A 115,343-nucleotide genomic window follows, 5' to 3' on the forward strand; every position below is an offset into this window, starting at 1 on the left:
GACTGCCGTGGCCGCGTGGACCCCTGCGAGCACGTGGTGGCGGCGGCGCTGGTCCTCCACCAGCAGTCCACCGCGCGACGTGCCCCCGCGGCGCGCCCGGCCACGCCCGCGTCACGGCCCGGCGCGAGCACTCCGGCCCGGCCCGCGACACACGTCGGAAGCGCGCCCAAGCCGGAGCGCATGGTGTACCGGTTCAAGCGCGTGGACGGCGGGCTCCAGTTGGAGCGGCTCGTGGTGCGGCCAGACAACACCGCGCGACTGCTCGCGCGCAGTCTGGCCTCGCTGGTGGCCAACCCCGTGGAAGCGGCCCGCATCCAGGTGGAGCCCTGCGACGTGGTCGCGGACAAGTTGTTGGCGAAGCCCACCCGCGGCCCGCTCCCTCCTGAACGGCTCACCGCGCTGTTGCGCGCCCTGGAGCCCGCGCGCACCGTGCTCTTCGACGGAGCCCTCGTGTCCGTGACGAGCGAGCCGCTCATGCCCCACGTCACCGTGGAGGACCGCGGTGAGAACACGGTGCTCAAGGTGGCGAAGGACTCGCGCCTCACCGAAGTGGTGAGCGCCGGCATCGCGCTGTGCGGCGGCACCCTGTGTCCCCTGGGCGAGCAGGGCCTCACGGGGGCGTGGATGGAGAAGCTGCCGCAGGAGCGCGCCTTCGCGCCGCACCAGATGGGCGACCTGACGGGCAAGGTGCTCCCGGACATCGCGAAGCGCATGCCCGTGGACGTGCGCAGTCAGCGTCTGCCGCCCATCGACCGAACACTGAAGCCGCGCATCTCGCTGGAGCTGAACCAGCTCGACACCGGCCTCTCCGTGTTGCCGACGCTGGTGTACGGGTCGCCGCCCACCGTGCGCATCGACAGCGGGCGCATGGTGTACCTGAAGGGCGCCGCGCCCGTGCGCGACGAGGCCGCCGAGCAACTGCTCATCCACGAGCTTCGCGACGAACTGAACCTGGCCCCGGGCCGGCGCGTGACGGTGCAGGGCAAGGAGGCCGTGCAGCTCGCCGACAAACTGCGGCGCTGGCGCGGGGGACTCACGGGCGACGGCGCGGCCGTGGTGACGAACCCGAACGTGCAGCTCCGTCCCGTGCTCAAGGTGGACGCGGGCGCCGTGAAGGAGGGCGTGCCCCATGTCGGGTTCGCGTTCGACTTCCAGGTGGAGGGCGAGGACCGGGAGTCCCCCCGCACGGTGGACGCGGCGGCCGTCCTCCGCGCCTGGGAAGAGGGCCTCGGACTGGTGCCCCTGGAAGGCGGCGGCTGGGCGCCGTTGCCCGCCGAGTGGCTGAAGTCCCATGGCCAGCGCGTGGCGGACCTGCTCGCCGCGCGTGGCCGCGATGGCCGGCTCGCCAACCACGCCATTCCGCAGCTCACGGGCCTGTGCGAGGCGCTGGAGCACCCCTCCCCGCCGGGCCTGGAGCGACTGGCGCCCCTGGTGAAGGGGTTCGAAAAGCTACCCGAGCCGCGGCTTCCCCCGGACCTCACGGCGACGCTGCGCGCGTATCAGCTCCAGGGCGTGAGCTGGCTCACGTTCCTGCGGCAGGCGGGCCTGGGCGGCGTGCTCGCGGACGACATGGGCCTGGGCAAGACGCTGCAGACCATCTGCACGCTGGGCCCCGGAACGTTGGTGGTGGCGCCCACCAGCGTGTTGCCCAACTGGGAGGCGGAGGTCCGGCGTTTCCGGCCCTCGCTCAAGGTGTCCGTGTACCACGGCCCTGGCCGCTCGCTGGATGAGACGGCCGACGTGACGCTGACGACGTACGCGCTGATGCGGCTGGACGCGGAGGTGCTGGGCGCGAAGCAGTGGAGCACCGTCGTGCTCGACGAGGCCCAGGCCATCAAGAACCCCGACAGCCAGGTCGCGCGCGCCGCGTATGGCTTGCAGGCGGACTTCAAGCTGGCCCTCAGCGGCACGCCCATCGAGAACCGGCTCGATGAACTCTGGAGCCTGATGCACTTCACCAACCAGGGCTTGCTCGGCGGCCGGAAGGAGTTCGAGGAGCGCTGGTCACGGCCGGTGTCGGACAACCACAAGGGCGCCGCCGAGCGGCTGCGCGCGCGCATCCGCCCCTTCATCCTGCGCCGACTCAAGCGGGACGTGGCGCCCGAGCTGCCCCCTCGCACGGACGCCGTGCGCCACGTCACCCTCACCGAACGGGAACGCGCCGTCTACGACGCCGTCTACTCGGCGACGCGCGAGGAGGTGGTGTCGCAGCTCGAAGCGGGCGGCAGCGTCCTGAAGGCGCTGGAGGCCCTGCTGCGGCTCCGTCAGGCGGCATGTCACCCCGCCCTGGTTCCGGGACAGCAGGCGAAGACGTCCTCCAAGGTCCAGGCCCTGGTGGAGGCGCTGGGGACGGCGGTGGAGGACGGACACAAGGCGCTCGTCTTCTCGCAGTGGACGTCCATGCTGGACCTCATCGAACCCGCGCTTCAGGAGGCGGGCATCGGCTTCATCCGGCTGGACGGCAGCACGGCCAATCGCGGCGGCGTGGCGGCGTCGTTCCAGGACCCGAAGGGGCCTCCGGTGATGCTGATTTCGCTCAAGGCCGGCGCCACCGGACTCAACCTCACGGCGGCGGACCACGTCTTCCTCGTGGACCCGTGGTGGAACCCGTCCGTGGAAGCCCAGGCCGCGGACCGGGCGCACCGCATTGGTCAGCAGCGCCCGGTGATGGTGTACCGGCTGGTGTCCCAGGGAACCGTGGAGGAGAAAATCCTCACGCTGCAGGCCAAGAAGCGCGAGCTCTTCGAAGCCGCGCTCGGCGGCGCCTCGGGGGCCACGGCGATTACCCGCGCGGACCTGATGCAGCTCCTGGAGTAACCGCCACGGCTCGCGCCTCCCTCACCCAGGAGGGAAGGGAGGCGCGGCCCCGGACGTCTCTCAGTGCGCGGCCCCGGTGGCCTTGCCGTTGAGGTACGTCTGAAGCACCTGGATGCGGCTGATCTGCGTCGGGTCGCCGCCCTTCGCCGGGTCGTAGTCGAGCGGGTTGGCGCTCAGCACGACGAAGTCCGCCACCTTGCCCGGCTCGATGCTTCCGAGCAGTCCATCGAGCTCATGGTGCCGGGCGGGCACCGACGTCACCGCGCGCAGGGCCTCCTCCACCGTGGCCGCGTGCTCCTGGCCCAGCACGTAGCTCTTCTGGAAGTCAGGGTAGGCCCAGGTGCGGCGCGTGACAGCCTGCTCCACGAACCAGAGCGGGCGCGGCGGCGACACCATGGAGTCGCTGTGGAGCGAGAACGGGACGCCGTACTTCCTGTCGAACCCAATCGGGTCGATGTTCTTCGCGGCGTCCGCACCCAGCATGGACACGAAGGCATCACCCCAGTACGCGACATGGCCAATGAGGTGCGTCACCTCGATGTCCAGCGCCGGCACTGCCTTGCCCTGGTGGGTGCCCTTGCCCTGACGAAGGTCACCGATGCGCTGGGTGAGCGCTTCCTCGCCCACCGTGTTGTGGATGAGCAGCACGCGGTGCGGCAGCACCTTCTCCTGCTGGAGTTGAGAGAACGCATCCAGCGCCCACTCATTCGCCTCGTTGCCGTTGGCATGCATCTGAACCCGCCAGTCTCCCGTCGACCAGAGCGCGCGCAAATCCTCCTCGATGGCCGCCGCCCCGGAGAAGTCGGCACGCCCCTCACCCGCACCGTCACAGTGGCCGCCGGCGAGGTACTGATAAGGCGCACCGAGCTTCGCGGTGCAGCCCTGCGTCGAGCCATCGACCCAGATCTTGATGCCCCCCGCGCCCAGCCAGTTCGGCAGCCGGCAATCATTCTCCGCGCTCGGCACGCAGGCGGGACCGGTCGGACGAAGCGCCTTGTTGACGGCGACATCCCGGACGACGAGCCCCGTCACCCGCAGGGGAAAACCAGGGAGCGAGGCGAGCGTCTTCACGGCGTCAATCTGCGAGACGCTTTGAAGGCCGCCGTCCGCGACCGTCGTGATGCCCGCCTTCCGCATCCCTTCAATGGCCTGCAGGATGTCCTTCTCATAGCCCTTGAGGAGCTGCGTCGGATTTGACTGCATCAACTCCATGGGCAGCCCCTTCCCGACCGCGGCCATGAACGGCCCGTAGCCAGCCGCCTCCTGAAGCAACCCGGTGTACTTGCCCGTCTTCGGGTCCTTGACCCACGCGCCGCCGCCATCTCCGACCGAGGCCGGGGGCTGGCAGGAATCCATGGGGCCACCACAGACGGCCTGGAAGGCCTTCTCGTTCGCGTACGCCAGATGTCCGGACTGGTCCAGGATGAGGACCGGGCGGTCCTTGGTCACACAGGCATCCAGGTAGAACATCGGATTGTCCATGAAGCTGGCGGGCCCACCCTTGGCACAGGCCTCGGTGGTGATGAACGCCTGCCTCGACGGGTCCAGGTTCATGCCCAGGACGAACGCCTTGTCACTCGCCGCGAACTGAGGGGACAGCTTCATCCCGCCGAGCGCGCTCAGCACGTCCGCGCGGGATGAGCAGTCCACGTTCGGATCCACCCGGTAGGGCGGAGGCAGGCACGGCGCCAGGTCGTGCGTGCCCATGATGCTCTGAATCAGCGTTGGCAGCACATGCAGGTGGGGGTCGATGAACCCCGGCATCAACACCTGCCCAGGGCTCAACTGGACGACCTCCACGGCGGAGCTGAGCCCCTGCCGCACCTGGTCCTCGGTGCCCACCTTCAAGATCCGACCCAGGGGGTCCACCAGGACGGCATCGGCGATGGTGCCCTGGTCATCCAGGGTGAGGACCTTTCCGAGGAAGAGGGTCGTGCCCGGCTCGACAGGGCCAACGCCTCCCGTCGTGGCACACGAAGTCGAGAGGGCCAGCGCGGCGCCGAACGTCAAACAGCGAGAAAGCACGTGCAGGCCGCGCGGCGAACAGCGACGCAGAAGTCGGTTCATGGGTTTCCTTTCAGGGGGGCGGCGCAGCATACACAAACGCCCCTCAAAAGCCACACAAACCAAGACACGCCAAACAGACACGTCAGCCGAACACTGACACGTCAGCAGTCACGAATGACACGTCAACGAACAGCAGCCCCAGGGTAAAGCCCGGCACGGACGGAGCCCTCGCGGGGCGACTGACACGACCGTCATGCGAACTGACGCGTCAGCACCCCGCCTGACGCGTCCGCGCCGAGGCGTTGGCCCTGGATGGCCGCGCTCCGGCGGTCGCGTTCAGTGCCGGCCGCTCCGGGGTCCAGCCCCAGGCCCCGCGCCGCGTCCGCGGATGGAGGTGCGCTCAATGGACGACGCAGCGCCTCCGCATCTCGGAGGACATTCGTGCTCAAACGCGCCCAGAAAAAGAGGCACACGACCAATGGCATCGGAAAAAACAGGCTGGCGCGCGGTCCCATTCGAGCCAAGCCGAAAACGAAAACACCGAGGACTCCTCAGCCACCCAGCACGGCCTGAATCCCAGTGAGCATCCTGACGCGGGTAATGCCCCGGAGCTGTCTCGGTCCTGCGTATTGAATGACAGACTCCACGTCCCGCCAACCCGTCGCCAGCCACTGCCAGAAACCGAGCTTTCAGTAGACGACGTACCCATCCTCCCAACCATTGCAGACGTAGGGTCGGCTGCCCGCCTTGGCGTCGTTCTTCGACGGGTCAGCCCATTCCACCACCTGCGCGACGCGCTCGCCGACATCCACGGGAATGTCGACGAGTTCGTCCTTGCTCGGCAGCCAGTTGCTCAACGCCATCGCGCCCCTCTTCGTTACCGCGCGGTGAGTTCAACAGCGTGGCGTGCCCGAGCCATCACTCATCCGCGGAACGCATCGTGAAGGACACAGCCTCCGTGCCGAGCATGTACTCGTCACCGTCGGAGACCTGCTGCTTCGTGATGCGCTCGTTGTTGAACCAGGTTCCGTTCGAGGAGTTGAGGTCTTCGATGAAGACCTCGTCCCCCACGCGGGTGACGACGGCGTGCTCCCGGGAGACCCGCTCCGAGCGCACGACGAGGCTGCAACGAGGCCCTCGGCCAATCGTGAAGCGCTCGGAGGAGATGGCCACCGGCGTGCCTTGCGCCCAGCGGATGAAGACTTCCAGCGGCGCCGGGGCTCGCACGACGTTGGTGGTCTCCGCCGCGTGGTCCGCGGAGATGGTCACGGCCTCGTCGGCGGGCCGAACCTTCTGCACAGGACGGGGAACGAGCGGACGCGCGGCGACGGGAGTCGCGGCTGGAGCCTCGGCCTGGGCCTGCGCCTGAGCTGCGTCCGTGGGTGGGTCCACGACGCCCAGTGCGGCAAGCTCCGCCTCCAGGTCGACATCGGACACATCCTGCTTCGCGGCGGGTTCATCCGCGTCCGAGTCCTCGTCGTCCGAGTCCTCGCCATCCGAGTCCTCATCGGCGTCCGAGTCCTCGTCGTCGGAGTCCTCATCGGCGTCCGAGTCCTCGTCATCCGAGTCCTCGTCGTCATCCGAGTCCTCGTCGTCATCCGAGTCGTCGTCTGAGTCCTCGTCGTCCGAGTCCTCATCGGCGTCCGAGTCCTCGTCATCCGAGTCCTCGTCATCCGAGTCCTCGTCGTCATCCGAGTCGTCATCCGAGTCGTCGTCCGAGTCCTCGTCGTCCGAGTCATCGTCATCCGAGTCCTCATCGTCGTCCGAGTCCTCCGACGAATCCGCGCCGAGCCCCTCCGAAGGCTCCACGGAGGCCTCGACCTCCGCCAGAATCTCCTGCATTCGGGCGCGCACCTGCTCGGGAGAGATCTCCGGCACCGCCGCGGGCGAAGCCGTGGCGCTCCCAGGGGGCTCCGTCACGGGCTCCTCGACGGCGTCCTCGTCCAAAGCCGTGTCCGCCTCGGCAGCATCCGCCGACGAAGCCAGCGATGCGCCCTCCGCATCACTGTCATCAGCCCCCGACTCCGCCTCAGGCGAAGGCCGAGGAGCGACCTCCACGGGAACCACCTTCGACGCAGGGGCAACGGTCACTGGAGCCGCAACGGGCGCGGGAGCAACGGCCACCGCGGCAGCGACAGGCACGGAAGCAACGGCCGCCGGAGGCGCCGCGGGTTCCGAGCGCTCCACCACGCGCGTGGCCGCGACCTGGAGACTCGCGGCCACGGTGGCCACGGGTGCGCCAGTACCACTGACGGCGCCCGCTTCGGGAAGCGCATCCCCGTGCAACGGAACCACCGTGGGGGCCACATAGCCATTCTGACGCGCGAGCTGGAACAGGGCCTGCGCCACCAGCGCATCCCGGTCCACGCCCATGTCGCGGCTCATCAACTCCAGCGCCCGCCACAGGGGCTCGGAGACCTCGATTGTCTGACGAATCCGCTTCATGACTACCCCCTCAGATTGGCCTGCCACGGCGACACGTGGTCCGCTTCGGTCAGCCAGAAGAACATCGCCTGCATCTCCGCGTACTGCTCCTCGGCGATCCCTGCCAGGTTGGGATGCAACTCCTGGAGGGCGACCCCTTCGAAATCGAACGTTGGCAGATCCGGGTCGAGCCGACCACGGGTCCGCCGGTTGCGGCACTGCCACAGCCGCTGGGTCGCCTGGCCCGCCGCCTGGCCGAAGTCCGCCGGAGGCGACACCGCGTCCGGCATCCGCACCGCCTGCTCCCCGCACGCCCACAGCAGCCAGACCAGCGCGCTCCACTCGCCACGGACCGCGCGGGACAGGGCCGGCAGCCCCATTCCCTTCGTGGACAGCGTCTCGTCGATGGGCACCGCGTCACCATCCGAGTCCTCGGTCTCCGTTTCCTCCAACTCGACGGGCCCGTCGGGCAGCAGGGACGACACGTCGGGCGGCAGCCAGGGCACGTCCGCGCCGGGCTTGAAGCGGGAGAGAATCTCCGCGCGCAGCAACTGGAGCCGCGTGGCGTACTTGCGGACCACGACCTGCACCGCGTCGAGCTCCTTCGAGGGTGCGTCGGGGACCTCGGTGAACGTGCAGCTCGCGGGCTCGCGCCCCGCCCAGAAGTCGAACCGAGGGAACAGCACCCGCGCGTAGGCGGAGAGGAACTTCTCCGAATCCGGCTCGTAAGGCGCGATCGCCTCCGCGTCCTTCCGCATCTGCTCGCCCAGCCCCAGGTTCGCCAGGATGAGGCTCCGGGTGAACAGATACGCGGGCCGCTCCGGCGCCAGCAGCATCGCGGCCAGGATGAAATCCAGACCCGCCCGGGGCCAGTCCGCCTGGTCGTGAAGCACCGCCAGCCCGCGAAGCAGCGTCGCGGGCTCCGCGCCTCGCACCAGCGCGTCCGCCAATGCCGCGCGCTCATCGCTCGCGCCGTTCATCACGCCATCGGCGTGCTCCCGCGCGCTCGACTCCGAACGCGGCAAGGTGAGCGCCTCCAGCCACGCCTTCAACGGCGCCACGTCCAGGGACACCGCGCTGGCGCGTGCCATGGCCAGCAGCGCCTCCCGATAGCGGCGGTCGGCCCGCGCCTGCTCGGCGAACTCGCGCCAGGCCTCCGCGCTCCGCGGCAGGTTGGAGAACACCTCGGAGGCATCGAGCGTCTCGTGGTCCTGGGCCACGCCCAGGTCCCTCGTGGCCACGACCTTCCGGTCCGCATCCAGCAGCTTCCACGTGCCACAGGCGAAGCCATCCGCCATCTCCCCCTCGTCGAACTCCACGCGAGGGTCGGCGTACTCCCCTTCCGCGGACGAGTGATAGCGCCCGTGGCGGCTGCCCTCCTGGAACTCCCCCTCCCAGACGAGGTCCCCATCCCGGTCCCAGAACTGGGCCAGCCCGTGGCGCTCCCCCGCCGCGTTGAGCGACACCAGGGACCACTGGTCCAGGTCCTCGCGGTACTCCGCCTTCTCCGGGAGGCTCGCGGGCCGCGACGGGTACGGCACGCCCGTGGAGGGCACCACGCGCTCGCCTTCGCCGTTGTAGTGCAGCACCTGCGTCACGCGGCCGTGCGAGTAGACCATCACCGTGCGGCGGACCTTCTCGCAGACGCCGTTCTCATGCATCCGCTCGGTGGTGAACTGGTCGGACGCGTACCAGGTGCGAGGGCCGTGCAGGTTGCCCTTCTCGAACGCGCCGTCCTGGGACACCTCGCCGCTCTCATGGAAGCGCTTGAAGGGACCCTGCGGCTTGCCGTGGACGAAGATGCACTCGTTGCAGAGCGTTCCGTCGGCGCGCCAGTACTTCCAGGGGCCGTGCTTCTCGCCGTCCTCGTCCTTGTCGCCGAAGCACCACTCCTGGTCCCCCTCATCCCACTCCGCGTGGGGTGAGACGCCCAACGGCGGCGTCCCCTCCTCCGTCAGCTTGCGGTTCTTCGCCCGCTGCGCCTCGACGGCCAGGTCCACCGTGCCCAGCTTGCTCACCCAGGTCGTGAACGCCGAGGCCGACATCGCGCCCGAGGCACGCCGAACCTCGACGCCGTCCTTGAAGGCCACCAGCGTGGGGATGGAGCGAATCTCCATGCGGCCGGAAATCGCCTCCTGCGCCTCCGTGTCGAGCTTCCCGAAGGTGATGGCCGGGAACTCCTTCGCGGTCGCCTCGAAGGTCGGCGCGAAGTTGCGACAGGGGCCACACCATTCCGCCCAGAAGTCCACCACGCACACCCCAGCCCCCTGGGTGATGCGGTCAAAGTTCTCCTGGGTCAATTCCACCGTCTGGCCAGCCACGACGACTCCCTTGCGAGATGAGGAGGCCATAGAAATGAGCGAACGCTCATGCGTCAACGGTGCAGTGCGAGGCCCGCGCACGTTCCACCCGGGCCCCTTCAAGTCCAGGAAACCTTTCGCGAAACCCGTCTCAGAAAGCGAAAAAGCCCAGGCCTCGAGAAGAACGCGCGCACGCGGCGCGTCAAGCCCTGCGGCCCACCTCCCAGTGGAAGGGTCACCCAGACCCCGGGTGAAACACCCCTGTGAAACTCCTGAAACAATTACAATCCCGGCAGGCCCCTGAGCGAACGGCCTTCCGCGAATTCACCGGTGCGGCATCCTTCACCGGATGGATGCACTCCGGCGTTATTCTTCCAGCTCAGGTATACACATCGCGTCATGAGCCGCTCATCCACCATCGAGACAGTGCTGGGCCAGCGCTACCAACTGCGCCGGCGCATTGGCGTGGGAGGGATGGGCACGGTCTACGAAGCGGAGCAGCTCGACACGGGGCGCACCGTCGCCGTCAAGGTGCTCCAGCAACACCTCGTCGGCGAGCCCGCGGTGCACGCGCGTTTCCGCCGCGAGGCCCAGGCCACCGCGGGGGTGCGGCATCCGAACATCGTCGAGGTGACGGACTTCCAGGATGAGCCGGAGGAGCCTCCCTTCCTGGTGATGGAGTTGCTCCAGGGACAGACGCTGAAGTCGCTGATGAAGAAGGAGGGCCCGCTGCCAGTGGCGCGCGCGGCCCTCATCGCCCACCAGGTGGCGCGCGCGCTGACGGTGGCGCATCAGGCCGGCGTCATCCACCGCGACATCAAGCCCGACAACGTCTTCGTCGTCGACACGGGGACCGAGGCCCTCCAGGTGAAGCTGCTGGACTTCGGCGTCGCCAGGCTCATGCATGAAGACGACGCCAAGGCGCTGGGCACGGAGTCCGGCGCCTGGGTCGGCACGCCGTCGTACATGGCCCCGGAGCAGGTCCGCTGCCGCCCCGTGGACGGACGCGCGGACATCTACTCGTTGGGTGCCTGCCTGTATCACATGGTGACGGGACAGCGGCCCATCGACGTCGCGGACAACGTGGCGCTGCTCTCCGCCGTGCTGCACAACGTGCCCGCCCCGCTCAGCGGCGTGCGCGCGGATGTGCCGGATGGCTTCTCCCAGGTGGTGGAGCGCACGCTGCAGAAGGACCCGGCCGCGCGCTTCCCGGACGCCCAGGAGCTGACCCAGGCGCTCGAGCCGTGGACGACGCCCGCCGCCCCAGCCGAAGCGCCCACGCAGCCCGCCGTCGAGACCTCGCCCGCCGCCCCCGAGGTGGCCACGAACGAAGCCCCCGACGCCACGGCGCACGGCGCCGCCACGCCTCCACGGGCCCGGCTGCAGAGCGTCCTCATGTTGGGCGGCGCGCTGGGCGTGGGACTCGCCGCGACGGGAGGGCTCGTCGTGACGGCGTCCGGAATGGCGCCCGCGGAGGAGCCTTCCATCGTCCGGGTCCTCGAGGCGCCGCGCCAGGACAGTCCAGGTGCCGCCGCGCCCGCGCCGCATGCGTACAGCGACGGCTGGGTCGCGGAGTCCGTCGAGCTGCGCGCGCCCGCGCTCGACACGTGCTACGCGCGCATCGGAGAAGACGCCGCCTGCCGGCAGGACACCTACGCGTTGGACTACTCCCCCGAAGGCGTCGTGCTGCGAGCGCGGCTGAACCCGAACCAGCCTTCAGCGCTCGCGCGGTGCATCGACAGGGCGCTCCGAGGCCTCTCCCTCGGCAAGCCCCGTGAAGCCGTCGCGGGCACCGCCACCTTCCTGCTCCAGCGCGAGTAACCGCCCCCCGGCCCGCTCACCGCGTCAGCTCGACGCGCTCTCCGGGCGAGAAGTCCGGCGCCAGGAAGTACACGCGCCCCTGCGAGTTGAGCGCCCTGTGGAGGAACTCCGCCAACGACTCCGCGACGCGGACCGCGTGCGAGTCCCGAGGCGACTTCACCCAATAGATGGGCAGCGCGTCGCCGCGTTCGCCCTTGAAATGGAAGACCAGGAAGCCGTTCGCGCCCACGTCACAGAAACGCGTCCACCCCCTCGGATGCTCCGGGCCCCCGGGGCCTGGACGTCGGGCATTCCACCAGCGCGTTCCAGCACGGCACTCCAGCTCCTCCGCCGGGCGGATGAGGTACGCCGCTTCCGGGCCCTCGCCGAAGAGTGACGCCCCATCACACGCGGCATAGAGCTGCTGGATGTTCGCGTGCAATCCACACGTCTCGCCCCACGCCCACCGCCAGGCGTCATAGCGGTCCGCGGGCAGCGGCGGCGCCATGGAATGCTCGTCCTGGATGCGCCGGAGCATGGCATCCAGCCCCAGGTCCTCGTGGATGACCCAACCGGGCACCGGCCTCAACGCCAGGGTGTCCGCATTCTGCCCCGTCCCCATGAAGCCCGCCGTCAGCGCCATCCGCGCCTTGACCGGGCCCCTGTCGGTGAGCACCTCCAGGGTGATGGGCACCCGGGACAGGCCCGTGGGAAGACGGTTGCAGGAAAGAGAGACAACGTCATCCGCGGCGTCCCCCTCCTCCGAGTCCTCGGGCTCCAGCATCGGATTGGGCACGTCATACGCCCCCGTCAAATCGTTGCGTATGAAGGGGAACAGCTTTCCAATCCAACCATTGAAAGTCTGTTCACCATACGCGTCGTGCAGCTTGTAGATGGCACGCCAGAACGCCCGGTCCGCGTTTCCCTCGGAGGCCCGGATGAACTGGTCGCACAACGGCAGCAACTGCTTCGCCCAGACCTCCAAGCCGTACCGGGGGAGCTGGCCCACCTTGTCGCGCAGCTTGCGCCAGTCCTCTGGCGTGCCTTCGAGCGTGACGGTGGGAATGCCGCAGATGCACTCCACCACGTAGTCGAAGTACTCGCGCATCGCGTCCATCAGCACGACCTGGCTGACCACCCGCTCCACGGGCCCCGTCGTGGAGAAGTCACACACCATCAAGTCATGCATGGCGGGCGAGTGCCCCTGAATCATGGCGGAGAACTCGTCCACGACGCCGGGCCAGAAGTCGTCCGAGGTGAGGGCCTCCTGGGCCGGGTCACGCACCACCGACAGGCGCATGCGGCCCCCGTGGCTCACCAGGTCGAAGCGCAAGGCCTCCGCGTTGCGGATGACATGCAGGGCGAATCCCTGGGCAATGGTGATCCAGAGAATGTCTGGGGACAGGACGAGCGGTCGATGCCCACTGAAGGCCAGGTGCACCGCGGCGACGAGCGGATGGGTGTCCACCGGCTGGACGAAGCGGGCCGCGACATGGGAAGCCCCCATCACCTTCGCGTCCAGGCGCCCCTTCAGGGCCTCCTCGAGCCCGAACTCCCCCAACGGCAGCACAGCGGGCTTCACGGTATCGACAGCGAAGGTCACGCTCTGGGACATGTACGGCATTACACCGCGTGGGCGCGCACACCGGCAAGGCACTCACGTCCGCCGCCGTCAGACAGCGCCCCGTTGAAAATCTTCAGCCGGATGGGCGCTCTCCGCTTCCGCCACGTGTGTCGGCGCGCCGTGCGTTAATGTCTGCCAGCGTTGGCCTTCGCACGTCCGGAGCCATTTCCAGAGGGGTCCATGTTCCATCCAGGCAGTCCGTCCCGCTCCATGCTCTTCCTTCTCCCGCTGTTGTTGCTGTTGACGCAGACGGCTTGCGGTGACGACACGCCCACGCCCACACCGGACGCGGGGCAGCAGACGCCCGATGGAGGCCAGGACGCGGGCCAGGACGACGCCGGCACGCCGCCGGAAGACGCGGGCGCTGACGACGCGGGCACCCCTCCGGACGACGCGGGCACGGGTGAAGAGGACGGCGGCTCCGGCCCTGTCGACGCGGGTGACCAGGACGCCGGCACGGGCGACGAGGACGGCGGCTCCGGCCCTGTCGACGCGGGCGAAGAGGACGCTGGCGCTGGCCCCATGGACGCGGGCGACGAGGATGGTGGCTCCGCCCCCGTGGACGCGGGTGCCGAGGACGGTGGCTCCGCGCCCGCGGACGCGGGCACCGAGGATGGCGGCACGGCGCCTGGCGACGCGGGGACTGGCGAGGAGGATGGCGGCACGGAGCCTGGGGACGCGGGTGCCGAGGACGGTGGCTCCGCGCCCACGGACGCGGGCAGCGGCGACGGCGGAACGGGTGACGGCGGCACCGAGCCCCCCGAGTGCCCCTTCGGCCCGCCGGATGCGGGCTCCCCGCCTCCGGGGGACCCGACGGTCGTCTCCGACCCGACGCAGGACATCCTGGTCCGGCTGCGCGCCATCCAAGGCCTCACCGTGGCGGAGAACCCCTCCGGCGTCGCCGTGCCCGCCGGCCACCGCTTCTTCGTCATGGAGTATGACCAGCCGGCCGACCACGCTCGCCCGGAGTGCCAGCGCTTCAAGCAGCGGATGGGCCTGCTGCACCGTTCGGACTCGGCGCCCATGGTCCTCCACACCAGTGGCTACTACGTGTCGTTGTCCGCGGGCCGCCGTGAGCTGACGACGCTGGTCGCCGGCAACCAGCTCTCGCTCGAGCACCGCTTCTTCGAGCCGAGCCGCCCGGTGCCCACCGACTGGAGCCAGCTCACCATCAAGCAGTCCGCGGATGACTTCCACCGCATCGTCGAGGCGCTCAAGCCCATCTACACCGCGCGCTGGATTTCCACCGGCGGCAGCAAGGGCGGCGAGACGATGGTCTTCTACCGCCGCTTCTACCCGAACGACGTGTACGCGACCGTGGCCTACGTGGCGCCGCTGGCCCGGGCCGATGACGAGCGCTTCCCGGCCTTCCAGGCCACCGTGGGAGGAGATGAGCTGCAGTGGTGCCGCGAGCGCATCCATGCCTTCCAGCGGGCCGTCCTGGAGCGGCGGGAGGAGATGCTGTCATTGCTGCGCAGCCACGCCACGCAATACGGCCTGACGTACAACCAGTTGGGCTTCGAGCGGGCCCTGGAGCACCTGGCCATCGAGTCGTACTTCGCCTTCTGGCAGTACGACAGCCCCGCGAACTGCCAGTACTTCCCGACGGCCCAGGCCTCGAGCCAGGAGCTGATGGAGATGCTGGACTGGACCGTGGGCCTCGCCACGTTCTCGGACGGGACCGCCAATGGCATCACGCCGTACCACCCGTACTACTTCCAGGCGAGCCTGGAGCTGGGGTGGCCCATGCCCTACGAGGCCCACCTGGGCAGCCTCATCCAGCACCCCAACACGGGCATCGCGCCGGTGTACTCGGTGCCGGGCGTCCCAGTCGTGTTCCGGCCCCAGGCCATGCAGGACATCGCGGACTGGCTCACCACCCAGGGCCAGCGGGTGATGTTCATCTACGGGGATCTGGACCCGTGGACGGCGGCGGCGTTCCCCATTGGAGATGCCCAGGACTCGCCGGTGTTCATCGTCCCGGGCGGCAACCACGGCGCCTCCATCGCCCGGCTGCCCGCCGCCGCGCGCGGCCAGGCCCAGGACACCGTGCGGCGCTGGGCGGAGGTCCCCTCGCTGAAGTACGCCCCCGTGCCGCACCCGGAGGCCGACATCATCGAGTTCGGTCCGCACCTGCCGCCTCGCCTCCAGGCGCGGTAGTCCTCGAGGCGCACCACTCACCGGCCCACCACCGGTGAGTGGTCCATGGCTGACGTGTCACCCCTGGGGCTGACACGTCAGCAACACGTGTCATGGACGCGGACGCCACGCCAAGTCTGGAGAATCACTCACATTAAAACATCCGGCCCGGTGGCACATGTCCTGCTCAACCGGCGCCGCGATGTTGCTCCACAAGCACCTGACACCCGAGCTGAAATCCCGGCTCGAAAGACTCACGACGCGCAACGGCTGGACACTGCGGCGGGCCATTCAAAGCGGCCTCGACCACGAGGACTCCCAGATGGGCGTCTACGCGGGAGACAGTGAGACCTATGCCCTGTTCTCACCGCTGCTCCACCCCATCATCCGGGACCACTCTGGCTACGACCTGGATGGACATCCGAGTGACTTCTCGCTCGAAGGGCTCCCCCAGGAGGCGTTGGACCCGTCGGGCGAGTTCATCCTCTCCACGCGGATTCGGGTCGGCCGGAACCTCGCCCGGTATGCGTTTCCTCCCGCCATTGGTGCCCGCGCCCGCGCCGAGCTGGAGGCCGAGGTCGTCCAGGTCCTCTCGGGCCTGAAGGGAGAACTCGCGGGCGAGTACCACCCCCTGGCCAGCCTCTCTGAAGTCCAGCGACGGGCCTGGGTGGAGCAGCACTTCCTGTTCAAGCCCGGGGACCGCTTCCTGGACAGCGCGGGCGTCAACCGGGACTGGCCCCGGAACCGTGGCATCTTCCACAGCACCGACATGCGGTTCATCGTCTGGGTGGGCGAGGAAGACGCCCTGCGCATCATCAGCATGCAGTCGGGCTCCGGGCTCGCGGAGGCATTCCACCGCCTCAAGTCGGCGCTGGACGTCCTCGGCGAGCAGCTCGACTTCGCGCGGGATTCACGGCTCGGCTACCACACGGCGTGCCCCACGAACCTGGGCACCGCCATGCGCGCCTCGGTGCTCATCCGGCTGCCGCGACTGTCGCGCCGCCCGGACTTCCACGCCCGCTGCGCCCGCCTGGGGCTCGCCGTGCGCGGCCTGCACGGAGAACACTCCGACGCCGAGGATGGAATCCATGACATCTCCAACGCCACCCGGCTCGGCGTGACGGAGCGAGACATCTACCGGCAACTGTGGACAGGGATTCGACAGCTCATTTCGCTGGAGACTCGCAGCGGAATCTTGAACGACACCCGACGCGGCAACTGAAAACAGCCCAAGGCGACAGCCCCGGGCGATGTCGTCTGTGACGGCACGGGCTGGGCCTGCAACGGCGACATCGGGTGATGTCTCGCACGCCCCGGGGCACGAAGCCCCGGGGTGCGCACAGGGGGGCTCAGGCCTTGGGAATCCACCCGTCCACGAGCGCTTGGTTCTGCTTCATCCACTCACGCACGGCCTTCTCCGGCGTGCCGGCGGCGTCCTCGACAGCGCCCATCAAGCTGCCGAGCTGCTGGTCATCCAGCTTGAAGTTGCGCAGCAGCGCCGCGACGTCGGGCAGGTCCTTCTCCAGGCCCACGCGCGACAGCGTGTGGATGGACTCCTTGGCGCCATAGACGCCCTTCGGGTCCTCCAGGAACTTCAGGTCCCAGCGCGCGAACTTCCAGTGCGGCTTCCACCCGGTGACGACCACGGGGCGCTTCTTGGCGACGGCGTCCTTGAGCTCCGCCGTCATCGCCGGCCCGCTGGAGGGAACCAGCTTCAGCTCCAGCCCGTACGCCTCGATGGCCTTCTCCGTCGTGGTCATGATGCCCGCGCCGGAGTCGATGCCCACGATGGACTGGTTGAGCGCCTGCTTCTTGCCGTTGAGCTGCTCGATGCTGTTGATGTCCAGGTCCGCCGGCACCACCAGGCCGATGCGGGCATCGTCATAGCTGACGCCCAGGTCCACCACCTTGCCCTTGAAGCGCTCCATGTAGCTCTGGTGGGTGACGGGCAGCCAGCTATCCAGGAAGAAGTCCGCGTCGCCATTGGCGAGCGAGGCGAACACCGGCGCCACGTCCGCCATGGTCGTCTTGACCTGGTAGCCCATCTTGTCTTCCAGGACGGCCTGCACCAGGTGCGTCATGGCCACGCCTTCGGCCCAGTTCACATAGACGATGCGGACCACGGGCTTCTTCGCGGGCGCGGCCGTCTCGGCGCCTTCCGCCGCGGGCGCCTTGTTCTCCTGCTTGCAACCGGGAGCGACGAGCAGCCCCGCCACGGCACTGAGCACCAGGGGCAGCCGGTGGAGAGAGGACAGGTTCATGGTGCGGGTCTCCTTCATGATGAGCGCGTCCGGGGCTTGCCCAGCGCATGAGTCAAACGGTCCAGCACGATGGCCAGGATGACCACCGCGATGCCGCTCTCGAAGCCCAGCCCGATGCGAAGCTGGGTGATGCCTTTCAGGACCTGCTCGCCCAGGCCACCCGCGCCAATCATCGCGGAGATGACCACCATGGACAGCGACAGCATGATGGTCTGGTTCACCCCGGCCAGCAGCGTGGGGATGGCGATGGGGAGCTGGACGTTGAGCAGCGTCTGTCGGGGCGTCGCGCCAAACGCGATGGCCGCCTCGACGACCTCGGCGGGCACCTGGCGGATGCCCAGGTTGGTGAGGCGCACGGCGGGAGGCATGGCGAAGATGACCGTGGCCACCACGCCCGGCACCTTGCCCAGCCGGAAGAACAGCACCGCGGGGATGAGGTAGACGAAGGCGGGCATCGTCTGCATCAGGTCCAGGGCGGGACGCAGCACCCGCTCCACGGTCCGGCTGTAGGCGGCCCAGATGCCCAGGGGGATTCCCAGCACCAGCGCCACCAACGCCGAGCTGAGCACCAGCGCCAGCGTCTCCATGGTGGCCTGCCAAAGCCCCATGTCCTGGATGAGCAGCATGCCCAGCGCGGTGAACACCGCCGTGCCCAGGCCCGACAAGCGCCAGGCCAGCACCATCAACACCGCGATGATGGCGTAGCTCGGCGGCAGGAGCAGCGCGGACTCCAGTCCCTGGATGCAGGCGGAGAGAACGGAACGGATGGCGTCGAACACGGGCGCGCCGCGCTCCCCCAACCAATCGATGAGCTCCTCGAAGCCTTCTCCAATCTTCAGTGTGCTCATGTCAGCTCTTCTCCCCCGCGATGCTGGCCAGCAAGGTGGCGCGGCTGACGATGCCCAGGAAGGACTGGTCCTCGGCGACGACCGCGATGGGAATCTGGGTGGTGGCCGCCACCGCCACCAGCTTCGACAGCGGCGTGTCCGGTGACGTGGTGGGCAAATCCGTGACGAGGATGCCGTCCAGGCTGTGCTTGTTCTCCGCCATCAGCCGCAGCGCGTCCTCGATGCGCACCACGCCCACCAGCTTTCGCGCCTGGTTGGTGACGAAGAGCGTGGAGGTGCCCGACTCGCGCATGCGCTTGACGGCCAGCGCGGGCCCGTCCTTGGGGTGCACCACGGATTCGGGCCGCCGCATGATGGTCCGCGCGGTGATGACCTTGGTGCGGTCCACGTGCTCCACGAAGGCACGCACGTAGTCGTCCGCCGGGCTCGTGAGAATCTCCTCCGGCGTGCCGAGCTGCGCGATGCGGCCGTCCTTCATGATGACGATGCGCCCGCCCAGCTTGAGCGCCTCGTCCAGGTCGTGGGTGATGAACACGATGGTCTTGTTCATCCGCGACTGGAGCTCCAGCAGCTCGTCCTGCATCTGCCGGCGGATGAGCGGGTCCAACGCGCTGAAGGCCTCGTCCATGAGCAGGATTTCCGCGTCGGTGGCAATGGCCCGGGCCAGCCCCACGCGCTGCTGCATGCCGCCGGAGAGCTCCCGGGGGAGCTTCTCCTCGTAGCCCTTCAAGCCCACCAGCTCGAGCGCGTGCTGCGCCTTGGGCCGGGAGTCACGCCGCTCCAGGCCCTGCATCTCCAGGCCGTACTCCACGTTGCGGATGACGCTGCGGTGCGGGAGCAGGCCGAAGTTCTGGAACACCATGGCCATCTTCCGGCGCCGCACGTCGAGCAGGCCCGCCTTGTCCGCCTTCGTGACGTCCACGCCGTCCACGTGCACGCTCCCGGCGGAGGGCTCGATGAGGCGGTTGAGGCAGCGCAGCACCGTGGACTTGCCGCTGCCGGACAGGCCCATGATGACGAAGATTTCACCGGCCTTCACGTCGAACGAAGCCTCCTGGATGGCCACGGTGCAACCCGTCTCCTCCAGGATTTGCTGCTTGCTCCGCCCCTGCTCCAGCAGGGCGATGGCTCGCTCCGGGTTCCCGCCGTAAATCTTCCGCAGGCCGCGGACTTCTATCTTCTCCATGGGGACCTCAGAAGTAGTAGCCGACGTTGATGTTGAAGCGCGTTTCCCAATCCGCGTTCGGGTCGCCCTCGGCCAGCGCGTGGCCATAGGCGGGCCCCAGCCACGGCTGGTTCTTTCCGCTCGCCATGTCGACGTACGTGTAGACGGGGCCCGCGGTGACGAGCATGCCCAGCACGTTCTGCATCGACGTCTCGAAGGCCGCGTTGGCTTTATCGAAGAGGCTGAAGTTGTCGTAGAAGGTCAGCTTGGAGATGGGCCCCCACGCCACGGGCACGTCGTACGCGAGCCCCGCCGCGTAGACGGTGCCCCGCGTGGCCATCTTGTAGGGCGCGTCATACGCACCCATCGTCACGATGGAGGAGTCGTGCTCTTCCGGGTTCTTCAGGTCATAGCCGTACGACAGGACCTGCAACCGGAGGTTGAACGGACCGTAGTAACCATCCAGGTGCGCCGCGCCGGCCCAGTTCAAGCCGTTGCGCTTGGTGATGCTGTTGTAGATCTGCCCCGTCTGCGCCGAGACGCCCACCTCGGTCCGCCCCAAATCACCATGCTGGAACGTGTAGGCCACGCGAGCGTTGAGCTTGTTGCTCTCATGGTTCGCGCTGTCCACGCCCAGGTACGCCTCGGTCGGGTTGGAGCTGTTCACCTGCACCACGTCGTACGAGTAGCGCGCGCTGTCCGTGCTCCGGCCGGTGAAGTTGCCTTCGTCGCTCTTGTAGAAGGCGAACTGGAGGTCCCAGGGCCCCTGGGTATGGACGAGCTTCAGGCCCATGTCGTAGTCGTCCTCCATGCCCATGTAATACGGCAGGGAGAAGAACCAGTTGTGTGAGGCATACGGCAGGATGCCGAATGGCACACGGTGGACGCCCAACTGGAGCTGAGTCGCCTTGGTGAACTCATACCCCACCCAACCGTGGTGAAGCATGGAGTAGCCCGCGTAGAAGCGGTACTCGGTGGACAGCAGAATCTTGGACAGTCTGGCGTCGACGTTGAGACGGAACGTATCGAAAGCCATGTCACCGCCACGGTTTCGATTGTCTTCCTCGCCAAGCCACGTTTTGTAGAAAGCGTTGACACGCAGCGCCCCGCCCACCTTGAGCATGTCCGCGTCTTCCACCGCGGCCTCCTCGGCACGTGCGGAAGGCGCAAGCAGACAAGTCAATCCAGACAACACAACGGCACCGGTGAAACGGGTAAGACGCGTTGACAACCGCAACTCCTGGCAATAGGCAGCGGACACACGCCGGCCTCGAGGGCCACGCGCGTCCAGAGCGCCTGACTTGGCACATGGGGCGGTCCTCTCCCGTTGCACACGCAGCGAGGACGCTGGCGCGCGGGACAGTCCACCCAAGGAACAATGCGGTAGTTCGTTAACAGGTCAGGCGGATCACGTCTAGACCTTTGAGTTCAAACGACCTGCCTCAAGGCGTGAGACTGCCTGCATGCCAGTGCCTGTGAACCCACACACAACGCGTGGGTCATCAGGGCGCCCGCGTCACCGTCACGGGGTAGGTGTGAGACGCCCTGCGGATGAGCAGGGTGGCGGGGCTCCCTGGAGCGCCGAGCTCTCGCTCACGCGCCTGGCCCACATCGAGCACGGGCGTGCCGTCGATGGAGCGCACCACGTCTCCCACTCGCAGTGCGCCCTGATGCAGGTCCTCCATGAGCGCACTGACGGTGACGTCCTTGCCATCCATGCCGAAGTGGATGCCCAGCCGCCCAGACTCCACGCGAGGGCGGCCAAGCTTCCAGTCCCCCACGTCCAGCACCTTTCCCGGCTCCAGGCGCACCTGCCGCTCGGCGCGCGCCGTCGTCCGGCTCCAGGCGGTGAGGCGGCGTGGGCCCGACGCGAGGTCCGTCAGGGAGAAGCGCCCGTCCGGACCTGTCTCGGGCGACATGATGCCGTCCACGTCCACGAACGCCTGCGCCACGGGCGCGCCCGTGGCATCCACCAGGCGGCCCGAGACGCCTCCACCGGCCTCCACCACCACTTCCACCTGGGTGGTGCCGCCCGAGGTGGAGACGGCCTCCACGGCGCCGGCCCGGCCATCCGCCAGCGTCGCGGTGACACCGATGGGGCCCACGGGAACGTCGTCGACGTTGAAGCGCGCGCCCGCGAACTCGGACTCCAGTCGGGTCACGAAGTCTTCGTCACTGCGCGTCCCGGACACCACCAGCCGGAAACCGTCCACCGCCCGTCCCCCCGCCGAGCGGACCGTGCCCACCAGACTCCCCGCGGCGGCGAGTTGGAGCGTCACGGACTCCTGCGACACCGCGACCGAGGGCAGCTCCCCTCTGCGTCCGCCATTCGTGGCCCAGATGCGCAGGGCCCGCCCGCTCACCGAGTCCGCCACGACGGTGACCTGGCCGGCCGCGTCCGTGACGTCCTCGATCAGCACCTCGCTGCTGCCCACGTCGCTCGCCATGACGGTGGCCGCGATGCTGGGTGCGCCATTCGGCTCGAGCACGGTGACGCGGATGGGGTGGCGCGCCTCGCGCACCTGGAGCGCCACCTGCTGCGTCTGGCCGACTTCGACCTCCACGGCCTTCTCCTGATCACCACTCTGGTTGCCTGTTTCGGAGAGCCACGCGATGAGCTTGTAACGGCCCGCGCGGACGCGCATGGACCAGGTGCCATCCCGCGACGCGGGGACCTGAAGCGACTCCGTTCGCGCGACACCTTCCCGCAAGGCATAGACGGTGACGGGCTGCTGCGGCACCTTGCCCGCCTCCGTTCGGACAGTGCCTTCGAGCAGGCCCTCTCCCGAAAGCTGGATGCGGAGCTGCTGCGTCTCCCCCGCCTTCACCGACACCTTCTCCCGGACATGCATCTGGCTGCCGTCACGGCGCGCGGCGACGTACACGTCCGTGGGCGGGACGTCTTCGAGAACGAACCGCCCCGCCTCGTCGCTGACCGCGCTCAGCACCTCTTCGATGGGCCGCCGGCCCCAACGCCATTCCGCCGCGACATGAACGCCCGCCAGGGGCGTGGAGGCCTCGTCCACCACGAGCCCCTCGATGCGCCCGTTCGCCTCCAGCTCCGCGGCGACGTCGAAGCGCTGGCCGTCCAGCAAGCGAATCCCCTCACGGCTCCACTTCCGATGCCCTCGCGCCTGGACATTCACCGTGTACGCCCCCGGCGCGAGCCCCTCCAGCGAGAAGCGCCCGTCCTCGGTGGTGACGGCGCTGGCGACAGGCACGAGCGCCGCGTTGGGGAGGTGCGCGAGCGCCTCCAGCACGACGGCCACGGACGCGCCCTCCACGGGCGCCCCCGTCCCCTTGCCGCGCACCACGCCCGCTATCGACGAGGCCGCGCCCAGCCGGATTCGGACTTCGCGCACCGTCATGCCCGCGCCCACCACGACGCGCCCCGGCGCCGCGCCCGTGTGCGAGCCCATCCGGGCAGACACCTCGTAGACGCCAGGGGCGACTTCCAACGAGAAGCCGCCGCCCTCGCTCGTCTCGGCATGCAGCGGTGCGCCCATGCCCGCGGCCGTGACGTCCGCTCCCGAGGCGGGCGCGCCATCCGCTTGCTCGACGAAGCCCTCGATGAAGGCCGAGCCGTCCAGCTCCACGGTGAGCCCTGACATGGGCACATGAATGCGTTCGACGCGCCGGGGCGCGTGCCCTGGCGCGAGGGCCTCGAGCTGGTACTCCCCTGGCGCCAGTCCCTCGAAGCGGAAGAGGCCCCGCGCATCACTCACTTGCGCGTGCTGTTCTTCTTCCGGCACGTCCTGGATGCGGCTGGACAGGAGCGTGCGCGGCGACAAGGTGAGTCGCGTGAGCGGGACGGGCTCGCGGGAGGCACGCGCCAGCGTCGAGCCCTCCAGCACCGCGCCCGCGCCGAGCGTCAGCCGCACCTGGGTCCGGGCCTCGCCCACGGGTCGGATGACGCCCTCACGCGCCGTGGCGAACCCGTCTGCCTTCGCGGTGACAAGGTAGGCCCCAGGGCGAGCGGCGAGCGTCACCCGTCCTTGCGCGTCCGTGCTGCCGCGTCCCGCGACGAACCAGGCCGCCCGCCCCCGCCTGACGTCACGGGGCGACAGGACATACAACGTGACGCGCGCGCCCTTCACGGGTCCAGCGGCTCCGGAGACCTCGGCCAGGAGCACCCCTTCGTGTTCACGCATCGGCTCCGCCACCTCGGGCGTCCCCGACGGGCGCTCAGCGGACGTCGCGGGCGCGCCGCCCTCACGGGCCACGGCCGGCGAAGGCTCGCGGCCGCCCTGGCGTGACGCGGACACCCGCGCCTCTGGCGTCGCGACGTCTCCCGAGGACGAAAGCCCCCGCCACGCGAGCGCCACGCCCAGGAGCACCACAACGCCTGCCACGATGAACATCCGCTGTCGATTCATGCGGCCTCCGAAGCGATGCATCTTGCCGTCAGACATCAGCGGACATCCAGTACGTGGCGTGAATCCAGACACCGCGCCAGTGCACTCAAACACGCCGACGACGCCGTGCGGCATGCGAAGCACCTCGCCTGGCGCGCGTTAGAATATTCCGGGACTCGAGCCGTCATGGCCTGGAGCGCACACCCCTTGGAGCCAGTCATGTACCGCCGCGTTGCCCGACTCCTCCCCTTCTGCCTCCTGGTCACCGCTTGCGGTTCTTCCTCGCGCCATCAGGAGCTGCTGACGCGCCGGGAGGCCGTCCGAAACGCGAATGAAGCCGCTGCCCAGGAAGCATTCGCGAACGACCGCAGCACCGACGGCTTCCAGGAGACGCGGTGGGGCATGACGCGTGAGGAGGTGGCGGCCCTCTATCCCGAAGCCGCGACGGACCCCGTGCACGGCGACATGACAACCATCCGGAGCGTGGCGGAGCGGCCCGCCAGGCTGGACTTCGTGTTCGTGCATGACAAGCTCGCCGCGGTGACCGTGTTGTTCGACCCGGCCGACTCCATCCGGAAGGATTTCGACGAGGTCGCGGCGGCGCTGCGGATGAAGTACGGGACACCGGGGCACCACCTGGACACCGCTGCCAACGCCGAGCGCCGGCTGCGGGAGCTTGAATCCGGAGACCCGCGGTTCGCGGACGAGGAGACCCTGCGGGAAGCACGGCGGGACACCCTCCGGGCCCAATCCCAGTACACCCTGATGCAGCAATGGAACAGTGGCCAGATGCTGGTCACCCTGTCGGGAAGGCAGACGCCCGCGCGCAGTGAGGTTGCACTGGTCTACCAAAGCGTCGCCCTCAAGCCCTACTTGGACGAAACCCTGTCCGACCATCGCGAACAGAAAGCCTTCCGGCAGGCGCAGGACCTCTAACGCCATCCCAGCCCGGCGCCAGTTCGTCCCTGGCGCCGCGCGCTTCGTCCCCGAAGGCCAGACAGGCAGGCAGACACCCCGTAGTTCTGGGGGCATGACGGAGGCGCCAATGCCTCCCGCCATGAGGAGCCTGTCATGCCATCATCGTTCCGACGTAGCCCTTGGATGTTCGCCGCGCTCGCGCTGTCCGTGGCGGCCCCCGCCGTTGCTTCCGCCCCGAGAACGCCAGAGGTGCTCGCCCCCGGCTTCATCTCCCTTCCGGACCAGGAGGAGTACCGCATCGCCTTCACGCCCGACGGCCGCACCGCCTTCTGGGGCGTGAGCACCGGCTTCTTCCCCATCGACCGACAGGCCACCATCGTCTACTCCGAGTGGCGCCACGGCCGCTGGACGGAGCCCCGCGTGGCCTCCTTCTCGGGCCAGTACGCGGACATCGACCCGTTCGTCTCTCCGGATGGGCGCCGCCTGTTCTTCTCCTCCATCCGCCCCGTCAACGGCGTGCCCCGTGACGACGTGGAAATGTGGGTGGTGGAGCGCAAGCGCGACGGAAGCTGGGGTGAGCCGCGCCACCTGGGCGCCGCCGTCCACAGCACGGCGGACGAGCTGTACCCGAGCGTGGACGCCGAGGGCACGCTGTACTTCGGCTCGGACCGCGAAGGCGGCTACGGGGGCTGGGACATCTGGCGCTCGCGGCTGCGGCGCGACGGCACCTACGGCCCGGCGGAGAACCTGGGCCCCGCCATCAACACCGAGTACTGGGAGTTCAACCCTCACATCACGCCGGATGGACGCACGCTGCTCTTCGCGTCCATCAACCGTCCGGATGGCTACGGCTCCGGAGATTTGTATGCCGCCCGGCGCGGCCGGTGGGGTTGGGAGCCCGCCCGCAACCTGGGGCCCCGGGTGAACACCGAGCTGGACGAGTACCACCCCTCGCTCTCGCCCGACCACGACACGCTCTACTTCGTGCGCCACCAGTACGAGCCCTTCGTCCCGGGCGACCTCTACCACGTCCGCGTCGGCCGACTCCTGTCCGACGTGGGCGTGTGCGACTGAGCGCGCGACGAGCGGGGCCTTCCGCTCCGGGGACAGGGACTCTCAGCGGGGAGCAATGACGTAGCGACCCAGCCGGGACACGGTGGCGCTGACCGTATTCGCCACCGTGTCCACCTCCGCGCCAGGAACGGCCTGCGCGGGAGTGCTCACGGGCAGCCAATAGAGCGTGAGCGTGGACGCATCCGCGCCCTCGGGCATGAGCGACGGCTCGTAGCGCACCGTCAGCCGCACGTCCCGCTGGAACGCGAAGCCACTCGGCAGGAAGGCGTAGTTGTGGGCCCACATGAAGGCATTCCAGGCCTCGGGAACCACCTTGCCGGTGCGCCAGCTCCCCGGCTCGACCTGGAGCGGCGCCGTCACCGCGCCCACGGGCAGCGTCCACTCAACCCGTCCGCCATACAGCGACAGCGTGCCCCCTGACGGCGTGAACCGGCCGGCGTCACCACACTGATTCGGCCGCAGCTCCCCGGCCCCAACGAGCGCCTCGAAGGTATCTGACCCGGCCAGCGAGTCGAGGATGCGTCGGAGCTGATACACGGACGTCGTCTTCGGCACGTTCGCGAAGAGTTCCTCCACGCCCTGCCCCGAGGTCCAGAGCGCATCGATGCGGCGCATGCTCTCCGCGAGCTGCGGGTAGTCCAGGCCGTTCTGCTGACACAGGTTCCAGGCGGTGGGCGCATGCAGCGCGTTCATCGAATCACAGAGGCTCTCCGTCTGGCCGCCGACGCGGTACGAGACGGCACGGACGAACCACTCGTGAGACAGCTCCTGGCGCAGGAAGAACACGACGTGCGCGTACTCATGCGCCAGCAGCACCTGATTCTCCCGGGCCAGGGCGTTGGCCACCGTGAGCGGGCGCGGGACATGCGGCGCCGTGGGCAAGGAGGCCTCCAGGTCCCACAGGCAGACGTTCGCCCCGGGCCCTGGCTCCAGCCCCGTCCAATTCATGAACGAGGCTCCCGCCAGCGGACCGGGGTTCCCACACAGACTGTCCGACGCGAGGTGGATGTCCACCGGTACCATCCGCTCCGGCACGTCCACGCCGGTGAGCGCCACCAGGTCGTCCTTCACCGCCAGGAAGCCCGCGTAGCGCGCGAAGAGGTAGGTCTCCTCGATGGGGCACGGCAGCTCACACACGATGCGGAACGTGTCTCCTGGGCGCTGGTAGGCCACATACGGCCTTCCCCCGAGCGTCACCTCCATGCGAGGCACCGAGGGGACCTCGGGGGGCGGCGTCCCGGCGTCCGTCCCCGCGTCCGTGACGGGTACTCCCGCGTCCGGAGCAGGACCGGGGGGCGGCGCGCTGTCGTCGCCACACGCAACGGCAAACAGAAGAACCGCGACGGTGGGGAGGACGCCGCGCAGCCGACGGAACGGGGGGAATCGAGACATGGGCACCTCACCAGGCTCTCAAAACCTCCCAGGTCACTCTGACGGGAGGATGTTTCAGATGTGACACCGGACCTTCGGCAAGCTCGGCGAAACATGCGGCTGATGCACGGCGTGTGTCCAGACCTGCCATCATGGTAGAGACGGTTTCCGCTGAATCCACCTCCAACCCTGAGTACCCTCCGTGACCTTCTTCTCTAGAAAAGTGCTCTCCCTCCTCGTGTTCCTCATGGCCTCTTCCGCGACCGCCGCGGAGACATGGGTCCAGGGTCGGAAGGTGCTCCACGCCTGTGTCTACGCCCACTCCTACGAGGCGGAGGTGAACCTCTCGTACCGGAACCACGACCTCCCTTGGGGCACCTCCGTGTTCCTCATCTACGGCTGGGGCGGGCAGAACAACTTCGTACCTTACGACTGGGAGAACGAGCAGACCCTCGAGGTCTTCGCCTCGGCACCGTGGACGTGGAGCACCACCGTGCACGGCATCACCTCCACCCGCACCACGCCCAAGTGGGCCGAGCACCTCGACTTCGTCTGGAAGGTCGTGCTGCCCAACGGCCACGTGTTCTACGAGAAGGGCAACCACTCCACGTGGGGCTACTACGCCGCGAACCTGAACACCGTTGGCGAAATCCCCTGCACATCGGACGGCAACTTCGTGGGCCCCACGTATCCGTTGACCGTCACCTCCGTGGAGAAGTGGTAGTCCCCGCGCCTCTTTCGTCCCGGGCGCGCGGCACGTCTCGCGCCCGGGGCCGGACGCAGGAAACGGACAGCGTCGACGCGGCGCTCCTGCCTGAAGCGAATGCGGCGCTGCCCGCCGCGGTAGGCGCATCTTCGTCTCCGCGGCGGACCTGGCGCGCGCCTGGCAACGGGCCACATCGAACACCGCCCCCCTTCGCGGAGAACGCCCGCATCCTCAAGGGCCGCGCGGATGGCGCGTTGAACTCGACGCCCAAGCCCTTCCGGATGACGAACATCTCGGCCATCGCCGACCACGGGTGCTCGGATGCCGGGATGGCATCGACATTTCGCTCGCCGACGTGACGAAGAGGCTCCGCCCAGGAGCGACACCTGGCCGTATGATCTGGCCTATGGCCACTGGCGCGAGGACCGGTTCGCGAACACCGTTCGCGCAGGTGCCCGCAACACCTGCGTCATCCAGAGCATCGGGGAGCCCACGCTGCTGCTCAGCGAGTTGCCGTAGCTCCCAAGCTGGAGCGGGGGCGGGGCCAGGCGTGGTTCTCCTCCCGCGCCAACCACCGGCGAAGGGACACAGGCCACGCCATGGGAGAACATCGATCACACACCTCCTCCGCAACAGCCGTGCGTTGTAGCGCATCGGCGCGCTGGCGCTCCCGTGGCCAGTGGCCCCGCGCCTGAAATGGACGCGGCGTCCGGACTTCCATCGCGTGGGCACCTGCTTCGCGTTCCGCGCCGTGGCCCCCACCACGAACGTGACGCTCCAGCACTTCCGGGCGGAGAACGTCGCCACCTGCGTGGACATCGAGCGCTCAGGCACCAGCACCTCGACCGACGTGTCCGAATACGCCAGCACCGCCGCGCGACGGATCGCCCATGATTGTGATTCAATGTGCGTCTTCAGCGTCCAGGGCCTCCACGGCACGCGATTGGACGCCAGCCGGCTCAATGCGACGAGCAACGGACAATGCCAACTCAATCCCTCCAGCGTCAATGGGACTTCATCTGTTGATTCCTGACGCGCCGATTCCGTCCGGGACGCCATGCCACGCAGGTGTCCCGGCTGGGCTGTCAACCATTGGCCACATCGTCAGACTTTAATTGCCTTTCTCGAATTTCATTTCTAGATAGGAAATGCCGGACGAGGTTCCTCTCATCCGGTGACGCCGCCCCCTGGCGTCCTCTCCAATGGAAGGCACCACCATGAAGAAGCTGCTCTTGGGACTGTTCCTGACGACGATGCCGCTCGTGGGCTGTGGCACCGACGAGGGCTCGACCTTGCCGGATGCGAGCGAATTCGTTGTCACCGCTGACCAGCAGGAGATGAGCATCGAGCAGCGGGACGCCGCACCGGGCGAGCAGGCTCCGGAAGTTGGCGCCGCCAACATCAGCGTGTCCGAGAATGAACTCGCGTGCTGGGTGGTGCTCGAGTACTGCCGCCACCCGAACACGGGGATTCCGCACTGTACGGCCACGGGGTGTACTCGCGCCGAGGCCATCCGGAACTGCGAGGCGCTCATCCGGCGCACCTGCGGTTAGTGATGCCGCACCACGGGCCTTCCTGGCCTTCGCCAGAAGGGCCCGTGGCCTTCAGCGCCTGACAGCGAATCCGCCCAAGAGGAAGCCCAAGGCGGGGGGCGTGGGTGACGGCGGAGTGACTCGCGCCCGACGCCTTCAAAAATGGTAGCGAACACCGAGCCGCACCTGTCGTGGAAATGACGGGCGCAGCGACGACGGGCTCTCCAGCCACGCGGGGCCCCGAGGCTCCCCCCGCGCCCAGGGCTGCGCGTTGAGGAGGTTGAACGCATCCAGGCCGATCGACAGCCCCGCGATGTTCGTCATGCGATGCCCCACGGACAGATGCGCATCCAGCACATGGCTCCAGGCTGGGAAAGCTGTCAGTGCCCGCTCCTGAGGCGTGCCCGACGCCCCTGAATAGGACATCGCCACGCGGACGAAGCGCCGGGCGTCCAACACGAAGATCCGGTAGCTCGTCACTTGGATGGAGTGCGTGCGGTCGTCGTCAAGCAAGTGAGGCCGCGCCCGTGGCAGCCCGGACTCATCGCCCAGCGGGTCCGTCTGCGTGCCATGCAATTTCGAGCGCGTGTAGTGGAACTCAGATAGCCACGACCCCCATTGCGTGTTCATCGATAGCGTCACGGCATCGTGGTTTCGAACAGCCCGGGGAAGAATCGCCAGGCTCCCGGCTCCGGGATTTCCAATCAGAACGCCCTCTCCCCCAAGGGTCGGCATGGACGTCAACGCGGCCCCCGAGCTGCGCCGGGCGTACTGTGCCTTCAACTGGAGGGAGAGTCCGCTCTCTCCAAGATTGAAGAACTCGTGAGTCGCCACGAGGAGAAACTCATGGGACGACGCAGGTGCCAGTCCAGGATCGATGGTGATGAGCCGCCCCTGCGCTGAGTCCAGGAGTCCGAGCGGAACTTGATCATGGTACTTCGCATAGTGCGCGATGAGCGTCGTCCCGTACCTCGGTATTGGATGGACGACCACACCCGCATGTGGAGAGAGTTGATATGAAACGAACGCGGTGCGTCCCTGAGAAGGAGCCCGTAGCGACTGCATGTCATAGCGGACACCGCCATTGATGGTGAGCCACGGACGCACGTCCCACCGGTCCTGCACGAAGCCCCCCAGGACCGTGCTTCCGGCACGGGAACCCGTCGGCAGGAACCTGACATGCGCAATGTGCTCCGTATCGAAGCCTGCCTGGAAGATGTGGGTCCCGATGGCATGCAGCAGATAATGGGCCTGGACCTTCATCTGGACGTTCTGCTGGGCCCGGCCGGACTCGACCGCCAGGGTGCGGTGAGTGGACTGGTGGCGCAGCCACCCAGACTGGAGCGTCAGCAGCAAGGCGTTGTCCAGGAATGCCCCGGAGTACTCGAGCATCGCCATGGCAGTGTCGCTGTCGCTTGAGGTGGAGTCGTCCAGCCCTCGCGTTTCGGACGGCATTCCGATGAGGGACAGCGAGAGACGATGCGGGGGTGAAACTTCGTAGTTGAGACGGACCAGCGCCTGAACGCCGTGCTGATCCACCCAGTGTCCTTGCTCCTCGGTGCGACTGAACACGGGGGTCACACCAGCGAAGAAGGTCAAACGATTCGGGACAACGGGACCGCCCAGCGTCGCGCCGAACTCTCCCATGTGACGAAACCGCTCCGTGCTCGAGAAGTCAGTGCCAGACACGGGAAGGGTACCGGCGGGCCCCGCCAGAACCCCCGGCGCCCAGTAGGCGAAACTGGAGCCGTAGAAGCGAGAGCATCCCGACTTCAAGCGCGATTCGATGACACCACCATTCGAACGAGCATGACTGGGCATGGCCCCTTCCGACCGCACCGTCACCAGGCTGGCGAACTCGATGCTGAGCGGGAGCAGGTTCCCCCCTGAGATGGCATCGCGGGTCGAGAGCCCCTGCAACTGAAAGCCATTCTCGGACGCCGACCCACCGCGAATGGAGAAACCGGAGGGGACCTCCAATGCACCTGGAACGCGCTCCGCCAGTCGCTCCGCGGCGCGAAGGCCGCTGGTCCAGCGCAGGGGCAAACGGCTCGGCAACCGCTCGAACAGGTCTGGAGCGAAATGCCAAGGCGCCGGATGATGCAACGCATCCGAGTCGATGCCACATCGCACGAAAAAATGGGGCTGCTCGTAGTGCAGCAGCACATCGACTCGGAACGGCGACTCCTCCGCGGGCACGACCTGCGCCTGAACGTGAGGCTTGTACACTTCCGCTTCGAACCGGAGCACGTAGGCGCCAGGTGGGACGGGCCCGAGACGGTACTGCCCGACGGCATCCGTGACGGTGGACAACTCCCCTTTCAGCGAGTGAGCACTCGCCGTGACGCGGACACCGGGAACAGGGCTGTTCAACCGTGCCTCACGAACCGTGCCTTCGAGCACGATCGGAGCTGGCGATGATGCGCCCAAAGACACCATCGCGGCGATTACCGCACCCACGAGCCGCGGCAGGTCAATGCAGCATCGACGCCTGGCCATGCAGGGCGAACCCCGCCGTTCCGCTTCCATCCGATGCAGCGAACCACCCAGCCGCCACGGGCAGCTTCATCGTTTCAGCATGAAATCCTCACGGGGCTGGCGAACCAGCCCCGAATCGAAGGGCGCCGTCCAGCAACACCGTGTCGGCTCAGTTTGCCGTCGGACACAACGAGGCACCGCTCGACCGGCGAGATGAGCGCCCCTGTGCATCTCGACCCATGCGCCCCTCGCGCGGGTTCACGCTGGCGGTATGCGTCCCCGAAACCCCAGTGGGCCAGGCGAACAATCAGTCGGCTGAAGGCCACTCCATCGGCCCTGAGCCCGCCACGAACACCTTCACTCGCCTGACACGTTCGTCGCTGCTACCGTCCCCGCCCCCATCATTACCGCGCCCCAACCGAGAGGAGATGCATGGCCACAGGCTTCGAGTCTTACAAGATGGTGGATCCCCTGCTCGTGGCGAGCGTCCGGGAAGCACTGCTCCAGTCCTACTTCTCGGAGTATGACCCCGCCTTCTTGAGGACCCCCGCTGGGCAGGCCGACATCGTGGACCACGTGGACGGGCGCTACAACCGCTGCGTCGACCATGTGCTCCCGTGGTTGGCGCGGTACATCGACCTCCGCGCAGCGAACATCGTCGAGTTGGGTTGTGGCACAGGGTCCAGCACTGCGGCATTTGCCCAGGTGGCCCGTCGCGTCTCAGGCTACGACATCCACGCGGCGTCTGTGACGGCCGCTCGCAGCAGGGTTCAGGCACTTGGTCTGAGCAACGTCGAGCTGAGCGTCGACCAGCCAGAGACGCTGCTCGAGACGCTGAAGAAGAAGCACCCGGATGGGGCCGACGTCTTCATGCTGTATGCGGTACTCGAGCATCAGACCCCAGCGGAACGGCTGGAGACGCTCCGTACGGGGTGGAAGCTCCTCCGGCCCGGGGGCCTCCTCGTCGTCGTGGATACGCCCAATCGGCTGACCTACTTCGACGCGCACACCTCGCTCATGCCCTTCTTCCACTTCCTGCCCCCCGAGCTGGGCTGGCCCTATGCCTCGCGCTCCCCGCGTGAGGATTTCCGCAATGCCATGGGGAAGGTCTCGGCGGAGAAGGCGCCCATGCTCCTGACGCGCTGGGGGATTGGCGCCAGTCACCATGAGCTCGAGCTCGCCCTGGGAGAGCTCGACCCGTTGCTGGTGGGAACCGGCTTCGAGCCGGAAATCCTCGAGATGTTCCCCGTCACGCTCGACGAGGAGCTGCTGCACATCTACGTGGAGCGAAGTGGCGCCCCGGTGCCTCTGGCCTTCACCCGGAACACCCTGAACTTCGTCCTTCGCAAAGGGGACAACACGGACTTCATCGCCCGCCGGACCGCGCCACCGCCCCTGCGGCACATCACCCTCGCGACGGAGGCAGAGGCGCGCATCCAGGCCCTGGAGCAGCAAGCCGCCGCGGACGCGCAGCGGCTCCAGGCGCAGACCGAGCGCATCCAGGCCCTGGAACACCAGGTCGCCACGCCTCCACTGCGACACCAGCTCGTCGACCGACTCAATGGTGCGTTCAAGAAGACCGCGCTTCATGGGAAGGCGCGCAAGCTCGTCGAATGGTCATTGAAGCGCGGCGCTCGCTGAACCCAGCGGTGTCTCTGGCCGCATGCAACATTTGCAGCGGCAAGGGAAATCCAGACCAAGGCGCCGCTGACCTTCACGGCGCCTCGTGAATTTCCCTGAATCCAATGCCAGACTTGGCGCACCTCCCTTGAAAGGTGCGTCATGCGCTGGAACCCCCGAAGCCTCGCGGAAGCGCTGTGCTTCCTCACCCTGCCCCTCGCCCTGCCCGCGCAGGCCCAGGCCACCAATGTCGCGCTGAACAAGCCCGCGACAGCGTCCTCGATTCACTCGGTCGGTTATCCCACGCAGTTCGGACCCGCCAAGGCCTTCAACGGCATCATCAACACGGCAGACCGCTGGTCGTCGGCCGTCTCGCCGCTGCACTCGAATCCGGAATGGCTGGAGGTGGACCTCCAGGCCGCGCATGGCGTGACAGGCATCACCCTGTATGTCAGCCGGGACAACACCTACGGGCGGATGGTCGACTTCGATGTGCTGTACCGGGCCAGCGACACTGGGAGCTACCAGGTCGTCCCGGGCGGCGCCATCACCGGGAACACGGAGAACATCCGGACCCTCACCTTCACGCAGCCCGTGAATGCTCGCTACGTGCGACTCCAGTGCAAACTGGCGACGAATGACAACCTCTGCCGGGTCCGCGAGCTTCAGGTCTTCGGGACCGCGCTCACGAATCAGCCCCCCAGCGTCTTCGCGGGCAACGACACAACCCTCACCCTGCCCGACAACTCCGCGCCCCTCCAAGGCTCCGCCACCGACAGTGATGGCACCATCGCGCACTACCTCTGGGAGCAGGTCTCGGGACCATCGACCGCGACACTACTGAGCGCCACGTCTCCCAGCGCGACCGCCACGGGACTGGTGGCGGGCGTGTACGTCTTCCGGCTCACCGCCACGGACAACCAGGGCGCCACGGGCTCAGACGTCGTGAGCATCACCGTGAACCCAGCGAGCGCGCCAGCGGATCCCCGCGCGGGCAAGCTGCACGTCTGGAACCGGGGCGGGCGGTATGACGCCGCCGTCTTCCTGCCCAAGGCGTACGGGACGCAGCCAGGAAAGAAGTACCCCGCGGTGCTCTCGCTGCACGGCCGCGTCGGCACCACGCTCAGCGATGACCACACGGAGGTGGGGACGAACCCGGAGGGCTTCATCCGGCAGCTCACGCCGGGCAAGCCGCTGGTCGACACCTTTCCCGGCATCGTCATCGCGCCCAACGGGCCTCGCGTGGGAGCGCCGCTGGACACGTGGTGGCAGGTGGACTCCACCCACCTGGTCATCCAGCAGGCGCTGGCGCTCTACGACATCGACCCGGAGCGGGTGACGGTGACGGGCCTGTCCGCGGGCGGCAGCGGTGTCAACGAGCAGATGAAGAAGTACCGCGCGACGTATGCCGGCGGCGTCCCCATCGCGTACTTACCGCCCACGATGGATGAGCCTTGCGACCTGGCGAACTTCCCCATCTGGGCTTCTGGCAACACGGATGACGGCGTCTTCTCCGTCCACCGCTGGACCCATGCCACCACGGGTTTCTACACGGTGGTGCGACAGTGCCCGGGCTACACCGGTGAGTTCCTGCTCACCGTGAATCCCAGCGGTGGTCACAGCGGCTGGGACGCGTTCTGGAGCCGCTCCGACGTGCAGAACTGGCTCGTGAGCCAGCAGCGCAAGGCGCCTTGAGCCCGGCCTCCGGGGACTACAGCCGGACCTGCAGACGCAGGCCCGGCTGGAGCCAGAAGTGAGGTGACTTGGATTCGATGTCCACGGGGACCTCCCAGGGTCCCGCTGTCAACGAGGCGCGGGAGAACTGCCCCGCCGTGGCGGTGAGGAAGGGGCCCACCCAGACATGCGCATGGACCTTGAAGTCCATCCCGAAGTCGACGTGAGCAAACTCCAGCCCCTTGTAGTTGCCGGAGCCCTGGTGGGTCCCCTCCACGGAGGCGTCGAGCCGGGTGAACTCATAGCCAATGCCCGCTCCGAGCCAGGGCCGCACCGATGAATCCGAAAAGAAGTGGTAGCTGACGTCCACGCCGAACCGCAGCACCCGGCCTCCGCAATCCACCCCCGTGGGACAGACGTCTGGTTGGAGCCGCGCGATTCCAAACTGGCCGTAGAGCCCCAGATAGACGTTCGCATTGACGAAGTAGCCCATGTCGACTTGTGGCGCGAAGACGCCGCTGATCCGCTCGTCCATGGAGAAGCCCTCGTAGAAGTCACCGATAGGAACGCCGTAGCTGCCGCGAACCCCCACGGCAATCCCGGAGCCGGTGCCCTTCTTGTCGGACGCAGCCCCCTGGGCTGCGGCAGCGGGAACAATCAGCAAGAGCATGGCGGGAGTCAGGAGCGACGCGACCGAGCTTCGGAGAGTTGAGTTCATGGCGAGGTGGTGGAGGCGTGAGTGGAATCACCGCTGGCGGAGTCGAGCCCGCGCCAGTGCAAGCAGGCGGCCATCCACGCCCCGCTGCGATTCCAAGAGGGTTCGCGAAGCACGGACCACGGCCTGTGCATCCAGGTGCACAGGTGTGCGCCGCCTTACGCCAACGACAGAAGGCGCGGTGGCCACTTCCTTCGCGGCCTCCCTATCGCAACGCAATTTCGCCAGGACAGTGAAACCCGAGCGTCCACCACTCAATGGAACGCAAGCGCACCGCGTACGGCTTTGCCTCCGTGCGCCACCGGCCGTGCCACCATTCCCAGCCCCAAACATGCCCATATTGGGCAGAGGAGACACCCTCATGAACCGGCTCACGCTCCGGCGTTCCACCCTCCTGGCTCTTGGCGCGGCGGCTGCCTTCGGGTGCGCCATGACGGCGCTGCTCACCCCCGTCCCGGCCGCCGCCGAGGACAACCCTCCCTGCCCCTTCAGCGGCGTCCTCTGTCTGTTCGACGGCCCTGACTTCACCGGCGAGATGTGGAACGTGATGGCCTGGCCGCCGGGCGGCGCGGGGACGTGCGTGAACCTCCCCGAGCATGGCTGGGAAGGCAGGGCCGTGTCCGCCATCAACACCGGGCCCTATACCGCGTCGCTGTTCTTCAACGAGGACTGTGTTGGCGGGCCCTACCCTATCGGCCCGGGAGAGTGGGTCAGCCCGCTCGGATTCGCGCCCCAGAGCGTCTGGGTGTACTGAGCAGGCCATGCACAGACACCTCCTCCTGTCCCTCGGGGTCCTTGCCCTCTCCGGCTGCACGGTCGCCCGGCCCGCCACCCTGACTGTTCCCAAGGAGCGCGCCGCGGAATGCCGGAGCATCTGCTCGGACCTGGACATGCGATTGGGCGCGGTCGTGGTCATCATGAACAGCGCGGGCTGTGTCTGCGAGCCTCGCGACGAAGAGACCACCACGCCACCGCCCCACAGCTCCACCGCGGTCATCGGCGGCGCCGCCATCCACACCGTCATCGAGCTCGACCGCAGGGCGCAGGTGGGGCAACAGTCACAGCGCACGCGGTAGCGACCGTCGCACAGGCTCGCGGGAGGCGGCGCACCCGACACCGCCCGCTCAGGAACGCGGTCCCGCCCCGTGTCCAGGCGCGTGCCCATCACCGTCGGGCGCTCCACCCGCTTGGGACGTTGGCGCCCTGCCGCCGCTCCGCTCCGGTGAAGAGGACGGCCCTCTGCGCCGGCGTCTGCGGCGCTTCGCCGGGCTGCCCCCCGCGGGCGCCGGGCCCCCCAACTCACGCAGCACCCGCGCCCGAGCACCGCCCTCCAGACGCAGCTCCTGCATCAAGGCACGCACCTGCCGCTCTCCGTGGGGATGGTGCAACGCCGTACAGAGCCGCTCGACGATGTCGACGCGCAGCGCCACGCTCCCGAGCACCTCATAACCGAAGGCGCGCGCCTCCTGCCCCGGCACGTCCGAAACGTTCAGGACCGGCTCCCGGGGAACGCCCTTGGGCGAAGGCCGCTGCTGAAACAGCGACGTCAGCATGCAGCGCCGCTCCAGGGCTTGCGGGGAGAGTGCGTCAGCGACGAAGAAGAAGCGGTGCCCCTCGCAGAGCCCCTGTGCCGCCAGGCGCGCGCGGGCCTCGGCATCCAACAGCCGCCACTGCTCGCGCGCCTCGCCCTGGGACACAACACCCAGACCTTCGGACAGCCGGTAGGCCAGGCCCCGCGTCGGCGCGGAGCTGCCCGCGCCCGCGAGCGCCTCCGCAGGGAAGCCGCCCATCGCCTCCGTGACGAGGTCGCGGACCAGCGCCAGCAACCGCCGCTCGAGCCGCTGCCGGGCCCCCGCCGTCCAGACCTCCGACTCCGCGAGCGCGAGCAGCGGTGAGCGCCGGTCCTTGCCACGCACCAGCCTGGCCAACGGCTCACCTTCGAACGCGATGTTGCCCAACGCGTCCACTTCGAAGGCGTCATGGGCCGCGTCGACCACGCGCTGGACGAACTGCTCCTCCGTCAACACGGCGCCGCCCGAGCCCGGCACCTCGCTCAACAAAAGCCCCAGCTTGGCGAAGGGGCTGTCCGAACCGGACGCGGGTTGCGGGGTGGCGCGGACGAACCGGCGGGAGGTCCTGCGCGCCGCCCGTTGCACGAAACGCTCGACGAGCCGCTCATGGAGCGCATCGCCCAACGCGTCCTCGATGCTCCGGGTGCGCTCCTGCCAATGTCCGGCGTCCTCCAGCCACCCCGGGCGATGGCTGATGTACGTCCAGATGCGGATGGCCGCCAGCCGGTCCATCAGCGTGTGGATGTCACCGGAGATGTCGTCGAGCGGGGAGACCTGCCGCGACAGCCAGACCGGGTCCAGCCGGCCATCCCCCGCGGTGAGCTGGAGGAACGTCTCGCGCAGCAGGGCCACGTGTTGTCCGAAGAGCCCCTTGCGAAAGTCCGGAACCTGGCAGACCTGCCACAGCAGCTCGACCCGGTCCTGGCCGGTGGCCACGTCCTGGATGGCCGGCACGCGCGACAAATCCTTGAGCGCATCGAAGTCATCCGCGCGCTCCACGCGGGTGAAGGCCTGGTGGCCCGGGGCGCGCGCCAACGAGTCCAGCAGCGCCTCCGCGCTGGAGAAGTCGAGCGCGGAGTTGCGCCAGATGAGGTTGCGCACCGCGGGGAAGCGGTGCGTTTCGATGGCCGAGACGACCCGGGGCGACAGCTCCGGCAGCGTGTTCAACGTGCCAAAGCTCCCGTCGTTCAGGTGGCGCCCGGCGCGGCCGGCGATCTGCGCCAGCTCGTCAGGAAAGAGGTCGCGTTGCTCCGCGCCGTCGTACTTGGACAACCCGGCGAAGGCCACGTGGTTCAGGTCCAGGTTCAGCCCCATGCCAATGGCATCCGTGGCCACCAGGTACTGGACCTCCCCGGATTGATACATGGCCACCTGGGCGTTGCGCGTCCTCGGGGAGAGCGCGCCGAGGACGACGGCGACGCCGCCCCGCAGCCGGCGCAGCGACTCCGCGAGTTCGTACACGCGGTCCGCGGAGAACGCGACCACGGCCGACCGCGGCGGCAGGCTCTTGAGCGAGCGATGCCCCGAATAGCGCAACTGGGACAGGCGCGTGGCGCGCTTCACCGACGCGTGGGGAATCAGCGTCTGGAGCATGGGGCGCATCGTGTCCGCGCCCAGGAACCAGGTCTCCTTGCGTCCGCGCGCGTGGAGCAGCCGGTCCGTGAAGACGTGCCCCCGCTCACGGTGCGCGGCGAGCTGGATTTCATCCACCGCCACGAAGTCCGCGACCCGGTCCGTGGGCATCGCCTCGACGGTGCATATCCAGTAGTCGGGGCGCGGCGGGAGGCGCTTCTCCTCGCCCGTCATCAGCGCGACGCGGCCCTCACCGACCCGGGCGGTCACCCGGTCGTAGACTTCACGGGCAAGCAGGCGCAGCGGGAACCCCATGATGCCCGAGCCGTGTTCGAGCATGCGCTCGATGGCCCGGTAGGTCTTCCCGGTGTTCGTGGGCCCCAGCTCCGCCACGACGATGGGCGGCCGGCTGGATGCGCTGGAGTTCATTCGCGGAGTCTAACCCCGGACGCCGCCCTCCGCCCGGAAGGATGGCCCACCGGGGCCAGCCCTCCGGACGCGCTGTCGCTCAGTGGATGCGCAGCGCCAGCTTCCCGAGGTGATGCTTGCCCACCGCCTCCAGCGCCTTGCCCGCGTCATCCAGGCGGTACACCTTGGACACCTCGACATGGAAGGGCCCGGCCTCGATGAGCTTGTTGAGGCGCGCGAGCACGTCCGCGTTCGACTCACCGTTGTAGGCCGTCAGTTGGACGCCATCCCGCCGCTGCGGCGCCGGCTCGACGCCGTTGGGGAAGGCGATGTGGCCACCCTTCTTCACGGCCTCCAGCGCCTTTTGCGAGCCTTCGCCGCCCGCGAGGACCAGCGCCGCGTCCAGGCCGTCCGGCGCGAACTCCCGGATGGCCTTCACCACGGCATTGGCATCACCCCGGCCATCCACGACCTTCTCGGCGCCCAGCCGCGTCACCAACTCCACGCCATCCGCGCCCGAGGCCACCGCGATGACCTTCGCGCCCAGCCGCCGCGCGAGCTGCACCGCCAGATGCCCCACGCCGCCGCTCGCGCCGTAGACGAGCAACGTCATGCCCTGACGGACCTTGAGCGCGTCCTGGAGCCCTTGAAGCGCCGTGATGCCGTCCGCGGCCAGCACGCCCGCCTGTTCCGCGCTCAGACCCTTGGGGACAGGCGCGGTGTTCACCTCCTTCACCACGGCGTACTCGGCATAGAAGCCGCCCTTGGTGTTGAGGAAGCCTGACGCATAGACCTTGTCACCGGCCTTGCACTTCGTGACGCCTTCTCCCACGGCCACCACGGTGCCCGCGCCGTCCGTTCCCAGCACATAGGGGAAGGACGACTTGCCCGGCTTCATCGCCTCCATCTCGCCTTCGCGCTCGGCGGAGTCCCAACTGCCGACCCCGGCCGTCTCCACCTTGATGAGCACCTCGCCCGCGCCCACCTCCGGCACCGTCACCGTCTTCATGCCGAGGACCTCGGGACCACCGAAGCGGTCCAGCGCGGCCGCCTTCATCTGCGAGGGAATGGACGTCTTCATGGCGTGCTCCTCGGAGGGTGGAGAGCCCCCCGGACAAGGGTTTCACGGAGGCTGGACACGCCCCTTCTCGAATGCAGAGGAGGGCTCGGGTCCCGAGCCAGGGCCCGCTCCCATGCCTGGCCAAACGCGATTCACAGAATTCCCAGCAACCGCGACGCAGTGCATCATTCCGAATTGCGTGCCCGAAAATCGCTCGTTACTGCGAGGTCCCCCTCTTCTTCGACAGTGAGCACGCGATGACGACGCAGCCCCTTCCCCTCGTGGTGGATGGTGATTGGCTCCAGCAGCGCCTGGGCGACCCTCACCTCCGCATCCTCGACGCCACGGTCCACCTGAAGCTCCCCGCGGGAGACGGCCAGTACACACTGGAGTCCGGCAAGGAGAGCTTCGCGCGCGAGCACCTCCCCGGTGCCGTGTTCGCGGACCTGCTCCACACGTTCGCGGACGCGGACGCGAAGTACCCGATGACGGTCCCCAGCTCGCAGCAGTTCGCGGAGCGGATGGGCGCGCTGGGCGTGGGAGACGAGCACCTCGTCGTCGTCTACGATCAGCTCGACGTTTCGCGCGGGCCGGAGTTCTACCAGTTCTGGGCGCCGCGCCTCTGGTGGCACCTGCGGCTCGAAGGGTTCACCCGCGTCGTCGTGCTCGACGGCGGCCTGGGCAAGTGGAAGCGCGAGGGCCGGCCCACGACTTCGGACCTCACCACCCATCCGCCCGCCATCTTCACCGCGCGGCGGCGCCCGGAGCTGCTCGCCTTGGCCGACCAGGTGCAGCAGGCCATCGATGACCCGCGGCAGTTGCTCATCAACGTGCTCGACGACGACACGTTCCATGGCCGCCGGAAGACCTACGCGCGGCCCGGGCGCATCCCCTCCAGCGAGCACGTCTTCTTCGGCTTCCTCATCGACCCGGAGACGGGGGGCTACCGGAGCCCCGAGGACGTGAAGCCGCTCTTCGAGAAGGTCGGCGCGCTCAAGGAGGGGACGAAGCCCATCACCTACTGCGGCGGTGGCATCGCCGCGACGGTGGCGGCGCTCCAGCTCGCACGGCTCGGACGCGACGACGTCGCGGTCTACGACGGCTCCATGACGGAATGGTCGCAGGACCCGAAGCGGCCGCTCGAAGTCACGCCTTGAGCGTCGCGGGCAGGACAGCGCGCCCCTCGAGAGCGGGGCGCCGTCCTGGCATGGCTGACACGTTACGGGGTTCAGCCGGTACACCCCGCCGCGGAAGCTGGTCCGCGGCGGGGCCGGTGGTGCAACGGGTTACTCGACGAACGACTTCGTGCTGTACAGCGAGGCGTTCACCTTGCGGAGGACGGGCAGGCCCGTCTCGGGGTCACGCTCGGTCAAGCGGTCGACGTACGTCTGGAAGACGTCCGCGTCGAGCACGCCAATGTCGGAGCGGCGCTCCGCCGACACGTTGGCCAACGTGTCGTAGCCGTCGCCGCCCGTGGCGTTGAAGCTGAGCACGAACAGGCGGTAGGTGGCCGTGGGGTTGACCTCGCTCCACTCGCCCGTCGCCTGGTCCAGGATCTCCAGATTGCTGGCGCGCTGCCCACGCGCCAGGGTCGCGTTGACATCGAAGCGCAGGCCGCCCGTGTAGGGATACGGGCCCGTGGAGCCCCCCTCGCGGAAGGTCGCGTGCAGGCCGTCCTCGATCATGGACTTCACCTCGGCGCCGGTGATGTCCAGCCGGAAGAGCAGGTTGCCGAAGGGAATCACCTCGATGACGTCGGCCGCGGTCACCGGCCCCTGCAGAGGACGGCGCACACCGCCCGCGCTTTGCAGCGTGATGTCGGCGCCGCCGTAGTCGACGTTCGCCACCTCCAGGTAGGCCTGGGCGACCAACTGCTGGATGTCACCTCCGCGGGCATCGGCCTCCCCCAGTTCGTTGCAGCTCACGCTGGAGCGGCTGCGGTCCCTCGCGCCCGGCACCCGGCGGTTGCAGAGCTCGTCGGCGGCCACGGAGACGACCTGCTGGCTGTACTGCTCGACGCGCTCCTGGAACGGCGCCAGCACCGCGGCGGCGGCGGCGTTGGGCTGCGTCACGCGGAGGAAGCCGCTGGAGGCGGCGCTCGCGAGCATCGCGGCGTTGTCCTCGGCGGAGACCGGCGTGCCGCCGATGGAGAACTGGTCGCCGATGAGCACGTGGGGCGTGCCGTTGCACTCGGTCACCACGCCGTCGGCGTCGAAGCGGATGTTCATCTCGCCGACCACCTGCGAGTACTGCCAGGCCTGTCCGATGCAGACAATCTGGCCGTCACCGTTGCGCAGCGGCTCGGCGTAGGCGCCCGCGGGCGTCCCCACGTTGAAGTCCTCCATGCTGGCGGGCCCCAGCAGCGTGTGCGAATCGCCGCCGATGACCGCGTCCACGCCGCGCAACTGCGGAATGATGGTGCGGTCGAGGTCGTAGCCGATGTGGCTCATCACGATGATTTTGTTCACGCCCTGGGCGTGCAGCGCGTCGATGGCGCGCTGAGCGGCGGGCACCTCACCCTCGAACGTGGTGTCGGCGTCGGGGCTGGAGGACTCCTTCGTCTTGCCGGCGATCGTCAGACCGACGAGACCAATCTTCTGGCCGCTGCGCTCCACCACGGTGAAGGGCTCGACGTACCCCATGGCCCTCGAGGGGTGCAGCGCGGAGCCGGCGCCAAAGGAGACGTTGGCGCTGATGACGGGCGTCTTGCACGTCCCGGCGTGGAGGCGGTCGATGAAGTTCTTCAGCTCGGTGTCGCCCTTGTCGAACTCGTGGTTGCCGAGCGTGAAGGCGTCGAAGCACACGGTGTTCATCATCGCCGCGTCGGCTTCGCCAATCTCGCCCGCGCGGTTGAAGTACAGCGTGCCCGTGAGGGCGTCACCCGCGTGCAGCTTCAGGACGTTCTGCTTGCCGGCGGCGAGCTCCGTCATCGCCGTGGTGACACGCGCGAAGCCCGCGGAGGCGACGTTGGCGGCCACGGTGGCGCCCGCGGCGTTGGCCACGTTCAACGACACGCTGCCGGCCGCCAGGTGCGAGTGGTGGTCATTGATGTGCAGGATGGTCAAATCCAGCGGCGCCCCCTGCTCGGGCGGGGGAGGCGGCGGGGGGGGCGTGTCATCATCGTTGTCGCCACACGCGGACAGCGCGCCAGCCACCAGCCACGCCACGGGGAGCCACCGCCGACGCCGGGACATACGGGCCGCGCGGCGCACTTCATTCTCCGACTTCCACTGCATGCAACCCTCCAAGGTGTGTTTCGGAAGGCGACATGGTGTGGGCCGTGAATGACAACCCGGTTACGCCTCCCTGCGCGGAAGGTAACACTTTCATGACGATTGCCAGACGCCAGATGACTCAACCCGCGAGCAATTCGCGGCCCACCATGTGCGCGCCGAGCAGCACCAGACTGGCCATGAAGCACTTCCGGAACACCGTCGGCGAAAGTTTCTGGCGAAGCCACTGCCCGGCCTGCATCCCGGCCAGCGCGGGCAGCAGCATCACGAAGGACATGCCCAGCGCGGCGCCCGAGTACCGGGCATTGAGATAGAGCCCCGCCGCCAGCGCCACCGTGGACACGGTGAACGAGATGCCCATGGCCTGGAGCAGCTCGTCCCGGTCGAAACCCAGCGCTTGCAGGTAGGGCACCGCGGGGATGACGAAGACGCCCGTGGCCGCGGTGACGACGCCCGTGGCCACGCCGACGCACGGGCCCAAGGACTTCTCGGCGCGGTCCCCGACCTTGAACCGGGCTCCGCTGAGGCCCCAGGCCGCGTAGAGAATCAGCGCCGCCCCCAGCGACACCGTGGCCCAGGCGCCCACCGGCGCGCCCAACACCCACGCTCCCGCCAGCGTGCCCACGCAGGTCCCCGCCTGCATCGGCGCCAGTCGCCGCAGCATGGGCCCCAGCGTGCCCCAGGGCCGGAGCTGCCAGACGTTCGTCACCAACGACGGGACAATCAACAGGGCGGCCGCCTGCGCCGGCGACATCAGCAGCGCCAGGAGCGCCATGGCGATGGTGGGCAGCCCCAGCCCCACCACGCCTTTGACGGTCCCCGCCAAAGCGAAGACGGCGGCGGTCAGGAGCGCGGTCCACCAGGGGGACGCGATGAGGCTGTCGAGAGGAGGCATGCCGCGTGAATCCTGGTGCCCGCCCTGCCGGACGAGAATTCGGAACTGCCGGGCGCCGCCTCAGGCTCCGCCAGAGGCACGGGGCGACGGGGTATCTTCGCCGCAGCACGATGGAGACACGCATGCCGTCCCAGAAGACGCCCGGCCCCAGGACGCCCACGGCGAGCGCCAAGGCACGGGCCCAGGAGGCCCTCGCGGAGCTCGAACGCCTCGCTACTCCCGCCATGAAGGCGAGCCTCTCCCGCTACGGGATTCCAGCGGACTCCGCGCTGGGCGTGGCGATGCGTGACATCCAGGCACTGGGTCGCCAGCTCGGCAGGGACCACGCGCTCACCGCCGCGCTGTGGGAAACCGGTGTTTATGAGGCACGGATGCTGTGCGCCTACGTCGGTGAGCCCGAGAAGGTCACCGTCGCCGAGATGAACCGCTGGTGCCGTGACTTCGACAACTGGGCCCTCTGCGACACGCTGTGCTTTTCGCTCTGGGACAAGAGTCCCCATGCGTGGGAGCGGGTCGGCGCCTGGGCCGGGCATCGCGATGAGTTCGTCAAGCGCGCGGCCTTCGCGCTGCTCGCATCGCTCGCCTCGCATGACAAGGCCGCGAAGGACGAGCAGTTCCTCGAAGGACTCACCCTCATCGAAAGGGAGTCCACCGATTCGCGCAACTTCGTGAAGAAGGCGGCGAACTGGGCCTTGCGCGTCATGGGCCTCAAACGCAGCCCCGGGGTGCGCACCGCCGCGAGGACGCTGGCGGAGAGGCTCAGCGCCAGTGAAGACGCCACCGCCCGGTGGAACGGCAAGGATGCGCTGCGCGCGTTCACCAAGGCGGACGCCAAGTCCGCGGCCAAGAAGGCTCCGCCCGCGGCCAAGGCCGCGCGCACGACGAAGGCCCGGACACCTTCGCGCGCCAAGCCCCAAGCGCGTCGCTGACGGCATCCCCAAGCGGTGCGCCCGGGCACGACAGCCTGGGGACGGCTTGGACGAACCCCCGGAAGCCGGGGGCCACCCCATGGAGGGCCTCGCCCTGTCGGGAATGCCTGGGGCCTTGCCTGGGTTGGAGGCGATATGTACGTTCGTACATATCGACCCCGCGCAGGGGCCCAGGAGACATGCGTGGCTCCCCGCCGTCACGACCCCGACCGCCGCGACCGCATCATCGACGCCACGCTTCAGGTCATCGCCGAGGGCGGCGTCGCGGGCACCTCGCACCGGCGAGTCGCCGAGCGCGCCGAGGTGCCGCTGGGCTCGATGACCTACCACTTCGCCAGCATGGATGAGCTCCTGCGCGAGGCATTCACCCGCTTCGCGCTGCGCATCAGCGAGCGCTTCGCCGCGCGAATCGAGGCTGCGTCCGACATTGAAGGGCTGGTGGAAGCCGTCGTCCACATCGTGCACGACGACCTCGCGGCCGGGCAGGACGAGCTCGTGCTCACCCTGGAGCTCTACACGCTGGCCGCGCGTCAGCCCGTCTTCCGGCAAATCACCCACGACTGGATGCGCCGGAGCCGCGAGGCGCTCGGACGGCTCGTCGACGCGCGCAAGACGCACGAAGTCGACGCGCTGATTGAAGGGCTGTTCATCCACGCCCACCTCGACCCGGTGCCGCGCAGCCGCGCAGCCACTCGCGCCGCCGTACGCCGGCTCCTTTCCCTCTGAAGCCGAAGCCCTCCCCATGACACTCTCGACCCCGCTGCGGGTGATTCCCGAGCCCCGGGCGGCACGTGCCGCCGTCGCGGCGCTGTTCTTCACGAACGGCGCCATCCTGGCCAACCTGCTGCCTCGCTATCCCCAGCTCAAGGCGGACCTGGGCCTGAGCAACGCGGAGTATGGACTCGCCGTCGCGGCGTTCCCGTCCGGGGCGCTCGTCGCGGGGCTCGCCGCGGGTGCGATCATCCGCCGCTTCCGTTCGGCGCGCGTGGCGGTCGCCGGCACGATGCTCACCAGCCTGGGCATCCTGGCCGCGGCGCTCGCGCCGTCGTGGGCCGGGCTCACCGCCGGACTCTTCGTCGCGGGCTGCATGGACGCCATCACCGACGTGGCGCAGAACGCCCACGGGCTGCGCGTCCAGCGCCTCTACGGGCGGTCCATCCTCAACACGCTCCATGCGACGTGGAGCGTCGGAGCAGTGGTGGGTGGACTCATGGGCGGATTCGCCGCGGGAATCGAGCTGCCACGAGGCATCCACCTGAGCCTCTCCGCGCTGCTCTTCACCGCCGTCTCCCTCACCGCGCTGCGCTTCACCCTGCCAGGGCCGGAGCCCGAGGACCTCGCCGAGCCCGCGCCCGGACCCGTCGACGCCCCAGCCCCACGACGCGTGCCGACCCGGCCCATCTGGCTGACCATCACGGCGCTCGTCCTGGTCGCCGGCGGTGGCATCCTCGTCGAGGACTCCGGCATGACGTGGGCCGCCGTCTACCTGAACGGCACGCTGGGCGCCGAGGCCGCTGTCGCCTCCTTCGGCTTCGTCGCGTTGGTGGGTGCGCAGTTCGTCGGGCGGCTGCTCGGCGATGGACTCGTGGACAGGTTCGGCCAGCGCGCGGTCGCCAGGGCCGGAGGCGCCACCACCGCCCTGGGCATGGGCATGGCCCTGCTGTTTCCCTCCATCGCGGGCACCATCGTTGGCTTCGCCTTCGCGGGGTTCGGCGTGGCGACCTTGGTCCCCGCCGCCATGCACGGCGCCGATGAACTGCCCGGCCTTCGCCCGGGAACCGGCCTCACGGTGGTCAGTTGGTTGATGCGGCTCGGGTTCCTCCTGTCGCCACCCATCGTCGGGCATGTCGCCGACGCCTTCGGATTGCGCGTGGGATTGCTCGTGGTGCCCTTCGCGGGAACACTCGTGCTGCTGGCAGCGGGCGTGCTGTCGGCTGTTCGCGCACCTGAACACCGAAAGTAGCGGCTGCCCCGCTCGCGCCCATCACCATGCTGAATGCCCGCCCAGCCCCCGCGAACGGCGGTGTCTTCACCGGTCAAATCGGTGGCCGCCGAAGTCAAGTCGCCGGAAGTCGAAGCCTCTACCTATGACGGCAGGAGGAAGCTCGACATGAAGACACTCAAGTGGATGAGCCGCTTTGCCGTGACGACGTTGTTGACCCTGGGCTGCGACAGCGAGGAGCCGGATGTCGTGGAGGACGACGCGCCCTCGTTGACCCGGTGCCATCCTTTCGCTGCCCGTGACACCTCACCCGCGCGCTCGCAACGCGCGGCGGGCGCCCCCACGGAAGTCAACGCCTGGACGACGCCGGCACCGCCCGCCTACGAAGGGCCGCTCGCGGTGAACAGCGGACTGGAGAACGCGGAGCGCTTCGGGGAGACGCTGCTCCGCGGCGCCGAAGACATCGTGTTCGACGCGCAAGGCACGCTGTACACCGGCACCCAGGATGGAACGGTCTGGCGGGCCCCCATCGACGCGGAGGGCCGCCCCGCGACCTTCACGGCGTTGGCGACCCTGCCCGACGCGCGTCCCCTGGGGCTGGCCTTTGACTCCTGCGGCAACCTGCTGGTCGCCGCGGGACGGCGAGGGCTCATCGGAATCAGCGCCGACGGCGTCGTGCGCACGCTCGCGGACCGCGTCGATGGAACGCTCATCGAGTACGCGGACGAGCTGGCCGTCGCGGCGGATGGAACCGTGTACCTCACGGATGCCAGCACCCGGTACAGCAGTGCCTGGCCGTACGACTTCCTCGAAGGGAAGCCCAACGGCCGCGTCGTCGCGTACGAGCCCACCACGGGCGAAGTCCGTGTCCTCGTGGACGACATCTACTTCGCCAACGGCGTGGCGGTGACGGCGGATGAGAGCGCGGTGCTCATCGCGGAGACCTTCCGCGGGCGGGTGCTCCGGCACTGGCTCTCCGGCGCACGGGCGGGCACGACCGAGCCCTTCGTGGAGAACCTCCCCGTCACCCCGGACAACATCACCCTCGATGCCCAGGGCCACCTCTGGACAACGGGCTACCTGCGCACCGATGAACTGGACGCGCTCTCCGGAAGCGCCGAGCAGCGGCTGGGGCTCCTCCAGAACTTCACCTACGAGCAGCTCGTCGCCGGCTTCCCCATCGCGCCGCATGTGCTGGTGACGGTGCATGATGCGCAAGGCAACCTCGTGCGCAGTTTCCACGACGCCACCGGGGGCTTGTTCCCGCTCAGCACCGCGGTGCCGCAGGGCGCGTGGCTCTACGTGGGCACCCTCTCCGGACAAGGGATTGCACGCGTGCCCGTGCCTTGACGCTCCCAGAGGCGTTTGGGAGTCTTCCTCGCTCACGCGATGGACGACTCCCTTCTGCGCGGCACCTATGGCACGGCGCTGGGCAATCAGATGCTGGGCTACGCGCTCTCCCGCGGATTCCGGGAGAGCGACGTCCTGCGCATCATGCAGACCGACCGCCGCACGCTGACGGACCCGGATGCGCGGCTGTCCTTCGGTCCCGCGTTGCGGTTCTGGGAGCACGTGGTGCGCACGCTCGGGGACCCCGCCGTCCCCATCCAGTTCGCGGAGATGATTTCGCCGGGCGACCTGGGCGTCGTCGGCTTCGCGGCCATCACCTCCACCAGCGTCCGTGAAGGAATCCACCGCGCGGTGCGCTACTACGCGCTGCTGGCGGACACCGCGCGCATCCTCCTGTCGGAGGAGCGCGAGGGTTTGCGGCTCCAATTCGTCCGCGTCAGCGCCCCGGGGTTGGGCATGCGCGTGATGAACGAGAACTCCATCGCGAGCATCCTCCACGTGCTGCGGCTGGCCAGCGGGCTGGACTTCGACCCCGTCGAAGTGGCCTTCCGGCATCCCGCGCCGAATCCCGTGGCCACGCACCGCCGCTTCTTCCGCACGGTCCGCTTCGAGGCGGATTGGGAAGGGCTCATCGTCCCTACGTCGGTGCTGGACCGGCCGCCCGCCGGGACGAAGGAGCCCATGGGCGCCTTCTTCGAGCGATACGCGACGTCCCAGCTCCGAGGCCTGCGCGCGAGCCAGTCGTTCACGGACCGCGTGCGCTCCTCCATCCTGGAGCTGCTGAGCGAAGGCGAACCCCGCATGGCGTCCGTGGCCCAGCGGCTGGGCACCACGGAGCGGACCTTGCGGCGGCGACTCGAGGAGGAGCAGGTGTCCTTCAGCGAGCTCATCGACGAGGTCCGGCGCACCGCCGCGCGGACCCACCTCATGGATCCGCGCGTCAGCGTGTCCGACCTCGCCTTCCTGCTGGGGTTCTCCGAGGTCAGCGCCTTCAGCCGCGCCTTCAAACGTTGGTACGGAACGTCACCTCGGGCGTTTCGCCAACACCCCAGCTAGCGCCCGGAGACTGTCTCAGGTCGGCCGCTCGATGCGCCCATCCGCGTGGCGGGCGAAGCGGCCCTCCTCACGCGCGTGGACCGGGTCGTTGTTGGGCCACGGCCAGCCACCGAAGCCGGTGCGCTGGTAGTCCGCGAAGGCCTGCTGGATTTCCTGGCGCGAGTTCATCACGAACGGTCCGTACTGAACGACGGGCTCCCCAATGGGCCGGCCCTGGAGCATCAGCAACTCCGCGGTGTCCGCGCCGTTCTCCAGCTCCACGGCCACGTCCGAACGCAGGTCGATGCTGTGCCCGGCCGGAATCGTCCGGCCGCCCGCGCGCAGTCCGGAGCCGAGGAAGAAATACAGCATGCGGTTGCTGCCAGGCGCCGCCGCGGGCAGCGTCCACCGCGCGCCCGGGGCCAGCTTCAACGTCCAGATGGCCACGTCCGCCTCCGCCTGCGCCGCCCAGGACTTCGGCGGTGGCGGCGGCGCCTTCAGGTCGCCCAGCGCCCCGGCCACCACCGTGACCTCGGTGGTGCGGCCTTCCGAATCCGTCGCGACCTGCCGGGGGATGACATGACGCCACAGCATGGAGAAGTGAGGCGCCACGAGCTTGTTCGCGCGCGGCAGGTTGAGCCAGATCTGGAACAACTCCACCGGGTTCGGCTGCTCACGCTGGAGCAGCGGGAACATCTCCGAGTGGTTGATGCCCGCGCCCGCCGTCAGCCACTGCACGTCCCCCCCACCGAAGCGCGCCGCCGCGCCCAGCGAGTCCGAGTGGTCGAGCAGGCCACTGCGCACCACCGTGACTGTCTCGAACCCACGGTGCGGGTGCTGGGGAAAGCCGGGCACCACGCTGCCGTGGTACATGTTCCAGCCGTCCCGCCCCTCGAAGTCCTGGCCGATGTTCCGGCCCGCGAGCGAGGCGGACGGCCCCATGCGCTCATTTCCCGTGGGGTACTTGTCGTTGTGATGCACGCAGAAGAGAAACGGGTCGGGCGTGCGCCACGGCATGCCACCGAGCGGCTCCACACGAAGGACGGCTTCAGGCTGCTGACTCATGCCCCCGACACTAACAGCCAGCCTGTCGCGCCGCCCGGCTTGATGGGGCGCATGCCCGGACGCAAGGCCACCGCCAGCGCGAGTGAGCAGCCGGGCAGCCTGACAGTCCCGAGCAGGACGCCGCATCCTCCGACGAAGGCCCCTTCCGCGACTGGAGCGTCAGGCCCACAACTCCCGGGCGAGCGAGTCCACCAACTCCACCGCGACCTCGGGCGCGGGCAGCCCTGCCTCCGATACGAGCACGGGGTGCAGCGGCACGGCGGCCTCGGCGCGCAACGCCTCCGACGCGCGTTGCTTCACCAACCGGAGCACGTCCCGCTCGGCATCGGAGAGCCGGTCCTGCACCCACCGGTCCACCTTCCAGGACAGCTCCGCGCGCCGCGTCTCGTCCTCGGCGATGCGCGCCATGAACGCGCGCACCTCGCCGTCCCGCGCGTGCAAGGCCTGATGCTGCGCCACCAACGCCCCAAACGTCTCGCGCACGCAGCCGTCCGCCGCGTTGTCCAGCGCCACCGCGAACAGCGAGCGCGGGGCCAGCGACTCCACTTGCGGCGCCGAGGGCTCTTCGCCCCCCACCCCGCGAAGCACGTCCTCCAACGCGCTCACGAGCGCCGCGCCTTGGTGGGTGACCTCCGCGCCGTGAAACGTCAGCTCCTCGCGCAGCCGCGACAGGTCGTGCCCCGAAAGCTGACTGGCATTGCGCAAATCCTTCGCGGGCGTCAGCGCCTCGAACGCGGCCCCCCCGAGCACGCACTCCAGCGGCACCGCCTGTAACGAATCCGCAACGGGCAGGGCGCGGAGCGTCCGGGTGAAGAGCAGACGCAAGTGATTCGAATCCATGGTGAAGGGCTCCCTCGGATGACGCCCCGCGCCGAAGCAATGCCGATGCCAGGTCGCGGCTTTCGAGAAACACCGTGGTTGCACCTCGAAAGACCGTCTTTTCCACCCTACCGATTTCAAATTCCTGAGGGGTGCAACAGTTCGCTCACGCGAACCCACGCGCGAGTCAGCGCCGACTCCCTCTCCCGGGTTTTGTTTTCACACAAATGTTTGTGACACACTGGCTGCGCACGCGCGACGCAGCGCGAGCGGCGCGTCACCCGGCCCGGTGACGCTGCTTCGGGGATGAGGTGCGAATGTCGTGGTTCAGCTTGGCGCTCGCGGTGCTGGCCCAGATGCCAGCGGACGGCGCGGCGCAGGTGAAGAAGGTGGACCGGCTGATTCCCGCGCTTCAGCGCATGGCCACGGACCCCGAGGTCATCCAGGCAATCCGGGCCCAGAACGCACGCCGTGAATCCCTGGAGACCATCCGCGAGCAAGACACCGCCTGGATGGCCACCCCGGCGCTGACGCCCTTCAAGGAACAGGTGCTGGCCAGTCACTGCTCACGCATCCTGAACCGGCACCGGGCGAAGCTGGGGCATGTCATCGCCGAGGCCTTCGCCATGGACCGGCTGGGCGCGCTGGTGGGTTCCACGCGGCGCACGTCTGACTACTGGCAGGGCGACGAAGAGAAGTTCCAGGTGCCCTACACGACGGGCAAGGAGCTGCGGGAGAAGCCCTTCTTCGACGAGTCCTCGCAGTCCTTCGTCCTCCAGGTCTCCTTCCCGGTTCGAGACGGCGGCCGGACCATTGGCGCGCTCTCCGTCGGCATCTCGTTGATGGACCTCTGATTCATCTGCTGGCTCGCTCTCCCATGCGCTTCCTTGACGGACTGAAGCTGCGCGCCCGGCTCACGCTGGCCGTGTTCCTGCTGGTCATCGGTGCCATCGCACCTCTCAACCTCTTCGGAAACCACTTCGCCGAAGAGGCCCTGAAGGAACAGATTCACGCCACCCTGCAAGCCGAAGCCGAAGGCCTGCGGGAGCTGGTGGAGGCAGCCGTCACGGAGCGCGAAGGCAACGCGCGAAGCTGGGCCGAGGACTCCATCGTGCGCGGCGCGCTGCTGTTCGACACGTTCGAGAAGAGCGACGCGGTGCTCGCCTCGCTCCAGAAGCGCCATGCGTCCTTCGCGGGGTTGGTGCTCTTCTCAGAGGACGGCCGCGCCCTCTCCGCCAGCGCACCCGGGCTGCTGGAGTCCTTCGCGAACCGCGAGCGCGAGGTGCGGGAGACGACGTGGTTCCGCGGCGCGTTGGAGGACCGGCTGGACGGCCACGCGCTCACCCAGGTGGACCCCTTCTTCCAGAAGCGCGTGCTCCCCTTCGCGGTGCCAGTGCTCAGCCCCATCAGTGGCGCGCGCATCGGCATCCTGCTGGCGGCCTATGACTGGGGCCGCGTCGGCGCGGAGGTCGAGGACGTGCTGGCGCGCGCGCACTCGCGAGGCCAACGGAGCTTCGCGCTGGAGGTCCTCACGGCGGAGGGGACGCCGCTGTTCGACTCCCGCCAGGAAGGCGACGTCCGCGTCGCCGACGCGCTCCGGTTCGAGGCCCTGGATGACCGGACGGTGGTGGACATCGGAGACGGCTGGCGCTTCGTGGCCACCGTGTCGCCCGACGAGGCCTACACCCCGCTCAAGCGCGGCGCCTTCATCGCGCGCATCCTGGCCCTGGTCGCGCTGTTCGCGAGCATGCTGGGCTCCTGGTGGCTGGCGCGAAGCGTGACGAGGCCCATCACCTCGCTCAGCGACGTGGTGGGCCGCATCGTGCGCGAAGGGGACCTCACCCTGCGGGTGGAGCTGTCCCACCGGAAGGACGAGGTCGGTGAGCTCGCCGCGGCCTTCTCCCGGATGATGACCCACCTGCGCGAGTCCACCGCCAGCCTCCAGCAGGCGACGCGCGTGCTGGGCCAGACGGTGGCCGAGCTGACCAGCGCCTCGGCGCAGCAGGAGCGCAACCTGTCCCGCCAGGCCGCCGCGCTCCAGGAAACGCAGGTGACGGCGCAGGAAATCAAGCAGACGTCCCTCATGGCCGCGGACCGCTCACAGGAAGTGCTCGGCGTCACCACCAGGGCCCGCGAGGTCGGCGCCGCGGGCGAGGCCAACGTCAACGCCAGCCTCCAGGGCTTCGAACACCTGCGGGAGCAGGTGGGCCTGGTGGCCAGCAGCATCTCCTCCCTGGAGGAGCGCACGCGCCAGATTGGCGGCATCACCCAGACGGTGAAGGACCTGGCGGACCAGTCCAACATGCTGGCGCTCAACGCCGCCATCGAAGCGGTTCGCTCCGGCGAACACGGCAAGGGCTTTGGCGTGGTGGCGCGGGAAATCCGAAGCCTGGCGGACCAGTCCATCAGCTCCACCGGCCGCGTCCGCGAAATCCTGGAGGACATCCAACGCGCCATCGGCGCCACCGCCGCGTTGTCCGAAGAAGGCCAGCGGCGCGCCGAGTCCGGACTGGCCCAGGTGAGGACCAGCGGAGAAAGCCTCCGCGCGCTGGCCGGCATCATCCAGGACAACGCCAATGCCGCGCAGCAGATCGCCACCGCGGTGAACCAGCAGAACGCGGGCGTCGCGCAAATCTTCACCGCCGTGACGGACCTGTCCCGGATGATGGACGAAACGCTCCAGGGCATGAAGCAGACCCAGCAGACCACACAGACGCTGCGCGACGTGGCGCAGCGCATGGAAGTGGCCGCGGGCACCTACCGCGTCTGACCTTCCGGGGGGCGTCCCTCCGTAGACGCGGCATTTCCTCGCAGGACGCCAGGCAGGCCCAGGAATCTGGCGTCAAACAGGGCCGCTACCACTGGGGGGTGAGGGACAGACTTTCAGCGCGAGCCTATTCATGGGCCTGACAACCAGACGGACCCGAGGGGACGCCTGAGCAGGCAGGAAGGAAGCTCGCGTTGATGAATTTCACCTCGCACGAATTAATCCTTCGAGACAAGGTCATCGAGGCCCTCAACAGCACGCTGTCCCTTCCCAAGGCGCTCGAGGCCGCCCGGGAACATCTGCTGGCGCTCGCGCCCGCGGACTACCTGGGCCTGTGCCTCATCACCACGGCCCCCGTCGTGGACTTCCGCTGGCTGACGCCGGGGCCCCGCCTCCCGCTGCTCGATGAGTATCCCCGGTGGGCGGACTCCGACTTCGTCCGGGCCCCCATCTTCGCGCAGCCCACCGTGGTGCTCCGGGATGAGCAGATGCTCGCCCGGAGGGACCTGGAGAGCAGCGCGCTCTACCAGCGCAGCAAGGAGCTGGACCTGAGCCTGGAGCACGTCATGGCCGTTCTGATTCCGGTGCTGCCGAACCTCCTGGGCGCCTTCACCCTCTACCGGGACCGCCTGCGCTCCTTCTCCGACCAGGAGGCCGCGCTGATGTCCAGCCTCACGCGGCACTTCTTCAATGCCATGCGCAACTCGCAGGAAATGCAGACCGTCGCGACCGGGGCGCGCCTGTTGGAGGAGTTGTACAGCCGGACGGACTCCGCGTACCTCGTCGTCACGCCCGGCGTGCGCGAGGTGGTCCGCACCCCGCGCGCCACCGTGCTGCTGGAGCGGTGGTTCACCGCCGCTGACTTCCATTCCAGTGGCCTCCCGAACGTCCTCAAGGAGCGGCTGGAGGCGCTGGTGGGCATGGACGCGGACGCGCGGCTCGCTAGCAACCCGTGGATTTCCCTCCATGGGGATTCGTACCGGGTGGTGCGGTTCGTCGAATTGCCTGAAGCCGAAGGCCCGCGGCAGTGGGCCCTCACGCTCCATGAGGTCCCCGTGTCCATTCCCCTCCCCGAAACCATGCGGTTGGAGCTCACCCCGCGGCAAATCGAAATCGCCAAGGGCATGCTCCGCAACTGGAGCAACGCGCAGATCGCCGCCGAGTTCAACGTCTCCGAGGACACGGTGAAGACGCACGTGCGTGACATCTTCAAGCGGTTGGGCACGGACAACCGAACCGACTTCCTCTACCAGGCGGCCCACCTCAACAAGCCCCTCTGAAAGACCCGAGCGGGCTCGACCTGTCCCACGCCGTCGAGCCCGCCCACGGTGATGCAGTCCGCCGTGCCGCTCAGAAACGTGGCAGCTCCAGCAGGTTGTCCGTCAGCACGCCGTTCGCCTTCGTCCGGAGGTACGGCGGCCGCGCGTCGATGACCTCGATTCGCACGTCCGTCGGCCGGGTCTCCACCCGGGCATCCCCTCCGCTCTTGACCCAATGGACCAGTTCCTCGCAACTGGCCTCACCCACCACGTTCCCCTCCTTCCAACGAAGGCGGGCGATGTGCTCGTGGAGCGCTCCGCCTTCGAGGTGGATTTGGGTGATGTAACGCATGAAGACGCCTCCCACTTCGCTGACCATGCTGCGAAGGGAGGATCACCCGCGCGCGAGGGAGTGTCTCTACCACCGCCGGGGTATGCGCCCGTTCAGGGCTCGCGGAAGATGCCCGGGTAGATGCAACGCGTGACGCGAGCGGAGAAGATTACCGCCGCCTGGTCCTCCGGGTCCGTCAGCGTCCGCAGCACCGACTCCAACTCCGCCACGTGGTCTCCGTCCAGCGCGCCGTGGCTGCGCAAGAAGGTGACGGACTTGCGAATGTTCGGGATGGTGTCCGCGGCGATGAGCCGCTCCACCACGCCCGTCGCGCACGTCTGGGACAGGTACTCCAGCACATACGCGGTGCCCAGGAAGGCGGTGGGCACGCCGGAGCGGGACGTGAAGAAGTTCCAGCCGGTGTACGCGTCCACCGCCGGCCTGCGCGTCGCGGCCTCGACGTGCGCTTCGGGGCAGCCCAGGTTCTTCAGGTCCGACAGCAACCACCGCTCGTGGCCCCGCTCCTCGCCGGCCTTCTGCACCAGCAGCTTCGCCAGGTGCGGATGCCGGCCCTGACGCTTCAGCCGGTGCCCCGACTGCGCCAGCATCGGCGTGCTCCAGCGCGCGTAGTGGTACGTCTGAATCAGGTAGTGGATGTAGCCTTCCCTGTCGAGGGTGCCCGCGAAGAGGCGCTTCGCGTCGGGCTGCACCTCCAGCGCCGACACCAGCGCCCTGCCCTCCTGCGCCAGCGCCGACACCCAGTCCAGTCCCACCGCCTGCTCGGTTTGCGTGCTCACGTACGTCTCCTGTTCCGGGCCCTGTGGGTTCCCGGCGTCTGTGAATTGAAATGGAAGGGGATGAAGGGAGCGTCGCGGCCTAGGCGGCGGAGCGCTGGGGCGTGCTCAACGCGCTGAAACGCGCCAGGGTGCCGCGGGGAATCTCACCCAGCGCCGCGACGAGCGGCAGGGTGAAGCGGCGGAAGCTCGCGTCGTAGAGCGGCTCGGCGATGAAGCGCGCGCCCATCTTCCGGGCGAAGAGCGCTGGCGCCCGGGGCACGCGCAGCCCGTCCAGCAGCCCCCGCCGCGCCCGCATGCGCTCCATGGGCGTGTAGTAGGGGTTGGTGGGGATGACGGGCGCCTCCACCGGGTCGGGGACATCCACGCGCCAGCGCGGACTCATCCACCCCCGGTAGGCCGCCAACTGGCATGACAGGAGCGCGTCCTCGCGCGAGTCCGTGTCCAGGTTCGCGGACGCAATCCAGTGCGTCACGCCGCGACGGAGGCTCTCCTCGTAGAGGCCCGCGTGCAGCCGGGTCACCACCTCGGAGCGGCGCCAGCGGTCCAGCACACAGAAGCGCGACGTCTCCGCGAACACCATGCCCGGCCTCACCACGCTCGACAGGTCCAGCTTCTGCTCCAGCTCGAACCCCAGTCGCCCGCCGATGGCGTCCGCCACCTCCGGGTTCGGCAGCAGCAGGCGCAAGGTCGCCACCGGCTCCCGGTCCGCGTAGACGACGAGGTGCACGGTGGTCTCCAGCGTGTCGAAGCAACTCACCTCGCGCCGCGACGGGGGCAGCCATCCCGTTATCAACCCCAGCTCCCCTCCGAAAACGGACCAACGGACACGGACCGCGTCGTCGAGTTCCCGCTGAGTGGTGGCAACACGACACTGGATGGACGTCATGGGTTTCTCCTGGCGGCGAAGCAGGCCCGGCGTCGCGCCGTCCCTTGTCCCTTCTTTCGCCGCCGAAACCCCGAGTGCGCGCACGGGCGTGCCTTTTCGCTCCCGGCGAATCCAGGGCCTCCGGGGTACGACAGGGAGCGTGCGTCCAACCCCCGTCCCGGGTGGGCGCCCTGAAGAAGCGGAGCCCCAACCTGGGAAATCTGGCGTAAGAAGCCGCGCATGACGCGGACCCTCGATGGAACGGAAATCAGCCGGGTGATGCGGGCGGAGATGGCCCAGGAAGTCGCGGCCCTCCAGGCGGCGGGCGTGACACCGGGCCTCTCCGTGGTGCTGGTGGGCAACAACCCCGCGAGCCAGGCCTACGTCGCCAGCAAGACACGCGCGTGCGAGGCGCTGGGGATGCGCGGCCAGACGCTGACACTGCCCGAGGACGTCTCGAAGGACGAGCTGTTCGCCGTCATCGACCGCCTGAACAACGACGCCTCCGTCCACGGCATCCTCGTGCAGCTCCCGCTCCCCGCGCACCTGCCGTACAAGGCCGTGCTGGAGCACATCCATCCCGCCAAGGACGTGGATGGCTTCCATCCGGTGAACGCGGGCCTCGCCTTCGTGGGAGACCCGCGGGCCTTCGTGCCCTGCACCCCCGCGGGCATCATGGAGATGCTCCGCCGGGAGGACATCCCCACCCGTGGCAAGCACGTGGTCATCGTGGGACGCAGCCTCATCGTCAGCAAGCCGCTGGCCTCGCTGCTGATGGCCCCCGGCCCCGATGCCACCGTCACCCTCACCCACCGCCACACGCCGGACCTGGCGTCCTTCACGCGACAGGCGGACATCCTCATCGTCGCGGTGGGGAAGCAGAACCTCATCACCGCGGACATGGTGAAGCCCGGGGTCGTCGTCATCGACGTGGGGCAGAACCGCGTTCCCGACGCGGGCGCTCCGCGCGGCTACCGGATGGTGGGAGACGTCGACTACGACGCGCTCCTGCCCATCGCCAGCGCCATCACCCCCGTCCCGGGAGGCGTGGGCCCGATGACCATCACCATGCTGCTGGCCAACACGATTCAGGCCGCGCGACAGGCTCGGGCCCAGCAGGACTGAGCCCCGCCTCGGGACGGCTCACCGTGAGCCGTCCTGGTGAGTCGTTCGCTCAGATGGGTTCGGGGACCAGGCAGCCACACCGCGTGCGGCACGTGGTTCCACCCGACACGACCATCCCTGTCGAGCTGTCGTAGCAGTAGAGCGTCTCCTCCTCGAAGCCCGACCTGCACGCGCTCGTCGTCCGGCCGGTGCAGACCCAGTGGTAGCCCATGGACGTGGTTCCGGCGGGGCACCCCGTGGGACACAAAGCCTGCTCATCGGTTTCGAAGGAGGCTTCCGCTTCCTCGATGACCGGACCACCACAGGCCGTCACTCCCAGGGCAAGACACATCATCGCAAGCAGCTTCTTCATCTGGAGACACCTCCGCGTGAGCAGTGGAGGCGCAAGCATTACGGAAGACCGCCCCCTGCACGAAATAAGGAGAACCCCTTACTCACGACGCGACAACGCCTGACACCGCGTGGCGACAACCTTCTTTCATTCGAAGAACGCGAGACATGTGTTCCCATCTCGCGAGGATTCCCCTGTCTCCGTATCGGAATTTTCACTTCCACCTGCAACCGCCCTCGCCCGCAATCCCTGCCACACCCTCTTCATTGACACACAGACAGCCAGGTCACGATGGTGCCGCCGCCAAACACTTCTCCTGGAGGCAGCATGACCAAGGCTGTGCGAGCACCCCTGCTCTCGACGTTGGTGACATCCGTGTTGTTGACCGCCTGCGGCGGTGAGCCCCAAGCGCCCATTCCCGCCGAGACAGACGCGTCCCTCACCGGCATCACGGCGCCACGCGGGGCAACGCAGCGCCGGTTCGTCCCGGGCCAGGCCATCGTGAAGCTGAAGCCCACGAACAAGGCGCGGTCGCCCGAGGCCGTGCCCTCCATCCAGGGCTACACGACGGCGCACCTCCAGGCGCTGCCCGGCGGCGCGTCCCTGGTGTCGCTGGCCTGGGAGCCATCGCTCGCGGCGTCCTCCGTGGCCCAGGAAGAGGCGCTCACACTGGCCGCCATCGACGCCCTGCGCCTCGACCCGGACGTGGAATACGCCCACGAGAACCTCTACTTCCAGCTCTTCGCCACGCCGTCCGACCCGCTGTATCCCCAGCAGTGGAACTACCCCGCCATGGGCCTGCCCCAGGCCTGGGACACCGTCACGGGCAATGTCACCATCGCGGTGCTCGACACGGGCCGGCTGGACCACCCGGACCTGATGGGCCGCTGGACGACGGGCTACGACTTCGGGGACGGGGACGCGAATCCCTATGACACGGGGACCTGGCATCACGGCCTGCACGTGGCGGGCATCCTCGCGGCCCGCACGAACAATGGCGTGGGCGGAGCCGGTGTCTGCTGGGGCTGCCAGCTCATGCCGCTCAAGATTTCGACGAGCAGCGGCACCATCGACATGGCCGCCGTGAATGCCGCCATCCGCTACGCGGCGGACAACGGGGCGCGTGTCATCAACATGAGCTTCGGCACGGGCTACAACCCCAATGCGCCCTCGCAGGTCTATCCCTGCTCCAGCTTCCCGGACACGCAGAACGCGGTGAACTACGCCTTGAGCAAGGGCGTGGTGCTCGTCGCGGCGGCGGGCAATGACGGAGCCGTGGGCCACCAGGCCGCGAACGTGACACCCGCTTCGTGCACCGGCGTCATCGCCGTGGGCGCCAGCACCCAGTCCGGCGGCATGGCCGCCTGGAGCACACGCGGCAGCCGCGTGGACGTGATTGCGCCGGGAGGTCTCGCCAGCGCGAGTCTGTATGGCCAGGGCATTGGCTGCCCCGCCGACCCCACCTTGGACCCCTACGTCAGCGGCACCGACCAGATTCTCTCCGCCTGGGCCACTGGCAAGCCCAGCACGGTGCTCGTCCCGGGTGACTACTGTCACCGGTACCTGTCGGGCACCTCGATGTCCTCGCCGCACGTCGCGGGCATCGCCGCGCTGATGCTGTCGCAGAAGCCGTCCATGACGCCGGCCCAGGTCGCGGCACGCATCACGAGCACCGCGACCGCCGTCCCGAGCTGCGCCGGCAACTGCGGTACCGGCCGGGTCAACGCCGCGGCGGCCATCTACACGAACCTGCCGGCGCGCCCCACCCAGGGGCTCTGGTGGAACCCCGCGCGCTCCGGCAACGCCATCGACATCCAGCACGTCGCTTCCGACCAGCTCTACCTCACCTGGTTCACCTATACGTCGGCGGGTGTCCCCATCTGGTACATCAGCTCCCTCCAGGCCCAGCCCGGCGAGTGGCGGGGCGACCTGACGCGGACCACTTGGAGCGGTTCGGGCGCGACGACCTCCGTGGTGGGCACCACGCGAATCGTCCTCAGCGGCGGGCAGTACCGCTACCACTGGACGCTGGGTGGGCTCTCCGGCAATGAGCCCATCCAACCGTTCGTGTTCGGCAGCGGAGCGCCCGCGATGAACCTGACCGGCGCCTGGTACAACCCGCTGGAGTCCGGGTGGGGAGTCACCTTCGCCAGCCAGGGGACGCTGCACGTCGCCAACATCACCGTCTACCAGGGGAGCACGCCGACGTGGCTCCAAGGGGTGGTGAACAGCAGTGGCACGTCACTCTCCTTCCCCGTGAACTACATCACCGGGACCAACCTGTGCCCGGGATGCGCCGGAACGCCGTCGGTCGCCTCCTCGGCCGCGGGCACGTTCACCGTCAGCGGCTCGGGGGGCGCGCCGAGCGTCATGCCGGCCTCCTCGTCCTTGAGCTTCCCTGGAGGGAGCTGGTACCGGCCGTCGCTTTCGCTCCAACGCCTCACCGGCCCTTGAGCCGAGGCCACGCACGGGCGCGGCGTTGACGTGCCCCGTGCGACGCTCCGGAGCCCTGGGGAGCCGCGGCCCGGCCGCTGTTGGCGACGCGACCGGTTCCCCAGGGCAGGAACGTCACTCTTGCGATATCCCTCCGTCATGAGGACACGCCTGCACGCCGCGCGCGGCCCGGCCGCCGTTGTGACCCGGGGAATCATGACCATCACCCTTGGAGTCGGCCTGTCGCTGAGCGCGTGCACGGGAACGCCTCGGCCCCCCGGTGGCCCCTCCGACAGCGGCGTTCCGCCTCCAGGAGGGGAGACGCTGTCGTGGGTGAGCGTCCCCGCCTCCGACGCGAAGGTGCAGTACATCGGGAGGACGTACCGCTCGGACACGGGCGTTGTCTTCTCCCACCCCGGCGTGACGATTCGAGCACGCTTCTGGGGTGACGCCGCGCGGATGCAGCTCCATGACGCGGGCACGGGCGGAGAGACAGGGACCACCTACTTCGACGTCGTCGTGGATGGCGGACCGCCCCGGCAGCTCGCCGTGCAGAACGGCCTGTTCACCTATCCGCTTGCCACGGGGCTGGCGGTGGGACTCCACACGGTGGAGCTGACCAAACGCACCGAGTCCCTGGTGGGCCACAATGAGCTCGTGGCCCTGGAAGTCCATGGCGAGCCGCGCGAGCCGCCCGCGCGTGCGGGGCTTCGACTGGAGTTCGTCGGGGACTCCATCACCTGTGCCTATGGGACGGAGGTCTCTCTCATCCCGGAGTCCCCCTCCTGGGTCGCCCCCACGTTCACCTCGAAGAACCAGAATCCGAAGCGAAGCTATGGCTGGCTCACGGCCGCGCAGTTCGGCGCGGAGCCTCCGGTGCTCATCTGTTACTCGGGCCACGGGGTGTACCGGAACCTGGACATGTCCACGTCGGGGCTGGTGCCTGCGATTTACGAGCGCGCGGTGCCGGACCATTCCATCGGATGGGACTTCTCGCGTGAGTCTCCGGACGTGATTGTCGTCAATGCGGGGACCAACGACACGTTCGCTGGCAGCGGCACCGACGCATACCTGCCCGACGAAGCGGCGTTCAAGTCCGCCTATCGGACGTTCCTCGCGCGGCTTCGGACCCTGCACCCGCAGGCACACATTGTCTGCACGCTGGGCAGCATGACGGATGGATACAAGCAGATTGAACACAACGGCACTGTGACGTCGGTCCATGTCGGCGACTGGCTCACCGAGCTCGTGACGGAGCGACAGCAACAAGGCGATGCCCGCGTCTATCGCCATGTCATGGCCGTGCAGATTCCCGAGACGGACGGCGTCGGTGAGGACTGGCACCCCTCCGCCACCACACACCAGAAGATGGCCACGGCGCTCGGCCAGTTCATCCGGGATGTGGTCCGGCCATGACGCACCTGTCCGCGTGTATGTCCTATAGGGCTGCCATACGCATACACAGAGACCCAAACGCAATACATGGCGTGAATTCGAATGCGAGCACAGCGGTGCTCGCGTATCCTTCGTGGCATGCCCTCGCCCACGTCACCCGCATCCGCTATCAGCGGCACGGAAACGTCCGTTCCCTTGCTGCCGTGTGTCTCAGCCGAGGCCACGCTGGAGTTCTATCAAGCGCTCGGCTTCGTCGTGACGTACCAGATGACCAAGCCGTATCTGTATCTGGCGCTGCGTTGGCGAAACGTGGACTTGCACTTCGGCAAGGCCTCGAAGGGCCTCGACCCCGCAGAGGAGAACTCGGGCGGGTGCCTGGTCATGGTCGACGCCGTGGAGCCCTACCACCGGGTCTTCACCGAGGCGCTGCGAGCGAAGTACGGCAAGGTCCTCGGCACCGGACGCCCGCGCATCACCCGCTTCCGCCCCGGACAGAGCCGTTTCTCGTTGGTTGACCCCAGCGGAAACAACATCCTCTTCATCCAGCGGGATGAACCCGAGGAACTCGAGTACGGCGGTTCGAAGAAGCTCACGGGGCTGGCCAAGGCCATCGACAACGCCCGCATCCTCCGAGAGTTCAAGAACGACGACAAAGCCGCTGCGCGGGCGCTCGACATCGCGCTCGCCAAGTTCGGCGCGGAGGCCCCCGTGGTGGACCGGGCCCGGGCGATTGCCGCGCGTCTGGAGCTGGCCATTGCCATGGACGACGCCGCCTCGGGGAAGTCCCTCCGGCAACAGCTCCAGGCACTGCCGCTGGCCGCCCATGAACGAGACCTCCTCGCCGGTGAACTGGGGGCCGCCGAAGGCCTGGAGAAGTGGCTTGGGGACACAGCCACCACCACCGACAAGAAGAAGTCCCGGCGCGCCTGAGCCAGCGAGGACCGCGTGCTCCATCTCACCTCTGAGCCCACGGCATGCTCTACCCACTCATCGTCGCCAGTTGCGCGCTCCTGAGCGCAGCGCCAGCGACACCCTGCCCCTCCGGGGTCCTGGAGCCCAGACAGGCCCGCGAGGACCTGGAGCTGGCCATCTCCGCTGTGGAAGCCGCCATGCCGGACCTCTACTGGCGGCAGAGCCCCCGCGACTGGGCCCGGCGCAAGGCAGAGGCCCGCGCGCTCGCGGCGAAAGCCACGACGGAAGAACGGCTGTTCCGCGCCTTGCGTCCACTGCTCTCCGGCATTGGCGAGGGCCACTTGTCCGTCTCACGCGGGCCGGGGATGAACTGCCGCTACCGCGAACACGCACGGCTCTTTCCCCTGGACCTCCTCTGGCGAGACGATGGGCTGTTCGTCACCGCGGGGTATGGGACGGCCTCGGACATTCCCCCAGGGACGCGCCTGCTCTCCATCAACGGAGAGAGGCGCGCTTCGCTCCTGGCCGAAATGATGCGGGCCAGTCCACACGACGGCGCCATTCAAACCGGCGTGATGCGGGATCGCGGTGGCGCCGGCTATGCCCGGGTCCGCTGGTGGATGCGCGGTGGAGAAGCCCGCTACGACGTCCTTCTGCGCCTGCCGGATGGAAAAACCATCCGCCGCACTCTCACCCCCGTCACCGTCACGGCACGGCCGTCATCCCCGACGGAAGGCTCTCCGCTCGCGACGCTGAGCTGGGTGGATGACACCACGGCCTATCTCCACGTCCCGACCTTCAGCAACCGGAGATACCGGGAGGCCGGCGCGGCCTTCGAGCCCACGATTCGCGCGCACTTCGAAGCACTCGCGGCACGCGGCGCACGCAACCTGATTCTGGACCTGCGGGACAACGGCGGCGGTTCGGAGCCCAATGAGAGCATCCTCTTCGCCCATCTGGTCGCCGAGCCCCTCCAGAAATACGCGTCGGTCCGCACACGCCCCAATCACCTGCGCGTGAGCAGCACGACGGGCCGGGTGTTCGAGCACACCATCTATGACGACGAGGAGCTGGCCACGGTCCAAGCCCAAGCAGACGGCCACCTGCTGCGCATCAACGCGCCTCCCGAAGGCTTGATGACGCGCTGGACGCGCGCCCAAACCGTCTTCGACGGCAGGCTGGTCGTACTGGCGGGCGGCGCGACGTTTTCGGGCGGCGCGGAGCTGGCCTCGATGCTCCGCGCCACGGAACGCGGCCTCTTCGTGGGCGAGGAGGTGGGTGGCACCCATGGCGGCAATACCAGCGGTTACAAGTGGGACCTTGTCCTGCCCCATTCGGGAATGGAGCTGGGCATTCCCCTGCTCGCCTTCCGCTTCGTCTGGCCCGAACCGCAGCCTCACCGGGGCGCGATGCCCCACTGCACCGTGCAGCCCTCGGTGGGTGAGCAACGCGTGGAGAACGACGCGGCGTACCGCATCGCCGTCCAAGCGCTGCGAACCCCCTGGACCGAGCCCTCGCGCCGCGCGTGCCCGTGACGCGATGCCGGCCCATCACGAAAGCCTCAGCGCTCCTGCGCTACTCTTCGTCGGAATGCACCGGCGCCGCCGGCGGAGGCGGCCCGGCATCAGGACTCCCCGAGCCACCGACGCCTTCCCTGAACCCCTGAGCGGCCTCCCGGGCCGCGCCATGGGCCTCCTTGGCGGCGTCGCGAGCACCTTCCTGGACATCCCGCGCCGCCTCGCCGACCTCTCGGCCGACCTGGCGTGAGTTCTCCCGCGCGGACTGCTGGTCGCAGCCCGTGAATGCCAGAACCGACGTCCCCAACCCCACCAGCGTGAGCCACTTCCAACCCGTGTTTTTCATCGCGCCTCCCCTTCCGCGCTCAAAGGTAGGCACGCATCCTCGTGAAGGCTGCCCAGGGGGCGAGGGCGCGCCAGGTGCCCCCAGGCAATGGCACGCATGCTGACGCGGTGCGCCGCCGTGTGAACGGAAGAACGTTCCCGCCATCTTCTGAGTGGAACCTGACAATCGACGGTGGCTAGGCTTTGCCCATGGACCTCATCGTCGAGAACGGACTCGTATTCGATGGTCTGGGCAACCCACCGCGCAAGCTGAACGTGGGCATCCGTGGCAACACGGTGGCCTCCCTCTCGGAAGGTCCGATTCCCCGTGCGCCCCATACGCGCGTCATCGACGCCGAGGGCCATTGGGTGACACCCGGCTTCATCGACTGCCACACGCACTACGACGCGGAGGTGGAGCTGGCCCCCTCCCTGTCCGAGTCCGTCCGCCACGGCGTCACCACGGTGCTGATGGGGAGCTGCTCACTCAGTCTCGCGCTGGGCACGCCCGAGGACCTGGCGGACATGTTCTGCCGCGTGGAGGCCATCCCGTACGACACCGTCCGCTCGCTCCTGGAGGAGCGCAAGACGTGGAACACCTTGGGCGGCTACCTGGAGCACCTGGAAGGCCTGCCCCTGGGCCCGAACGTCGCCTCCTTCCTGGGCCACTCGGCACTGCGCGCGCACACCATGGGACTGCACCGCAGCCTGGAGCCCGGCGTGCGCCCCCGCGAGGACGAACTGCGCGGCATGGAGTCCCTGGTCCGAGAAGGACTCGACCTGGGCTACCTCGGCCTGTCGGTGATGACGCTCAAGTGGGACAAGATGGGCGGCACGCGCGACATCCGCAGCCGTCCCCTCCCTTCCACGTACGCGAGCTGGAGCGAGTACCGCCGCCTCACGCGGCTCCTGCGGGAGCGGCGCCGCGTCTTCCAGGGCGTGCCCAACATCAGCACCAAGGTGAACGTGGTGCTGTTCTTCCTGGAGAGCATCGGGCTGTTCCGCCCCAGCCTCAAGACGACCGTCATCTCGATGATGGACCCGCGCGCCAGCCGGGGCATCCACCGCCTCATCGGCGCCCTGTCGCAGGTGGCCAACCGGCTGCTGGGCGCGGACTTCCGGTGGCAGGCGCTGCCCGAAATCTTCGACCTCTGGGCGGACGGCATCGACCTGGTCGTCTTCGAGGAGTTCGGCGCGGGCGCCGCGGCGCTCCACCTCCAGGACGCCGCCGCGCGCGCGGGGCTGCTCCGAGAGCCCGCCTACCGCGACCGCTTCCGGCGCGAGTGGACGAACCGCTTCCTCCCCCGCGCCTTCCACCGCGACTTCAACGAGTCCCGCATCCTCGAGTGCCCGGACCCTCGCGTGGTGGGCAAGTCCTTCGCCGAGGTGGCGCGTGAGCAGGGCCGCGACGCGGTGGACGTCTTCCTGGACCTCATCTCCACGCACGGAGACGCCCTGCGCTGGTACACGGTGATGGCCAACGACCGGCGGGAGGAATTGGAGCGCATCTGCCGGCACCCGGACATCCTGATGGGCTTCTCGGATGCCGGAGCGCACCTGCGCAACATGGCGCACTACAACTTCCCGCTGCGGCTGCTGCGGCTGGTCCGCGAGGCGGAGAAGCGCGGCGAGCCCTTCATGAGCGTGGAGCGGGCGGTCCACCGGCTCACCGCGGAGCTCGCCGAATGGTTCGGCCTGGACGCGGGCGTGCTCGCGGAGGGCCGCAGGGCGGACCTGGTGGTCATCCAGCCCGAGGGATTGGACGCGAAGCTCGACGAAGTGGCCGAAGCGCCCATGGAGAACTTCGGAGGCTTCGTCCGGCTGGTGCGCCGCAATGACGCCGCGGTGAAGTCGGTGCTCATCTCCGGACGGGAGGCCGTGACGGAGAGCGGCGTGTCACCCGCCCTGGGGCAGGAGCGAGGCTTCGGGAGCGTGCTCCGCGCCCGGGGATGAGCCCCCGGGCCGGCCGCCCCCGCTTGTTACGTCGCGTTCGTCCACAGCACCTCCGCGAGCAGGTAGGGCCGCTTGGGCTTGTCGTCGTTGTTGCCCGAGGGAACGTGGGTCAGCGTCCCCTCCTGTTCCGGCTTGTAGAAGTACGGGCACATGTAGCCGCGCACCGTGGCGTGCTCATAAGCGGCGGGCGCGATGAACTTGTGGCTCACCGTCGGTTCGAATCGCTGAGCGTGCGGCGCAAGATTTTCCGCGTTCGAATCCGGCTCGACGAAACCCGGAGCTTGCTTGAGCCCGTAAGGCCCGAGCCCGAAGGACGTTTCGTAGAGTCTCCACCCCGTCTCTTCCCGGACGCAGACCATCCAGTGATGCGGTGAGTCGGTGCGCTCCAGCTTGACGTTGCCCTGCGCGGGGGCAGTGGGTGGCACGAGGAACGTCTTGCCCAGCACATACTCCTCGTCGGCATATTCGAAGCGCGTGTTGGTGGAGGTCGCCGTCCCAATCGCGGGTGCGACCTTGACCTCCGCGCACTCGATTCCATGCATGGCGATGCAGTTGATGAAGAGCTGTGCGAAGGCGCTGCAACTCGAGTTGACCTTGAAGTTTCCACTCGGGTCCTGCTTCAGCTTTTCTCGACGCTCCCGCATGCACCGGAAGAAGTCGTCCTCGGGCAAGGGGTTCACGGTGAGCCAGTACCCCATGTTCGAAGGGTGGGGGTCGGGCGTCCCGACGAAGCGACTCCAGATGGCCTTGATGACCTCGGCGGAGCCGGCTTTGCCCTCCGCCCAGGTGCACGCGAAGTACAACGCATCCAGGAGCGCGCCCCCCTTGTAGGCCTTGATGTTGTAACGCCCGGCCGTGGGCTTGGCATCGACGATGAAGAACGTGTGCTTCGACTGCCGCTCCACCGCCGCGTACTCACAGCCGCTCTCCGCCACCTCCCAGGTGAACTCCACGCCGGAAAGCAGGGTCACCGTGCTGGGAATGCCGTCGAGCGGAAACTCCGCCGTGCAGTCTCCGTCGGCGTTGAACTCGACCTCGGTGTCACGCACCCACAGGCAGGTCCCCGGGCCTTGCGCGACCACCGCCCGCACCCAGCGGCGGCTCGAGCTCGGCAACTTGTCCGAGGACTTCTTGGGACGGGCCTTGAGCGTCACGCTCAACATCGGAGGGGCCTGCGGCTCCAGTGCTCCCGACCGCACATACGCCACGGGCCAACTGACCGGAGGCCTGTTGAGGCTCTTGAGATAGGGGTTGATGACCGCGGGCTTCCAATGGGGGTCGTTCCCGTCTGGGAACGCATAGGGCGGAAGGTTCCGGTCAGGTTCCGAGGCGTTGCCGGGCAGGCAGTAGACGGGGTCCCCCTCTGTTGGGAAGAGGAGGTACTCGACGCGGATGTGATTCCGGAAGGTGATGGCCTCGAGAGAGACGACGAACTCCACCACGGGCTCTTCACACGAGCGCACCGGGGGCGAGGCAATGCCAGGCGCCGTACGTGAGTGCTGCTGCTGAATGAACTGCGCATCCTGGACGACCGAGCTGGGATATTCCATGTTGCGCTCCAGGGAGCTGGCGAGGCGTCACTGCGCTTCGTACGCGGTGTCCGCGGGCGGAGGCAGGGCCGCGGCCTCCCGCCAATCCACGTCCGTGGCACCTCGAAACAAGAGAGTCATCTTTCCCCTCGCGGGCACCGCCGGGTCGGCCAGCAGCCGCTGAAACGGAGGATGCGCGTCGAACCGCTCCGAGACGACGACACTGAGCAGTCCAAAGGAGCGCAGGTCCCGGTCATCATGAAGGCCGTAGGCCCGGGCACGCTGAAGCGCCGCCGCGACGCGACGCCGCACCGCGCCCCGTTCCTGCCCCACGACATGGCCTGGATGTTCCACGTAGAGCTGCTCGACGATGGCGACGACGCGCTTGTCGTCGTTCACCGCGTCCAGGGCATGGAGCTGCGCCTCACGAATCCTGAGCATCGGGTCTCCGGGATGACAGGGGGACAGCCAGCCGCTCGAAGAACACGAGGGACGCGTCGAGCGGAAACTTGGGATTGCGGTTCGGGGCGCGAAGGAGCGGCAGGAACCCCAGCTTCTCGAGCACGCGGAGGGACGCGATGTTGCCATCCAGGACGCAGGTCCGCACCCGTTCGAGCTTCAGCGCCTCGAAGGCGAAGCCGAGCACCCACCGGGTGGCGCGTGTCGCCAGGCCCCGTCCCCAATAGGGCCGGCCAATCCAATAGGACACCTGCGCGGACCGCTCGCGCGGAGATACCGCCATCAGCGAACAGCACCCCACGAAACCTTCCTGGGGGAGCATCACCGCGAAGTGGAACGCCTCTCCCTTCGCGCGTGCCTCCGTCGCCGCGTGTATCCAAGCCTCCGCGTGGCCGGGTGGATACGGCGAGGGCAGGTGCGAGGTCGCACTGACCGCCGGGTCCGACGCAAGCGCCTGGAGCGCCGCTGTGTGCAGGCGCGTCACCGGCTCCATCAGGAGCGCGTCGCTCGAGTCCGCGGCGGGCATCCAAACGAATATGGCACAGGAGCCGCCCGCCCCGAGGAGCGCTGATGTGTTTCTTCCAGGAGGCCGTGGGCGCCGCCGTTTCCCGGCCCGAAGCGAGCGCTCGTTCTGTGCGGCGTCGGCCCCCTGCGCTACACTCCCACGCCCCTCGGCGGTGTGCCAAGGGGCGCCGCGGCATCAACGTGTCAGGGCTGGAGCGCTGTGTAGAGCGTGACGACAATGGAAGCCCAGCACCGCGACCACGGCGCCGAAGCGGAGGTTCTCCAGCCCCCATCGACGGCAGCTCTTCGACTTCCATCACCTTGGCGACAACGCCAAACAGGGCGTCGAGCGCCGCCAGGAAGTCGCGCGGGTTCGCCGCGGTCTTGATGGACGGGTGAGGGTCCGCTGCCGACTCCGGCAAGGGATGCCCATCGCGCCGTGCGACCCACTCAGCGTTCAGCGCGTTCGTCTGGAGTTGGATGCTCAGGCGGCGTCCGTCCAGGAGCGCATACGCCAGGCCCTGCTTCATCCTGGCGGTGCCAGCGTCCCGGCGTGTCATCCGCGGCCCACAGGCCCCATTCACCGGTCTGAGCGGCGGCTCACCGCCCGAGGCGACCGCTCGCGGAATATCGACCCGCGCGCACAAGCGAGGGCCCGAGATCCACACCCCACTCTCACGACGGAGCTCCGCCCCATGTCCCCATTCGCCGCCACACTACTCGCCACCTGGCTGACCGCCGCGCCCACGGACGACCTGGAAGCCATCCGCGCGCGGGTGGCGGACTACACCGAGGGCGTGAAGTCCGGCGACGCCGCGAGGCTCCAGCGGGCCTTCCACACCGAAGCGAAGCTCCTGCACGTGGAGCCGGACGGGAGGCTCGACATCAGGCCTTCCTCGGACTTCATCCAGAGCGCTGTGCAGGCCCCTGTCCCGGAGAGCGAAGCGTCGGTGCTCCAGGTGGACCTCCATGGCAGCGCGGCCATCGTCAAGGTGGCGATGCGCACACGACGATGGAGCTTCATTGACTACCTCACCCTGCTCAAGGTGGAGGGCCAGTGGACCATCGTGAACAAGGCGTATCACCGCGCACCTCGGACGAATGAGGACCAGCGCGGCGCCGGTCCATGATGAATCCATGATTTGTGCCAGAGGAGCCCGCGCGACAGACTTCTCCCCCATGAGATGCTTCCGGCACGTTCCAGGGCTCGCCATCATCGCCGTACTGACCGCGTGTGCGCCGCGCGTCGTGCGCCCCACGCCGGAGATGGGGCGGGTGGAGGACGTCCGGACGCAGGACGGCGACTACGACGGGTACTCCGTCGCGAAGCACCTCGCCCGCCAGCAGCCTGACCAGGGGGCCTACGGCCACGTCGTGGTGACAGGGCATGGGCAGCGGCCCATTGTCGTGAGACAGCGCACACGCCGCGTGGATGGAATGCCCTTGTCGGGCTCCGTAGGGCTGCGCATCGACCCCATCGTGATGCGACCGGATGACCCTCGTGGACCCGACTTCCTCGCGGGTCGCATCCTGGGCCTCGACTACGCATTCATGAAACAGCAGGGGTGGCTGTTCCCTTGCGAGCCCTCCGACACCACCTGGCTGTGCTACCGCACGAGCCCGGAGCTCATCACCCCGAGCCTCGCATCCCTGGACCCGCTCATCGCGTACCTTGGCCGCTGGATGAAACACGGCGGCTACGGAGGAACCATCACCATCAGCGTGTGGCGGCCCCAAGGCAGCCCCGAGGAGATTCGCACCCCGTTCGGAAAGCATGACGGCTTCACGCTGTCCTGGGCCCAGGGGCCCGACGTCCGCGAACGGACTGCCGTCGCGCTCACCGGCCACGGCACGCGCCTCTTCGCGCCAAGGGAGGAAGGACAGCCCGAGGCCTACGAGCAACGGGGCAACACCGCCGTGTTGATTGGGGGGCCAGAAGCTCCGGGCACGGCCCTGCTCAGTCGGTCCAAGTCCTATCCTCCCTACGCCGTGTTCGTTCACGTCGTCTCCTATGCGGACGTCGACGCGGCCATCGAGCAGTGGGGCCGGCACCTTCGCGAAGGTGAGCACCAGGGGACCCTCGTGATTGCCGTAAGCGGCCCCTGGTATTTCCAGACGCTCTGATACGCGGCGCCCCTCCCCCAACGGAGCCACGTGCCATGCGCGGGAGGCCCCAGGCTCGCGCGGCGTTGCGCCTCGTGGCGCAAGCGTGTACCCCGTCGACGCGCCGTGACTTCACGGTGCTCGAGTCCGGAGGAGAGCCGTCTGACACCCGTCACCGTTGCCCGCCCCAAGCCCCGCGTGTTGGCAGACGTCGTCTCTCGCACCCCGGGCCACGACGTGGCGCTCATCGTGGGCGGAGCGTTGCTCACCGCCCTGCTCGCGCAGGTCTCCCTTTCGGTGCCGGGCTCTCCAGTCCCCATCACGGGGCAGTCTCTAGGCGTCATCGTCACGGCCGCGGCGCTAGGGCCCCTGCGTGGCGCGGCCGCGATGGGCCTCTATCTTCTGCTGGGGGCGGTGGGCCTGCCCGTCTACGCGGAGGGCTCCAGCGGCCTCTCGCGCCTCATGGGCGCCACCGGCGGCTTCCTGGTGGGCTTCCTCCCGGCGGCCTTCCTGGTGGGTCTCGCCGCACGGCACGGGATGGATCGCCGGCCCTGGAGCGCGCTGGTGGTCTTCATCGGCGGGCAGTTGCTCATCTTCGCCGTCGGCGTGCCATGGCTCGTCGTGGCAGCCCGGCTCGGTCTGGCCAAGGCCATCGACGTGGGCTTCCTCCCCTTCGTGCCCGGGGGACTCATCAAGGCCGCCATCGCCGCGATGCTGGTGCCCCTGGCCTGGCGGTTCGTGGACCGGCGAGACTCCTGAGGCCGTGTCCCCACTTTGGAAACAGTGCCACACGTTCGACGCTCCGGAGCACGCATGAAACGGCTAACGGCCAGTCTGTCCCTCCTCATCGCGTGCGCCACGCCAGCGCCCTCCGTGGCGCCCGAATCAGGCCCGGCCCTCGCCGCCCGCTCGACGCCCGCGCCACCGAGCACCGTTTTCACGCTCCTGAGCGTGGAGGTGTTCGGCTCCCGCAAGGTCCCCAAGGAGCAATTGCTCGAGGCCATCGGGTTGCCCGCCGCAGGCAGCCAACTCGACAAGGCTCGGATGGACTTCGGCGGCGTCCTCCAGGAGAGCAAGAAGCGGGTGACCGAGAGGTGGCCCTTCGCCCTCTGCGCCTATTCAGTCGCCGAGTACCCCGGAAACCTGATGCGGGTGACGGTGAATCTCGTGGACCAGGGCGACGAGTGGCGCATGACGTTCCTGCCCCCTCCACAGGGTTCCCCACCCGATCCCTCGGGGTTGGTCGATGCCTGGGTCAGCTATCTGAAGAAACTCCAGGAGCTGCGACAAGCAGGAGCCTTCCCCACCTTCGGAGTCGGAACGTGCCAGGCAATTGTCTGTCACGGCGGCTTCGAACACCCGGAACTGGCGCACCGGGAGCAGGCCTTCGTCGTTGGCGTGCCCAGTCACTTCGACGCGCTGGTGCGGGTGCTTCGCGAGGACCGTGACGACATCCGCCGCATGAGCGCGGCGATGCTGCTGTCGTACCACGGCGCGCGTGAAGAACTCGCGGAGGCCATCAGCCTGTCCGTGAAGGACTCCTCCGCGGGCGTTCGCAACGAAATCCTGCGCTTGCTGGGCGCCGTCCAGAAGGACCAGAAGCAAGTCATCAGCCCGCTCGAACCCATCCTGGATGCGCTGTGGTTCCCGCTCAGCACCGACCGAAACAAGGCCGGCTGGGCGCTCGTGCAAATCGTTGAATCCGAAGGAACTGTCCGCCGCAAGCAAATCCTCGACACTTCTGGGGAGATGCTCATGCAGATGGCGGGCATGGAACAACCCATCGACCATGAGCCGGCGCGCAAGGTCCTCACGATTCTTGCCGGACGCGACCTGGGCGCGGACGAAGCCGCGTGGCGCCGCTGGATGACGGAGACCTCCGCGCAATGACACAAAGCCCAGCACCCTGTTGAGGCTGCTGGGCTTCCAGACCCGCCCCGGGGAGCACGACGTAACGGGCAGCAGACGTCCCCGTGGCCACCGTGCCCGTCTGCGACGTCCAGGTGTTCGTGGTCTTGACCGTCAACCAAGCCATCCAGAGACCAACGCGTCTCATGGAACACCGCGAGCGTTGATGGACGACGCGTCCACTGTAGCAGGCGGACTGGCTTTACATCGGAGATTCACCTGCAACCAAGAAATACACTCACACGAATTCACACATCCGCGTCCGCGACGGCGAACCCCATTGCCGGAATGAGGCCGACGACTGTCTTTCACTTGTCGTTTCTGATAGGTTCACGGACGTTGCGATTGGCGTCCTGACACAAGGAGAAGTGCAATGTCCCTGCATCTCGCCGTGCGTCGTTCCCTGTCGGTGTTGTGCGCGAGCCTCATGCTTTCCGCCTGCGGCGGCGAGCTCGAAGAGCCCATCGCGGAGACACACGGTGAGCAATCATCACCGGGCGAAGCGGCCATGAAGCCTGGCGCCCCGGGTTCGGATGAATCGCTCGTCGATTGCTTCATCTACACCTGCCCCAGGACTGGCAGGACCTACAGCGGTCCGACCGATTACGCCGCGCGGCACCGCTGTGAGCTGAACTGCGGCAATTTCTGCACCTACACCTCGAACGTTTGCGTGTAAGGCCCCACGCCAGGGGAATGGGTCCGTGCGCGCCTGGACTCGGGCTCGCGCGGCCCTGCCCCAGGTGACAGTGAATTCAAGACAGGAGGAAGCCCGGCGATGGTCAAGAGACGAGCGGTCCTGATGGCGAGCTGTGGCGTGCTGCTGGCAGCGTGCGGCGGTGATTCACCAACCGAGAACGACGAGATTGTCGCCAACCTGCGCGAGGCGGGGTTGCCCGCGGCCGACATCTCCATCGTCGATGGCTCCGTCTATCTGGGCCACGACGCACACGTGTCTCTCGAAGCCTCCCGGGAGATGCTTCAGCCTGGCGACGGAAGTCAGGAGCATTATCGGACGACCAACATCGTCGGGTCTCAAGTGACGCGCATCTGCGTCGTCCCCACCGCCGCCTTCCAGAGCATCAGCCGGCTCAGCCAGGGGCTTGACCATGCGCTCGCCAACTACAATGCCCTGGGCCTCAGGATCACCTTCACGCGAATCTCCTCCGGCAGTTGCCCGGTGACCATCACCGCGACGACCATGGCGGGAGTGGGCCACAGCGCGGGCTTTCCCGCGAACGGCTTGCCCTATCGGCAAATCGCCATCGGGACTGGCCTGGCGACAGCCAGCCTGGATGTGGTGGAGCATGTCATTACCCATGCCCTTGGCCACACGCTCGGCCTCCGTCACACCGACTACTTCAACCCCAGCATCAGTTGCGGCAGCGGAGCCCCTCCGTCCCAGGAGCCCGTGGGCGTGGGTGCCATCCACATCCCCGGAACGCCCAGCGTCCCCTCCCCGGGCGGCTCCATCATGAACACCTGCTATCCGCCGGATACGGATGGGGAGTTCACGCCCTACGACATCATGGCGCTGAACTTCCTCTTTTGAGCAGCGGCCAACACTGACACAGCCCGACGTCGTCTGGAGGCCACGGGCCGTCGGGCCTTGTCCGATTGCTTCAAGACCCGTGGCCGCCGTTCAGCGATGCTCGGCCCATGGCACTCGAAACCACGCACGTCAGCATCTCCATCGCGCGTCCCGCCGCGGACGTGTACGCCTATGCGAGCGACCCGCGAAACCTCCCCCACTGGGCGGCGGGGCTCAGCAGCGACATTCGGGAAGTGGATGGCCGCTGGGTCGCGGCCTCCCCCATGGGGCAGGTCTTCGTCGAGTTCACGCCCACCAACGAGCTGGGCGTACTCGACCACCACGTCACCCTGCCGAATGGGGAGACGGTCTACAACCCGGTCCGCGTCATTCCGGATGGAGCGCACAGCGAGGTCGTGTTCACCCTGCGCCGGCGAGAGGGCATGTTGAAGGAGGAATTCCGAAAGGATGCGGAGAGCGTCGCGGCGGACCTGGCCCAGTTGAAGCAACTGCTGGAAAAGGTGGCACTCACCTGAAGGAAGCGGCGCATGCGAAACGCGATTTCGTCCAGGTGCGTCTCCAGTGCCCAGTGTCCCGCGTCCAGGAAGTGCAGCTCCGCGTCGGGCACGAATCGGAGGACCCGACCTCCGCCAATGCGCGCCGGCACCCACGGTCCCGCCTCATTCCGAAGCGGGCCGAGGTGCCGAACGCGTCCTTCACTGGAAAGCTAGTCACCCACGGCGCGAGGCATGCCCGTCACCCTCTGCCTGACTGCCCCTGGGACACCCAGGCAGGAAGGGGCATCTCCCTGCGTCACTGTATCGACAACGCCCAGGTGTAGTTGCCGTTCGTCCCAATCGACGTCAGCGTCGCCCTGCAGGTCGCGGACGTGCTCCCCCGGGAGGTGGCCGTCCCATTCGGAGTCCAGTAGGCGGAGGTGCCCAGAATCGGGTTGGGTGGCGTGTAGATGCTGCTCAGGCTGAAGCGGCAGGTCTTGCTTCCATTCGTGTAGTCGAAGTGGACAGCGGACGTGGTGCCGCAATCCGTCTGATGGGTGAGCGACGTCGAGTTGGCGGGAATCGAAGCCAGCCCAGGGATGATGGGCGCGCACGCATTCAGATAGGAATTGGTGATCGCGCTGGTGGTAATCCTGTTCTGCACGGTGAAGGTCAGCGTGGCCGCCTGAGCGGCCCCCAGTCCCAGCGTGGCCACCGACAGCGCCGCGCCCCACATGATGCCTTTCATGAACACCCCCGAGAATGGGAAGCCTGTCTTCCCAACCCGACAAACTAGACGTCAGCCATCCGCGTTGTCCAGGGAGCCATTCACAGTCCAAACGAACCTGCCTTCGGCCACGAAGGCGCCCAACCCCGCACCGTGAATCCCCACCCAGGACTACGGCGAGTAGCCCTTGGGCCAGCGCGTCGTCGCGTCGTGCTGGGAGTCCTTCGCGTCGCCAGGCATCCGCGCGCCACGCAGGTCCGCGCCCCGGAAGTCCACGCCATGCATCTGACTGCCCGCAAAGTCCACGTCCCGCAGGTCCGCGCCGTCAAACCGGGTTCCCCCCAACCTCGCCCCAGCGAAGCAGGCGCCACGAAGCTTCGCGCCGGAGAAGACGGTCCGTCCGCAGGAGGCATTGGTGAAGTTCGACGCGTGCAGGTCCGCGCCACGGAAGACGGTGTCGAAGAGGTCCGCCTTCGTGAAGTCCACTCCCGAGAGGCGGGCCTCGGTGAAGTCCAGCACCAGGAGCATGTACGCGCCCAGCCGGAGTCCCGGCAGCGCCCCCCCTGCAAGGGAACAGGGAACCGCTCACCATGGGCATCCATGTACCGCTTGCGCCACGAATTCCAACGCGCCTCGCCGCCCTTCACCTCATTCCGGAGCATCGCCAGGGCTTCAGCCGTGGTCGGAAGGAGCAGCTCCATGAACTGCTGTTCGGAGAGCACCTCGAACGTCGCGCCCTTGTCCTTCAACCCCGAGACGACGCTGGCCGCGGCACCCTCGCCCATCACCAGATGAGTGACTGTCGCGTCGGGCCTGGCGGCGACGGCCCCTCCCAGCTCCTTCAACAAGCCCTCACGAAACGCGGGCTTCGCCTCGCGGAAGCGGCCACCGAACAGGAATCGGGCGCCTTCGAGGCGCTTCTCGAACAAACCGGCGGGAGGGCTGGCCACGGCGCGCTTCGCCCGCGTCTTCTTGCCGCCCGTGGACGCAGGAGCCGCGGCCAGGAGGAAGGGAGTCCCCGCGTCGAGCGGCCCGTCCTTCAATGTCTCCACCACCACGCCACCGTCCGGTCCGACATAGGCCACCGTGTCGCCGCGGCGCGCGATGGGTCGCACGTCCTTCACCAAGGAGCTGGGCTGGGCGTCCTCCGGGTCGGGCTCCAGCCACCGCGCCTTCGCCGGGTCCGTGGCCTCCACCTGGAGCAGCCGCCCCAGTGAATCGGCCACGACGACGTGCGCGTCTCCCGCGTAGAACACCTGCCCGAGGACGGCGTCATGCCGCTCGAGCCGGCGCATCGTCCCACCGCTGCGCGGGTCCACGAGCAACAGCCAGCTTCCGGCATCGTCGCGGTCGCCGTCCGCCACGCTCACCGCGATCCAACCGCGAGGAGAGACGGCCAGTCCCTGCACATACACGTACTCGCCCAACTCGAAGGACCAGACTGCTTCCGGGGACGCGCCCAGCCGCCACAGGTGCAAGGCATTGTCCGCGGTGACGAGCCACGCATCATCAGGGCCGAAGGCACAGGCGCGAACCCGCTCCTTGTGCACCAGCTCGGACTGGAGCCGCGACCGCTTCAATTCCCAGAGTTGGACACGCTCCTGTGCGGGCGCCGCGAGCCGCGTCTCATCCCGGGAGATGGCCAACGGCCCCGACGTGTAGCTGGCCAACTCGAAGGCCTCGCGTGACGTCGCGCTGAGCGACGCTTCGACGAAGATGGAATCATGGTCGAGCCGCACCAGCATTCCCGAAGACAGGCCCTTCACATCCGAGGGGGAGAACCTGCCTTCAAGCTCCGTCCGCGCGCCAGAGTCGCGGTCCCACGAAACATAGGCGGAGTTCGAGGCGGCCACGACGGCGCCCGCCGTGAGCGCCAGCCCCTGGATGGGTGACGGCGCGGCATCACCCGTGCGCGGCGCGCCATCCGCTGTTGACCAGACGCTGAGCGCTCCCGAAGTGGAGCCACTGGCCAGCCAGCGCCCATCTGGGGAGAGGGCCATCACGGCGCCCTGCAGGTGACGAGCAGGCACCTCGATGACCGGTCCCCGGCCTCCGTTCGGAACGCCCCAGGTGCGAACGCGGCCCTCGTTGCCCAGCGAATACGCGCGCGTGCCGTCAGCGGAGAAGCCCACCCATCGGCAGCCCGCGTCGCCGCCCGCGTCGAACGTGTGACGGCCCACGAAGCGCTTCACCGGCTTCAGGGTCGGCACCTCCCACAACTCCACCTTGCCGTTGCCGTGGCCCACGAGGAGGTGCTCACCCGACGGCGAGAAGGCCAGGGCCAGGACCTTCGTGCTCTTGCGCTTCGCCTGCGCTTCTCCCGTCCGAGCGTTGAACAGACGGACCACGCCCTTCGACGACCCGGTCGCCAACAACGCCCCGTCCCCGCTGAAGGCGATGCCATGGAGGTCTCCGTCCGTCTCATCCAGCGTGTAGAGGACGGTGTTGCGCTTCACGCCGCGGACCTGGGCCGTCGTGTCCTCCACCGTGACGAAGAGCGAACGGTCCGCGCTCGCGCCCACCAGGCGGAGGGACTGCTCGCCCTTCAACGTCCAGACCGCCTTGCCCTTCGCGGAGATGCGGCGGACGACGCCCCACCCACCGACCAGGACCTCATCCCCGTCCAGGGCAATCACACACCGAATGCCATCATCGACCGCCCGCTGTTCGACGGCCTTCCCGCTCGCCACGTCGAAGGACACCACGTGGGTCTTAGTCCCCGTGGAGAGCACGGCCCACAGGTGTCGCGAGTCCGGGGAGAAGTCGATGCCGATGAACTCGCCAGGAACGTTGAAGGGGGCGGCGCCAAAAACGCGTTGAGCGGTCATGAAGCAACTGCATACTCAACCCGCGCGCTCCCGCGAAGCTTGGCCCTCCGCGGAGCTCAGGTCGCCCCTGGCTTCAACGCGGGCGTGGTGCGCAGCAGCCCGGAGCCGCTCACGATCAGAATCCCGGTGAGGACCAGCACCGCGCCCAGGGCGAAGGACAGGTCCGCCTCCTCCTTCAGCACGAAGATGCCCGCGCTGACGCCGAACAGGGGCGTCATGAACGAGAAGACCGACAGGTTGGAGGCGAGGTAGCGGCGCAGCAACCAGAACCAGGTGAGGTAGCTCGCGAAGCAGACGATGACGCCTTGAAAGAGCAGGCTCGCCCAGGCCACGGGAGCCATGCTGATGGGGCCGGCCTGCCCCGTGAGCAGCGCCACGGGCAGCAGCAGCGCGACACCTCCCACCAGTTGATACAGCAGGGTCTGCGTGGGCGGCGCGTCGGACAGCGACGACACACGAATCACCACGGTGGTCGCGCCCCAGGCCAGGCCCGCGAGCAGTCCCAGCGCATCCCCCCAGAGCACGCCCGGGCTGATGCCGCCTCGGAGCCAGCCGCCGCCAAACGCCAACGCGATGCCCGAGAAGGCCACGGCGATGCCCAGCCACTGCGTGCGCCGCAGCCGCTCGGAGGGAACGAGCCAGTGCAGGCCCAGCGCCGCGAAGACGGGCGCGGTGTAGAGGAAGACGCCCATGTGCGAGGCGTGCGTGTGGCGCAGCCCTTCTCCGACGAAGAGGAACTCCGAGGCGAAGAGCACCCCCACGAGCAGGCCGGGGCGCCAGGGCCCATGGCGCAGCAACCCTCGCTCGCCACGCGCCCAGCACAGCAAGCCCACGAGCAGTGCGCCCAGGCCCGAACGCACCGCCATCTGCATCATGGTGGGGATGTGGGGAGCGGCCAGTTTGACGGCCACCTGCTGCATGCCCCAGATGGCGCACAACACGACCATGGTCGCGAGCGCGAAGCCGTCCGCGGGTTTCCGGTGAGAACTCATGCCCCCATACTGCGGCTGGCGAGGCTGATTGATATAGCGAGATTCCGACAACCCATCCCGAGAAGGCGCCATGGCGAAGCAGCTCCAGGTTCCTTTCACCACAAAGCTTCCACACCCCGTGTATTTCCGGGCGGCGAGCCTGCCCGCGGCGACGACCTACCCCCAGCATCGTCACCCCTGGGGTGAGTTCGTCTACGCCTTCAGCGGCGTGATGGAGCTCAAGCTGGCGGGCAGCCACTACCTCGCGCCACCGCAGTACGGCATCTGGCTGCCGCCCGACGTCGAGCACCGGGGCATGAACCGCTTCGAGGCGAGCCACTGCTCGCTCTATCTGGCGCCCGAGTGGTGCCGGAGCCTGCCCAAGGCGGCGTGCGCGATGGCGGTGAGCCCCCTGATGAAGTCCCTGCTGGAGCACCTGCGCGGCCATGAGCTGGCGCAGCCACGCACCAGCGCGGAGCGCCGGCTGTTCCGGGTGCTCATCGACCAACTCACGCTGGCGCCCGCCCATGGGAGCTATCTGCCCATGTCCGATGACCCGCTCCTGGAGCCGGTGCTCACGGCGCTCGAACAACACCCGGAGGATGAACGCTCCCTGGCCGAATGGGCCCAGGCGCTGCACACCACCGAGCGCACGCTGGAGCGACGCTGCCAGCAGCACCTGGGGCTGTCGTTCAGCGAGTGGCGACAGCGGCTGCGCGTGGTCAAGGCGCTCGCGATGCTGGAGCAGGGACACGCGGTGGAGGCCATCGCGCTCGACCTGGGCTACAGCAGCGCCTCCGCCTTCATCGCGATGTTCCGGAGAATGACGGGCACCACGCCGGACAAGGTCCGCGGCCATGGCTTCGTGGCGTCATAAAACGAGGGCCGCGCCCCCCTTGGAATGGGCGCGGCCCTCTCGTGCCACATCAACGCGCTTGGAGCACTACTCGCAGTTGCCCTCGCTCAGGTACGCCAGCAGCGACGCCGCCTCCCCCGAGGCAGGCGTCGCGCTGACGAGGCACTGGCCTTGGGAGACCACCACCTGCGTGTCGTTCGCGGCGAGCAGCAGCTCGCCCGTCACCAACTGCAACCCGCCCTTGAAGCCCGTGGAGGCGTTGGCGGGCACCGCGCGCAGGCTCGGAGCCCCGTTGCCACCGCTCAGCCGCAGCCGGTAGGACGCATCCTCATACGCCGAGGGAATCTCCAACGAGGGGTCCGCCTTGAGCGGCGCCAGGTAGAAGCGCGTCACCAGGTCGAACTCCGGCTGCACCTTCAGCAGCGGCGCGCCGTCCGCCCCGCTCGACAGCGTCGCGGAGAAGTGCCGGCCGGACTGCGCATTGAGGTCCAGCGTGAAGAGCGTGTCGTCTCCCAGGCGCAGGTGGCTCTGAGCGTCTCCCAGCCCCACGCGCTCCAGCGCGAAGTCCGTCTGGCCCTCCGTCGCGGTGAACGCGTACGAAAGGCCCGCCAGCGACAGCGTCCAGTCCTTGCCACGCAGCCCGGGCGCGGTGCCCATGTAAGGCAGGCGCAGCTCCGTGGCGTTCAGGTCCAGCGAGATACGCGCGCGGTTCGCGGCGCCGTCCGCTTCGAACTCCACCAGCGGCTCGGCCCGCGCGGACGAGAACGCGAAGGTGCCGTCGGGCAGCGCCATCTCCAGGCGCAGCGCATCGAGGATGGAGGTGCTGAAGACCCAGTGCTGCGCACCCGCCTCCGTCACCTTGAACTCCACCTGCCCCACCATCACCGCCGGAAGGAACGCCTCCATGCCGGAAGCGAGTTGCGCCACCGCGCCCTTCAGTCCGCCCAGGTCCACCACGAACGAGGCGACCTGCGGCAGGAAGCGCAGCGACATCGGCTCGACGCGGTTCGGGCCGATGAGCAGCTCCAGCTCCAGGGAGTCGTTGCCCAGGCTCGTGGCCCGAATGCGCAGCTCGGCCGCGTCAACGGCCTGCACACAGCCCTCGTCCGGGCGAGAGGCGCCATCGGTGCAGACCTCGCTGCCCTTCAAGCGGAAGAGGAGCGTCTTGCCATCCGACGACTCGACGTTGGCCTCGGTGAAGATGCGCTCACGCAGGAACCGCGCCAGTTGATCCGCCTGCGCGTCCGTGGTCTCCGGAGCGAAGAGCGACGTGCCCTCCGCGCCCACGGGAAACTCCGGGACAGGCACGCCTTCGAAACCCGCGCCGAGCGAAGACAGCGCGCCGCCCAGGCCATTGAGCGACGACAGGTTGCTCGTCGTCCGCATGCTGGCGCTGACACCCTTCAACATCTGCGCGGAGCGCGTGGCCGCGACGTCAGCGACCTTCCTCGCGTCGACGGACTCCTCGTTGTCACAGCCGGTGGAGACGAATGCGAAGGCGGCGACGGCGGCAAGCCAGGGCCTTGAGTTCCACATGGTGCTCTGCTCCTTGGACAGCGAGTCGACAGGCGTCCGGGCTTAGCAACGCTCACGCCAACTCAGAGCCCTTGTGATTCCAAGGATTTCGAACACCCCTATGGCCCCGAAGTCGGGCCCACCCTGACATGGATGTCATGAGCAGGCCCGGCCGGGGATTCCACGGCGGAGCGGAGCTACTCGGCGCGGACCCAGTACTGCGTGCGGCCCAGCAGGGACATGCCGACGTAGCCGCGGACCTTCAGCTTCTTGCCCCCGTCCTCGACGGCGAGCTTGCACTTGTAGGTCTTCCCGTTGGCCGGGTCGAGGATGTTGCCGCCGGACCACTCGTCATCATCCTTCTTCAGGTCGCGCAGGATGGTCATCCCGATGATGGGCTGGTCCTTCAACGACCCCTGGCACTTGTCGCAGAGCGGGTTCTGCTCTTCATTGGGCTCGCGGAACAGCTTCTCGATCTTCCCGAACAGCTTCCCGTTCTCCTCGTAGATGGCGATGACGGACTTGGGCTTCTTCGTCTCGTCATCAATCGTCGTCCACCGACCCACGGCGGCATTCGCGGCAGCGGGGGCCTTGTCCTCTGCCAGGGCGCTCGACGCCAACAGCAGGGACAGGGAAGCGAGTCCAAACCAGCGGGATGCATTCATGTTTCGAAGTCCTTCTGCACGGGGCTCACGTTGGATGAAGCCTGGATTCGAGCCGCCTCATCACGTCGTTTCTACTCCAGCCCCTGCCCGGCACACACCCGTTCATGGCGCACTGTGCCGGACATGACCGTGCCGCTTCGCGTCATGGCCAGACAAAGCCAGCTCACGATGTCCAAAGTCAGTCCTCGCGGCAGCCCCTGTTCGAATCAGCGACGGACGCGGAGAACCTGGAATCCCACGCCCGCGCTCCCGAAGCCGTTGGCGTCCTCCACGCGCACCACCAGCTCTCCTGAAGGCAGCGCCCCCCAGACGTCCGCACGTGCCAGGTCAGCCCCCGGCATCCGCTCGTACCGGCGGACCTCCTGCCAGGACACCCCGTCCGCGCTGAGGAAGAGTCGCGCGGACACGTCGCCAGCCGCGTGGACGTCTCCCTCACCGGACCAGGCGGTGCCCATCACCCACCCGCCTCCAGGCACCGGCGCGAGCGAAGACGCGGGGCCCGGCAGTGACATCAACGTGCTCAGCGCTCCCGCCGGAGACAGGGTCTGCAGCTTGGGCTGCTCCGGCATGAACAGCGTCGACTGGCCGAACAGAAACGCTCCGCTCGAATGAACCACGCCTGCGACTGCGTTCGCCCCGTAGCCACGCAGCAGCGACGTCCAGGTCGCACCACCATCCACGGAGCGCAGCACCGCCGCCTGCGCCGCATTGCTCCCCAGGCTCGCCCACAGCGCGCCCGTCCCCGGCTCCACCGCCACTGCGTAGCCCTGACGGTGCTCCGTGAGCGTGGAGCGCACGGACCAGGTCGCCCCACCATCCGTGCTGGCCCAGAGCCGGAGCGGCACGGCGGACGAGGTGGCCGTCTGGGTCTCGAGGAAGAACCACGTGCCTCCCCATCGAGCGAAGCTTCGCGGACCGTGCGCGCGGAAGCTTCCCAGGCGCACCTTGTTTCCCCACGTCATCCCGCCATCCGTGGAGCGCTGGAGGAAGTACACCCCGCTGTCACTGGCCACCGCCAGGAGCACCCCCGGCTCCATCGCCACCAGCGTCCACAGATTGCCGCCCCCCTGCCCTCGCGCGGAGAAGGTGACGCCACCGTCCGTGCTCGCCATCAGCCGCGACCGCGGGCCTCCCGCGAGAAGGGCGTACACAGTCCCTGCGCCATCCACCGCGAGCAGCTCATGCGTGGCATTGGAACGCACGAGGTCCAGCCCCATCGTCCCAGGCTCCGGCTCGGGTTCCGGCTCTGGCTCCGGCCCTGGGGGCGGCTCGTTGGAGAGGACGAGCGACACGCGCGACACGGTGCCTCGTGAATTCGCGTCCACCGCGTCACCGTAGAGACACGGCACCTCACTGCTCCCCGCTGGCAGGACATCCACCGCGTTGAGGTAACCCTTGAACGTCGCGTCACCATCGAGCGTCACGGCGTCCCCCAGGTCGCCATTCTCGCCCACCGTGCGCATGCGCAATTCGTAGTTCGTGTTGAGCGTGCGCACGCGGTTGTAGAAGACATACAGCGTGTCACCCATGCGGGTGATGGCCGGCTGGGTCGCCCAGTCCGAGCTGCTCTCCACCAGCACGCGCGAGCCGAACCCGCTGCCGTCGAACCGCCGGTAGTAGAGCTTCTCCGCCTCGTCCTTGTAGACCAGGTGCATGCCGCCACGCCCGTCCGCCACCGCGCTCAGCGCCGCGCCGTGATAGACGCCGTCGGAGAACGCCTGACGCACGGCGCCCCAGGCGCCCACCGGGTCCGCGTCCGAGCGAATGCGCATGCGCGCCGGTTCCCATCCATCATGCATGCCATACAGGAAGACGAGCTGCGTCCCCACGCTGAGCAGCCGTCCCCCACCCCGCCGACGAACCGTGTCCAGGACCTGCTCCGAACCGAAGCGCAGCCCTCCATCCACGGACACGGACACCACCGCAGTTGACCCGCCGTCGCGCTCCAGCCGGAAGGCCTGCACCCACAACCGCCCATTCGAGTCCCGCGCCAGCAAGGCCCGCGAATAGCCCGTGCTGGCAGCCGCGTCGAACACCCGCACCGCGGGCTCTGGCGCCCAGGTATTCGCTCCGGGCTGATACCGCCACCATTGAAAGTAGACGTCATGCTGGCTCGAAGCCGCCAACTGGGGGCCTTCGTAGGAATAGACAAGCGCCACGTCCTGGCCCACGGCCAAGAGCTCCGCCCGGTCCGCGTGCGCGGCATTCGGCTGGATGTCTCCCACCCGCCGCACCGTGCGCAGCGCGTCCTCGGAGCGATAAAGCACCAACCCCCTTCCCTCCACACCTCCATGCTGAATGGCCACCAGCCACGTCGGAGGTCGATTGTCCCCGGTCTCGATGCGAACGATGTGTCGCTGCGCTGGGAGCGTCAGGGCATTGCCCCCGCTCACCGGTACCAACTCCGAGCCGCTCGCCGCCACGACCACGGCCAACACGAACCCCACCAGCCCCGTCATCAACAACCTCCCTGGACATCCCACGCCGAAGCTGAGCGTGGGAGCGCACGAAGGGAAGAAGGCCCTTGCCCTGCGAACGACTCCACCCACGGAAGTGAACGGGAGACCTGCCCCACCGAGCACGCGTTCTTCGCGATTCTCCGTGCGGGTCGACGACTTGCTCTAATAGCGTGGAAGGTCAACTGCTCGAATCACCGAGGGGGAACATCACGTGACTGAAACAAACCATTCCGCGCAGGCGCAGCTCGCCGCGCTGCAAGCCTCCGCACGCGAGACACGGCTCACGTTCTACCGCACGCTGGGAGAGGTCTCCGAACCCAACGCCTTTCCAGACGACGAGGAGCGATGGTCCGTGGGGGTCCCCTGGCGGACCATCACCCTGGGGGACTTCACCTGGTTCGTCACCGATGGCCTGTCCGATCCACGCGGCGTGGAGCCCCTCCAGCCCTCCGCGTCGCACGCGACGGAGCTCTTCATCGAAATGCCGACCCACCTCACCCTCGCCCCCCTGATGGGCACCCGCTGGGCCGTTGAAGCCCTGATGAAGGCAGCCCGGTTCGTGTCCCTCCGCCCGCTCCCGCGCGGCGCGACCTGCGCCGTCAGCCTGGAGCCCCAACGACTGCCGGACGACTGCACGGATTTCACGGCGGGAGCCATTGCATTGGTAGGACTCACGTTCCACGAAGCCTCCACGGATTTCGAACTCGCCGCGGGTCCTGCGTGCCTCCGCCCCGTCACGCTTCTCTCAGCGGGTGAGACGGTGCTCGTACGAGAAAGTTCGAACCAGGAGGCCTGGGCGCATGACCTCATCCAGCGGTTTCATGCGCAGCTCGACCGCGACGTGAGGGGGACTCCTGCCTGGCGCAAACGGGTGTGGGACCGCACGGGCGGCGACGCGCTGCCCGCACGCGTGCCCTTCACTCCCACGGAAGAATTCGAGGAGCCCCCCTTCGAAAACCAGATCCACGACTGGCTCAACAAGGAGCGTGCCGTTGCGAAGTCGAGGGTCACCGAATCCTTGAAAGGACGTTCGTAGCGCACGATTCCGCCGCGAGTCGCTGTGTTGGCCGCTGCGCTGCGGCACGGGGGGAGCGGCATTGCAAAGGCATACGCCGCATGCTTCGCTGCCAGCGCCTGGGATTGCTCATGGGGAGGGCGCGCAGTCGCGGCTGGCGTTCCCAGGCGGCAACGTCCACCACCTGTCGTCCTTTGAAAGGGAAGTCCCGATGCGGAAGCTATCCATGGCGTTGATCGCCGGTGTCGCCCTCGCGGGCTGCGGTGTCGATCCGGAGGCCGAAAACCAGGAGATTGTCTCCAACCTCATCCAGGCCGGGTTTCCGGCCAACGACATCATGATTGTCGATGGTGCCGTCTATGTGGGCCGTGACGCTCACGTAACGCTCGATGCGTCGCGCGAGATGATCCAAACCCCCGAAGAGAGCACCGAGCAGTACCACACGACGAACCTCGTCGGCACGAGCGTGACGAAGATCTGCGTCAACCCCACCGCCGCGTTCAACGCCTACCCTCGACTGAGCGAAGGGCTCGACCTGGCCATCGCCAATTACAATGAGCAGGGACTGCGGCTCACCTTCTCGCGGGGTCCCTCCACGGACTGCACCGCGAACATCATCGCGCAGACCACGACGGGCACCGGCGGCTCCGCGGGGTTCCCCTCGAACGGGCAGCCCTATGGAATCATCAACATTGGCACGGGCCTGGACAGCTACAGCGCGGACGTGAATGAACACGTCATCACCCACGAGCTGGGCCACGCCATCGGGTTCCGCCACTCCGACTACTACAACCGCAGCATCAGTTGTAACATCGGCGGCGATGAGGGTGAGGCGGGCGTGGGCGCCATCCACATCCCGGGGACGCCGACCACGGCCACCGTTGGCGGTTCCGTCATGAACTCCTGCTTCCGCTCCACGGAGACGGGCGAATGGACGGCCACCGACATCACCGCGCTGAACTTCCTCTACGGCGGTGGCGGCGGAGTCCAGAGCTGTTCGAGCTACAGCTTCACGTCCTACCGGGGGCAGAACGGGAGGCAGATCACGTGCAGTTGCACGACCCTCGGAGGCGGGGCCGTGTGGGGGACTGACCTCTACACGGATGACTCGGCTGTTTGCACCGCGGCGGTGCACGCGGGAGCCATCCCCGCTTCGGGCGGTACGGTGACGGTCACCATCCAGCCGGGACAGAACAGCTACACGGGCTCGACGCGGAACGGCGTCACCACCAGCTCCTACGGCGCCTGGTCGGGCAGCATCTCCTTCGTGGGGCAGACGCCGCCTCCGCCCAGTTGCTCGACCTACAGCTTCACGTCGTACCGCGGGCAGAACGGGACGAAGATTCCATGCACCTGCGGGGCGGTGAGCAGCGGGGCCGTGTGGGGCACGGACATCTACACCGATGACTCCAACGCGTGCGTCGCCGCGGTGCACGCGGGAGTGATTCCCTCCTCGGGAGGCCGGGTGGTCGTCACCATCGCGCCGGGCCAGAGCAGCTACACCGCGTCGACGCGGAACGGCATCACGACGTACAGCTATGGGGCCTGGTCTGGGAGCATCACGCTCGGACTGAGGTAGCCGCGCCGCGAACACGTCCCTCCGGGCTGTCACGCCCGGAGGGACACGCGACGCGCCGCGGACGCCTACTTACGGACGAGCAGGTAGTTCGCCCCACCCGAGTACCAGATGCCATCGCGACCATTCGAATGGCGAGACTTGTACCGGGCGACGATTCGCCACGTGTACTGATTCACCGGGACCGCGTAGCACTCCATCTTGATGAAGGCATTGTCTCCCTCGGAGCCGTGCTCCTCGAACCCCATGTCGCTGGGCGACACGTGGAGGGCCCAGTCGTTGACGGTGCCGTTGGGGACGGTGACATAAGCATCGTGCCGGACCGCTCCGCCTTGTGCATTCTGCGCGAGGCTTTCCTTCGCATAGAGACAAGACACCAGCGCGAACACAGCCAGGAACGAGAGACGGGACGTGTGGGGCATAGGACCTCCGGGGGCATGGGACGGGAGCGAAACGCGCCCGCCCCACGAAAACCCTCACACACTCCCAATGCCGCCCCAATGACCCGGGAAGCGGAGACAACCTTTCAATCCCTCATCATCAGGATGAAGCCATCCCATCTGCTTAGAACAAGATTCACAGACAGTGAGGCAGCGCGGCCTCCGACACGCCCTGCTGGAATCAAAACCGCGAAGCGTCCCCTCTTCGCTCGAGCCAGCCAACCGCCTCCGTGTAACTCTGGCCCTCGACGACATGGATGGCCTTGACGACGCCGATGAGCCCGAACTTCGAGTCCCGCATCTCGGTCAGCGCCTCATCCAAGGACAATCCGCGAGCCCGCAACTCCCGCAAGACCTCGATGGCCTTCTCTGAAGGTTTCATGCACCTCTCCCGTGAGTCACCCGCGGGCGCCCCAGATGCCCTCCGGCCGATGAGGCGCTCGGCAACGGGGGCGCAGCCACGCCCCGTCCCCCGCACGCAGACGTAGGCAGCGGCCTGACATTGCCCCACCTTCAAGCGGCAGCCAGGCAGGCCCAGGGCGTCCCGCGCTCTTTTTTCGGACCGACCGATGATTTTCGCCGGCCAGGGCGGTCTCACCCTCAAAACCGCTTGAAGGAGCCCCCATGACCGCGACGACCCAGACCGAACTCCAGCAGTCCCTCCCCGCCACCCGCCTCCAGTCCGGCTCGGGGTCCACCTCCAAGAAGGCCCTGTGGACGGGGCGAGTCCTGAGCGGCATCGCCGTCCTCTTCCTGCTGTTCGATGCCACGGGGAAGCTGCTCCAGATTCCGGAGGCACAGCAGGGGACCGTGGAGCTCGGCTACCCGGTCAGCGTGCTCTTTGGCCTGGGCGTTGTTCAGATGGTGTGCCTGGGCCTGTACCTCCTTCCGCGAACCGCCGTGCTGGGGGCCATCCTGTGGACGGGCTATCTCGGCGGTGCTGTCGCCACCCATGTCCGGGTCGACAACCCGCTCTTCACCCACCTGCTCTTCCCCGTCTATGTCGCGACCCTGCTCTGGCTGGGGCTCTGGCTGCGCGATGAGCGGCTCCGCACCCTCCTTCCGCTGCGCAACGCGAAGTAACGCGCGCCAGGCATGAGCCACGCCCCTGGCGCCACACCGACGCGCCCGGGCGTCCCGGTTGGCGCGAAGCGGCGCGGCCTCCAAGCCGGGAACGGACAGCGAAGTCAGCGTGTGGACGACGAGCACGGCGCCTGGCTATCCGCCATTCTGGATTTGAGGCTACGTTCGCGCCCTCATGACAGGGAGTTCCACATGCATCGCTTTGCCGTGGTGGTAGCGCTCCTGGGGCTGTCCGCGTGTGGTGGTACGGATGCCGTGGTGCAACGAGACGCCCCGCTGAACGAGGTGGAGCAGGAGTCGCTCTGTAGCGGGCACGCCTGGGAGTGCTTCTGTGCCAAACAGAAGACCGAGGCCACGTGCAACCAGGCCACCACCGGCAACTGGCACTGCGTCTGGACGACGAACCGCTGCCTGCCCACCTACGAGTAGCGCCGCGCGCCGGAGGGAAGACCCGGGCCCGCGAAGAAAGTGTGTCCGTAGGCCAAGGAACCCCGCGTTGGGCCCGACGCGCACTCGCACTCCGGGTTGAAGCTGGGCCGCCAGGCGAGCAGGCCCATCATTCCGCCCCGTCCCTGCCGTTATCGCCTACGCTGCCCGCCGTTTTCGAAAGGCCGGTGTGCGTCGCATGGGTGGTCGTGTCCTCTCGCCAGTTCTCCTCGTCGGTGCCGGAACGGGGGAGGCCACGTGCGGCATCCTGTACCTGGCGGGCTACCTCCGGCGCGGCGGCATCGAGGCGTTCGTTCGCCTGTACGACGGGGATGAGACCGAAGCGGAGGTGACGCGCACCTTCGAGAGCCTCCTGCGCCGCGTGCGCCCGAAGCTCGTGGGCATCAGCCTCAAGTGGTTCCACCACGTGGACCGCGCGCTGCTCATCGCGCGGACGATTCGGCGGCTGGACCCCACCATCCGCGTCGTCGTGGGAGGCAACTCCGCGTCGTACTGGTGGAAGGAGCTGAGCGGGTACGACAGCATCGACCACGTCGTGCTGGGCGACGGCGAGGTGCCCCTGCTGGCGCTCTGCAATGGCGAGGAGGCGCCGCCCAACGTCGTGACGCGAACTCCCGACGGCCGTCCGCGCCGGCTGCCGCTGGCGTACGTGCAGCGCGCCACCAACTCGGACGACATCTACTACTCGCACTTCAACGACATCTTCCTCAGCCAGATGGACCTGCACTCGTTCTCTGGCTGGGTCGCGCCCGGCAAGGGCTGCGGGGAGAACTGCCTGTATTGCGGTGGGGCACGCGGCAACCAGAAGGCGGACTTCGGGCGCGCGAAGCCCTTCCTGCGGGCCGAAGAGTACGTCCGCCGCGACCACCAGGAGATCGCCAGCAGCACGTGGCAGATGCGCTACGACTTCGCGGGCAGCACCGCCGGATTCCTGAGCGGCACCTGGGCGGGCGTGGACCTCTCCCACCACTGCTGCACGTACTTCCTGTGGGGCGTGCCCAAGGTGGAGCTGGTGGCGGCCCTGGCCGCGACGTTCCAGCGCGTCTACATGGTCATCGACATCGGCTGCTTCTCCGAACAGCAGCGGCTGGAGCAGATGGGCCGGGGCCTGCTCAAGCCCTGCGCGAAGGACCGCGAGCTGCTGGAGGTCATCGACGCGAGCCGCAAGTACCCCAACCTGGACATCGAAATCTCCGGCATTGGAGGTCTGCCCTTCGCGAGCAAGGCCACCCTGGCGGAGGAGCTGCGGCTCGTGGAGCGCATCATCGGACTGGACTGCGTGGTGGGCTACCAGCGGCTGGAGGCACAGCCCGGGGCGCTGGTGACGGAGCACCCCGCGCGCTTCGACATGGAGACCGAGGCGAAGACGTTCGCGGAGTTCCTCGACTACTTCGAGCGCCGCGAGCCCGGTGACGTGTCCGTGCCAATGATTCGCTTCCGCGACGCGGGCCTGGAAGCGGCGGTCCAACAGACCTCCGACCAGGTGGACGCGATGGCCTGGAAGCACCGCGACGAACGAAAGAGCGTCGCCGTCCACGGCAAGACGCGGCTGCGCAACACCGCCCCCTGGACTCAGCGTTTCACCTTGGGCGACTGGCTCGGCAGTCACCGCGCCCCCGCGAAGTTCGCGGGCGAGGCAGTGACGGTCCTGCGCTCGGTGGATGGCATCACCATGAGCTGCGCCCCCTCCGTCAGCCCGAATCGGTTCTCCGACCCCACGCTCATGCAGGGCGAGGACGGCGCCATCCTGCTGGCCGCCCTGGCCGCCTTCGAGCACCCGACGACGGTCTCCAGCGCGGTGTCGAAGCTCGGTGCGAAGGCCCGGCTCGACCCGCATTCGGCGCGGGAGGTCATCGACCATCTGGTGGACGGGCGCTTCCTCCAACCGGCGTAGTCCTCCGCACCGCACCGGGCGGCTTCACGCAACTTCACGAGCCCCCCGCGGAGCGGGCGCTTATGGAAGCCGGAAGGGAGGTGCCCATGGCATCCGCGAAGGCCGTGCTGGGAAGCGTCTTGGGTCGGTTCCTCTTCACCGACAGCCGTGTCACCCAGGTTCACGAACGCTCGCGCGCCTTCCGCCAGCTTGACTGTGCGGGCCCCGCGCTCAAGGGCCAGGCCTGGACCCCGGGCGACAAGGTGCAGGTCTACCTGCCAGGGCTGGGCATGCGCACGTACACCCCTTTGTCCTGGGACGAGGAACGCGGCGCCACCTCCTTCCTCGTGTACCTGCATGGCGACAGCCCGGGCGCGAAGTGGGGCCGCGAGGTGAAGGCGGGCGACGCCGTCTCCTTCTTCGGGCCCCGGCGCTCGCTGGCCCTGGAGACCGGAGACGCGCCGGTGGTGCTGTTCGGTGACGAGACGTCCTTCGCGGTGGCCTACGCCTTCCGGACCGCGGCGCGGCGGGACGTCACCTCCGTCTTCGAGGTGACAGAGCCCGGCGCCTGCGCCCCCGTCCTCCGCGAACTGGGTATCGAAGGTCAGGTCGTGACGCGCGAGCCTGGAGACGCCCACCTGGCCCACCTGTACGACCGTCTTCGGGATGCGCTGCGAGCGAAGCCCGGGGCCGTGCTGGTGATGACGGGCCGGGCCCAATCCATCCAGGCCTTGCGTGCTCGCCTGCGCGGCGATGGCGACCGTGCCACCCCGAAGGTGAAGGCCTACTGGTCGGTGGGCAAGACGGGGCTGGACTGAGTCCTCGCTCGGCGGGCAGCGGCGAAAAAATCGGCCGGAAAAGGCCATGTCACACGCGGCCCGGGCTGCGTCGTCCTGAGATTGAACGCAGGCACTTCCGCCCTGCACGACGCACAGGAGCCGCCCATGAAGCCCCGGATGAACCCGTTCGCTGTCGCCCCCGATGCGATGAAGTTGACCCTCGACTACAGCCAGAAGGTCCTGGAGCTGGGCCTGGAGAAGAGCCTCCAGGAGTTGGTGAAGATCCGCGCCTCCCAGATGAACGGCTGCGCGTTCTGCATCCACATGCACACCCGGGATGCCCGCGCGCATGGAGAGACCGAGGAGCGCATCTACCTGCTGGACGGCTGGCGCGAGTCGCCCCTGTACACCGAGCGCGAACGGGCGGCCCTCGCCTGGACGGAGGCCCTGACGCACGTTTCCCAGACGCATGCGCCCGATGAGGACTACGCTGCCCTGACGCCGCATTTCTCGGAGCAGGAGATTGCGCACCTCACCCTGCTCATCGGCGTGATCAACATCTGGAACCGCATCTCCGTGGGGTACCGCAGCATCCACCCTGTCACGGCTCCCCGCACCGAGGCCGCCTGAGTTGAATCCCGCTGACGCCTTTGACCCGCTGCGCCCCCGGCTGCTCCGCATCGCCTACCGGATGCTGGGCATCGTCGCCGAGGCCGAAGACGTGGTGCAGGAGGCGTATTTGCGCTGGCACCAGACCGACCGCGCCGCCGTGCGCGACGCCGAGGCCGTGCTCGTCCGCACGGTGACGCGGTTGAGCCTGGATGTCCTGAAGTCCGCCCGCGTGCGCCGCGAGGAGTACGTGGGCACGTGGCTTCCGGAGCCCATCGTCGACGCGGTGGAGGGGGATGATTTGACGCTGACCCTGATGATGGCCCTGGAGCGGCTGTCTCCCCTGGAGCGGGCTGCCTTCCTGCTGCACGACGTGTTCGGCATGGACTTCGAGGAGGTGGCCAAGGCCATCGACCGGGACCCCGCCGCGTGTCGCCAGCTCGCCAGCCGCGCCCGGGCCCATGTGCGCGAGGCCCGGCCCCGCTTCCCCGTGTCGGAAGCCCAAGGACGGGAGCTGGCTTCCGCCTTCTACGCGGCGTCCCGAGGCGGAGACCTGCGGGCGCTTCAGGGGCTCCTCGCCCAGGACGTCGTCGTGTATTCGGATGGCGGCGGGAAGACCAAAGCCGCCCTCAATCCCATCTACGGCCGGGAGAAGACGCTGCGCCTGTTCGAGGGCCTGCTGCGCATGCTGGAGGAGAACTACTCGCAGTTGGTACACGAGGGCTTCGTCGACGGTCTGCCCGCGTTCGTCACGCTGGAGAAGGACGGCACGCTGCAGACCACCGCCCTGGGCATCGAGGATGGACAGGTCGTCGCCATCTACGTCACCCGCAACCCCGACAAGCTCCATGCGGTCCGCGGGCTGGTGAAGGACAAGCTGCCAACGTGATTGGCGGCCCGGAGGCCGGCAACGGTCCGCCTCGAAGCGTCAGAACCGGTGAACGGCCGTCAGGCGGACGACGGGATGGAGCGACTCCGACCTCTGAACGGTGCGCTCGGGCTCCGAAAGCAGACACCAGGCGAAGAGCGTACAGGCCGCGGAGCGCGGCATCACCGTCTCCTGCCGGAGGTGGCTGTAACCCGCGCCGCCGGACAGTGCGATGTGCCATTGGCGCCCCACCTGCTGCGAATAGCCAATCAGCCCGCTGACGGAAGCACGGCGCATGGACACATCGTCACCTCCGTCGATGAGCGTGCCATCACCTTGGAGCGCCAGGAACGGTCCCTGGAAGGGCCTCCCCGTCAGATAGAGACGGCCACCCGCTTGAAGCCCCGTCGCTCTCAGGTTCATTCCCACGTGGCCGCCCGCGAACACGGAGAGGAAACGCGACAGCGGTTGCTCGATGTCCACGATGAAGGCCATCGATTCGGATGAGACGGAATCCAGCGAGAGCGAGTGAACGCCCAGCGCCGCGGCACTGCTCAATCGCTGGGTGCTGGCAGGGGCAGCGGGCCGGGACGTCACAGGCCTCTCTTCGTGAGCATGCACGAGCAGCGGCGCGAACAAGAGTCCCGCCAATGCACAGATGCGAAGGTCGCCGTGGTTCATGCGTCATCCCTCAATCAACGGGCATGCCAGGGCGAAGCCCCTGAAAAGACGGCGGCCCGAATCCACGGCTGTGCACCCACCTGCACACCTGCGAACGCCCCTACGCGCATCCCTGCCCCGCCGACAGGCCAACCCGTCGAGGGGAGCCCCACGCTCTCCATGTCTCCAGCCTCGGACGTCAAGCGACACACCCCGTGCTCGGCGACCAGCAACTCCTGCTCCCGGAGCGCCTGGGTCAGCTCCTCGCAGAAGAAGGGATGCCCCTCGGATTTGCGGAGGATGAATGCCGCCAATGCGTCTTGGACACGCTCCACGCCCAGCCGGGCACAGACGAGCTCGCGGACCTCCTCTCCTGACAGCAGCGCAAGAGAGAGCCACTGGGTGGAGGCCATTTCACGGAGGCGTTCGAGCGCGAGCGGAGGCTGCTCCGGAATGGGACGCAGCGTCAGCACCAGTGAGCCCGCCGGAGCGTCACTGACGAGGCGACGCACCAGCTCCCATGACGCGGAGTCCATCCAATGACAGTCCTCCAGGACGATGATGGAAGCCCCCTCCTCGCGCAGCAGCCGCGGCAGCGAACGTGGCCGTGGCGCGGCCACCGCCGTCACCTTCGCCATGCCAGAAGGGCCGACGTGGCCCTGCGCCTCGGAGCCGAGCAACTGCCAGGAAGGTGAAGACACCCACACTTCACCCGGCGCGGCGGCTTTCTCCAGGCCCCCCAACTGCGTGAAGGGCTCGCCGCGAACGAGCACCTGCCCCCGCCCCTGGTGTCCTCCCACCAGCAGCACCTGAACGTCCCCGTGGCCCACCACCACGCGAAGCGACAGCGCTGCCGCCTGGAAGAAGGCCTCCTTCGCCAGTGACTGAAGTGCCAGACCACAGGCCACCGCGCGCTTCACCGAAGCAGCCAGCCCCCCTTCGGCCTCGTCGGCTTCGGGCCAGAGCGCCAGCAGCGCGTCGCCTGGGAAGTGCAAGGTGTCGCCCCCATGCGTGGAGACGAGCTGCACCATGGGAGAAAAGAGCCGTTCGAGCAGGCGGGACAACTCCTCGGCGCCGACCGAACCTTTCTGAGCCAACCGCTCTGTCAGCGCTGTAAACCCAGACACATCCGCGAACAGCACGGCGCCGCGAAAGCATTCGGACGCCTCCGCCGTGAGCGCATGAGCGAAACGCTGTGCTCGGCGCGCCAGGAAGTCCGGCACGCATCGCGGAAACAGGGCAGCGGTTTCTTCCATGCCACCTAGCGTGGAAACCAGGTGCCTCCACTATAGGACGTCCGCCAGGTCGGGCGGTGGAGTGAAAGGAAAAGCCCAATCCCTGGCATGGCCCCAGGCGAATGAGGCCCTCGTGACCCATGCGGCGTTGGAAGCAGATGCGTCCCTCCCGATGCTAGGCTCCCCTGTGAGGGGGCGTCCTTCACATCCATGAACTTGTTACTCGCCGAGCTCGAGGGCCCTCCTTCCACCTTGACGTAGCTCTGAGCGCCATGAACGAACAATTGATGGAGAAGAAGGCAGAGACCGAGCAGCGCATTGACGACGCATTGACGCGACTGGGGGAGGTCGCTGGGAAGGGGCAACCGTTTTCACTGCTGTTGGCACCGAGCGACGAAGAACTCGATGCAGCGGTGACGGCCGAGCATGCGTGGGCACACGGCCAGCTCTATTCGACGGTGATGCAGTACCTCGAGCAGTTGGTCGCGAATCTTTCGAAGATGCCCAAAGCAGTGGGCCGGGCCGTCTCCGAAGCCGCGCCCCAACGCGTGGTGCGGTTCTCCATCGACAGCTTCGATGGTGGCATCTCGACGGGACAGGTCTACTTCAACGGGGGCCGCCTCGACCTCGTGTTCCGCGTCGACGCACTGAAGACGAATCAGGCCGGATGGAGTGACGTCGGTCTCGACGTGCGCGATGCCCTGGCGCGTATCGGCAAGTCTCCATCGGACGACGAGCCCGAGCCGGAGAGCGCGCCCGCTGAGCCGGAGAGCGCGCTCGCTGAGCCGGAGAGCGCGCCCGCTGAGTCGGAGAGCGCGCCCGTTGAGCCGGAAGCCGCGCGGGAGGAGGCCGTCTCAGCCCCCGAAGCCGCGCCCGCGCCGTCGGACGGGCCCACCGAAGCAATCGACAAGCACCTTGCCGCGCTCGGGGAGTTCATTGGCGACGGCGTGAAGTGGCGTTATGCGTGGGCCACCGACGCGGCGACGATGGACGCGGAAGTCACGAGCCACTCGAGCGACCTGAAGGGCACGCTGCTCAATACGCTCGAGGCGTTTCTCGGACACATCGTCGACAACGTGCGGTCGCATTCGACGCCGGAAGACCTCGCGTTCGCGGCGCCCTCTCGCACGCTCGTTTTCGAGTTCGTCGACATTGACGACTGCCCCCGCCAGTACCTCGGTGTGTTCCAGGCCGTCATCAAAGGCGAACAGCTCTATTTCGTGGGCCCGGCGATGGACTTCAACACCTGGGGCTCGCGCGGTCGATTGGGCCGAGACCTCGAGAAGGCCGTCCAGGCGGCACGGGGCGAAAGCGGCCCCACCGAGAGTGAACGCAGGCTCGCGGAATCCCTCGCGGCCATCGCGGGCAGCAGTTCAGGAGGCGGCAGCAACGACGACGGGGCAGCAGCGGCGTCATCACACACCGGCAAGCCGTGCCGCGCATGTGACGGTACGGGCCTTGGCACCTGCAACGGGTGTCACGGCAAGGGCGGTCGCTGCAACTACTGTCAAGGCAGCGGTCGCAGCAAGGCCAAGTGTCCGAGCTGCCGCGGCGCAAGCCCCCGGTAACGCCGGAGTGAAGACGGGCCTCGCGAAGCTCTTGCCCGAGCATGCGGGCCCGCGCTCCGCGAGGCGCCCTCGGCGGTCCCCGAGGCGTGATATGCGGGTGCGTCGCCCGCTCACGCCATGCCCCAGTTTCTCGTCCTCCCCGACGGCCGCCGTATCTCCTTGGACAAGCCCGTCGTCTCCGTGGGCTCCGACGCCACGTGTGACGCCGTGCTCATTGCTCCCGGCGTGAAGCCGAGCCACGCGCTGTTGTTTCGCGACGCGCGTGGCTGGAGCGTGTCCCCCGCGGGCAAGGGCTGTGACATCAAGGTGAGAGGTCGGCGCGTGGACCTGGCGCCGTTGGAATCCGGCGACCGGTTCCGCGTGGGCACGGTGGAGGTGGAGTTCAGCGAGGCGGAATCGCCCGTCTTGGGAGCAGAGGTGGCGGTGCCTCCCAGGAACAGCGACGGCCGGCTGGTGGCGGTGCTGGGGGAGCTCTCCGCGCGGCTGCTGGTGCAGCGGCCCCCGATGGAGCTGCTGGAGGTGGCGATGCGCGGACTCGCCGACGTCGTGGGCGCGGACGTGGGGTTCCTCGTCGCCGCGGACTCCCGGGAGGGAGCTCGGCGCGTCCTGTGCGCCACCGGCGCGAAGCCCGACACGGCGGTGGTGGACAGCCTCGTGGACCGGGTGCTGACGTCGGGGGCTCCGGTGCGCGTGGGGAACGTGGAGGCGGACGCGGCGCTGGCCAGGGCCCCCAGCATGGAAGCCCTGCGGCTGGGCTCCGCGCTGGTGGTGCCATTGCGCGTGGAGCAGGTGCCGCTGTCCGTGGTGTACCTGGGGCGGAGGCTGGGCGCTCCGGCCTTCTCCTCGGTGGCGCTGGAAGAAGCCATGGCGCTCTGCGCGCTGACGACGCTGCTCCTGTCGACCCGGCGCGAATTGACGGAGCTGCGCGCCCAGGTGGAGGGCCTCACCCGCCGCATCGAAGCGGCGACGTTCGAAGGGCTCATCGGCGAGTCCCCTTCCATGAGAGCCCTGTACCGGCAAGTGGAGCGGCTGGGGCCCACGCCGCTCAACGTCCTCATTCAAGGCGAGACGGGGACGGGCAAGGAGCTGGTGGCGAGAGCGCTCCACCGGCGCAGCGGGCGTCGTGGCCGGCTGGTGGCCATCAATTGCGCGGCCCTGCCGGAGAACCTCATCGAGCGCGAGCTGTTTGGCCATGCACGGGGCGCGTTCACCGGCGCGGGCGCGGAGCGGGCGGGCCTGGTGGAAGCCGCCGACGGGGGCACCCTCTTCCTGGATGAGATTGGAGACATGCCCCTGTCGCTCCAGACGCGGCTGCTGCGCGTGGTCCAGGAGCGCGAGGTCACCCGGCTGGGCGAACACCAGCCGCGCAAGGTGGACGTCCGCGTGGTGTCCGCGACCCACGTGGCCCTGGAAGCGGCGGTCGCGCGGGGCACCTTCCGCTCCGACCTGCGCTTCCGACTGGAAGAAGTGCGCGTGGAGGTGCCGCCCCTGCGAGAACGGGATGAGGACGTGCTGCTCATCGCCCACCATGTGCTGACGCAGGAGGCGCGCAAGGCGCGAGGCTTCACGCAGAAGGCGACTGAAGCCCTGCGCGGACACCCCTTCCCCGGCAACGTGCGGGAGCTGGTGTCGCGCGTGCGCCGCGCGGCGGTGCTGGCAACGGATGAGCTGTTGCGCCCCGAGGACCTGGAGCTGGGCGGCGACACCGCCCCCATGATTCCCCTGGAGGAGGCGCGGGAAGCGTTTGTCCAGCGCTACGTGCGGGAGGCGATTGCCCGCTGCGGCGGCAGCAAGAAGGACGCGGCGGCGGCGCTGGGCATCGGTCTCCGCTCCCTGTTTCGATACCTCGGCGAGGGGGACTGACACGCCGCCTCCTCTGGGGCGCCCGTCCGCGTGCCAGTCCTGGCACGTTTCCCCCCGCGGTCCCCGCTCGGAGGGCCCGGGGCGGAATGCAACCCCGTGAAATCGGGGCGATTCGATGTCTCGCGAGGCTTGGGCACGCACGTTGCTCATGTGTCGCCCGTCGCACGCTGGCGGAGAGCCGTCACGGTGCGGATGAACCTCATGGAGACGACAATGAAGCATCTGGTGATGGGTTTGTTCCTGGCGCTCACGGCCATCGGTTGCGGCAGCACGACGGACAACGACGATGAGGGGCCCGACAGGAATCCCAGCGAGCAGGAGGCGGGGCTGTGCAGCACGAGCAAGCCGTGTCCCTCCGGGCAGTTCTGCTTCAACGGCTTGTGTGCCCTCGGCTGTCAGTCGAACGCGAACTGCGCGGAGGACCAGTACTGCGACACCGAGGACACGGCCACGCTCGTCTCCTACTGCAAGAACAAGCAGGTGGCGACCTGCACCTCCAACAGCCAGTGCTTGAGCAACCAGATTTGCATCGAGGGCCTGTGCAGCCTGGCGCCTCCGGCCAACCCGCCCTCCTGCGACCCGAACACCAGCGACTTCAAGGATGGTTGCGACACTTATTCGGTGTGCCTGGACCCGGATGACGACGGCGCGCAGCGGCCGTACTGCGCCAGCTTCGCGCCGTGCCCCGAGGACGGCGTGTGCCCCACGGGCCTGGGCGGCGCGGTGTGCAACAACGGCCTGCTGCCCAACAAGGGCCGCTTCTGCATGCAGGGCCTCTGCACGGAGAACTCGAACTGCCCCTCCTCGTGGAGCTGCGTGAAGCCCTTCACCGGCTCGGTCCTCGGGTTCTGCAGCCCGGGTGCGCTCGGATTCCCGTGCACGGAGAACGCTCACTGCCAGAGCGGCCAGTGCTTCTCCATGCCGGGCACCATGGGCGCCTGCATGTAGCGGCTGAAGGCGGCCCCGTGCGCCCTTTCTGGGGGCACGGGGCCTCCCTCGTTGTTGGGGGGTGCTCTTGAAGCGCCCCTCCGCCTAGAGTCGCCCGGGCCTTGGTGATGCGCCGATTCTTCCTGCTCTCGTTGTTGCCCGCGCTGGTGCTGCTCGTCGCGCCGGGCTGTCCGCTCGACATCCGAGTTCGCTGTGACGAGCCCGGGGACTGCCCCCAGGACTTCGTCTGCGTACGCGGGGACTGCGAGCCCGCGACCCCTGAGCGGATCGGCGCGGCCTGTGACACGGCGGCCCACTGCGGTCCGGGGCTCACGTGCGGCACGGGGTTTCCGGGCGGGTATTGCCTGCTGGCGTGCTCCGAGGCGACGCCCTGCCCCCAGGGAAGCGTGTGCGCGACGGAGCTGGGACAGTGCCTTCGGACGTGTGGCGAGACATGTACCCGGCCGGGGTACGGCTGTGGGCCGGTGCCCAATGCGTCCGGCCCCCTGAGGGCCTGTGTCCCAGTGACAACGCCGCCGGATGGCGGCTGCACGGATGCGGGGTGCGAGATACCGGATGGCGGCTGCACCGGCGCTGGCTGCGAGGGGCCCGATGGCGGCTGCACCGGCGCGGAATGCGAAGGGCCCGATGGCGGCTGCACCGGCGCGGAATGCGAAGGGCCCGATGGCGGCTGCACGGGCCAGGGATGCGAAACGCCGGATGGAGGGTGCTCCGGCGAAGGATGCGAGGCGCCGGACGCTGGCTGCTCGGGGTCCGGCTGCGAAACACCGGACGGAGGATGTTCGGGCCTGGAATGCGAATCGCCGGATGCAGGCTGCTCAGGCCCGAGCTGCGAACCACCGGACGCGGGCTGCTCAGGCCCGGGCTGCGAGTCGCCGGACGCGGGCTGCTCAGGCCCGGGCTGCGAGTCGCCGGACGCGGGATGCACGGGCACGGGTTGTGGGCAGCCGGACGCGGGATGCGCGAGCACGGTGCCGGTGGGAGGCGCGTGCACGCGGCCCTGCGAGTGCGCAGACGCCGCGGCGGCCTGTGTCAGTGGGACCTGCACGCTGACCTGCTCGACGGACTTCACGTGCCGCGACGGGCGGCGGTGCACAGATGGTCAGTGTGTCGTCGGGGCCCGAATCGGAGAGCCGTGTCGAGACACCTTCGATTGCCCCGACTTCGCCTCCTGCCCCAGGGAGCGGATGCGGTGCGAGGAACGGTGCAACCCAGGTTCGGGCCTCTGCGAAGCGGGGTACCAATGCGCTCCAGACTCGGTGTGCGTGCAGGCGTGCTCGGGGTCCCCGGCCTCGGTGGGAGATGACTGCGAGAACTCGCTGGATTGCTCGCCCTGTAGCGTCTGCCTGACGTCAGGGGCGGCACTGCGGTGCCGGCAGCCCTGCCGGCTGGACCGGGACTGCCCTGGAGGGGCGGCAGGCTCCTGCGAACAGGTGGGCAGCACGAGGGCCTGTCGGCTGTAGCTGGAATCTGCCGAGTTGCTCACCGGACCGCGCTCCCGGAGAATGCCCGGGTGATGACGGGTGAAGTGCTTGCGGGCCGCTACCGACTCGAACGGGAGTTGGGGCGTGGGGGAATGGCGACGGTCTTCCTGGCAATGGACCTGCGGCTGTCTCGCCCGGTGGCACTGAAGCGGATGCATCCAGGAGGCGGCTCGGGACGCGCGGAGCGCTTCCGGCGTGAAGCCGAACTGGCCGCCTCGCTCCATCATCCCAATGTCCTGGAGGTCCACGACTACGGCGAGGACGAGGCGCATGGCCCATTCCTCGTCTGCGAGTGGGTGCGCGGCGAGGACCTCCGCGCGCTGGCGGGGAAGCTCTCCCCCGTGCCGCCCGAAGCGGTGCTGGTGCTGGGCTGGGAGCTGGCCCGGGCGCTGTCCGCGGCGCACGCCCGAGGCATCGTCCACCGCGACGTGAAGCCCGACAACGTGTTGGTGGCGGAGGGCGGCCCGCTGAAGCTGGCGGACTTTGGCCTCGCCGCGCTGGAGGACCAGGAGCGACTCACGAGCACCGGCGCGGTAACGGGCTCCCTGGCGTACATGGCGCCCGAGCGCATCGACACGGGCGCGTACTCGCCCGCCTCGGATGTGTACGCGGTGGGAGTCATCCTGTACGAGCTGTGCTCGGGCACCACGCCGCACGCGGGCAAGGGCGCGGCGCACCTGGTCGCGGCGGTGATGACCAAGGACGCGCCGCCGCTGACGGAGGTGGCACCGGGGACGCCCGAGCCGCTGTCGACACTGGTTGCCAGGTGCCTCGCGAGGGATGCGCGGGACAGACCGCGCGACGGGGCCGAGCTGGCAGCGGCGCTGGAGGCGCTGCTTCAGCGGGAGGCCGGCCCACCGGCGGACGTGACACGGGAGTTCCTGAGGGCCCCGGTGGCCCGTGCAGCCCACTGGCGTCGCGCACGCTTCGAGCGGCTGCTGGAGGAAGGACGCGGACTGCTGGCGCGCGGCGAGGGGGCTCGGGCCGCCAAGGTGCTCAACGCCGCGCTGGCACTGGAGCCCACGTCCTCCGAGGTGGTCGCGCTGTTGCGTGAACGGCCGAGGCGTTCTGGCTGGAAGGCTGGCGCTGTGGGTGCGGGGCTCGCGCTCTGCGCGGCGACGGCCTGGGCATGGTGGAGCACAAGCGCCGAAGACGCAGGGACGCCGCGTGGCACGGAGTTCCCGACAGGGATGACGGCCTCCGTTGACGGCGCATCTCCTGGCGAACGGCCGACAACGCCCTCGGCACCGGAGCCATCTGCCCCCGCCACGAGCCCTGGCCTGATGGAGGATGCAGGGGCACCGGCGACTTCCGAGGGAAGTGAGACACCCAAGTCAGCCGCGACGTTGCCGCCGGCAGAACAAACGACAACCCGTGACACGGAGAAGCCAGCCCGGCCATCCGCGTCGAGTGGGCGTTCAGGAGTCCTGGACCCCACGAAGCGGGCAGCAGCCTCCGCCCCACCCCGGCGGTCCGAGGGAAACGAGCCTCCAGGGGCATCGGGGCCTACGGCATCGGCGCCCGGGCCAGACGCGGCGCCTACTGTGGCCGCGCGTCCCGCCCTGATGAAGGTGACAGCGCGTCCGTGGGCGGAGGTGTTCGTGAACGGCACGAGCCACGGCTACACGCCTCGCGTTCGTGAAATCTCGCTGCCAGCGGGGACGCACCGGCTGCGCTTCGTCAATCCCTTGTGTGACGAGGTCGAGCAAGTGGTGACGCTGACCGCAGGAGAGACGGCGACGCGCGACGTGGTGCTGTCGCCACGCAAAGCGGAGGTACTCATCCGCGCGCCCGCGGGTGCACGGCTCTTCGTGGATGGCCGAGAGGTGGGCGTCGCGCCCCTCTCCGGTCCGGTGGTGGTCGAGCATGGGAGACACACGGTGACGGCACGCCGCGCGGGCGCGCCTCCCTTGCAACGAGAGGTGGATGTGGTCGCGGGTCGTCGGCTCGAAGTGGCGCTGGACGTGACGCCATGATGGGCGCTGCGTTGATGATGTGGATGCTCGCGGCGTCCCCGCTCGACGGGGCGCGCAGCGCCTACCAATCCGGCGAGTTGCCCAAGGCTCGCGCCGAATTGGAGTCCCTGCTCTACCCGCTGCGGCTCGACGGCGACGTGTTGGAAGCGGAGGCGCACCTGTTGCTCGCGGCCACCTACCACGCCCAGGAAGAGCTGGCCCGCGCGGAAGATGAGGTGGTGCGAGGACTCGCCGTTCACGGCGGCACAGTGCTGGACCCGCTGCTCTATCCGCCGGACTTCCTCGCGTTCGTCGAGAGAGCGCGCGCCCAGCACCCGGCACGCATCGAGGAACTGCGCGCCGAGCGGCGGCCTCGGCTGTTCCCGCCGCCCACCCCGCTCCGCGCGGAAGCGGCCCCCAACGCCCCGGTAATGACCCGTGCCTGGTACCTGGTGCCTCTGGGTGTGGGGCACTTCAAGCACGGGCGCTCGGGGATGGGCACCGTGATGGCGGTGACGCAGGGGCTGGGCCTCGCGACGGCGGGCATCTCCCTGGGAACGGCTCTTTCGATGCGCGGGCCAGACGGCCGCTATAGCGCGCGCGACGAGGGCAAGGCGCGCACGCTCAACGTGACGTACCTGGTAGGGGCCTATGCCTTCGCGGTGGCCTATGCGTATGGCGTCCTGGATGGCACGGTGTTGACGTCTGCCCAGCCGGTCATCCCGCGAATTGAACAGCGGGGGGCATTTCGTTCGTGCCTTCGGGCAAGCGCGTGACCTCTCCCGGCCCACCCACGGAGCCTGGCCCTATGGAGCAGCCATCCGCTCCAGGACGCGCGCGGCGATGTCGTCCGGTGAGTGCAGCGAAGTGTCCACCACGAGGTCATACCCTCCCGGGTCGAGCAGCGCAGCGGCCGCATCGGGGCCCGCGATTTTCGCCAGGTTGGCCAGGTCGGTCACATCGCGCGCCGCGAGCTGCTCGCGCACTTCGTCCCCTGTTCCCGGTGCGTCGCCCTCGGCGTGCCGTGTAAGTACCCGCCGAGCACGCTCCTCCAATGGGCATTCGAGCAGCACCCGCAGGACGCGGCCACCTCGTCGCTTCAGCTCCGGCTCCCATCGAGACACCACCCAAGGTCCGAAGAAGCTGTGGGTGAGTGCGCCCCCGCGAGAATGCGTTCCGCTTGAAGACCGTCGAGGAATGCATCCAGCTCCCGCGCGGCACTGGCACTGAGTGACGTACCGTAGCGCTGCACGCTGTCGAAGCCCCGGACCGCCGACATCCGTCGCTTGAGGTCCCCAACATTGTACGCGCGCAAACCCACCGCGATGGCCAGCCGCTCCGCCAGCGTGTTCTTCCCCGCGCCGTGCCGCCCTCCAATCACGACAGTCCAAGGGGCCTGCACCACCGCGCCGCCCGCACGCGTCTCCACCTTGCCCGGAAGCCTGCCCTGATAGACGCGAAGCAGCTCCTCCGCCGACTCGCGTGACTGCGCCTCCAAGAAGCGAGCGCTGGCGACCTGGAAGGCCCTGCGCCGGGGTGCGTCGTCCGGTGAGATGCCGTGGCTGGCGAGCACGTTGCCCATCCCCGGCGCCTGCCGCTCCTTCGGCGACTCGAGCACGTCCACCGCCTCCTCCACCGAACGCAGCGGGTCCACCATGTCGAGCACCTCCGCCCCCCTCGACACGTTCGCCCCGGAGATGCGCACCGCCTTGAGCCTCACGAACAGCCCCGGAAGCAGCGCGCCGTTCATCTCCCGCTGCACGTCGTCCAGAAACGCCAGCACCTCCTCGGCGGACGCGGGACAGGCGAGCCACACCTGAACCTTGTCTGGCGGTGCCCTCGCGATGCGCACCCGTTCGCGCCACCCCGGACGCAGGTGGCGGAGCACCGCGGCCGCCACCAGTTGGATGGCCTCCGAGCCCGCGTCGAAGCCATAGAACTCATTCACCGCCATGATGCGCGCGCCCATCCGCACGCCCCGATGCACGGGTCCCCACTTGATGGGACGGTGCTCCTGCTCCTCGAAGCGCTCCGAGGTGTACGCGCTGTCCGTGAGCTGGAGGAACGTGTCCTCCGGTCCCAGCCCCACCCCGAGCAGCTCGCCCTCCAGCGCCTCCTGACACAAGAGCCCCGTCACCGGGTCCCGCAGTTCCCTCGCCACGGCCAGAGCGCCATCCGCGTGGAGCCAGCGCAGCAGGGAGCTCGCCTCGGGCTTCAGGATGGCCGAGTCGGACTCCCCTGCCTTCACGTCCTCCGGTGGATGCTCCACCAGGACGATGCAGTCGCGGCGCATCTTGGCCCGCTTGCACAACGACGTGGCCAGCGCCATGGCCTCGGCGAAACACTCCTGCGCGGGGCCACGTGACTTCGGCACGGGCGTCGCCCCAATGGACAGCGTCGGCGCCCAGAGGGCACCGTCCTGGAACGAATGGACCTGCACGTCCACGCCCTCCCCATGGCGTGCCCGAAGCCGCTGCTCCCAGAGGTGCCGTGTCGCCGCGGCGTCCAACTCCGGGCGCTTCCAGACCAACAGCTTCAGCCCACCCTCCGGCTCGGAGAACCAGGCGGCCACCGAGGCCAGTCCCCCCACGTCCTGCTCCCCCCCATCCACGCCCGTCACGCGCAGGACGGCCAGTTCGTCCGTCAGGTTCCGCGCGGACTCACGCATGGACGCCAGCGTGCGACCAAACTCGGCGGCCGTGGCGCCCGGGCGAGAAATGACGCCGAACTCGTCTCCCGAGAGGTAGCGGAAGAAGCTCGCACCATCACGCTGGGCCACCAGGTCCAGCCGCTCGAAGAGCCGCCGAATCATCCCGTGACTCTCATCGCCCACGAGACGGCGGCCGTAGAGACGGTTGAGGCACTGAAGCTTGTCGATGTCGCCCATGGCCACCCACAGGCCCCCTGCCCCCGCGCGCCCACGCTCGGTGAAGACGCGCTGACCGTCCAGGCGTTGCGCCGTGGCCGCGCCCCGGAGCGCGTGGCGGTAGAGCGGCTCCAAGGCCTCCTCCGACACGCGGGTGTGCACCGCCAGCGCCACACCCGTCTCCTCGTTCCAAGCGAGGAGTTCGTGAGGCACGTTCTCCACCAGCAGGTGCTCGAGGATGTCCCACGCCAGCTCCCCGACTGCGTCCGCCGTGTCACCCTTCACCACCACCGCGCCATGCCGCCAGCCCCGCACCAATCCGGCCGAGGCGTGCCCACGTTGCACCGGCAACGCCAGAGGCGTCCGCGTCGTGCTGACGAAGACGCGCAGCGGCTCCACCCCCTGCCCCAACCGGACTTGAAAGTGAGCGGACTCGCGGCCCTCGGGTGACAGACGTGCCGTCCATGCCGTGCCCTGCCGCGCCTCCACGTAGCCCAGCACCTGGGCGAGCCGGGCCCGCGTGAGGTGGTGTCCCCAGGGGGCCCTCGGAAAGAGGACGTGCTGCGGTCCTCCTCGGTCAGCCCCGTGCGGAACCACCCCGAAGACGTCCGAGCCCAAGCGGACCTCCTCGATGCCCGGGCCCATGGCACACCAGGAACAGCCCTCCACGGGCCCGTGAGGCAGCAGGGCTTCGCCAGGGAGCGGCGCGGGCTCGCGCTCCGGTGTGGCGTGCGGGGTCAGGTGCGGTGGGAGTGAAGGAGGAACGGAGGCGGCGGAGACCGAGGGCTCGCTCATGAGGTGGGGGCTCCGGGTTCAACGTTGACGGCGGGCGGTGCGGGCACGGCAGACGGGCGGTGCAATGCGAGCAGCGCCAGCGGGATGAGGCCCGCCACGACGACGAAGAGGCCCTCCGCGCCAAAAGCCGCTGCCAGGGAGTGGCGATCCGCCAGCACACCGAACAGCGGTGAGAGCGCCATCAGCACCAGACTCTGAAAGAAGCCCGCGAAGGACATCACCGTGGCGCGGTGCGAGGAGGGTGTGTCCCGGTGGATGGCGTCGTTGACCAGCGGCCGAACCAGTCCACTGGTGACCTGACTGATGAGGATGATGGCCACGCCCACGAGGCTCGTCGTCCACGCGAGGAAGAAGTAGTGCGCCGCCAGCAGCACGGGGATGGTCAGCAGGGCCAGCGACTCCCCCAGCCACTTCGCCAACCGGTGCGCGTTGCGCGCCGCCACCGCGCTGGACACCATCCACACGAAGTAGATGGCCCCGAAGAACTTCAGGTCCACCCCCGCGTCGTGCATGTACGGCTGCGAGAACTTGAAGCCCGTCAACATGGCCGCGCCCATGAAGCCGGAGAAGAGGACGAGGTAGCGGATGGAGCCGCTGTTCCACACCACGCCCGCCGCGTGACGCATGTGCGCCACCGAGGGCTTGTCTCGTGTGGAGCGATGGTGCGGTGGCTCGCGGAACGTCAGTGCCACGGCGAGCGCCGCCACGGAGCCCAGCAACGTGAGCAGCACGGGCAGCCGCAGCGACACCTCCGCCGCCGCCCCGCCGATGAGCGAGCCCACGCCCATGCTCCCCAACCGGTAGGACCACGCCTTCCCTTCGTGCTGACGGTACTCGGCCTCGCGCCCCAGCGACTTGAGCGTGTCGTAGAGGAAGGCGGAGTCCGACCCCGACTCGAAGGCCAGGTGGATGCCCAACACGGCCGACGCGAGGATGAAGACGCCCACGCCGTCTCCGAGGAGGAACAGGGCGAGGAAGACCACCTTGCTCACCGCCGCGATGAGCAGCGCGTACTTGCGGCCCCAGCGGTCCGCGACCACGCCGCTGGGCACCTCCAGCGCGAACTGAAAGACGGACTGCACCACCACGAGCAGCATGATCTCGCCGTAGGTCAGCCCGCACGCCTGGTAGTACAGGATGGCGACCGGGAACCAGAAGCTGAGCGTGGACAGCAAGGAGTACGCGTAGAAGCGTGGCACGTTGGGCGCCAGCAGCGGCGCCGGGCTGATTGAGGACACGGAAGCTCCCGGGGGCGGTCGAAGGACGGTTTCAGCCAGCGGCGATGAGGGACTCGGGCGAGGTCGCGGCGAGACGCAGCTCCCACGCCTGGACGACGCAAGCGGCGACCTGCACGGGCGTCAGCCCCGCGGTGTCCACGTGCCGCTCCTGCCATGAACTTCCGGCGGGCCGTGCGGCGCCCTCCGACAACCGGACCACCAGCCCCGCGCCGGGCACCCTTGGCGCGACCGCGGGCCGCGTGTCCGCGAGCACACTGGGACTGGCGCGGAGAACGGCTTGGAGCAGACCGTCCAGTTGCGCCCAGACACCAGGGTCCCTCGCGAGTTGCTCCTCTCGGGCCAGCAGCTCGGGCGAGGCGGACTCCGCCGCGGAGTCGTCGAGCCCGGGCCTCACCGCCCCCCGCTCCACGGCGCGGGAGAGCGCCGCGACCACCGAAGGCAGCAATTGACCGGGCGAAAGGGTTTCGTGGTGAGCCACGCGCCTCAACAATGCCTGGGGCCGCACCAACGCCCAGCCCAGGCGCTGGGCGACCTCCCGGGCGGCCGCTTCGACGAGACCCGGCTCGCGCCCCGTCACGACGCAGGAACGTGCCGGCGTCGCGGGAACGCCCAGCAGCCGGATGGACTCCTCGTTCGTCTCGCGGTGCTCGGAGGGCGGCGCATCCAGCGGCACCCACCGCGTGTTGCGCTCCTCCAAGACGCGGTGCAGCTCCGAGCGCACGAAGTGCCTGCGCACGTGGCCTCCGCCAAAGCCCCAGGTGGCGCCGGGCAGGGGCCCCGACTCCTGGTACACATAGCGGTCCGTCTCCACGAGCTGCTCCGCGGCCGGTCGGGTGCCGAGCCTCGAGATGAAGCCCGTGCGCTCCACGAGGTCGCACGAGATAGGGACCACGTGCGCGTGGGCATGGGTGTCACCCCGGTCCGCGCAGTGGAAGCGGCAGATGGCGGAGCGGCCGTGCTCGTAGACGCCCACCTCGCCGAACACCGCGTGGACACGCGCGGCGGCCTCCTGCTGGGCCAGGCGCAGGCGCAGGTACTCCAGGCCGTCGAGGTCCTCGGCGGAGGGGACATGCGACTCGGACACCACCAGGACGTGGCCGACGAGCGCCGGCCGCGCGTCACACAGCACGCGCGCGCCGGGCAGGGTGAACAGCACCCGCTCATGACCGGCGATGCGACAGAAGGGACACTCACTCACGGCCGGACTCCTTCACGGGCGCGAGTGGGCGCCGCGTTACCTCGTGTGGAAGGCAGGCGGGCCTCCTCGACGGCCCGGACGATGTGCTCAGCGGTGGCGTCCACCTCCTCCTGCGTGGTGAAGCGGCCCAGCCCCAGGCGCAGGCTGGCGTTGGCCAGGTCCTCCGACACGCCCAGCGCGAGCAGCACGTGGCTGGGGCGCAGGCTGGTGGACATGCAGGCCGAGCCCGTGGAGAAGGCCACGTGGTGCTGAAGCCGCTCGATGAGCAACTCCCCGTCCACATCCTCGAAGCTGATGTTGAGATTGCCGGACAGCCGGTGGTCCAGGTCGCCGTTGACGTGGAGCCCCTGGAGCCGCTCACGCAAGGTGTCGAGCAGGCGCGTGCGCAATCGCAGCAGGCGGACGCCCTCCTCTTGCATCTCCGCCATGGCGAACTCGCAGGCGGAGCCGAGCGCGACCAATTGATGCACGGGCAGCGTCCCCGCGCGCATGCCACCCTCCTGCCCGCCTCCGAGCAGCAGCGGGGCCAACCGCCCCCGCGAGGCACGGGGCCCCACGTACAGCGCGCCAATCCCCTTGGGCGCGTAGAGCTTGTGGCCCGACAGCGACAGCAAGTCCACGTGGAGGGCGCGCACGTCCAACGGCATCTTTCCGCACGTCTGGGCCGCGTCCGTATGAAAGAGCGCCCCCTGCTCGCGGCACAGCCGGCCAATGGCCGCCACGTCGTTGAGGACGCCCGTCTCGTTGTTGGCGTGCATCACACTGACCAGGAGCGTGTGGGGCCGCAGCACGGCCCGGACGTGCTCCTCGCGCACGCGCCCATCACGAGGCACGCGCAGCACCGTCACCTCACACCCCTGCCGCTCCAACCAACGTACCGGCTCCAGCACCGACTTGTGCTCGATGGCCGTGGTCACCACGTGACGGCGGGCCTGCCGGCTCGCCTGGAAGACGCCCAGCAACGCCAGGTTGTTGCTCTCCGTGGCGCCGCTGGTGAAGACCACCTCATCGCGCTCCGCGCACAGGAGTTCCGCGACCCGCGCGCGTGCGATGTCCACCGCCCCCTCGGCTTCCCAGCCATAGGCATGCAGCCGGCTGCCGGAGTTGCCGAAACGCTCGACCAGATACGGCAGCATCGCCTCCGCCACGCGTGGATCGCAGGGCGTTGTCGCATGGTGATCCAGATAGATGGGGCCACGGACTCGCGCTGGCGCGCGCGCGTCGGTGGCCGAAAGCTGGGTTGAGGCCCTGCCTGGCTCCATGATGCTCCCCCCCGGGACGCAAATCGCAATGAATGTGTCTGACCCGTGCCTGCCCGCAAAGAGATACAGCAAAGACTTTGAAAACTCCAAATCCCTGACTGACCACCCGCGTCAGTCTTTTGAGACGCAATGCGGTAGTTTGGCAATGCCTCTCGGTGATGCACTGGAATTTTCAAAACCCACTGGGCGGCTCGACGCAGAGGGCCATCCGCCCCACCCTCAAAACATCAGACACGGACAGCCCGTAACGCCGTGCCAGCCCTGCCTGGATGTCGAAACACCGGCTAGGATGTGGCGGCGGTAGAGGCGCCCATGAGGTGAGGAGTCGAACGACGTGAACGGTCCGGACAGTGGAATGGCCCTGGGGGTAGGGCTCGGCATGTTGCTGTTGTTGGTGGTGGGAGGCGCCGTCGGATTCGGCGCCGCCCTGCTCATCAAGAAGCTCTTCAACCTCTCGATGCTCGCGGCGGTCGGCGTCGGCGTCCTGCTGGTGGTGGTGGGCGGAGTCGGACTGTTCGCCGTGGTGTTCGACGACCTGACCTCCACGTGGTGGGCCGCTCGAACCGCGAAGCCGGTGCACTTCACCGTGCCCAAGGGCTTCCACGGCCAGTTCCACCTCGTCTTCGATCCGAACGGACCCGCCGTCAACGAGGTGAAGGGCAAGCTCGAGGTGCCGGTCGGTGAGGCGCGGGTGCAGAAGGTGAAGGCGGGTGTGGGGCTCGACAACGACTACGCCCAGTTCGAAGCCCACGACACCGAGGGTACGCCCGTTGACGTGTTCCTCGACTCGAGCGGCAGCCAGAATGGCCTCGCGTACCGCGGGTTCTGGTTCGGCGACCAGACGGGGCGGACCTACGGCGAGTCGCCCATCCTGCCGCCAGAGTGAAGGGAGCGGATGGGCGGGCGGTGGCCACCACCGCGCAGCGCGCATGATGCCGGTGGGCTTCAGGGCCAGGTCACGACCCTGAAGCGAGCTGCGTGGTGAGCGCCCTGCCCGCTCGGCACGTCAACGCCGCCGTCCGCCGCGCCCTGGCCGTCTTCCATTCCGGGGTGCCTTGCCTTGATGGCCCCGGTTTCCGCCAGGCCTGGGCGCGCCACGCTCCCGGTCCTGCCGAGGGAGCGGACGCTCACGGGTGGCCTCGGCAATCTCGTCCGGCATCCAGGGCCGGTCGAGCAACTCCTGAAGCTCAAGGAGCGAGCGAGCCTCGACCACGCCCCGCCGGCCCCGAGCCACGCTGAAGCGCGGAGGCCGGTCGAACGCCGGCAACTCCTCCTCCACCAAGGTGCGCGCGAGCTTCTCTGGGAGCTGCAGCCGCACCACGCCTCGCGGGGCTCCGTCCTGCAGCACCTCCACGTCGTACTCGAGTGGAACCGCCTGCTCCCGCACCAATACAGCGTCCGGGAGTGCCAGGAGCGCCTGACGTGTCGCGGGCGGCACGAGCGCGTCCAAGTCGAGCCGCAGCGGGCGCGCCTTGAAATCATCGAGCGTGTCCACCCCGTCCAGTTGCGCCTCGTAGAGCGCGGTCAGCTCCGGGAGTCCCAGCGGCGCGGTGGCCCCGCCCGAGCGTCGCCACAACTCGCGCACCTGGGCGATGGCGACGCGGTGACGGTCCACGGCGGGATGGGGTGCCTCGCCCTGCGCCAGCGCCTCGGCGAGCGCATGCCGGACCGCCTGGGCGAGCTCCGGCCCCCAAGCGCGCAGCACCTCGAACTCTCGTTCGAGCTCGAAGCCGAAGAAGTCCACCCGCGTCTCGAGCACGATGGAACGAAAGCGCGCGTCGTAAGCGGGCGCCGCCGAGTGGCGCCCGGCGTAGCGACGCAGCAGGGATTGCGGCAGGTGGGTGCCTTCGATACCCGCTTGCGAGTCACCATTGCGGTCAGCGAAGTAGCGCAGGGTGCCCGCCACCGCGCCCAGGTTGCCGCACACGCTCGTCTTCGACACGCGCGCGACCTCGCCCCAGGCGGTGCGTTCGTCGAGGACCAGGTCGAAGGGCATGTAGCGCGCGAGCAGGTCGCAGAACCGCCGATGGACCCGTGAGTCCGCGTAGGGCATGCGCGCGGGCAGCGCCAGCCCCACGCTCCGGTACACGCTCGCCATCGCGAGCGCCGCGTCCTCCAGGGCCTTCACCAGCACCCCACGGACCTCCGCCCAGGCCACGAGCTTCTCCGCGTCAAAGACGTGGCGCGGCAACCCCTGCACCTCCCCCACCGAGCCCGCTTCACGGAAGGCATCGGCGTAGAGGTTGTACGCGGTCAGGTGGTCGCTGCCCGTGACGAGCAGCCCCTCCAGGTTCCGCTCCTCGCGCGTCATCCGGTGCAGGGAATCCACCGAGCTGCACACCGCGAGCACCGGCAGCAAGGCGTCCTCCCCGTTGACGATGAGCTCCGCCCACGGACGCTCCACGGGCAGGGACTCCACCGCGCGGCCGTAGTCGGACAGCCGCCCTTCCGCGTCCACGATGTTGCGCGCCTGCAGCTTCGCGAGCGCCCGGCGATAGGCATTGCGGTCCAGCGGCACGGGCAGGTCCAGCTCGTCCGCCCGCACGCCCAGGGCCGCGGCGGTGAGCGCCACCCGCTCCGGCTCGCCCGCGAGTTGGAACTCGGGCTCGGTGGGCCGAAGCGAAGCGAAGTGCAGCGGGCGGTCGCTCAGGATGAAGACACGCCCGCCCTCCACCCGCCCGTGCACGCGCCCCGCCATCTGCAAGAGCTCGTTGTTGCCCAGGTGGACGCGGGTGAGGACGTTTCGGCCGCGCTCCACCAGGTTCGTGAAGCGCATGTCATCGATGACGACCGTGTCCAGTCCCGGCACGTTGAGCGCGCTCTGCCCCGCCGCCGTCATCGCGAGCACGAAGGGCCGAGGCGCCGTGCCCTCCAGGAAGGGGCGGATGGCGCGCAGCGGTTCGCCGCCGTGGTAGTGCGCCGCGTGGACCTCCGGCGCGGACGCGCGGACGTGGGCCGCCGCCTCCTCCACACCCGCGCGCGTGGCCAGGAACACGCCCACGCCGCGTCCCTGCTGCTGCACGTCCTCCAGGAAGTCATCGTCGAGGAAGGACAACGGCTGACGGCGCGCCACCTCCACCTGGGCCGCCTTCCTCGGGTCGAAGGAGGTCACCTGGAGCACGTCCGCGCTGTCCAGGTAGCGCGCGTAGAAAGCCGGGTCCACGGTGGCGGACAGCCAGATGAAGCGGCAGCCCACGCGCTTGCCCAGGGCCAGACACAGCTCCAGCTCGGCGGAGGTCTGGTGAATCTCATCGACGATGAGCGTGTCCTCGCGCTGAATGGCGCCCACCTGGAACCAGCGCCGCGCGATCCCCGT

General features: G+C 68.5%; 94 protein-coding genes (2 of these 94 cut by a window edge). 51 read left to right on the plus strand and 43 right to left on the minus strand.

Going from position 1 to position 115,343, the window contains the following annotated elements; all coding sequences use genetic code 11:
• On the plus strand, positions 1-2,817 hold the 3' portion of the coding sequence (locus A176_RS23130; RefSeq protein WP_002636298.1) for a DEAD/DEAH box helicase. The gene continues 204 nt to the left of window position 1, outside the view; the window shows 2,817 of its 3,021 coding nt (coding positions 205-3,021); its start codon lies beyond the left edge, outside the window; the stop codon is at positions 2,815-2,817.
• 60 nt (positions 2,818-2,877) lie between these two features.
• On the opposite strand, the gene A176_RS23135 is transcribed toward A176_RS23130, so the two are convergent.
• The 4 genes from A176_RS23135 to A176_RS23145 form a co-directional block, all read right to left on the minus strand.
• Entirely contained in the window at positions 2,878-4,884 is a 2,007-nt protein-coding gene (locus A176_RS23135; protein WP_044890744.1) for an amidohydrolase, read from the minus strand.
• Between the two features lie 629 nt (positions 4,885-5,513).
• The gene (locus A176_RS39110) at positions 5,514-5,687 is read right to left on the minus strand and encodes a hypothetical protein (protein ID WP_002636300.1); all 174 of its coding nucleotides are present in this window, start codon (positions 5,685-5,687) and stop codon (positions 5,514-5,516) included.
• 55 nt (positions 5,688-5,742) lie between these two features.
• Positions 5,743-7,269, minus strand: a complete 1,527-nt coding sequence (locus tag A176_RS23140; RefSeq protein ID WP_002636301.1) for an FHA domain-containing protein — start codon at positions 7,267-7,269, stop codon at positions 5,743-5,745.
• 2 nt (positions 7,270-7,271) lie between these two features.
• Positions 7,272-9,569: a thioredoxin domain-containing protein gene (locus tag A176_RS23145; RefSeq protein WP_002636302.1), complete on the minus strand. Its 2,298-nt coding sequence runs from the start codon at positions 9,567-9,569 to the stop codon at positions 7,272-7,274.
• Between the two features lie 378 nt (positions 9,570-9,947).
• Between A176_RS23145 and A176_RS23150 the strand changes: the two genes are divergently transcribed.
• Positions 9,948-11,369: a serine/threonine-protein kinase gene (locus A176_RS23150; protein ID WP_002636303.1), complete on the plus strand. Its 1,422-nt coding sequence runs from the start codon at positions 9,948-9,950 to the stop codon at positions 11,367-11,369.
• Between the two features lie 16 nt (positions 11,370-11,385).
• On the opposite strand, the gene A176_RS23155 is transcribed toward A176_RS23150, so the two are convergent.
• Positions 11,386-12,963, minus strand: coding sequence for a DUF4419 domain-containing protein (locus A176_RS23155; RefSeq protein WP_044890771.1), 1,578 nt, complete (start codon positions 12,961-12,963; stop codon positions 11,386-11,388).
• A gap of 219 nt (positions 12,964-13,182) precedes the next feature.
• Between A176_RS23155 and A176_RS23160 the strand changes: the two genes are divergently transcribed.
• Positions 13,183-15,132 (plus strand): S28 family serine protease, encoded by a 1,950-nt coding sequence (locus tag A176_RS23160; RefSeq protein WP_226993964.1) that lies wholly within the window; start codon positions 13,183-13,185, stop codon positions 15,130-15,132.
• A 157-nt stretch (positions 15,133-15,289) separates the two neighbouring features.
• A complete protein-coding gene (locus tag A176_RS23165; RefSeq protein WP_226993965.1) occupies positions 15,290-16,333 on the plus strand; it encodes a phosphagen kinase in 1,044 nt (347 codons plus the stop codon).
• Between the two features lie 127 nt (positions 16,334-16,460).
• Here A176_RS23165 and A176_RS23170 read toward each other — a convergent pair whose 3' ends face one another.
• The 5 genes from A176_RS23170 to A176_RS23190 form a co-directional block, all read right to left on the minus strand.
• Complete coding sequence (locus A176_RS23170) at positions 16,461-17,372, minus strand: glycine betaine ABC transporter substrate-binding protein (RefSeq protein WP_002636307.1); 912 nt, start codon at positions 17,370-17,372, stop codon at positions 16,461-16,463.
• A 14-nt stretch (positions 17,373-17,386) separates the two neighbouring features.
• The gene (locus A176_RS23175) at positions 17,387-18,220 is read right to left on the minus strand and encodes an ABC transporter permease (RefSeq protein ID WP_002636308.1); all 834 of its coding nucleotides are present in this window, start codon (positions 18,218-18,220) and stop codon (positions 17,387-17,389) included.
• A 1-nt stretch (position 18,221) separates the two neighbouring features.
• Entirely contained in the window at positions 18,222-19,406 is a 1,185-nt protein-coding gene (locus tag A176_RS23180; RefSeq protein WP_002636309.1) for a quaternary amine ABC transporter ATP-binding protein, read from the minus strand.
• A 7-nt stretch (positions 19,407-19,413) separates the two neighbouring features.
• The gene (locus A176_RS23185) at positions 19,414-20,508 is read right to left on the minus strand and encodes a hypothetical protein (RefSeq protein WP_420811438.1); all 1,095 of its coding nucleotides are present in this window, start codon (positions 20,506-20,508) and stop codon (positions 19,414-19,416) included.
• Between the two features lie 379 nt (positions 20,509-20,887).
• Positions 20,888-23,797 (minus strand): carboxypeptidase regulatory-like domain-containing protein, encoded by a 2,910-nt coding sequence (locus A176_RS23190; RefSeq protein ID WP_021781515.1) that lies wholly within the window; start codon positions 23,795-23,797, stop codon positions 20,888-20,890.
• Positions 23,798-23,959: 162 nt separating this feature from the next.
• Between A176_RS23190 and A176_RS23195 the strand changes: the two genes are divergently transcribed.
• Both A176_RS23195 and A176_RS23200 read left to right on the plus strand, forming a co-directional pair.
• A complete protein-coding gene (locus A176_RS23195; protein WP_002636312.1) occupies positions 23,960-24,676 on the plus strand; it encodes a hypothetical protein in 717 nt (238 codons plus the stop codon).
• A gap of 135 nt (positions 24,677-24,811) precedes the next feature.
• Positions 24,812-25,732, plus strand: a complete 921-nt coding sequence (locus A176_RS23200) for a TolB family protein (RefSeq protein ID WP_144429586.1) — start codon at positions 24,812-24,814, stop codon at positions 25,730-25,732.
• A 42-nt stretch (positions 25,733-25,774) separates the two neighbouring features.
• Here A176_RS23200 and A176_RS23205 read toward each other — a convergent pair whose 3' ends face one another.
• Entirely contained in the window at positions 25,775-27,124 is a 1,350-nt protein-coding gene (locus tag A176_RS23205; RefSeq protein WP_144429587.1) for a hypothetical protein, read from the minus strand.
• Between the two features lie 226 nt (positions 27,125-27,350).
• On the opposite strand from A176_RS23205, the gene A176_RS23210 reads away from it, so the two are divergent.
• From A176_RS23210 to A176_RS23225, 3 genes are all read left to right on the plus strand, one after another.
• On the plus strand, positions 27,351-27,827 hold the full coding sequence (locus tag A176_RS23210; RefSeq protein WP_082282934.1) for a hypothetical protein: 477 nt from the start codon (positions 27,351-27,353) through the stop codon (positions 27,825-27,827).
• A 706-nt stretch (positions 27,828-28,533) separates the two neighbouring features.
• The gene (locus A176_RS23220) at positions 28,534-28,842 is read left to right on the plus strand and encodes a hypothetical protein (RefSeq protein WP_002636317.1); all 309 of its coding nucleotides are present in this window, start codon (positions 28,534-28,536) and stop codon (positions 28,840-28,842) included.
• Positions 28,843-29,026: 184 nt separating this feature from the next.
• Positions 29,027-29,362 carry a hypothetical protein gene (locus tag A176_RS23225; RefSeq protein WP_044890740.1) on the plus strand — a complete coding sequence of 112 codons (336 nt, stop codon included), beginning with the start codon at positions 29,027-29,029 and terminating at the stop codon, positions 29,360-29,362.
• Between the two features lie 135 nt (positions 29,363-29,497).
• Here the strand turns inward: A176_RS23225 and A176_RS23230 are convergent, their stop codons facing one another.
• Positions 29,498-31,840, minus strand: coding sequence for a TonB-dependent receptor (locus A176_RS23230; RefSeq protein ID WP_158513098.1), 2,343 nt, complete (start codon positions 31,838-31,840; stop codon positions 29,498-29,500).
• 411 nt (positions 31,841-32,251) lie between these two features.
• Between A176_RS23230 and A176_RS23235 the strand changes: the two genes are divergently transcribed.
• Together A176_RS23235 and A176_RS23240 are read left to right on the plus strand one after the other, a co-directional pair.
• The gene (locus tag A176_RS23235; RefSeq protein ID WP_002636320.1) at positions 32,252-33,460 is read left to right on the plus strand and encodes a class I SAM-dependent methyltransferase; all 1,209 of its coding nucleotides are present in this window, start codon (positions 32,252-32,254) and stop codon (positions 33,458-33,460) included.
• Between the two features lie 141 nt (positions 33,461-33,601).
• Positions 33,602-35,134 (plus strand): PKD domain-containing protein, encoded by a 1,533-nt coding sequence (locus A176_RS23240; protein ID WP_002636321.1) that lies wholly within the window; start codon positions 33,602-33,604, stop codon positions 35,132-35,134.
• 16 nt (positions 35,135-35,150) lie between these two features.
• Here A176_RS23240 and A176_RS23245 read toward each other — a convergent pair whose 3' ends face one another.
• On the minus strand, positions 35,151-35,783 hold the full coding sequence (locus A176_RS23245; protein ID WP_002636322.1) for an outer membrane beta-barrel protein: 633 nt from the start codon (positions 35,781-35,783) through the stop codon (positions 35,151-35,153).
• 406 nt (positions 35,784-36,189) lie between these two features.
• Between A176_RS23245 and A176_RS39115 the strand changes: the two genes are divergently transcribed.
• Positions 36,190-36,582 (plus strand): peptidase inhibitor family I36 protein, encoded by a 393-nt coding sequence (locus tag A176_RS39115; RefSeq protein WP_002636323.1) that lies wholly within the window; start codon positions 36,190-36,192, stop codon positions 36,580-36,582.
• A gap of 7 nt (positions 36,583-36,589) precedes the next feature.
• Positions 36,590-36,904, plus strand: coding sequence for a hypothetical protein (locus A176_RS23255; protein ID WP_002636324.1), 315 nt, complete (start codon positions 36,590-36,592; stop codon positions 36,902-36,904).
• A 48-nt stretch (positions 36,905-36,952) separates the two neighbouring features.
• On the opposite strand, the gene A176_RS23260 is transcribed toward A176_RS23255, so the two are convergent.
• Together A176_RS23260 and A176_RS23265 are read right to left on the minus strand one after the other, a co-directional pair.
• The gene (locus A176_RS23260) at positions 36,953-39,400 is read right to left on the minus strand and encodes a helicase-related protein (protein ID WP_002636325.1); all 2,448 of its coding nucleotides are present in this window, start codon (positions 39,398-39,400) and stop codon (positions 36,953-36,955) included.
• Positions 39,401-39,479: 79 nt separating this feature from the next.
• Positions 39,480-40,460 (minus strand): NADP-dependent oxidoreductase, encoded by a 981-nt coding sequence (locus tag A176_RS23265; RefSeq protein WP_002636326.1) that lies wholly within the window; start codon positions 40,458-40,460, stop codon positions 39,480-39,482.
• A 236-nt stretch (positions 40,461-40,696) separates the two neighbouring features.
• Here A176_RS23265 and A176_RS23270 point away from each other — a divergent pair, with 236 nt between their 5' ends.
• Positions 40,697-41,596: a sulfurtransferase gene (locus A176_RS23270; protein WP_002636327.1), complete on the plus strand. Its 900-nt coding sequence runs from the start codon at positions 40,697-40,699 to the stop codon at positions 41,594-41,596.
• A gap of 129 nt (positions 41,597-41,725) precedes the next feature.
• On the opposite strand, the gene A176_RS23275 is transcribed toward A176_RS23270, so the two are convergent.
• The gene (locus tag A176_RS23275; RefSeq protein WP_002636328.1) at positions 41,726-43,675 is read right to left on the minus strand and encodes a bifunctional metallophosphatase/5'-nucleotidase; all 1,950 of its coding nucleotides are present in this window, start codon (positions 43,673-43,675) and stop codon (positions 41,726-41,728) included.
• A 118-nt stretch (positions 43,676-43,793) separates the two neighbouring features.
• Positions 43,794-44,567, minus strand: a complete 774-nt coding sequence (locus A176_RS23280; RefSeq protein WP_002636329.1) for a sulfite exporter TauE/SafE family protein — start codon at positions 44,565-44,567, stop codon at positions 43,794-43,796.
• A 122-nt stretch (positions 44,568-44,689) separates the two neighbouring features.
• Here A176_RS23280 and A176_RS23285 point away from each other — a divergent pair, with 122 nt between their 5' ends.
• The 5 genes from A176_RS23285 to A176_RS23305 all read left to right on the plus strand — a co-directional run bounded on the left by A176_RS23285 (position 44,690) and on the right by A176_RS23305 (position 49,844).
• Positions 44,690-45,496 carry a DNA alkylation repair protein gene (locus A176_RS23285; RefSeq protein WP_002636330.1) on the plus strand — a complete coding sequence of 269 codons (807 nt, stop codon included), beginning with the start codon at positions 44,690-44,692 and terminating at the stop codon, positions 45,494-45,496.
• Positions 45,497-45,679: 183 nt separating this feature from the next.
• The gene (locus A176_RS23290; protein WP_002636331.1) at positions 45,680-46,222 is read left to right on the plus strand and encodes a TetR/AcrR family transcriptional regulator; all 543 of its coding nucleotides are present in this window, start codon (positions 45,680-45,682) and stop codon (positions 46,220-46,222) included.
• A gap of 16 nt (positions 46,223-46,238) precedes the next feature.
• Complete coding sequence (locus A176_RS23295; RefSeq protein WP_002636332.1) at positions 46,239-47,459, plus strand: MFS transporter; 1,221 nt, start codon at positions 46,239-46,241, stop codon at positions 47,457-47,459.
• 147 nt (positions 47,460-47,606) lie between these two features.
• Entirely contained in the window at positions 47,607-48,788 is a 1,182-nt protein-coding gene (locus tag A176_RS23300; protein WP_002636333.1) for an SMP-30/gluconolactonase/LRE family protein, read from the plus strand.
• A gap of 39 nt (positions 48,789-48,827) precedes the next feature.
• Complete coding sequence (locus A176_RS23305; protein ID WP_002636334.1) at positions 48,828-49,844, plus strand: AraC family transcriptional regulator; 1,017 nt, start codon at positions 48,828-48,830, stop codon at positions 49,842-49,844.
• A 15-nt stretch (positions 49,845-49,859) separates the two neighbouring features.
• Here A176_RS23305 and A176_RS23310 read toward each other — a convergent pair whose 3' ends face one another.
• Complete coding sequence (locus tag A176_RS23310; protein ID WP_044890739.1) at positions 49,860-50,888, minus strand: pirin family protein; 1,029 nt, start codon at positions 50,886-50,888, stop codon at positions 49,860-49,862.
• Positions 50,889-51,047: 159 nt separating this feature from the next.
• Complete coding sequence (locus A176_RS23315) at positions 51,048-51,728, minus strand: hypothetical protein (RefSeq protein WP_002636336.1); 681 nt, start codon at positions 51,726-51,728, stop codon at positions 51,048-51,050.
• Between the two features lie 296 nt (positions 51,729-52,024).
• On the opposite strand from A176_RS23315, the gene A176_RS23320 reads away from it, so the two are divergent.
• The 3 genes from A176_RS23320 (at position 52,025) to A176_RS23330 (ending at position 55,754) form a co-directional block, all read left to right on the plus strand.
• Complete coding sequence (locus A176_RS23320) at positions 52,025-52,561, plus strand: PDC sensor domain-containing protein (protein ID WP_002636337.1); 537 nt, start codon at positions 52,025-52,027, stop codon at positions 52,559-52,561.
• Positions 52,562-52,584: 23 nt separating this feature from the next.
• A complete protein-coding gene (locus A176_RS23325) occupies positions 52,585-54,477 on the plus strand; it encodes a methyl-accepting chemotaxis protein (protein ID WP_002636338.1) in 1,893 nt (630 codons plus the stop codon).
• Between the two features lie 194 nt (positions 54,478-54,671).
• Positions 54,672-55,754 carry a helix-turn-helix transcriptional regulator gene (locus tag A176_RS23330; protein WP_002636339.1) on the plus strand — a complete coding sequence of 361 codons (1,083 nt, stop codon included), beginning with the start codon at positions 54,672-54,674 and terminating at the stop codon, positions 55,752-55,754.
• Between the two features lie 70 nt (positions 55,755-55,824).
• On the opposite strand, the gene A176_RS23335 is transcribed toward A176_RS23330, so the two are convergent.
• The 3 genes from A176_RS23335 to A176_RS23345 form a co-directional block, all read right to left on the minus strand.
• The gene (locus tag A176_RS23335; RefSeq protein WP_044890763.1) at positions 55,825-56,085 is read right to left on the minus strand and encodes a DUF3892 domain-containing protein; all 261 of its coding nucleotides are present in this window, start codon (positions 56,083-56,085) and stop codon (positions 55,825-55,827) included.
• A 92-nt stretch (positions 56,086-56,177) separates the two neighbouring features.
• Entirely contained in the window at positions 56,178-56,861 is a 684-nt protein-coding gene (locus A176_RS23340) for an iron-containing redox enzyme family protein (RefSeq protein WP_002636341.1), read from the minus strand.
• A gap of 79 nt (positions 56,862-56,940) precedes the next feature.
• Positions 56,941-57,747, minus strand: coding sequence for a GNAT family N-acetyltransferase (locus A176_RS23345; protein WP_002636342.1), 807 nt, complete (start codon positions 57,745-57,747; stop codon positions 56,941-56,943).
• A gap of 219 nt (positions 57,748-57,966) precedes the next feature.
• Here A176_RS23345 and A176_RS23350 point away from each other — a divergent pair, with 219 nt between their 5' ends.
• On the plus strand, positions 57,967-58,851 hold the full coding sequence (locus A176_RS23350; protein WP_002636343.1) for a bifunctional 5,10-methylenetetrahydrofolate dehydrogenase/5,10-methenyltetrahydrofolate cyclohydrolase: 885 nt from the start codon (positions 57,967-57,969) through the stop codon (positions 58,849-58,851).
• A 49-nt stretch (positions 58,852-58,900) separates the two neighbouring features.
• Here A176_RS23350 and A176_RS23355 read toward each other — a convergent pair whose 3' ends face one another.
• Entirely contained in the window at positions 58,901-59,203 is a 303-nt protein-coding gene (locus tag A176_RS23355) for a hypothetical protein (protein ID WP_002636344.1), read from the minus strand.
• A gap of 306 nt (positions 59,204-59,509) precedes the next feature.
• Here A176_RS23355 and A176_RS23360 point away from each other — a divergent pair, with 306 nt between their 5' ends.
• The 4 genes from A176_RS23360 to A176_RS40115 all read left to right on the plus strand — a co-directional run bounded on the left by A176_RS23360 (position 59,510) and on the right by A176_RS40115 (position 65,457).
• Positions 59,510-61,636 carry a S8 family peptidase gene (locus A176_RS23360; RefSeq protein WP_044890738.1) on the plus strand — a complete coding sequence of 709 codons (2,127 nt, stop codon included), beginning with the start codon at positions 59,510-59,512 and terminating at the stop codon, positions 61,634-61,636.
• A 195-nt stretch (positions 61,637-61,831) separates the two neighbouring features.
• Positions 61,832-63,031: an SGNH/GDSL hydrolase family protein gene (locus A176_RS23365; RefSeq protein WP_002636347.1), complete on the plus strand. Its 1,200-nt coding sequence runs from the start codon at positions 61,832-61,834 to the stop codon at positions 63,029-63,031.
• 174 nt (positions 63,032-63,205) lie between these two features.
• Positions 63,206-63,940 carry a VOC family protein gene (locus tag A176_RS23370; protein WP_002636348.1) on the plus strand — a complete coding sequence of 245 codons (735 nt, stop codon included), beginning with the start codon at positions 63,206-63,208 and terminating at the stop codon, positions 63,938-63,940.
• Positions 63,941-63,984: 44 nt separating this feature from the next.
• The gene (locus A176_RS40115) at positions 63,985-65,457 is read left to right on the plus strand and encodes a S41 family peptidase (protein WP_002636349.1); all 1,473 of its coding nucleotides are present in this window, start codon (positions 63,985-63,987) and stop codon (positions 65,455-65,457) included.
• A 40-nt stretch (positions 65,458-65,497) separates the two neighbouring features.
• Here the strand turns inward: A176_RS40115 and A176_RS23380 are convergent, their stop codons facing one another.
• A complete protein-coding gene (locus A176_RS23380; protein WP_002636350.1) occupies positions 65,498-65,785 on the minus strand; it encodes a hypothetical protein in 288 nt (95 codons plus the stop codon).
• Positions 65,786-65,973: 188 nt separating this feature from the next.
• Here A176_RS23380 and A176_RS23385 point away from each other — a divergent pair, with 188 nt between their 5' ends.
• The gene (locus A176_RS23385; RefSeq protein WP_002636351.1) at positions 65,974-67,716 is read left to right on the plus strand and encodes an N-acyl-D-amino-acid deacylase family protein; all 1,743 of its coding nucleotides are present in this window, start codon (positions 65,974-65,976) and stop codon (positions 67,714-67,716) included.
• Positions 67,717-67,742: 26 nt separating this feature from the next.
• Here the strand turns inward: A176_RS23385 and A176_RS23390 are convergent, their stop codons facing one another.
• Genes A176_RS23390 through A176_RS23400 form a run of 3 tightly spaced genes read right to left on the minus strand, consistent with a single transcriptional unit; the run spans position 67,743 to position 70,230 of the window.
• Positions 67,743-69,266 (minus strand): hypothetical protein, encoded by a 1,524-nt coding sequence (locus A176_RS23390; RefSeq protein ID WP_002636352.1) that lies wholly within the window; start codon positions 69,264-69,266, stop codon positions 67,743-67,745.
• A 27-nt stretch (positions 69,267-69,293) separates the two neighbouring features.
• The gene (locus A176_RS23395) at positions 69,294-69,686 is read right to left on the minus strand and encodes a hypothetical protein (RefSeq protein ID WP_002636353.1); all 393 of its coding nucleotides are present in this window, start codon (positions 69,684-69,686) and stop codon (positions 69,294-69,296) included.
• Positions 69,670-70,230, minus strand: coding sequence for a GNAT family N-acetyltransferase (locus A176_RS23400; protein WP_002636354.1), 561 nt, complete (start codon positions 70,228-70,230; stop codon positions 69,670-69,672). Before A176_RS23400 ends, A176_RS23395 begins: the two co-directional genes overlap by 17 nt.
• A 673-nt stretch (positions 70,231-70,903) precedes the next feature.
• Between A176_RS23400 and A176_RS39125 the strand changes: the two genes are divergently transcribed.
• The 7 genes from A176_RS39125 to A176_RS23435 all read left to right on the plus strand — a co-directional run bounded on the left by A176_RS39125 (position 70,904) and on the right by A176_RS23435 (position 76,283).
• Positions 70,904-71,338 carry a nuclear transport factor 2 family protein gene (locus A176_RS39125; protein WP_002636355.1) on the plus strand — a complete coding sequence of 145 codons (435 nt, stop codon included), beginning with the start codon at positions 70,904-70,906 and terminating at the stop codon, positions 71,336-71,338.
• A gap of 49 nt (positions 71,339-71,387) precedes the next feature.
• Positions 71,388-72,332, plus strand: coding sequence for a hypothetical protein (locus tag A176_RS23410; protein ID WP_044890736.1), 945 nt, complete (start codon positions 71,388-71,390; stop codon positions 72,330-72,332).
• 177 nt (positions 72,333-72,509) lie between these two features.
• Complete coding sequence (locus A176_RS23415) at positions 72,510-73,070, plus strand: biotin transporter BioY (RefSeq protein WP_002636357.1); 561 nt, start codon at positions 72,510-72,512, stop codon at positions 73,068-73,070.
• A gap of 54 nt (positions 73,071-73,124) precedes the next feature.
• On the plus strand, positions 73,125-74,201 hold the full coding sequence (locus A176_RS23420; protein WP_002636358.1) for a HEAT repeat domain-containing protein: 1,077 nt from the start codon (positions 73,125-73,127) through the stop codon (positions 74,199-74,201).
• Between the two features lie 391 nt (positions 74,202-74,592).
• Positions 74,593-74,895 (plus strand): hypothetical protein, encoded by a 303-nt coding sequence (locus A176_RS23425; protein ID WP_002636359.1) that lies wholly within the window; start codon positions 74,593-74,595, stop codon positions 74,893-74,895.
• Positions 74,896-74,994: 99 nt separating this feature from the next.
• Positions 74,995-75,768 (plus strand): M57 family metalloprotease, encoded by a 774-nt coding sequence (locus A176_RS23430; protein ID WP_021781509.1) that lies wholly within the window; start codon positions 74,995-74,997, stop codon positions 75,766-75,768.
• Positions 75,769-75,875: 107 nt separating this feature from the next.
• On the plus strand, positions 75,876-76,283 hold the full coding sequence (locus A176_RS23435) for an SRPBCC family protein (protein WP_002636361.1): 408 nt from the start codon (positions 75,876-75,878) through the stop codon (positions 76,281-76,283).
• A 277-nt stretch (positions 76,284-76,560) separates the two neighbouring features.
• Here the strand turns inward: A176_RS23435 and A176_RS23440 are convergent, their stop codons facing one another.
• From A176_RS23440 to A176_RS23450, 3 genes are all read right to left on the minus strand, one after another.
• Positions 76,561-76,992, minus strand: coding sequence for a hypothetical protein (locus tag A176_RS23440; protein ID WP_044890759.1), 432 nt, complete (start codon positions 76,990-76,992; stop codon positions 76,561-76,563).
• An 80-nt stretch (positions 76,993-77,072) separates the two neighbouring features.
• Complete coding sequence (locus A176_RS41345) at positions 77,073-79,799, minus strand: WD40 repeat domain-containing protein (protein ID WP_049872363.1); 2,727 nt, start codon at positions 79,797-79,799, stop codon at positions 77,073-77,075.
• Positions 79,800-79,855: 56 nt separating this feature from the next.
• Positions 79,856-80,791 carry a DMT family transporter gene (locus tag A176_RS23450; RefSeq protein ID WP_044890735.1) on the minus strand — a complete coding sequence of 312 codons (936 nt, stop codon included), beginning with the start codon at positions 80,789-80,791 and terminating at the stop codon, positions 79,856-79,858.
• Between the two features lie 70 nt (positions 80,792-80,861).
• Between A176_RS23450 and A176_RS23455 the strand changes: the two genes are divergently transcribed.
• Entirely contained in the window at positions 80,862-81,647 is a 786-nt protein-coding gene (locus A176_RS23455; protein WP_002636365.1) for an AraC family transcriptional regulator, read from the plus strand.
• Positions 81,648-81,713: 66 nt separating this feature from the next.
• Here the strand turns inward: A176_RS23455 and A176_RS23460 are convergent, their stop codons facing one another.
• The 3 genes from A176_RS23460 to A176_RS23470 all read right to left on the minus strand — a co-directional run bounded on the left by A176_RS23460 (position 81,714) and on the right by A176_RS23470 (position 86,265).
• Positions 81,714-83,162: a hypothetical protein gene (locus tag A176_RS23460; RefSeq protein ID WP_002636366.1), complete on the minus strand. Its 1,449-nt coding sequence runs from the start codon at positions 83,160-83,162 to the stop codon at positions 81,714-81,716.
• A gap of 176 nt (positions 83,163-83,338) precedes the next feature.
• The gene (locus A176_RS23465; RefSeq protein ID WP_002636367.1) at positions 83,339-83,806 is read right to left on the minus strand and encodes a DUF2147 domain-containing protein; all 468 of its coding nucleotides are present in this window, start codon (positions 83,804-83,806) and stop codon (positions 83,339-83,341) included.
• 206 nt (positions 83,807-84,012) lie between these two features.
• The gene (locus A176_RS23470; protein ID WP_044890734.1) at positions 84,013-86,265 is read right to left on the minus strand and encodes a WD40/YVTN/BNR-like repeat-containing protein; all 2,253 of its coding nucleotides are present in this window, start codon (positions 86,263-86,265) and stop codon (positions 84,013-84,015) included.
• Positions 86,266-86,476: 211 nt separating this feature from the next.
• On the opposite strand from A176_RS23470, the gene A176_RS23475 reads away from it, so the two are divergent.
• Positions 86,477-87,301 carry a hypothetical protein gene (locus A176_RS23475; RefSeq protein ID WP_002636370.1) on the plus strand — a complete coding sequence of 275 codons (825 nt, stop codon included), beginning with the start codon at positions 86,477-86,479 and terminating at the stop codon, positions 87,299-87,301.
• 190 nt (positions 87,302-87,491) lie between these two features.
• Complete coding sequence (locus A176_RS40970; RefSeq protein ID WP_044890733.1) at positions 87,492-88,859, plus strand: M57 family metalloprotease; 1,368 nt, start codon at positions 87,492-87,494, stop codon at positions 88,857-88,859.
• Positions 88,860-88,924: 65 nt separating this feature from the next.
• Here the strand turns inward: A176_RS40970 and A176_RS23485 are convergent, their stop codons facing one another.
• Entirely contained in the window at positions 88,925-89,278 is a 354-nt protein-coding gene (locus A176_RS23485) for a hypothetical protein (protein WP_002636372.1), read from the minus strand.
• 199 nt (positions 89,279-89,477) lie between these two features.
• Positions 89,478-89,678, minus strand: a complete 201-nt coding sequence (locus A176_RS23490) for a hypothetical protein (RefSeq protein WP_002636373.1) — start codon at positions 89,676-89,678, stop codon at positions 89,478-89,480.
• A 242-nt stretch (positions 89,679-89,920) separates the two neighbouring features.
• Here A176_RS23490 and A176_RS23495 point away from each other — a divergent pair, with 242 nt between their 5' ends.
• From A176_RS23495 to A176_RS23520, 6 genes are all read left to right on the plus strand, one after another.
• Complete coding sequence (locus A176_RS23495) at positions 89,921-90,379, plus strand: DoxX family protein (protein WP_002636374.1); 459 nt, start codon at positions 89,921-89,923, stop codon at positions 90,377-90,379.
• A gap of 192 nt (positions 90,380-90,571) precedes the next feature.
• Positions 90,572-90,808 carry a hypothetical protein gene (locus A176_RS23500; protein ID WP_002636375.1) on the plus strand — a complete coding sequence of 79 codons (237 nt, stop codon included), beginning with the start codon at positions 90,572-90,574 and terminating at the stop codon, positions 90,806-90,808.
• Between the two features lie 196 nt (positions 90,809-91,004).
• Entirely contained in the window at positions 91,005-92,720 is a 1,716-nt protein-coding gene (locus A176_RS23505; protein WP_002636376.1) for a B12-binding domain-containing radical SAM protein, read from the plus strand.
• A gap of 86 nt (positions 92,721-92,806) precedes the next feature.
• The gene (locus tag A176_RS23510; protein ID WP_002636377.1) at positions 92,807-93,517 is read left to right on the plus strand and encodes a siderophore-interacting protein; all 711 of its coding nucleotides are present in this window, start codon (positions 92,807-92,809) and stop codon (positions 93,515-93,517) included.
• 126 nt (positions 93,518-93,643) lie between these two features.
• On the plus strand, positions 93,644-94,108 hold the full coding sequence (locus A176_RS23515) for a carboxymuconolactone decarboxylase family protein (RefSeq protein ID WP_002636378.1): 465 nt from the start codon (positions 93,644-93,646) through the stop codon (positions 94,106-94,108).
• A gap of 1 nt (position 94,109) precedes the next feature.
• Complete coding sequence (locus A176_RS23520) at positions 94,110-94,976, plus strand: sigma-70 family RNA polymerase sigma factor (protein ID WP_002636379.1); 867 nt, start codon at positions 94,110-94,112, stop codon at positions 94,974-94,976.
• Positions 94,977-95,015: 39 nt separating this feature from the next.
• On the opposite strand, the gene A176_RS23525 is transcribed toward A176_RS23520, so the two are convergent.
• Together A176_RS23525 and A176_RS23530 are read right to left on the minus strand one after the other, a co-directional pair.
• The gene (locus A176_RS23525; protein WP_002636380.1) at positions 95,016-95,636 is read right to left on the minus strand and encodes a hypothetical protein; all 621 of its coding nucleotides are present in this window, start codon (positions 95,634-95,636) and stop codon (positions 95,016-95,018) included.
• Between the two features lie 14 nt (positions 95,637-95,650).
• Positions 95,651-96,871 carry an adenylate/guanylate cyclase domain-containing protein gene (locus A176_RS23530; protein ID WP_082282804.1) on the minus strand — a complete coding sequence of 407 codons (1,221 nt, stop codon included), beginning with the start codon at positions 96,869-96,871 and terminating at the stop codon, positions 95,651-95,653.
• Between the two features lie 263 nt (positions 96,872-97,134).
• Here A176_RS23530 and A176_RS23535 point away from each other — a divergent pair, with 263 nt between their 5' ends.
• The 6 genes from A176_RS23535 (at position 97,135) to A176_RS23555 (ending at position 105,444) form a co-directional block, all read left to right on the plus strand.
• Entirely contained in the window at positions 97,135-98,418 is a 1,284-nt protein-coding gene (locus A176_RS23535; RefSeq protein WP_144429588.1) for a hypothetical protein, read from the plus strand.
• A 117-nt stretch (positions 98,419-98,535) separates the two neighbouring features.
• The gene (locus A176_RS23540) at positions 98,536-100,281 is read left to right on the plus strand and encodes a sigma 54-interacting transcriptional regulator (protein ID WP_021781506.1); all 1,746 of its coding nucleotides are present in this window, start codon (positions 98,536-98,538) and stop codon (positions 100,279-100,281) included.
• A 213-nt stretch (positions 100,282-100,494) separates the two neighbouring features.
• Positions 100,495-101,229, plus strand: a complete 735-nt coding sequence (locus tag A176_RS23545) for a Dickkopf N-terminal cysteine-rich domain-containing protein (RefSeq protein ID WP_226993966.1) — start codon at positions 100,495-100,497, stop codon at positions 101,227-101,229.
• Between the two features lie 107 nt (positions 101,230-101,336).
• Positions 101,337-102,692, plus strand: a complete 1,356-nt coding sequence (locus tag A176_RS41255; RefSeq protein ID WP_420811439.1) for a DUF7107 domain-containing protein — start codon at positions 101,337-101,339, stop codon at positions 102,690-102,692.
• A gap of 53 nt (positions 102,693-102,745) precedes the next feature.
• A complete protein-coding gene (locus A176_RS23550; protein WP_193409874.1) occupies positions 102,746-104,689 on the plus strand; it encodes a serine/threonine-protein kinase in 1,944 nt (647 codons plus the stop codon).
• Positions 104,686-105,444, plus strand: coding sequence for a hypothetical protein (locus A176_RS23555; protein ID WP_049872364.1), 759 nt, complete (start codon positions 104,686-104,688; stop codon positions 105,442-105,444). The genes A176_RS23550 and A176_RS23555 overlap by 4 nt, the downstream gene beginning before the upstream one ends.
• Before the next feature lie 30 nt (positions 105,445-105,474).
• Here A176_RS23555 and A176_RS38775 read toward each other — a convergent pair whose 3' ends face one another.
• From A176_RS38775 to A176_RS23580, 5 genes are read right to left on the minus strand one after another with little or no spacing between them, the layout of a single operon-like run.
• The gene (locus tag A176_RS38775) at positions 105,475-105,792 is read right to left on the minus strand and encodes a hypothetical protein (RefSeq protein ID WP_158513099.1); all 318 of its coding nucleotides are present in this window, start codon (positions 105,790-105,792) and stop codon (positions 105,475-105,477) included.
• A complete protein-coding gene (locus A176_RS23565; protein WP_144429590.1) occupies positions 105,768-108,329 on the minus strand; it encodes a hypothetical protein in 2,562 nt (853 codons plus the stop codon). Before A176_RS23565 ends, A176_RS38775 begins: the two co-directional genes overlap by 25 nt.
• On the minus strand, positions 108,326-109,567 hold the full coding sequence (locus A176_RS23570; RefSeq protein WP_002636389.1) for an MFS transporter: 1,242 nt from the start codon (positions 109,565-109,567) through the stop codon (positions 108,326-108,328). Before A176_RS23570 ends, A176_RS23565 begins: the two co-directional genes overlap by 4 nt.
• Positions 109,568-109,598: 31 nt before the next feature.
• Positions 109,599-110,765, minus strand: a complete 1,167-nt coding sequence (locus A176_RS23575) for an HIT family protein (RefSeq protein ID WP_002636390.1) — start codon at positions 110,763-110,765, stop codon at positions 109,599-109,601.
• On the minus strand, positions 110,762-112,027 hold the full coding sequence (locus tag A176_RS23580) for a cysteine desulfurase family protein (RefSeq protein ID WP_002636391.1): 1,266 nt from the start codon (positions 112,025-112,027) through the stop codon (positions 110,762-110,764). Before A176_RS23580 ends, A176_RS23575 begins: the two co-directional genes overlap by 4 nt.
• 334 nt (positions 112,028-112,361) lie before the next feature.
• Here A176_RS23580 and A176_RS23585 point away from each other — a divergent pair, with 334 nt between their 5' ends.
• On the plus strand, positions 112,362-112,913 hold the full coding sequence (locus A176_RS23585) for a hypothetical protein (protein ID WP_002636392.1): 552 nt from the start codon (positions 112,362-112,364) through the stop codon (positions 112,911-112,913).
• Positions 112,914-113,033: 120 nt separating this feature from the next.
• Here the strand turns inward: A176_RS23585 and A176_RS23590 are convergent, their stop codons facing one another.
• A protein-coding gene (locus A176_RS23590) for a DEAD/DEAH box helicase (RefSeq protein WP_044890729.1) crosses the window boundary here: on the minus strand, positions 113,034-115,343 show its 3' portion. It continues 360 nt past the right edge of the window; only the last 2,310 of its 2,670 coding nucleotides appear in the window; the start codon falls outside the window, past its right edge; its stop codon occupies positions 113,034-113,036.

The sequence above is a fragment of the Myxococcus hansupus genome (assembly GCF_000280925.3).
Classification (GTDB): Bacteria; Myxococcota; Myxococcia; order Myxococcales; family Myxococcaceae; genus Myxococcus; species Myxococcus hansupus.

Bases quoted from the DNA above. Each gene is read 5' to 3' on its own strand.
- A176_RS23135 (WP_044890744.1), bottom strand. From the start codon at position 4,884: ATGAACCGACTTCTGCGTCGCTGTTCGCCGCGCGGCCTGCACGTGCTT.
- A176_RS39110 (WP_002636300.1), bottom strand. From the start codon at position 5,687: ATGGCGTTGAGCAACTGGCTGCCGAGCAAGGACGAACTCGTCGACATT.
- A176_RS23140 (WP_002636301.1), bottom strand. From the start codon at position 7,269: ATGAAGCGGATTCGTCAGACAATCGAGGTCTCCGAGCCCCTGTGGCGG.
- A176_RS23150 (WP_002636303.1), top strand. From the start codon at position 9,948: ATGAGCCGCTCATCCACCATCGAGACAGTGCTGGGCCAGCGCTACCAA.
- A176_RS23155 (WP_044890771.1), bottom strand. From the start codon at position 12,963: ATGTCCCAGAGCGTGACCTTCGCTGTCGATACCGTGAAGCCCGCTGTG.
- A176_RS23160 (WP_226993964.1), top strand. From the start codon at position 13,183: ATGCTCTTCCTTCTCCCGCTGTTGTTGCTGTTGACGCAGACGGCTTGC.
- A176_RS23165 (WP_226993965.1), top strand. From the start codon at position 15,290: ATGTCCTGCTCAACCGGCGCCGCGATGTTGCTCCACAAGCACCTGACA.
- A176_RS23170 (WP_002636307.1), bottom strand. From the start codon at position 17,372: ATGAACCTGTCCTCTCTCCACCGGCTGCCCCTGGTGCTCAGTGCCGTG.
- A176_RS23175 (WP_002636308.1), bottom strand. From the start codon at position 18,220: ATGAGCACACTGAAGATTGGAGAAGGCTTCGAGGAGCTCATCGATTGG.
- A176_RS23180 (WP_002636309.1), bottom strand. From the start codon at position 19,406: ATGGAGAAGATAGAAGTCCGCGGCCTGCGGAAGATTTACGGCGGGAAC.
- A176_RS23185 (WP_420811438.1), bottom strand. From the start codon at position 20,508: ATGCTCAAGGTGGGCGGGGCGCTGCGTGTCAACGCTTTCTACAAAACG.
- A176_RS23190 (WP_021781515.1), bottom strand. From the start codon at position 23,797: ATGTCTGACGGCAAGATGCATCGCTTCGGAGGCCGCATGAATCGACAG.
- A176_RS23195 (WP_002636312.1), top strand. From the start codon at position 23,960: ATGTACCGCCGCGTTGCCCGACTCCTCCCCTTCTGCCTCCTGGTCACC.
- A176_RS23200 (WP_144429586.1), top strand. From the start codon at position 24,812: ATGCCATCATCGTTCCGACGTAGCCCTTGGATGTTCGCCGCGCTCGCG.
- A176_RS23205 (WP_144429587.1), bottom strand. From the start codon at position 27,124: ATGTCTCGATTCCCCCCGTTCCGTCGGCTGCGCGGCGTCCTCCCCACC.
- A176_RS23210 (WP_082282934.1), top strand. From the start codon at position 27,351: ATGGCCTCTTCCGCGACCGCCGCGGAGACATGGGTCCAGGGTCGGAAG.
- A176_RS23225 (WP_044890740.1), top strand. From the start codon at position 29,027: ATGAAGAAGCTGCTCTTGGGACTGTTCCTGACGACGATGCCGCTCGTG.
- A176_RS23230 (WP_158513098.1), bottom strand. From the start codon at position 31,840: ATGGCCAGGCGTCGATGCTGCATTGACCTGCCGCGGCTCGTGGGTGCG.
- A176_RS23235 (WP_002636320.1), top strand. From the start codon at position 32,252: ATGGCCACAGGCTTCGAGTCTTACAAGATGGTGGATCCCCTGCTCGTG.
- A176_RS23240 (WP_002636321.1), top strand. From the start codon at position 33,602: ATGCGCTGGAACCCCCGAAGCCTCGCGGAAGCGCTGTGCTTCCTCACC.
- A176_RS23245 (WP_002636322.1), bottom strand. From the start codon at position 35,783: ATGCTCTTGCTGATTGTTCCCGCTGCCGCAGCCCAGGGGGCTGCGTCC.
- A176_RS39115 (WP_002636323.1), top strand. From the start codon at position 36,190: ATGAACCGGCTCACGCTCCGGCGTTCCACCCTCCTGGCTCTTGGCGCG.
- A176_RS23255 (WP_002636324.1), top strand. From the start codon at position 36,590: ATGCACAGACACCTCCTCCTGTCCCTCGGGGTCCTTGCCCTCTCCGGC.
- A176_RS23260 (WP_002636325.1), bottom strand. From the start codon at position 39,400: ATGAACTCCAGCGCATCCAGCCGGCCGCCCATCGTCGTGGCGGAGCTG.
- A176_RS23265 (WP_002636326.1), bottom strand. From the start codon at position 40,460: ATGAAGACGTCCATTCCCTCGCAGATGAAGGCGGCCGCGCTGGACCGC.
- A176_RS23270 (WP_002636327.1), top strand. From the start codon at position 40,697: ATGACGACGCAGCCCCTTCCCCTCGTGGTGGATGGTGATTGGCTCCAG.
- A176_RS23275 (WP_002636328.1), bottom strand. From the start codon at position 43,675: ATGCAGTGGAAGTCGGAGAATGAAGTGCGCCGCGCGGCCCGTATGTCC.
- A176_RS23280 (WP_002636329.1), bottom strand. From the start codon at position 44,567: ATGCCTCCTCTCGACAGCCTCATCGCGTCCCCCTGGTGGACCGCGCTC.
- A176_RS23285 (WP_002636330.1), top strand. From the start codon at position 44,690: ATGCCGTCCCAGAAGACGCCCGGCCCCAGGACGCCCACGGCGAGCGCC.
- A176_RS23295 (WP_002636332.1), top strand. From the start codon at position 46,239: ATGACACTCTCGACCCCGCTGCGGGTGATTCCCGAGCCCCGGGCGGCA.
- A176_RS23300 (WP_002636333.1), top strand. From the start codon at position 47,607: ATGAAGACACTCAAGTGGATGAGCCGCTTTGCCGTGACGACGTTGTTG.
- A176_RS23305 (WP_002636334.1), top strand. From the start codon at position 48,828: ATGGACGACTCCCTTCTGCGCGGCACCTATGGCACGGCGCTGGGCAAT.
- A176_RS23310 (WP_044890739.1), bottom strand. From the start codon at position 50,888: ATGAGTCAGCAGCCTGAAGCCGTCCTTCGTGTGGAGCCGCTCGGTGGC.
- A176_RS23315 (WP_002636336.1), bottom strand. From the start codon at position 51,728: ATGGATTCGAATCACTTGCGTCTGCTCTTCACCCGGACGCTCCGCGCC.
- A176_RS23320 (WP_002636337.1), top strand. From the start codon at position 52,025: ATGTCGTGGTTCAGCTTGGCGCTCGCGGTGCTGGCCCAGATGCCAGCG.
- A176_RS23325 (WP_002636338.1), top strand. From the start codon at position 52,585: ATGCGCTTCCTTGACGGACTGAAGCTGCGCGCCCGGCTCACGCTGGCC.
- A176_RS23330 (WP_002636339.1), top strand. From the start codon at position 54,672: ATGAATTTCACCTCGCACGAATTAATCCTTCGAGACAAGGTCATCGAG.
- A176_RS23335 (WP_044890763.1), bottom strand. From the start codon at position 56,085: ATGCGTTACATCACCCAAATCCACCTCGAAGGCGGAGCGCTCCACGAG.
- A176_RS23345 (WP_002636342.1), bottom strand. From the start codon at position 57,747: ATGACGTCCATCCAGTGTCGTGTTGCCACCACTCAGCGGGAACTCGAC.
- A176_RS23350 (WP_002636343.1), top strand. From the start codon at position 57,967: ATGACGCGGACCCTCGATGGAACGGAAATCAGCCGGGTGATGCGGGCG.
- A176_RS23355 (WP_002636344.1), bottom strand. From the start codon at position 59,203: ATGAAGAAGCTGCTTGCGATGATGTGTCTTGCCCTGGGAGTGACGGCC.
- A176_RS23360 (WP_044890738.1), top strand. From the start codon at position 59,510: ATGACCAAGGCTGTGCGAGCACCCCTGCTCTCGACGTTGGTGACATCC.
- A176_RS23365 (WP_002636347.1), top strand. From the start codon at position 61,832: ATGACCATCACCCTTGGAGTCGGCCTGTCGCTGAGCGCGTGCACGGGA.
- A176_RS40115 (WP_002636349.1), top strand. From the start codon at position 63,985: ATGCTCTACCCACTCATCGTCGCCAGTTGCGCGCTCCTGAGCGCAGCG.
- A176_RS23380 (WP_002636350.1), bottom strand. From the start codon at position 65,785: ATGAAAAACACGGGTTGGAAGTGGCTCACGCTGGTGGGGTTGGGGACG.
- A176_RS23385 (WP_002636351.1), top strand. From the start codon at position 65,974: ATGGACCTCATCGTCGAGAACGGACTCGTATTCGATGGTCTGGGCAAC.
- A176_RS23390 (WP_002636352.1), bottom strand. From the start codon at position 69,266: ATGGAATATCCCAGCTCGGTCGTCCAGGATGCGCAGTTCATTCAGCAG.
- A176_RS23395 (WP_002636353.1), bottom strand. From the start codon at position 69,686: ATGCTCAGGATTCGTGAGGCGCAGCTCCATGCCCTGGACGCGGTGAAC.
- A176_RS23400 (WP_002636354.1), bottom strand. From the start codon at position 70,230: ATGCCCGCCGCGGACTCGAGCGACGCGCTCCTGATGGAGCCGGTGACG.
- A176_RS39125 (WP_002636355.1), top strand. From the start codon at position 70,904: ATGTCCCCATTCGCCGCCACACTACTCGCCACCTGGCTGACCGCCGCG.
- A176_RS23410 (WP_044890736.1), top strand. From the start codon at position 71,388: ATGAGATGCTTCCGGCACGTTCCAGGGCTCGCCATCATCGCCGTACTG.
- A176_RS23420 (WP_002636358.1), top strand. From the start codon at position 73,125: ATGAAACGGCTAACGGCCAGTCTGTCCCTCCTCATCGCGTGCGCCACG.
- A176_RS23425 (WP_002636359.1), top strand. From the start codon at position 74,593: ATGTCCCTGCATCTCGCCGTGCGTCGTTCCCTGTCGGTGTTGTGCGCG.
- A176_RS23430 (WP_021781509.1), top strand. From the start codon at position 74,995: ATGGTCAAGAGACGAGCGGTCCTGATGGCGAGCTGTGGCGTGCTGCTG.
- A176_RS23435 (WP_002636361.1), top strand. From the start codon at position 75,876: ATGGCACTCGAAACCACGCACGTCAGCATCTCCATCGCGCGTCCCGCC.
- A176_RS23440 (WP_044890759.1), bottom strand. From the start codon at position 76,992: ATGAAAGGCATCATGTGGGGCGCGGCGCTGTCGGTGGCCACGCTGGGA.
- A176_RS41345 (WP_049872363.1), bottom strand. From the start codon at position 79,799: ATGACCGCTCAACGCGTTTTTGGCGCCGCCCCCTTCAACGTTCCTGGC.
- A176_RS23450 (WP_044890735.1), bottom strand. From the start codon at position 80,791: ATGAGTTCTCACCGGAAACCCGCGGACGGCTTCGCGCTCGCGACCATG.
- A176_RS23455 (WP_002636365.1), top strand. From the start codon at position 80,862: ATGGCGAAGCAGCTCCAGGTTCCTTTCACCACAAAGCTTCCACACCCC.
- A176_RS23460 (WP_002636366.1), bottom strand. From the start codon at position 83,162: ATGTGGAACTCAAGGCCCTGGCTTGCCGCCGTCGCCGCCTTCGCATTC.
- A176_RS23465 (WP_002636367.1), bottom strand. From the start codon at position 83,806: ATGAATGCATCCCGCTGGTTTGGACTCGCTTCCCTGTCCCTGCTGTTG.
- A176_RS23470 (WP_044890734.1), bottom strand. From the start codon at position 86,265: ATGACGGGGCTGGTGGGGTTCGTGTTGGCCGTGGTCGTGGCGGCGAGC.
- A176_RS40970 (WP_044890733.1), top strand. From the start codon at position 87,492: ATGCGGAAGCTATCCATGGCGTTGATCGCCGGTGTCGCCCTCGCGGGC.
- A176_RS23485 (WP_002636372.1), bottom strand. From the start codon at position 89,278: ATGCCCCACACGTCCCGTCTCTCGTTCCTGGCTGTGTTCGCGCTGGTG.
- A176_RS23490 (WP_002636373.1), bottom strand. From the start codon at position 89,678: ATGAAACCTTCAGAGAAGGCCATCGAGGTCTTGCGGGAGTTGCGGGCT.
- A176_RS23495 (WP_002636374.1), top strand. From the start codon at position 89,921: ATGACCGCGACGACCCAGACCGAACTCCAGCAGTCCCTCCCCGCCACC.
- A176_RS23500 (WP_002636375.1), top strand. From the start codon at position 90,572: ATGCATCGCTTTGCCGTGGTGGTAGCGCTCCTGGGGCTGTCCGCGTGT.
- A176_RS23505 (WP_002636376.1), top strand. From the start codon at position 91,005: ATGGGTGGTCGTGTCCTCTCGCCAGTTCTCCTCGTCGGTGCCGGAACG.
- A176_RS23510 (WP_002636377.1), top strand. From the start codon at position 92,807: ATGGCATCCGCGAAGGCCGTGCTGGGAAGCGTCTTGGGTCGGTTCCTC.
- A176_RS23515 (WP_002636378.1), top strand. From the start codon at position 93,644: ATGAAGCCCCGGATGAACCCGTTCGCTGTCGCCCCCGATGCGATGAAG.
- A176_RS23525 (WP_002636380.1), bottom strand. From the start codon at position 95,636: ATGAACCACGGCGACCTTCGCATCTGTGCATTGGCGGGACTCTTGTTC.
- A176_RS23530 (WP_082282804.1), bottom strand. From the start codon at position 96,871: ATGGAAGAAACCGCTGCCCTGTTTCCGCGATGCGTGCCGGACTTCCTG.
- A176_RS23540 (WP_021781506.1), top strand. From the start codon at position 98,536: ATGCCCCAGTTTCTCGTCCTCCCCGACGGCCGCCGTATCTCCTTGGAC.
- A176_RS23545 (WP_226993966.1), top strand. From the start codon at position 100,495: ATGAAGCATCTGGTGATGGGTTTGTTCCTGGCGCTCACGGCCATCGGT.
- A176_RS41255 (WP_420811439.1), top strand. From the start codon at position 101,337: ATGCGCCGATTCTTCCTGCTCTCGTTGTTGCCCGCGCTGGTGCTGCTC.
- A176_RS23550 (WP_193409874.1), top strand. From the start codon at position 102,746: ATGACGGGTGAAGTGCTTGCGGGCCGCTACCGACTCGAACGGGAGTTG.
- A176_RS23555 (WP_049872364.1), top strand. From the start codon at position 104,686: ATGATGGGCGCTGCGTTGATGATGTGGATGCTCGCGGCGTCCCCGCTC.
- A176_RS23565 (WP_144429590.1), bottom strand. From the start codon at position 108,329: ATGAGCGAGCCCTCGGTCTCCGCCGCCTCCGTTCCTCCTTCACTCCCA.
- A176_RS23580 (WP_002636391.1), bottom strand. From the start codon at position 112,027: ATGGAGCCAGGCAGGGCCTCAACCCAGCTTTCGGCCACCGACGCGCGC.